91 protein-coding genes are annotated in these 115,343 nt (G+C 39.3%); 66 read left to right on the plus strand and 25 right to left on the minus strand.

Translation table 11 applies throughout. The annotated features are described in order from the left end of the window. The 15 genes from IC619_RS11135 to hfq form a co-directional block, all read left to right on the plus strand. A partial coding sequence (locus IC619_RS11135; protein WP_213260901.1) for a polymorphic toxin-type HINT domain-containing protein occupies positions 1-1,010 on the plus strand: 1,010 nt, incomplete at its 5' end. 71 nt (positions 1,011-1,081) lie between these two features. Continuing rightward, a complete protein-coding gene (locus IC619_RS11140; RefSeq protein ID WP_191140388.1) occupies positions 1,082-1,702 on the plus strand; it encodes a DUF3885 domain-containing protein in 621 nt (206 codons plus the stop codon). Between the two features lie 823 nt (positions 1,703-2,525). Continuing rightward, the gene (locus tag IC619_RS11145; protein ID WP_191140387.1) at positions 2,526-2,810 is read left to right on the plus strand and encodes a putative quinol monooxygenase; all 285 of its coding nucleotides are present in this window, start codon (positions 2,526-2,528) and stop codon (positions 2,808-2,810) included. A 15-nt stretch (positions 2,811-2,825) separates the two neighbouring features. Then, positions 2,826-3,500 carry an NAD(P)H-dependent oxidoreductase gene (locus IC619_RS11150; RefSeq protein ID WP_191140386.1) on the plus strand — a complete coding sequence of 225 codons (675 nt, stop codon included), beginning with the start codon at positions 2,826-2,828 and terminating at the stop codon, positions 3,498-3,500. Positions 3,501-3,624: 124 nt separating this feature from the next. After that, complete coding sequence (locus tag IC619_RS11155) at positions 3,625-4,287, plus strand: type 1 glutamine amidotransferase domain-containing protein (RefSeq protein WP_191140385.1); 663 nt, start codon at positions 3,625-3,627, stop codon at positions 4,285-4,287. Between the two features lie 81 nt (positions 4,288-4,368). Then, positions 4,369-4,641 (plus strand): acylphosphatase, encoded by a 273-nt coding sequence (locus IC619_RS11160; RefSeq protein ID WP_191140384.1) that lies wholly within the window; start codon positions 4,369-4,371, stop codon positions 4,639-4,641. Between the two features lie 177 nt (positions 4,642-4,818). Next, the gene (locus IC619_RS11165; RefSeq protein WP_191140383.1) at positions 4,819-7,080 is read left to right on the plus strand and encodes a DUF7408 domain-containing protein; all 2,262 of its coding nucleotides are present in this window, start codon (positions 4,819-4,821) and stop codon (positions 7,078-7,080) included. Next, a complete protein-coding gene (locus IC619_RS11170) occupies positions 7,067-8,029 on the plus strand; it encodes an ATP-binding cassette domain-containing protein (RefSeq protein WP_191140382.1) in 963 nt (320 codons plus the stop codon). The genes IC619_RS11165 and IC619_RS11170 overlap by 14 nt, the downstream gene beginning before the upstream one ends. Further along, a complete protein-coding gene (locus tag IC619_RS11175; RefSeq protein WP_191140381.1) occupies positions 8,001-8,861 on the plus strand; it encodes an ABC transporter permease in 861 nt (286 codons plus the stop codon). Before IC619_RS11170 ends, IC619_RS11175 begins: the two co-directional genes overlap by 29 nt. Positions 8,862-8,874: 13 nt before the next feature. Next, a complete protein-coding gene (locus IC619_RS11180) occupies positions 8,875-10,446 on the plus strand; it encodes a hypothetical protein (protein ID WP_191140380.1) in 1,572 nt (523 codons plus the stop codon). Positions 10,447-10,477: 31 nt separating this feature from the next. Beyond that, positions 10,478-11,488: an AAA family ATPase gene (locus tag IC619_RS11185; RefSeq protein ID WP_191140379.1), complete on the plus strand. Its 1,011-nt coding sequence runs from the start codon at positions 10,478-10,480 to the stop codon at positions 11,486-11,488. Then, positions 11,485-12,366: a DUF58 domain-containing protein gene (locus IC619_RS11190; RefSeq protein WP_191140378.1), complete on the plus strand. Its 882-nt coding sequence runs from the start codon at positions 11,485-11,487 to the stop codon at positions 12,364-12,366. Before IC619_RS11185 ends, IC619_RS11190 begins: the two co-directional genes overlap by 4 nt. After that, entirely contained in the window at positions 12,363-14,153 is a 1,791-nt protein-coding gene (locus IC619_RS11195) for a vWA domain-containing protein (protein ID WP_191140377.1), read from the plus strand. Before IC619_RS11190 ends, IC619_RS11195 begins: the two co-directional genes overlap by 4 nt. Then, positions 14,143-16,869 carry a VWA domain-containing protein gene (locus IC619_RS11200; protein ID WP_191140376.1) on the plus strand — a complete coding sequence of 909 codons (2,727 nt, stop codon included), beginning with the start codon at positions 14,143-14,145 and terminating at the stop codon, positions 16,867-16,869. Before IC619_RS11195 ends, IC619_RS11200 begins: the two co-directional genes overlap by 11 nt. Positions 16,870-16,944: 75 nt before the next feature. Beyond that, entirely contained in the window at positions 16,945-17,169 is a 225-nt protein-coding gene (gene hfq, locus IC619_RS11205; protein ID WP_191140375.1) for an RNA chaperone Hfq, read from the plus strand. 46 nt (positions 17,170-17,215) lie between these two features. Here hfq and IC619_RS11210 read toward each other — a convergent pair whose 3' ends face one another. After that, entirely contained in the window at positions 17,216-17,464 is a 249-nt protein-coding gene (locus IC619_RS11210) for a DUF1128 family protein (protein ID WP_191140374.1), read from the minus strand. 104 nt (positions 17,465-17,568) lie between these two features. On the opposite strand from IC619_RS11210, the gene IC619_RS11215 reads away from it, so the two are divergent. The 12 genes from IC619_RS11215 to IC619_RS11270 all read left to right on the plus strand — a co-directional run bounded on the left by IC619_RS11215 (position 17,569) and on the right by IC619_RS11270 (position 26,568). Beyond that, a complete protein-coding gene (locus IC619_RS11215; protein ID WP_249669838.1) occupies positions 17,569-17,919 on the plus strand; it encodes a DUF309 domain-containing protein in 351 nt (116 codons plus the stop codon). A gap of 155 nt (positions 17,920-18,074) precedes the next feature. Further along, positions 18,075-18,329 carry an acyl carrier protein gene (locus IC619_RS11220; protein ID WP_191140373.1) on the plus strand — a complete coding sequence of 85 codons (255 nt, stop codon included), beginning with the start codon at positions 18,075-18,077 and terminating at the stop codon, positions 18,327-18,329. 61 nt (positions 18,330-18,390) lie between these two features. Then, a complete protein-coding gene (locus IC619_RS11225) occupies positions 18,391-19,782 on the plus strand; it encodes an aminotransferase class III-fold pyridoxal phosphate-dependent enzyme (protein ID WP_191140372.1) in 1,392 nt (463 codons plus the stop codon). After that, positions 19,779-20,231 (plus strand): acyl-CoA thioesterase, encoded by a 453-nt coding sequence (locus IC619_RS11230; RefSeq protein ID WP_191140371.1) that lies wholly within the window; start codon positions 19,779-19,781, stop codon positions 20,229-20,231. Before IC619_RS11225 ends, IC619_RS11230 begins: the two co-directional genes overlap by 4 nt. Next, the gene (locus IC619_RS11235; RefSeq protein ID WP_249669839.1) at positions 20,212-20,700 is read left to right on the plus strand and encodes a 3-hydroxyacyl-ACP dehydratase FabZ family protein; all 489 of its coding nucleotides are present in this window, start codon (positions 20,212-20,214) and stop codon (positions 20,698-20,700) included. The genes IC619_RS11230 and IC619_RS11235 overlap by 20 nt, the downstream gene beginning before the upstream one ends. Next, positions 20,694-21,827, plus strand: a complete 1,134-nt coding sequence (locus tag IC619_RS17235) for a beta-ketoacyl-[acyl-carrier-protein] synthase family protein (RefSeq protein ID WP_347239790.1) — start codon at positions 20,694-20,696, stop codon at positions 21,825-21,827. The genes IC619_RS11235 and IC619_RS17235 overlap by 7 nt, the downstream gene beginning before the upstream one ends. Further along, positions 21,800-22,393 carry a coronafacic acid synthetase gene (locus tag IC619_RS11245; protein WP_191140370.1) on the plus strand — a complete coding sequence of 198 codons (594 nt, stop codon included), beginning with the start codon at positions 21,800-21,802 and terminating at the stop codon, positions 22,391-22,393. The genes IC619_RS17235 and IC619_RS11245 overlap by 28 nt, the downstream gene beginning before the upstream one ends. A 16-nt stretch (positions 22,394-22,409) precedes the next feature. Further along, positions 22,410-23,813 (plus strand): class I adenylate-forming enzyme family protein, encoded by a 1,404-nt coding sequence (locus IC619_RS11250; RefSeq protein ID WP_191140369.1) that lies wholly within the window; start codon positions 22,410-22,412, stop codon positions 23,811-23,813. Between the two features lie 28 nt (positions 23,814-23,841). Then, positions 23,842-24,543: a thioesterase II family protein gene (locus tag IC619_RS11255; RefSeq protein ID WP_249669848.1), complete on the plus strand. Its 702-nt coding sequence runs from the start codon at positions 23,842-23,844 to the stop codon at positions 24,541-24,543. A gap of 14 nt (positions 24,544-24,557) precedes the next feature. Beyond that, positions 24,558-25,457, plus strand: a complete 900-nt coding sequence (locus tag IC619_RS11260) for a DMT family transporter (RefSeq protein WP_191140367.1) — start codon at positions 24,558-24,560, stop codon at positions 25,455-25,457. After that, complete coding sequence (locus tag IC619_RS11265; protein ID WP_347239791.1) at positions 25,444-26,088, plus strand: nitroreductase family protein; 645 nt, start codon at positions 25,444-25,446, stop codon at positions 26,086-26,088. The genes IC619_RS11260 and IC619_RS11265 overlap by 14 nt, the downstream gene beginning before the upstream one ends. 18 nt (positions 26,089-26,106) lie before the next feature. Beyond that, positions 26,107-26,568, plus strand: coding sequence for a YbaK/EbsC family protein (locus tag IC619_RS11270; RefSeq protein ID WP_191140366.1), 462 nt, complete (start codon positions 26,107-26,109; stop codon positions 26,566-26,568). A gap of 503 nt (positions 26,569-27,071) precedes the next feature. On the opposite strand, the gene loaP is transcribed toward IC619_RS11270, so the two are convergent. Next, positions 27,072-27,653 carry an antiterminator LoaP gene (gene loaP, locus IC619_RS11275; RefSeq protein WP_191140365.1) on the minus strand — a complete coding sequence of 194 codons (582 nt, stop codon included), beginning with the start codon at positions 27,651-27,653 and terminating at the stop codon, positions 27,072-27,074. Between the two features lie 1,414 nt (positions 27,654-29,067). On the opposite strand from loaP, the gene IC619_RS11280 reads away from it, so the two are divergent. The 13 genes from IC619_RS11280 to IC619_RS11340 all read left to right on the plus strand — a co-directional run bounded on the left by IC619_RS11280 (position 29,068) and on the right by IC619_RS11340 (position 66,135). Then, on the plus strand, positions 29,068-31,155 hold the full coding sequence (locus IC619_RS11280; protein ID WP_191140364.1) for a cyclic peptide export ABC transporter: 2,088 nt from the start codon (positions 29,068-29,070) through the stop codon (positions 31,153-31,155). Between the two features lie 99 nt (positions 31,156-31,254). Next, a complete protein-coding gene (sbnA, locus tag IC619_RS11285; protein WP_191140363.1) occupies positions 31,255-32,223 on the plus strand; it encodes a 2,3-diaminopropionate biosynthesis protein SbnA in 969 nt (322 codons plus the stop codon). 29 nt (positions 32,224-32,252) lie between these two features. Continuing rightward, entirely contained in the window at positions 32,253-33,218 is a 966-nt protein-coding gene (locus IC619_RS11290; RefSeq protein WP_191140362.1) for a 2,3-diaminopropionate biosynthesis protein SbnB, read from the plus strand. A gap of 375 nt (positions 33,219-33,593) precedes the next feature. Beyond that, positions 33,594-34,076, plus strand: a complete 483-nt coding sequence (locus IC619_RS11295) for a sterol desaturase family protein (RefSeq protein ID WP_191140361.1) — start codon at positions 33,594-33,596, stop codon at positions 34,074-34,076. A gap of 22 nt (positions 34,077-34,098) precedes the next feature. Continuing rightward, the gene (locus tag IC619_RS11300) at positions 34,099-38,583 is read left to right on the plus strand and encodes a non-ribosomal peptide synthetase (protein WP_191140360.1); all 4,485 of its coding nucleotides are present in this window, start codon (positions 34,099-34,101) and stop codon (positions 38,581-38,583) included. A 34-nt stretch (positions 38,584-38,617) separates the two neighbouring features. Further along, positions 38,618-40,042, plus strand: a complete 1,425-nt coding sequence (locus IC619_RS11305) for an aminotransferase class I/II-fold pyridoxal phosphate-dependent enzyme (protein WP_191140359.1) — start codon at positions 38,618-38,620, stop codon at positions 40,040-40,042. 29 nt (positions 40,043-40,071) lie between these two features. After that, positions 40,072-47,298: a hybrid non-ribosomal peptide synthetase/type I polyketide synthase gene (locus tag IC619_RS11310; protein WP_191140358.1), complete on the plus strand. Its 7,227-nt coding sequence runs from the start codon at positions 40,072-40,074 to the stop codon at positions 47,296-47,298. 21 nt (positions 47,299-47,319) lie between these two features. Continuing rightward, positions 47,320-50,670, plus strand: coding sequence for a non-ribosomal peptide synthetase (locus IC619_RS11315; protein ID WP_191140357.1), 3,351 nt, complete (start codon positions 47,320-47,322; stop codon positions 50,668-50,670). 32 nt (positions 50,671-50,702) lie between these two features. After that, entirely contained in the window at positions 50,703-58,010 is a 7,308-nt protein-coding gene (locus IC619_RS11320) for a non-ribosomal peptide synthetase (protein WP_191140356.1), read from the plus strand. A gap of 76 nt (positions 58,011-58,086) precedes the next feature. Then, a complete protein-coding gene (locus tag IC619_RS11325) occupies positions 58,087-62,547 on the plus strand; it encodes a non-ribosomal peptide synthetase (RefSeq protein ID WP_191140355.1) in 4,461 nt (1,486 codons plus the stop codon). A gap of 240 nt (positions 62,548-62,787) precedes the next feature. Further along, on the plus strand, positions 62,788-64,344 hold the full coding sequence (locus IC619_RS11330; protein WP_191140354.1) for a serine hydrolase domain-containing protein: 1,557 nt from the start codon (positions 62,788-62,790) through the stop codon (positions 64,342-64,344). A gap of 165 nt (positions 64,345-64,509) precedes the next feature. Next, on the plus strand, positions 64,510-65,067 hold the full coding sequence (locus IC619_RS11335) for a GNAT family N-acetyltransferase (RefSeq protein ID WP_191140353.1): 558 nt from the start codon (positions 64,510-64,512) through the stop codon (positions 65,065-65,067). A gap of 291 nt (positions 65,068-65,358) precedes the next feature. Then, positions 65,359-66,135, plus strand: a complete 777-nt coding sequence (locus tag IC619_RS11340; RefSeq protein WP_191140352.1) for a ParB N-terminal domain-containing protein — start codon at positions 65,359-65,361, stop codon at positions 66,133-66,135. A gap of 21 nt (positions 66,136-66,156) precedes the next feature. On the opposite strand, the gene IC619_RS17355 is transcribed toward IC619_RS11340, so the two are convergent. Genes IC619_RS17355 through IC619_RS11355 form a run of 3 tightly spaced genes read right to left on the minus strand, consistent with a single transcriptional unit; the run spans position 66,157 to position 67,170 of the window. Continuing rightward, positions 66,157-66,252 carry a hypothetical protein gene (locus IC619_RS17355; protein ID WP_191140351.1) on the minus strand — a complete coding sequence of 32 codons (96 nt, stop codon included), beginning with the start codon at positions 66,250-66,252 and terminating at the stop codon, positions 66,157-66,159. Between the two features lie 23 nt (positions 66,253-66,275). Continuing rightward, a complete protein-coding gene (locus tag IC619_RS11350; protein WP_191140350.1) occupies positions 66,276-66,851 on the minus strand; it encodes a YdcF family protein in 576 nt (191 codons plus the stop codon). A gap of 1 nt (position 66,852) precedes the next feature. Beyond that, positions 66,853-67,170 carry a hypothetical protein gene (locus IC619_RS11355; protein WP_191140349.1) on the minus strand — a complete coding sequence of 106 codons (318 nt, stop codon included), beginning with the start codon at positions 67,168-67,170 and terminating at the stop codon, positions 66,853-66,855. 138 nt (positions 67,171-67,308) lie between these two features. On the opposite strand from IC619_RS11355, the gene IC619_RS11360 reads away from it, so the two are divergent. The 6 genes from IC619_RS11360 to IC619_RS11385 all read left to right on the plus strand — a co-directional run bounded on the left by IC619_RS11360 (position 67,309) and on the right by IC619_RS11385 (position 75,397). After that, on the plus strand, positions 67,309-71,610 hold the full coding sequence (locus tag IC619_RS11360; RefSeq protein ID WP_191140348.1) for a PolC-type DNA polymerase III: 4,302 nt from the start codon (positions 67,309-67,311) through the stop codon (positions 71,608-71,610). A gap of 78 nt (positions 71,611-71,688) precedes the next feature. Then, entirely contained in the window at positions 71,689-72,525 is an 837-nt protein-coding gene (gene thyA, locus IC619_RS11365; protein ID WP_191140347.1) for a thymidylate synthase, read from the plus strand. 95 nt (positions 72,526-72,620) lie between these two features. After that, positions 72,621-73,124 carry a dihydrofolate reductase gene (locus IC619_RS11370; RefSeq protein WP_191140346.1) on the plus strand — a complete coding sequence of 168 codons (504 nt, stop codon included), beginning with the start codon at positions 72,621-72,623 and terminating at the stop codon, positions 73,122-73,124. 397 nt (positions 73,125-73,521) lie between these two features. Next, positions 73,522-73,923 (plus strand): helix-turn-helix transcriptional regulator, encoded by a 402-nt coding sequence (locus tag IC619_RS16850; protein WP_249669841.1) that lies wholly within the window; start codon positions 73,522-73,524, stop codon positions 73,921-73,923. Between the two features lie 156 nt (positions 73,924-74,079). Beyond that, the gene (locus IC619_RS11380) at positions 74,080-74,337 is read left to right on the plus strand and encodes a hypothetical protein (RefSeq protein WP_191140345.1); all 258 of its coding nucleotides are present in this window, start codon (positions 74,080-74,082) and stop codon (positions 74,335-74,337) included. A gap of 736 nt (positions 74,338-75,073) precedes the next feature. Beyond that, on the plus strand, positions 75,074-75,397 hold the full coding sequence (locus IC619_RS11385; protein WP_191140344.1) for a hypothetical protein: 324 nt from the start codon (positions 75,074-75,076) through the stop codon (positions 75,395-75,397). 102 nt (positions 75,398-75,499) lie between these two features. Here IC619_RS11385 and IC619_RS11390 read toward each other — a convergent pair whose 3' ends face one another. The 3 genes from IC619_RS11390 to IC619_RS11400 all read right to left on the minus strand — a co-directional run bounded on the left by IC619_RS11390 (position 75,500) and on the right by IC619_RS11400 (position 78,464). After that, on the minus strand, positions 75,500-76,789 hold the full coding sequence (locus IC619_RS11390) for a hypothetical protein (RefSeq protein WP_191140343.1): 1,290 nt from the start codon (positions 76,787-76,789) through the stop codon (positions 75,500-75,502). 853 nt (positions 76,790-77,642) lie between these two features. Continuing rightward, positions 77,643-77,837, minus strand: a complete 195-nt coding sequence (locus IC619_RS11395) for a hypothetical protein (RefSeq protein ID WP_191140342.1) — start codon at positions 77,835-77,837, stop codon at positions 77,643-77,645. Between the two features lie 273 nt (positions 77,838-78,110). Further along, the gene (locus IC619_RS11400) at positions 78,111-78,464 is read right to left on the minus strand and encodes a hypothetical protein (protein WP_191140341.1); all 354 of its coding nucleotides are present in this window, start codon (positions 78,462-78,464) and stop codon (positions 78,111-78,113) included. 112 nt (positions 78,465-78,576) lie between these two features. On the opposite strand from IC619_RS11400, the gene IC619_RS11405 reads away from it, so the two are divergent. After that, entirely contained in the window at positions 78,577-79,773 is a 1,197-nt protein-coding gene (locus IC619_RS11405) for a hypothetical protein (protein ID WP_213260903.1), read from the plus strand. A gap of 82 nt (positions 79,774-79,855) precedes the next feature. Here the strand turns inward: IC619_RS11405 and IC619_RS11410 are convergent, their stop codons facing one another. The 3 genes from IC619_RS11410 to IC619_RS11420 are packed head-to-tail and all read right to left on the minus strand — an operon-like array spanning position 79,856 to position 81,195. Beyond that, positions 79,856-80,593: an endonuclease domain-containing protein gene (locus IC619_RS11410; protein ID WP_191140339.1), complete on the minus strand. Its 738-nt coding sequence runs from the start codon at positions 80,591-80,593 to the stop codon at positions 79,856-79,858. A gap of 52 nt (positions 80,594-80,645) precedes the next feature. Next, positions 80,646-80,975, minus strand: coding sequence for a hypothetical protein (locus tag IC619_RS11415; RefSeq protein ID WP_191140338.1), 330 nt, complete (start codon positions 80,973-80,975; stop codon positions 80,646-80,648). Beyond that, entirely contained in the window at positions 80,962-81,195 is a 234-nt protein-coding gene (locus IC619_RS11420) for a DUF7660 family protein (protein WP_191140337.1), read from the minus strand. The genes IC619_RS11415 and IC619_RS11420 overlap by 14 nt, the downstream gene beginning before the upstream one ends. Before the next feature lie 209 nt (positions 81,196-81,404). Here IC619_RS11420 and hutU point away from each other — a divergent pair, with 209 nt between their 5' ends. Genes hutU through tpx form a run of 4 tightly spaced genes read left to right on the plus strand, consistent with a single transcriptional unit; the run spans position 81,405 to position 85,903 of the window. Further along, entirely contained in the window at positions 81,405-83,066 is a 1,662-nt protein-coding gene (gene hutU / locus IC619_RS11425; RefSeq protein WP_191140336.1) for a urocanate hydratase, read from the plus strand. 7 nt (positions 83,067-83,073) lie between these two features. Next, positions 83,074-84,360: an imidazolonepropionase gene (hutI, locus tag IC619_RS11430; RefSeq protein WP_191140335.1), complete on the plus strand. Its 1,287-nt coding sequence runs from the start codon at positions 83,074-83,076 to the stop codon at positions 84,358-84,360. Then, positions 84,345-85,337 (plus strand): agmatinase family protein, encoded by a 993-nt coding sequence (locus IC619_RS11435; protein ID WP_191140334.1) that lies wholly within the window; start codon positions 84,345-84,347, stop codon positions 85,335-85,337. Before hutI ends, IC619_RS11435 begins: the two co-directional genes overlap by 16 nt. A 44-nt stretch (positions 85,338-85,381) precedes the next feature. After that, positions 85,382-85,903 carry a thiol peroxidase gene (gene tpx, locus IC619_RS11440; RefSeq protein ID WP_191140333.1) on the plus strand — a complete coding sequence of 174 codons (522 nt, stop codon included), beginning with the start codon at positions 85,382-85,384 and terminating at the stop codon, positions 85,901-85,903. Between the two features lie 155 nt (positions 85,904-86,058). Here the strand turns inward: tpx and IC619_RS11445 are convergent, their stop codons facing one another. The 4 genes from IC619_RS11445 to IC619_RS11460 form a co-directional block, all read right to left on the minus strand. Beyond that, a complete protein-coding gene (locus tag IC619_RS11445; RefSeq protein ID WP_191140332.1) occupies positions 86,059-87,594 on the minus strand; it encodes a pyridoxal phosphate-dependent decarboxylase family protein in 1,536 nt (511 codons plus the stop codon). Between the two features lie 85 nt (positions 87,595-87,679). Continuing rightward, positions 87,680-88,093 carry a hypothetical protein gene (locus IC619_RS11450; protein ID WP_191140331.1) on the minus strand — a complete coding sequence of 138 codons (414 nt, stop codon included), beginning with the start codon at positions 88,091-88,093 and terminating at the stop codon, positions 87,680-87,682. A 13-nt stretch (positions 88,094-88,106) separates the two neighbouring features. After that, positions 88,107-89,093 (minus strand): flotillin-like protein FloA, encoded by a 987-nt coding sequence (gene floA, locus IC619_RS11455; RefSeq protein ID WP_191140330.1) that lies wholly within the window; start codon positions 89,091-89,093, stop codon positions 88,107-88,109. 12 nt (positions 89,094-89,105) lie between these two features. Further along, the gene (locus tag IC619_RS11460) at positions 89,106-90,440 is read right to left on the minus strand and encodes an NfeD family protein (protein WP_191140329.1); all 1,335 of its coding nucleotides are present in this window, start codon (positions 90,438-90,440) and stop codon (positions 89,106-89,108) included. 242 nt (positions 90,441-90,682) lie between these two features. On the opposite strand from IC619_RS11460, the gene IC619_RS11465 reads away from it, so the two are divergent. After that, positions 90,683-90,955 (plus strand): hypothetical protein, encoded by a 273-nt coding sequence (locus IC619_RS11465; RefSeq protein WP_191140328.1) that lies wholly within the window; start codon positions 90,683-90,685, stop codon positions 90,953-90,955. Between the two features lie 52 nt (positions 90,956-91,007). Here IC619_RS11465 and thiC read toward each other — a convergent pair whose 3' ends face one another. Continuing rightward, positions 91,008-92,741, minus strand: coding sequence for a phosphomethylpyrimidine synthase ThiC (gene thiC, locus IC619_RS11470; RefSeq protein WP_191140327.1), 1,734 nt, complete (start codon positions 92,739-92,741; stop codon positions 91,008-91,010). An 818-nt stretch (positions 92,742-93,559) separates the two neighbouring features. Between thiC and IC619_RS11475 the strand changes: the two genes are divergently transcribed. The 3 genes from IC619_RS11475 to IC619_RS11485 all read left to right on the plus strand — a co-directional run bounded on the left by IC619_RS11475 (position 93,560) and on the right by IC619_RS11485 (position 96,464). Beyond that, entirely contained in the window at positions 93,560-94,342 is a 783-nt protein-coding gene (locus IC619_RS11475) for an ATP-binding cassette domain-containing protein (protein WP_191140326.1), read from the plus strand. A 41-nt stretch (positions 94,343-94,383) separates the two neighbouring features. Continuing rightward, positions 94,384-94,875 carry a MarR family winged helix-turn-helix transcriptional regulator gene (locus IC619_RS11480; protein WP_191140325.1) on the plus strand — a complete coding sequence of 164 codons (492 nt, stop codon included), beginning with the start codon at positions 94,384-94,386 and terminating at the stop codon, positions 94,873-94,875. 188 nt (positions 94,876-95,063) lie between these two features. Further along, positions 95,064-96,464 (plus strand): sialidase/neuraminidase family protein, encoded by a 1,401-nt coding sequence (locus IC619_RS11485; RefSeq protein ID WP_191140324.1) that lies wholly within the window; start codon positions 95,064-95,066, stop codon positions 96,462-96,464. A 3-nt stretch (positions 96,465-96,467) separates the two neighbouring features. On the opposite strand, the gene IC619_RS11490 is transcribed toward IC619_RS11485, so the two are convergent. The 3 genes from IC619_RS11490 to acnA form a co-directional block, all read right to left on the minus strand. Continuing rightward, positions 96,468-97,118 carry a site-2 protease family protein gene (locus tag IC619_RS11490; RefSeq protein ID WP_191140323.1) on the minus strand — a complete coding sequence of 217 codons (651 nt, stop codon included), beginning with the start codon at positions 97,116-97,118 and terminating at the stop codon, positions 96,468-96,470. A gap of 62 nt (positions 97,119-97,180) precedes the next feature. Further along, entirely contained in the window at positions 97,181-97,549 is a 369-nt protein-coding gene (locus IC619_RS11495) for a VOC family protein (protein WP_191140322.1), read from the minus strand. Further along, positions 97,549-100,272 (minus strand): aconitate hydratase AcnA, encoded by a 2,724-nt coding sequence (acnA, locus tag IC619_RS11500; RefSeq protein WP_191140321.1) that lies wholly within the window; start codon positions 100,270-100,272, stop codon positions 97,549-97,551. Before acnA ends, IC619_RS11495 begins: the two co-directional genes overlap by 1 nt. A 232-nt stretch (positions 100,273-100,504) precedes the next feature. Here acnA and IC619_RS11505 point away from each other — a divergent pair, with 232 nt between their 5' ends. Further along, positions 100,505-101,260 carry an IclR family transcriptional regulator gene (locus IC619_RS11505; protein WP_224749681.1) on the plus strand — a complete coding sequence of 252 codons (756 nt, stop codon included), beginning with the start codon at positions 100,505-100,507 and terminating at the stop codon, positions 101,258-101,260. Positions 101,261-101,283: 23 nt separating this feature from the next. Here IC619_RS11505 and IC619_RS11510 read toward each other — a convergent pair whose 3' ends face one another. The 6 genes from IC619_RS11510 to IC619_RS11535 all read right to left on the minus strand — a co-directional run bounded on the left by IC619_RS11510 (position 101,284) and on the right by IC619_RS11535 (position 106,243). Continuing rightward, complete coding sequence (locus tag IC619_RS11510) at positions 101,284-101,691, minus strand: type II toxin-antitoxin system death-on-curing family toxin (protein ID WP_191140319.1); 408 nt, start codon at positions 101,689-101,691, stop codon at positions 101,284-101,286. After that, positions 101,688-101,852 carry a hypothetical protein gene (locus IC619_RS11515; RefSeq protein ID WP_191140318.1) on the minus strand — a complete coding sequence of 55 codons (165 nt, stop codon included), beginning with the start codon at positions 101,850-101,852 and terminating at the stop codon, positions 101,688-101,690. Before IC619_RS11515 ends, IC619_RS11510 begins: the two co-directional genes overlap by 4 nt. 681 nt (positions 101,853-102,533) lie before the next feature. Next, positions 102,534-103,586, minus strand: a complete 1,053-nt coding sequence (locus IC619_RS11520) for a beta-propeller fold lactonase family protein (protein WP_191140317.1) — start codon at positions 103,584-103,586, stop codon at positions 102,534-102,536. A gap of 355 nt (positions 103,587-103,941) precedes the next feature. Further along, positions 103,942-104,343, minus strand: coding sequence for a hypothetical protein (locus IC619_RS11525; RefSeq protein ID WP_191140316.1), 402 nt, complete (start codon positions 104,341-104,343; stop codon positions 103,942-103,944). 403 nt (positions 104,344-104,746) lie between these two features. Further along, positions 104,747-105,580 (minus strand): hypothetical protein, encoded by an 834-nt coding sequence (locus IC619_RS11530; RefSeq protein ID WP_191140315.1) that lies wholly within the window; start codon positions 105,578-105,580, stop codon positions 104,747-104,749. A 90-nt stretch (positions 105,581-105,670) separates the two neighbouring features. Then, positions 105,671-106,243: a hypothetical protein gene (locus IC619_RS11535; protein WP_191140314.1), complete on the minus strand. Its 573-nt coding sequence runs from the start codon at positions 106,241-106,243 to the stop codon at positions 105,671-105,673. A 647-nt stretch (positions 106,244-106,890) separates the two neighbouring features. Here IC619_RS11535 and IC619_RS11540 point away from each other — a divergent pair. Genes IC619_RS11540 through hisJ form a run of 10 tightly spaced genes read left to right on the plus strand, consistent with a single transcriptional unit; the run spans position 106,891 to position 115,241 of the window. Continuing rightward, positions 106,891-108,072 (plus strand): ATP phosphoribosyltransferase regulatory subunit, encoded by a 1,182-nt coding sequence (locus IC619_RS11540; protein WP_191140313.1) that lies wholly within the window; start codon positions 106,891-106,893, stop codon positions 108,070-108,072. Then, on the plus strand, positions 108,072-108,704 hold the full coding sequence (gene hisG, locus IC619_RS11545; RefSeq protein WP_191140312.1) for an ATP phosphoribosyltransferase: 633 nt from the start codon (positions 108,072-108,074) through the stop codon (positions 108,702-108,704). Before IC619_RS11540 ends, hisG begins: the two co-directional genes overlap by 1 nt. A 3-nt stretch (positions 108,705-108,707) precedes the next feature. Further along, positions 108,708-109,976, plus strand: coding sequence for a histidinol dehydrogenase (gene hisD / locus IC619_RS11550; RefSeq protein WP_191140311.1), 1,269 nt, complete (start codon positions 108,708-108,710; stop codon positions 109,974-109,976). 26 nt (positions 109,977-110,002) lie between these two features. Beyond that, positions 110,003-110,590: an imidazoleglycerol-phosphate dehydratase HisB gene (gene hisB, locus IC619_RS11555; protein WP_191140310.1), complete on the plus strand. Its 588-nt coding sequence runs from the start codon at positions 110,003-110,005 to the stop codon at positions 110,588-110,590. Beyond that, a complete protein-coding gene (gene hisH / locus IC619_RS11560) occupies positions 110,591-111,217 on the plus strand; it encodes an imidazole glycerol phosphate synthase subunit HisH (RefSeq protein ID WP_191140309.1) in 627 nt (208 codons plus the stop codon). Continuing rightward, on the plus strand, positions 111,214-111,942 hold the full coding sequence (hisA, locus tag IC619_RS11565; protein ID WP_191140308.1) for a 1-(5-phosphoribosyl)-5-[(5-phosphoribosylamino)methylideneamino]imidazole-4-carboxamide isomerase: 729 nt from the start codon (positions 111,214-111,216) through the stop codon (positions 111,940-111,942). Before hisH ends, hisA begins: the two co-directional genes overlap by 4 nt. Beyond that, positions 111,932-112,690: an imidazole glycerol phosphate synthase subunit HisF gene (gene hisF / locus IC619_RS11570; protein WP_191140307.1), complete on the plus strand. Its 759-nt coding sequence runs from the start codon at positions 111,932-111,934 to the stop codon at positions 112,688-112,690. The genes hisA and hisF overlap by 11 nt, the downstream gene beginning before the upstream one ends. Continuing rightward, the gene (gene hisIE / locus IC619_RS11575) at positions 112,687-113,310 is read left to right on the plus strand and encodes a bifunctional phosphoribosyl-AMP cyclohydrolase/phosphoribosyl-ATP diphosphatase HisIE (RefSeq protein ID WP_191140306.1); all 624 of its coding nucleotides are present in this window, start codon (positions 112,687-112,689) and stop codon (positions 113,308-113,310) included. The genes hisF and hisIE overlap by 4 nt, the downstream gene beginning before the upstream one ends. A gap of 16 nt (positions 113,311-113,326) precedes the next feature. Then, complete coding sequence (hisC, locus tag IC619_RS11580) at positions 113,327-114,436, plus strand: histidinol-phosphate transaminase (RefSeq protein WP_249669843.1); 1,110 nt, start codon at positions 113,327-113,329, stop codon at positions 114,434-114,436. A gap of 16 nt (positions 114,437-114,452) precedes the next feature. Further along, on the plus strand, positions 114,453-115,241 hold the full coding sequence (gene hisJ, locus IC619_RS11585; RefSeq protein WP_191140305.1) for a histidinol-phosphatase HisJ: 789 nt from the start codon (positions 114,453-114,455) through the stop codon (positions 115,239-115,241). The last annotated feature ends 102 nt before the right edge of the window (positions 115,242-115,343 follow it).

Below are 115,343 nucleotides of genomic sequence, written 5' to 3' on the forward strand. Positions count from 1 at the left end.
AAGTGGTCAAAGAAATCCACTATACACAGGTTAGTTTAAGTCGAGCAAATGGAAATGGTCACTATAGTAATTACTTGGGTTATCGTGCAGGTGGGGGGCATCAAGCTGCATCCCCAGAAGTACAAGGATTAGTAATGATGGTGCTGTTTGCTTTTTTAGATCCATCACCGCTGGGAGAAATATCTTTCCTTCGTTCTGGCCCCGGGTTAATAAAATCTGTAATGAAGCAAGGATTGAAGAAGGATGCTAAGAAAGGAGACTTAGCTACAACTAAAAAATCAAGTAAAGTGGCTAAGGCTAATGATTGCTTTGTAGCTGGAACCCTTGTTAAAACGAGAGATGGCGAAAAGCCGATTGAAGAAATTGAGGTTGGGGATGAGGTTCTCTCGAAAGATGATAAAACTGGGGAACTAGGCTACCGTAAAGTAGCTACTCTTTTTGAAAGAGAAGTGAATGAAACCTACGAAATCTATGTAGGAAAAGAAAAAATCGAAACCACAGCAGAACATCCTTTTTGGGTGATAAAAAAAGGCTGGACCAAGGTTAAGGATCTACGGAAAGGTGACCAACTTCTTACCTCAAGTGGAGATCGTTTAACCATTGGTAAGATCGTCATCAAGAGCAAACCAGCGACGGTATACAATATTGAGGTAGAAGGGTATCATACGTACTTTGTTTCGGACTCTAGTATATGGGTTCATAACAAGGCGATGAAAGGTCAATCGGCAAAGAGAACTGGTAGTAATCAAACAACATTATGGGATATAAAAACCAATGCTAAAGCAAGGGTGAGTTATAAGTTTAATGGGGATACGGTGAATGCCTATCAGGATAAAACAAAAAAAGGATATTGGTGGGCTAAAGACCAAACTGGTCATGCAAATGTTGCATTTAAGGTATTCGAGAAGCGAGGTAATACTTTGAACTGGGTCTCTGATGCTGATGAATTTGGTAATTTTATTATGAATAAGCATAAAAGTAATACAGGTAAAGTTATTAAGTTGAAATGACCTATTAACCTTCACATAGAGATTTTTCAAGTTTCTATGTGAAGGAATGTTTTGAGAGGAGTATTAAAACGATGTATAACAGTAGATTTGAAGAATACTTTAGCAGCAAATTTCCAAAGAGACAGCTAAAGAAGCCTTTGTTCTATAATTTCCCGTATGGGTTACGCTTTGATTTAAAATATTATGAGATGGGAGAGGTTGAGGGTTGTATCAGATCTAAAAAACTTTTTGAAGCTGTTCATTCACCTGATGACTCCATGTATTTAATTACTTTTGTAGATCAAGACATCGATGAGTCTAAAATTGATTGTGATAATGTAATATTAGATAACTATAATAAGTATTTAGATTTTAAATGTGACTATGCTGATCTCAATTGTAAACAAGTTCCATATCGGTATTATGATATATATGACGAATTGGATGAAGTGATCACATACAGATATGATTTAAGTTTTGAAGTTAGTCGTTTTAACTATGAACAGTTTATCAATGAGAAAATTTATGGGAATTATTATGGTGATATGTATATTATAAATCAAAACAAAGATATTATTTTTGATTTATATGATAGAAGAGGAGTAGATATTATATCTAAAGAGAGGAACACGCTTTTAGAGATATATCATAAATTTAATGTCTGGATTCTAGATCACGATAGAGAAAAAATAGACAATACGTTCAAGCTATGATTTGATATCTGGCGTATTAGCCCGAGTCCAAAATAATGTGTAAAATTGTCCCCTGAGATGAACAGAATAAAAGGTAATTCCAATCTGTACAATTCCTTGTCTGAGATCGAACCACGTCCAAAGTGGAACATGTCGGCACCGTGCAGGAGCAAACCACCACTTTTGATTATCGAGCGACATCAGGAGAAATGATCAGCGAAAGTGTAGACGGCAAGAAAACCAACAGCTATGTATACACGGCATTTAAGGTGCGGATGAGACTTCCTACTACCCATACAACGGCAGTCATGTCGAAATGCTCCTCGACGAGCAAGGGGACCCACGTGCCACCTATGGTTACACCCCATGCTGTGAAAACGACAAAACCCTACTCACCAAAGTAGACCACAATCCCAATACCAAGTCCGAACACAATTTGTCTAACCCATAGTCTCCCAAAGTATATAATAAATTCAAGGGATCATTATGGTAGTGATTTGTTTGGAGTGTGGGAATCAAATGGTGATAAATGATGAGGAAGCAGACATAAAACCAGAACGACCATGTTCGCGGTCATAATACTTCATACAACGACAATGATGTTGGCACGTCTTTTACTGTCCACCTCAACAACTTTACAACCTGCTACTCCCAACTATATGTGCAAGGCTTCTGGTATGAATGAGCAGATTGATATTGGCAATCCAGTGAAAAATACCCGTTAGCAGAAAGTTTGCTAGCGGGTATTTTTCATCCGTAGGGTGGATCGGTTGTACAGTATACATATTTAAACCGGGATAGGGAAATGACTATGCATGGCATATATTAACAAGGAGGGCGATTGATGTTAACGATTATCGCTAAAATGATTGCGAAAAAAGGCAAAGAAAACGAAACGTATCAGGCGTTAACAAAATTGATCCAGCCTACACGTGCAGAAAAAGGAAACCGGGTGTATGATTTACACCAACAAATGGATGATACACGTGTTTTTTTCTTTTATGAAGTTTGGGAATCTGAAGCGGATTTTCAGGCCCATACGCAATCGGAACACATTTTAGCATATAGAGAAAAGATGAACGATTTGCTGGATGAAAGAGAAGTGTATCCTCTGAAAAAGGTGGACTAGGGAGGATTGTAACCATTGCATAAAGGAGAAGTTTCAGCAAGGATTCTAGAAGCTTTACACTTTCGTCACGCTACGAAAGTTTTCGATAAGGATAAAAAAATTGCCCAAACAGACTTTGACTTCATTCTGGAAGCGGCACGTTTAGCCCCCTCTTCTTTTGGATTTGAACCATGGAAATTTGTTGTGGTACAAGACGAGTTATTAAGAGAGCAATTATTACCTTATGCCTGGGGAGCAAAGAATCAGCTACCTACAGCAAGCCACTTTGTAATTATATTGGCAAGGACGATGCGTGATTTACGCTTTGATACAGACTATGTCATGCGAATGATGAAAGATATTCACCATCTTCCCAGAGAAGCACTAGAGGCACGTCATTCGTTTTATAAGCAGTTTCAAGAGTCGGATTTTAAACTTTTGGAAGACAGTCGGTATATGTTTGATTGGGCTTGCAAGCAGACTTATATTGCCCTGTCCAACATGATGAATACCGCTGCGCAAATGGGAATTGATTCTTGTCCGATAGAGGGGTTTGATAAGGAGCAAGTGGAAAAGATCTTAAGTCAAAGAAAAGTGATGTCACCTAACCATTTCGGTGTGGCGGTCATGGTTGCTTTTGGCTATCGGGTCAAGGAACCCCGTCCCAAAACGAGACTTCCGCTTACTGAAATTGTAGAGTGGGTGGAGTGATGATTAAACAACCCCAATCGCGGGTAGTCAAGAAGATATGGATATATCGCAAATGGATGTACTTACATCAAATTGCGTAGGGATGTCGATTCACCATAAAAGTCTAAATGAGGAGATGTTATTGATGGCGAAAAAAATCTTATTTGTGATCACCAGTCATGACAAAATTACGGAAGAGATTGTGACGGGATTTTGGTTGGAAGAATTAGCTGCCCCCTATTATGCTTTTAAAGAAAAAGGATATAAGTTAACTTTAGCAAGCCCACGGGGCGGAAAAGTTCCGATTGATCCTAAAAGTATTAGTGGCGAAGAAGAGTTAGAGCAGGCCAAAGAAGTGATTGGAAAATGTGAAGACACGCTTCCACTTCATGAAGTGAACACAGAGGAGTATGATGCGATCTTCTTGCCAGGCGGTCATGGCACGATGTTTGATTTCCCTGAGAATATACACCTGATTCAAGCGATCCAATCTTACGCGGCAGCAGGTAAAGTAGTCGCTGCTGTTTGTCATGGCCCAGCTGGGCTTGTCAATGTGAAGGATCAAGATGGGAAACCACTTGTAGCAGGGAAGAGAGTGGCTGCTTTTACAGATTCCGAGGAAGCTGCTGTACAACTGGTAGAGCATATGCCGTTCTTGTTAGAAAGTAGGCTACGGGAGCTGGGTGCACAGGTTCACACTGTGGAAGACTGGCACCCACACGTGGAAGTAGACGGTACCTTAGTAACCGGTCAAAACCCACAATCCAGCGTAGCCGTAGCGAATGAAGTAATCAAATTGTTAAATTGATTTTCATGATTATTTTAGTTCTCTATTGCGAAGCAGTTGCGCTATAATATACCTGTGCTTACTTTTCGAAAGGAGCAAGGTATGAAATCTTATCATATTATGGTTCATGGTAAAGTGCAAAAAGTAGGGTTTCGTAAATTTGTGCATCGTATGGCTAAGCGTTATCAGCTGACGGGATGGGTCAAAAATCGTACAGATGGTGCCGTTGAAATGGAAGTACAGGGAAAAGAAGAGAACATCGCGTTATTCTTAAAGAAAATCAAAAGGGGCAGCTTACTCGCCCGTGTGGAACGTATCGATGTTGACGAACGGCATAGCGTAGACGATTTTAATTCGTTTTTAGTTAAAATATAAAATAGTAGAGTGGATTTCATGTTTCTTCATGGGGTCCACTCTATTATTTTATGTAAGATATAAGAGGTAAAAGCGTACGTTTTGTGATAAGGTGAAGGGAGAAATGGATATGAATCTACATAAAAACATTGATTTATTAAATAGTGAGAGGTGAAGAGATTGAAGTTGAGGAGATTTATGGGTGTATTTTTATCTCTGCTGGTCCTATCGGGTGTACTGCCAAATCAGGTTTGGGCAGATGAGACGATAGATATGCGCGTTGAAGTGGGATGGAATGGGGAAGGCAGAGGGGATTTGATTCCAGTTCAAGTTACCCTATCCAGTGAAAGTCGTGCTTTAAACGGAGAATTGACCGTAAATACAGATTTTTCAAAGTTACAAGTGATGAAGATGGCTGTGCCAGTAGAGGAAGTAAATATACCTACGGGGACTGAGAAGAAAGTAACTTTACTCGTTCCGTCTGAGTTATTTATAGGGTTGTCACGGATCGTTTTTACAGAACAAGATCAAGTCGTGGCATCAGCCAAAATGAATTTAAAGCGTTTTGCTCAGTCTGATACAGTGATGGGTTATCTAACGGATCAACCCAATGATGCCAATCAACTCTTGGAGATGATGGGGGAAAGTCAAGATCCATCGATGCGGATGGTTCCACTACAAGTGGCGGACATTCCCATACAAGGCAGAGCATTTTCAGGATTTGATGTACTCTTTATAAATGGATTAACAAAAGAATCCTTGACGGAAACACAAGCACGAGCGATCCAAATGTGGGTGGCCAATGGTGGTACTTTGGTAGTTGGCGGAAGTGGTGTGCAAACGGGTACGAAACACCTCGAAGGACTTCTTCCAGTTGAGAAAGTAGGTCATAACGAGATCGAAGTAAAGGATACAGGTGTCCTCGGAATCCCTTCGCTTCGTGTGATTGATGCGCGCTTAAGAGCTGGGGAGAAAGATGCGATTACAAGTGGGAATCAAGTCATCATGGCTAGCAAGAAATGGGATAGTGGTCAAGTCGTTTTTACAGGGTTTGATCTGGTATCCGCTGAATTGAAGGACTGGAGTGGGTATAAAGCCCTGTGGAAGCCGTATCTATCTCGTGAAAACCGGAATGAGATGTACAATGGTCCATCAATTGGAATCAAGTTGTTTAAACAGGATCCATACCTTTTATCAGGCGAACTGGGTAAGTTTCCACATGTGAAATTACCGAACTTACTCTATTTAGGGATTGCTTTTATCCTATATGTCGTATTGGTCGGACCTATTTTCTATTGGATATTGCGCAGAAAGCGACTACAAAAATGGAATTGGGTAGCGATGCCTGCACTGGCACTTGTGATGGCGATCGGTGTATTTATATATGGTCATGCACTTCGTGGCAATCAGCCTTATATCCATCAATTAGGTTTCATACAATCAGACAAGCAGGGAAATGCGACTGTACATCAAATGTTTGCCTTTTTGCCGGAGCAAGCAGGCGATTATCAGTTACAAGTGAAAGAAGGATTTATGTGGCCCCAACATGGTGTAAACTTCTTTCCTGGTGGATCACAGGATAAAAGGCATCCTGTGCAATTTAATCAAGGAACGAAGCTAAGCTATCCTAAGCTCCCTCAGTTGGATGTCAATTATGGTTTTTCAGAATCGCTAGCGCAAATCGGAGGGGAACTTACAGGTACAGTCTACTATGACAAGAAGAAGTGGCGTATCGAGGTAGAAAATGGAACCCAAATACCGCTGTATCAAGTAACGGTTTTGGCTGGCAACAAAACATTTGACATTGGAGCGTTAAATCCAGCGGAAAAGAAAAACTTTGAGCTACCAGACAATGTAAATCTAAGTGCAGCTATGGATCCATATGCATATCATAGCGCGCAATCTATCGAAAAATCACTGATTAATACTACGAGCATGAATGATTTGAGTGAGAAAGATGGAAATATTGACATCGTCGGATTTACCAAGCAAAATATGGTGCCTATACAATTGGAGAACAAGGATTTTCAATCTGCTCATACTTATTTGTTAGCGGGTAATACGAAGATGGCTGGAGATGAAAATGGAAACGTTGCTTTACCCGCAGGGTATGTAAGTCCTACTGTGTTCGAATCTGCCCATCCTTACTATGATAGAATGCCCGGACAAAAAGAGATTACGATGGAAGGTAGTGGAGATGTTACATTTCAGTATGACTTCTCTGCTTATGTCGATACAGTTTCTGATTTAACTTTCTCTGCGTATCAAGGTGAGATTACAGTCTGGAATTGGCAGACCCAGAAGTGGGATGCACTAGCGCAATTGAAAAAAGAAAATATGAAGTCCTATTTGTCATTCGAGCAGAAGCTTCTCGTGCGTTCCGATCAAATTCCAGCCAATACACCGATTAATATACCGCAGGTGGAAGTGAAGGGAAGTGTGCATCGTGATTCAAACTAAAGGACTATTTAAAGCATATGGCAAAATGGAAGCTGTACAGAATCTGGATTTAACCATTGAGGAAGGCACTGTTTTTGGCTTTATTGGTCCGAATGGTGCTGGTAAGTCGACTACGATGCAAATATTAGCGACCTTATTAAAGCCGACAAGTGGACAAGCATGGGTAGCGGGTTTTGATGTGGTAAAAGAAGCCGCAGAAGTACGGAAACGGATTGGCTACATGCCCGATTTCTTTGGTGTTTATGATAATCTGACGGCACTCGAATATTTGGAGTTTTATGGTGCTTGCTATGGGCTTTCACAAGAAACGTGTACACAGGTAGGGTTAGAATTATTGGAGCTGGTCAATCTTCTAGATAAGCGGGATGAACAAGTCGATCTGTTATCACGTGGGATGAAGCAACGATTAGGTTTAGCTCGTGCGTTGGTACATGATCCGGATTTGCTCATTTTAGATGAGCCAGCCTCCGGCTTAGACCCACGTGCACGCATTGAATTTCGTGCGATATTAAAAGAGTTAGGTCAAATGGGAAAAACCATTTTAATTAGTTCGCATATCTTACCGGAATTAGGTGATTTATGTGATGCGATCGGTGTGATGGAACAAGGAAAGCTGATTGCACAAGGTTCTGTAGCGGATATTACAGCTCAGATTCAGCCGGGACGCGTGGTCAAAATCACTGTACTAGATCGTATGGAAGAAGCGTTAAAATGGTTAGAGATGCAGGAAGAAGTCGAGCAGGTTCAATCCGACAAGGAGACATTGACGGTTCGTCTAGATGGGGATGAAATTGTGCAAGCGCAGCTACTCAGCAAGTTGGTAGGAGCAGGATTTACAATCAGTCAATTTGCAGAAGCGCAGGTAAATATAGAGGATGTCTTTATGAATGTGATTCGTAGTCATGTGGAGGTGAGTGAGAATGAAGTTGATTCAGAAACTATTTCATAATCCGATTTTGAGTAAAGAACTACAGTGGCGGATGCGGGTGAAAAAAACGCCTTGGCTCATTGCCTTGTATCTGGTGATTGTAGCAGGAATTGTGTTTACTGTGTTATCCCTACAAGATCTAAATCGGGTGGCTACCTTTGATTCAGGTGCCAATATCTGGGTTTATACAGGCTTATCCTTTTTGAATTTACTGATGTTAGCTTTCATCGTACCGGGTATAACAGCAGGCTTAATTAGTGGCGAGCGGGAACGGCAGACCTTAGATGTGTTGCTTACAACGAATCTTTCTTCTTCACAAATTATATATAGCAAATGGATCGCTTCACTCAGTTTTGTCCTGATGCTGTTGCTATTATCTTCACCTTTGTATGTGATTGTCTATTTATATGGGGGGATCTCACCAGCTCATATCTGGCAATCTATCTTACACTTGATGGTTACGGTTCTATTCTTAGGAAGTTTAGGTATTTTTTATTCCACATGGATTAAACGTACAGGCATTGCGACAGTACTTACCTATGCCAGTGTTGCTTTTATTGGAATTGGTTTGCCGCTCATTTATATATTGATGTGGCAGTTTCCTTATTTTCAAGTGCTAAATGGACAACATTGGATATTTAATGCGCTCCTTAGTTTACATCCCGCTTCATCACTTGCATATGTGATATCTGGCGATTTTGGGTTGTTTTCAAATGGCAATCATAGCTGGCACTTCTACTGGATCTACATTGGATTTTATACGGTTTTGTCCGCCATACTGATGTTCTGGAGTACTTATCTCCTGTCACCTATTCGTTTTAGGAGATTCGGGTTTTCCAAAAAAGTGAAATGAGAGAGGTGAGGATGTGCGTCATTCATTCGATTTACCGGAGTGGTTAGCCATCTTGAAAAAGAGTAAGAAAAGAATCACTTACGAACGGTTAATGGATTGGGGAAGGCGTACGCTGTGGGTTGGTGTAGGCAGTATGGTGTTACTGATGTTACTGGCTCGTGTACTGCCTATCGCACATCCCGGACAGTGGTTGCTCGTGATTTTGGGTAGCACAATCATTGTGGGCCTAAGTTTAGGATTTTGGTTTAGACCCAGTTGGGAGGAAACGGTACACCTAACTGATCAACGGTTGGGGTTAAAGGATCGTTTAATCACATTATGGACCATGAGGCATGAAGATCGTCCGATTGTGTACGCCCAGCGAGAAGATGGGTTAAGGGTATTGGCGGCAGAGATGAGGCATCTATCTCAAAAGATGCCGCTGCCCCTTCCGCATCGTAGTGAACAATTTACTGTTTTAGGAGCGGTTGTACTCGTGTTTTTCCTCCTGTGGCTACCCAATCCTTTACAAGAACAAGCTTTAAAGCAAGTGCAATTGGAAGAAACGATTGCCGCAGAAGAGAAGAAGATTGAAAAGGTTGTCGAACAAATTCAGGAGGACCAACAAGTAAGTAAGCAAACAAAAGAAGCGCTAGCTAAAGAGATGGAAAAATTAAAAAAAGAGCTTGCTGAAGTGGAGTCAACCGCAGACGCTACGCTAGCGCTTGCCAAAAGTGATGCACGCTTAAAGGAACTAGAGAAAGAAATTGCAAGCAAATATGAAGCGGAAAAGCAATTACTCGAAAAGTGGTCTAGTCAGAAGTCAATGGCAGGACTTGCACAAGCGATACAAGAAGGAAGTTTGAAGCAGCAGGATATTGAAAAAGCGGTGGCAGCATTAAGCGATGGCGAAAAAAAACAACTATCTACCCAACTTCAGCAATTAGCTGAACAAAATGGTGAACAAGCAACGGCTTCTATGTCAACGAGTGAGGCCATACAAGCAATCGCACAGTCGGTGCAATCGGGGAATATCGATCAACAAGCGGTTGTCAGTAGTCAACAAGTGATACAAGCAAGTCTCACGACTGATCAACTACAAGGAAATGTAGCGCAAAAGAGCGGACAAAATCCAAACCAAGACCAAGGACAAGGTCAAGGCCAGGGACAAGGCCAAGGACAAGGACAAGGACAGGGACAAGGTCAAGGCCAGGGACAAGGTCAAGGTCAAGGCCAGGGACAAGGCCAAGGTCAGGGACAAGGTCAAGGTCAGGGACAAGGTCAAGGTCAGGGACAAGGTCAAGGTCAAGGCCAGGGACAAGGACAAGGAGATGGAGTTGGCAACGGCGAAGGAAAGCGTAACGTATGGGTGCCATGGGAGCGATTGAATGGACAAGGTCCGCAAGGAACGGTGTCTGGTAGTCAAGGGACTGGCTCGGAAACAGAGACACAAACCCTCTCTACGACACTTGGGAAAACGCTTCCTTACACCGAGGTATATCGCCAATACGAAGAAGCGGCCGCTACAGCGATTGAACGAAGTGATTATTCGGCTGAACAACAGCAATTAATCAGAGATTATTTCTCAGCCATAGAACCAGAGTAAGATTTTCACGCAGAGGAGGATGTACATTACGATGACACAAACGACAGCATGGAAAGAAAGTTGGAAAAAACAAGTTGCGACCATAGAAGAAGTGAAAGCATCTATTGGCCAAGTAATCGTAGGCCAAGAAAATGTGGTGGAGCAAGTCTTAATTGCGATGTTAGCAGGAGGGCACGCACTTTTAGAAGGGGTGCCTGGACTTGGTAAAACATTACTTGTGCGTACGATTGCGCGCTGCCTCGATTTGACATTCTCTCGTGTGCAATTTACCCCTGACTTAATGCCTGCTGATATTATTGGCACACAAATGCTAACCAAAGATGAACAGGGACGTGATGTATTCTCCTATCACAAAGGGCCAATATTCGGCAATCTCATTCTAGCGGATGAAATTAATCGGGCTACACCCAAAACACAAAGTGCATTACTTGAAGCGATGCAGGAACATACCGTTACAGCAGGTGGACAGACGCGTGCGCTACCTCGTCCTTTTTTTGTTTTGGCAACGCAAAATCCACTTGAAATGGAAGGAACTTATATCTTACCGGAGGCCCAATTAGATCGCTTTCTCTTGAAAATTCGAGTTGATTTTCCCACAGAAGCAGACTTAAAAGAGATTGTCTTACGTTCTCCGGAAGCGTTTGCTAGCGAACTTAAACCAATCGCAGACGGAAATACGTTAATCCAAATGAAAAAAAATGTGCAAGAAGTTCTCATAGCGGAGGAACTTGTCGATTTTATTGTGAAAATCATCTGGCTTTCACACCCGCTTCACACGCAAGCACCAGCAAAAATACAACGTTATGTCATGGCGGGAGCCGGGCCACGAGGGGTTCAAGCACTCGTGCAAGCGGCCAAAGCACGTGCTTTTCTCGCACATCGCTTCAATGTCGCTCAGGAAGATGTATTAGCCGTTGCTCCGGCGGTCTTACGTCATCGGATCATCCGCAATTTTGAAGCGGAGGCGACAGGGGTTTCCACAGATGACCTCATTGCAGATTTAATCCACGATCTTACAAAGGACCAAATCGTTAAACAATGAGCACCTTACTAGACCCTGCATTTCTTATTCAATTGGAGCAACTTTCACTGGCAGCGCGTAAACCGATTCGAGGAACACGAGCTGGGCAAAGACGCTCGAAGCTTTTGGGAAGTTCGTTAGACTTTGCAGATTACCGTCCTTATTATCCAGGGGATGACCTGCGGCAACTCGATTGGAGTTTATATGCACGTTCAGGTAAGCATTTTCTAAAGACATTTTTAGACGAGCAAGAGATGCAGGTACATTTGTACCTCGATTGTAGCCGTTCCATGAATCATCTCAATGCGCAAAAGGGATGGCGTGCCAAACAGCTTATGGCTACACTTGGTTATTTAGCGCTTCAGCACGGAGATACCGTTCAGCTTTTTGGTGTGGGAGATGAACAAGCAGGGCGGTTGCCACGCTTACAAGGCAAAAAAAATATTTTTCGGCTCTTTGAGTACCTATCATCATTCTCCTATACAGGTGTTTCTGATTTTAATGAAGAATTTTCTCGTCCGCACTATTGGCCGAAACGGCAAGGTGTTTCCATCATCATAACCGATGGATTTTCAGCATCTGGTTATGAGCAAGCCTTTACTTATTTACAAGCTGCACAGCAGGAAGTACATATCCTTTTAATCCATACAAAAGATGAAGCGGTCCCCTATCTAAGCGGTGACTTACGTTTAATTGATTGTGAAAGTGAGGCCAGCACAGATGTAGCGATTACGCCTGCTATGCTAGAACGATATCATTCCACCTTTCGTCAGTATTTCGACGAAATGGAACATGCTTGCTTTCAGCGCGGCATCACCTACCTTTCGGTCAGTATGGAGCAAGAGTTAGAACAAATGGTATTTCAAATTTTTAGGCGAGCGGGATTGGTGAAATCATGATCTGGTTACAACCGGCCATATGGGGCTTAAGTCTCATCATTCTTCCTCTGATCATTCTGATGTATCTACTACGAAGAAAGTACCAACCACAAACCATAGCGAGTACATTACTTTGGCAACAATTGATCCAAAGTATCGAAGCCAATCATTTGTGGCAAAAATTAAAGCAACATTGGCTATTATGGCTACAATTGCTGGTTGCGGTACTGCTTATCCTGGCATTAAGTCGCCCTGCGATTGAATCGGAAGGATTAAAGGCACAGCATGCCATTATACTTATTGATGTCTCAGGCAGTATGCTTACGCAAGAAAATAAACAAACACGGTTTGAAAAAGCACAGGAAGAAGTAGGTAAACTCATTTCCAACTTGAATGCCGATCAAACGATTACCTTGATTGAAATGGGTCAAACCCCCAAAGTATTAGAATCAAAAAATCGGGATCAGAGAAAGTTGACACAAACCTTGCAGCAAATGAAACCAAAGGCGAGCTCCAGTCAGGTCGAACAAGCCTTAACACTCGCATATGCCATCGCTTCAGAAGAGGAGCATGCAGAGATTGTGATGGTAAGTGATGGTGCAGGGACTGAAGAGATCAAACAGAAACCACACCGTTTTATCCAGGTGGGAAAAGCGACCGAAAATTCGAGTGTGGGGATGTTCCAAGTGAATCAAGAAGGTGGTTTTGCTCGCATTGATCATAATGGGAAACGCCCGAGTACAGTAGCGATTACGCTAAAAAATGATGTCGGTCAACTCATTGATATGCAAACCATCACCTTACAAGGGCAGAGCAGTCAAGTCCTGAAATGGCGTGACTTGCCACCAGCAGATGCTTATCATTTGCAAATAGAAGCAGATACTGATCGACTGGCAACCGATAATGAACGATTTGCATATCCGGTTTCCGCTGCTAAGAAAGACGTTCAATATGTAGGAGAAGAGCAGTTTTTTATAGCGAAAAGTTTAGGGCTATCAAAAAATATAACCTTGCTAAAAGGAGATCAAATCGAACCAAATTTAAATTTATATGTGATGAACAAGAGTAAAAAGTCGGCTCCAGATCGAGGAAATCTGCTGCTGATTTCCCCACCTAAAGAAAAGTCGTTATTTAACGTCCGTGGAACGAAGTCTGTAGGAGGTAAGGTCACACAAGCGGCAAAGCACCCGATCATGAAAGGCTTAAAATTTCAAGCTATCTATGCAGAAAATGTGTTACAAGTGAACCCGCCTGCAGGGATAGAACCCTTACTTGTTGTCGAAGGGGTACCGATCGTACTGGCCGGTGAGCATCAGGGGCGTCGCATCGTTTATTTTGCAGTCGATCTAGATCAAACGGATTTACCCCTGCAACCTAGCTTCCCGATCTTAATGTCTCAGATTATGAACTGGCTCAACCCACAAGAAGAAACTCAGGGACATGTCTTACAAGTGGGTGAATCGATCCAATTCCCTGTTCCTGCACAGTGGAAGGATGTCAGTGTAAAAAGTGATCATGGGGAACAGGAGATCGAGATCATCGCATCAGGGATGGTTCATTTTCAAGCGCCTGAGCAGGCAGGTCAATATGACTTCATTCATCCAGAAAACCAATCGATCTATCGTACTGTTCACGTTGTATTCCCGCTAGCAGAGTCGAAAATAACGCCTGTCGCGGCAAAAACAACACCACTTGCAAGCGAGGCTGTTTCGAATCATACAGGGATTTATGAATTGTGGTGGTGGGTTGCAATTGTTGCCCTCATGGTATTGGGGCTAGAATGGGTGGTGTTTGGACGTGGCTATTAGTTTTGTTAATCCATGGTTATTAGGGCTCATCGTACCGGCTCTCTATTTACTATGGCATTGGTGGAAAAGAGAAAGGCGTTACACAAAGGGAAGGAAATGGCTTGTACTCAGTATACGCACGCTGATCTTCTTACTCTTAATCTTGGCATTGGCACGCATGGAATGGATGTATCCCGTACAAGGAAAAACGATTGTTTTTGTGGTGGATCGCTCAGCCTCTATTGCAGATTCAGATATAGCCTTTCAACAGGTTGAAAAAGCCTTACAGGATAAAAAACCAGAAGACCAAATCGCAATCGTTACAGTCGGAGAAGAAGCTGTAGTGGAGCAATCTTTGTCCACTGCGGATACCATCTCTTCATTTTCGGCGGTCATAAACAAACATGCGACTAACCTGGCGAGTGGTTTGCGATTGGCAAGTGGATTTATTTCGGATGAGATGAAGGGCAAAGTGGTTTTAATATCAGATGGTGCCGAGACGGTTGGTCATGCACGGGTGGAAGCTGATCGTCTACGAGAACGGGGTATTCCAGTAGACGTGGTTTCGCTCAGTTCAAAGCAAGGACCTGAAGTGTTACTAACCGAAATGAAGATTCCGTCTAAAGCGTATCAAACTGAAAAAATTCCGATTCGTGTGCAGGTTAAATCGACGACGGACACGAAAGCCACTTTACGCTTATATGAAAAAAATCGTTTAGTGGAAGAACAAAAAATTTCTTTAGTAGAAGGTGAAAATACGTTTTCATTTGCTACATCTGCTAGCCAATCGGGTTTAGTGCGCTATCATGCGGAAATTGTATCTGATCAAGATACCCTTCCCCAAAATAATCAAGTGTATGGTTTTTCGCAGGTGTCTGGTAATCCACGGGTGTTAATCGTTGAGGGGAAGCCAGGTGAAGGGCAAAACTTAGCGGATATGCTCATGCAAGCAGGGGTAGAGGTGAAACGATCATCTGCCTCGTCTTTGCCAGATACATTGGAAGGATATCAACAGTTTGAGACGATGGTGCTGGTGAATACACCTGCTTATGCCATTTCTACATACAAAATGGAGATGATTCAATCTGCAGTGCGTGATCTAGGCATGGGGCTGATTATGACCGGTGGAGAGAATAGCTATGCACTGGGAGGCTGGTTTCAAACCCCAATCGAGACATTACTACCAGTAGATATGGAGTTGCGTGATAAAAAGCGGATGCCTTCTTTAGGGCTGATGTTAGTCATTGACCGTTCAGGAAGTATGTCCGGTCAAAAGCTGGATATGGCTAAAGAAGCAGCGATTCGTTCGACACAGTTATTAACCCCACAAGACCAGTTAGGTGTGCTTGCTTTTGATAGTAAAGGCGAGTGGATTGTTTCTCCACAGCCGGTGACGAAACGTGATGAATTAATAGGTCAGATCGGTGGGATTGTAGCAGACGGCGGAACAAGTATTTATCCTGCTTTGACAGAAAGTTTTCAAGCATTATCTCAATTGAAAGTAAAGCGAAAACATATCATATTGTTAACAGATGGTCATTCCAGTGAGGGAGATTACACGGGACTTGCTCAAAAAATGCAGGCAGAGGGCATTACGTTATCGACCATTGCAGTTGGAGCAGGTGCAGATCAAGTGTTGCTGGAAAGCATAGCGCAAGTAGGAAAAGGACGCCACTATTTGGCTGAATCTCCTGATCAAATTCCAACTATTTTCAGCAAAGAGGCTACGATGGCAACACGCAGTTATGTCGTAGATGAACCTTTCATTCCGAAGTGGGTAGGCGCTAAAGAGTGGCACAACCAAGTCCCGCCATTACGGGCATATGTAGCGACAACGCCTAAGCAGACAGCAGAGATGGTGCTCGCAAGTTCCTATCCAGATCCCGTATTAGCACGCTGGCAATACGGTCTGGGGCGAACTGTGGCATGGACGAGTGATATCAGTGGAAAATGGTCTCCAGATTGGGTAAGCTGGAATGGATTTCCTAAGTTTTGGAATCAGGTCGTAACCTGGTCTTATCCCCAATATCAAAATAACGGGGTGCATGTGGAGCATCAAATGGATGGCAATCAAATGATCCTTCGTGTATCAAAGGAAAATTTGAATCAGCATGAAATCCAACTCCAACTTCTCGATGATGAAGGAAACAAAGAATCGGTGAGTGCAAAGATGGTCGCACCTGGTGAATATGAAGGGGTATTTTCGATTGATGAGCCAGGCGTTTACTTTGCTCAAGTCGGAAACCCAGTTTCTCTGGGAACTTATGGGATCACGGTGCCGTACTCTGCAGAGTACGCAAGTATAGAAAATAAAACGCATTACCTAGAACAGATTGCGACAGCAGGTGGAGGCGTACACCGTACGGACATTTCGGGTGTGTGGCAGTGGGAGGAGAGTAAGTGGGGCAAGCAAAGCTTAGCTTGGTACCTCATTTTCGTTGCACTGCTCCTATGGCCATTTGATATTGCTTGTCGTAAAATATCTTGGCCGATCATTCGATTAGAGAAGAAGGAAAACGGGAAACAAATGAAACAGGTGGAGCGTTTGCATCAACTCAAGCAGGTACGTAAACAACCGCTTGTCGAAAAGAAAGAATATGCAAAACCCCCCACAAAAATAACGCCATTGCCAAGCGCACCACCGAAAAAAATAGTACGCCAATCCCCACAGGGTACACATTTATCCAGTTTGCTGGCAGCGAAGCGCAAACGTGACCAACAGGAGCAAAAAGAGTAGGAAACTTGCATTCGGTGCTTGCAATAGGTATATTGTGGTAAAATAAGAAAAGCGAAATGAGAAGGAGAGGATCGAATGAGTAAGAATAATATTCAAGATGCTTTCTTGAATCAGTTGCGCAAAAATAAAATCCCGTGTACATTGTTTTTGACAAATGGGTTTCAATATCGCGGAACCGTTACAGGTTTCGATACATATGTCGTAATGTTAAATGCGGAAGGAAAGCAACAAATGATTTTTAAACATGTGATTAGCACCATTCAACCAGCCCAAACGGTGGCCTGGGAAAATCAAGACTGAACATCTAAGAAGACCTTACGTGTGACATGTAAGGTCTTCTTGATACTTAGCTTGATTCATTTTTTTTATTGATTTGCTTGAGCTCCCGTAATTCTTCTAACACGCCTTCTATTTCCATCATTGTTAAACGGCTTTCTTTCTTTTGGATCATGTGATAAATATCGCGGAGATCTTCGTAATTTTGTAGTTGAAAGTCATCTTCGCTGATAATCGCGCTATTAACTAACTTTAAGCTTTTTTTGATTTCATTAACCAGATAGTGCAGATTTTCAGTTGTTGCCTGTTCAAGGTTCACAGTTCGATTCATCCTTTCTAAATTCCATCACTCAATCACATTGTACCCAATCTTGTGCCTTATGAATAGAGAGAAAGGAGTGTATACAGATCGAATATCCACAGTTGTATGTCGATTTTATCTATTATTTTAATGTTGAGCGGGACTTTTATACGTGTCATGATGTGCTAGAGGAGTTATGGTTAGAAGAAGGGCGAGACCCTTTTTTTCAAGGGTTACTACAAGTCGCAGTGGGCTTCTATCACTTGGAAAATGAAAATCGACGCGGTGCGATAAAAAGCATGACAGCAGGTTTAGATAAATTGATGAACAGCACAGAAGCTGTGAAGATGGGCATACATCTTGAGAGGTTGAAAAAAGATGTGAGGCGAGCGCTATTACACTTAGACGATAATATACCGATCAACATTAAAATCATAGATCTCGAATTGGAGCGGCTTGTGCTACGGAGATGAATACTATTAAAAAAATTTGAATAAATGGAAGCGATTCCATTTATTCAAATTTTTTTAATAGTATTATTTTATACTTTAGGCAGGGGTTTTATTATTATGTAACTAATTTATTCATAGTATACTAAAAATTCACTATAGAAATGGAGAGATATACTATGAATATCGAAAATACGATAAAAAAGATTTTAAGCTCAGAATTATTTGTTGAAGTATCAGAAGAGGAAATGGGTTTGGATGACAGTTTGAGAAATGATTTTTCTCTTGATTCGATGGGGTTCATTGAGTTGCGTGTAAATTGTGAGGAGCAATTCGACATTAAGATTTCTGATGAAAAATTTAATGATCAAAATTTTAAATCGATCCGTACAGTCGCTGATTTAGTGCGCGAACTGCAAATGGCTAAAAAATAGATTGATTATTATGTAAAAATTGTTTTCTGTATAAATTATTTTATCAGAAAAGAGGTCTACTATGTCAAAATCGACAATTGATCAAATTCCTAATGAACAACTCGATGCATTGCGCTTTGGACATGATATGCACTTTAATCATTATGGTCAGAAACTGCCTTTCGCTTCTATAAATGCGAAAGGATTGACACAACAACTTGTTTCATTGGAAGGAGATCATGCAGGTACTCCATTTGAAACGATTGATGCAAGCGGAGGATATGGAAGTGCGTGCCTAGGAGCAGGTCATGAGGTTATGCTTGAGGCAATGCAGGATGCATATAAAGCTGGCTATGTGACAGATGAATTAGGTTCCATAGAACGTGCACAGTTACTACATGAGTTATTTGGTTCACAGGGATTATGGCGAGATCATTTCCCGGCAGACCAATATCATGTGAGCGGACGTAATTCCGGTTCAGAAGGGATGGAGTTCGCCCTTAAACTTGCGCTTGAATCTCGTTTTGATCATCGTAATTTAAAATATGCCACGGGAAAAGAAAAGCGTAACATCATTGTAGCTTTTGAAGGCGCATGGCATGGCTGGACAAGCGGCTTAGTTCCCCTGCTAAATCGTAGACATTATCGTATGGGTCTACCAACGATTGATGTGGACGACTCTTATGGTGTGAAGGTCGAACATCTTCCTTTTGGTGATGAAGAACGGATTAGACAATATTTCACAGAAAAGGGAGAACAAATTCTTGCTGTTGTCATTGAACCGATACAAGGAGATGCAGGTATCATCATTCCGCCCACTAGTTATTTGAGAAAAGTTTCCAATATGTGTCGTGATAATCAAGTGTTGCTAATTGCTGATGAAGTGCTTACTTTTGCCAAAACTGGACAATTTTTTGCAATGACGGATGAACAAGGACCGATTCCGACAGATATTACAGTGATCGGTAAAAGTCTTGGAATGGGAGTCATATCCACCTCTATGGTGATTGCGCGTCGTCAACTTAGCATTCGTAGTACAGGTGCGGTAGCCACATCTGATCTGCGTCCGATTACTTGCTCAATCATGCGTAAAGGTATTCGGTATATTGTGGAGAAAAATTTGCTTGAGCAATCTTTACAACTAGGAAAATATTTACAAACGCTATTAAAAGAAGAAATAATTAGAACATTACCGGATATTTATCAAGAGGCACGTGGTTGCGGGGTTATGCATGGTGTTGAATTAACAGAGCAAGCAGCTTCACAATTGATGGCATTTAGGAAAACGATTATTGAACATGGCGTCTATACAGAATTTATGGCTGGAGCAGGCAGACGTTCCAATGGTCGGCGTTATATTTTCCCTACTATGCGAATTGCACCTGCTTTAATTATTTCCAAACCACAAATTGAACAAATCATTGAAAATATTCAGCGAGGTTCAAAGGCGTTTCAGGAGCGTTATCTAACATGAGCATAACCGATAGAGGGTACTTATTCCCCATCCAAAAACGTGTTGAACACATTGATACAGATGCTTCTGGTGTTGTTCATTTTGCTCGGTATCCTTCCTTGATGGAATCTGCAATTCTTGAGAACTTGGATGCTCATGCAATGGGTTTACATGCTTTAGAGCGGGTTGGATTATCGTTGGTCGTTGTTGAGGTACAAGTGAAGTATTTTGCACCAAGCCATTTTCTTGACTGTTTAAGTATAGAAGTAAAAGTTAAGCGTGTACAAGCAGCTCGCTTTTTTATAGAAGCTTTCGTCTATCGAGTTGAACAGGACAAAGCGAATACATTATTGGCTAGTGGAATCTTTACCTTTGCAGTCACACAATTACAAGAGGGTACACCTTGTGCTCTACCAAAATCGATTAGAGAAACGCTAAAGGAGTGTATGAATGATGCATGTAGCAAATGAACGAAAAGCTAAAACGATGGGCTTTACCGAACTAAAAAAATGGCTTCGTCATCGTCATCCAATGATTTATATTGATCGTGTACTTGACTATGAACCGAGCGATTTTTTTAAATGTGTGCTTTCGGTATCTGGAACCATGGAGGCTATAGCAGGGCATTTTCCGGAACGAGCTATTTTTCCAGGTAGTCATTTAATGCAAGGTTTTGCTCAAGCAGGTATTATTTTTTATCAGTTAAGCACAACGCCAGTTGCTGAAGATGAGTTGACACTTATCGGATCTGTGAAATCTAGATTTCAGAGGGTTGTAGTTCCTGGAGATCAAGTGATTTTCAATTTAAAGTGCGATAATATCCACCAAAATACATTTATCTTCTCATGTCGTGCCACAGTAGAAGATAAAACCGTTGCCGCATTCAAAGGAACACTCATGCGGGTCAAAGTAGAAGACTTGGGTGAACAGTTGTGGTAAACAAACAGACGAGCCCAATTTGTATCACAGGCATGGCATGGCATACTGCACTTGGCTCAGACTTATATGAGGTGTGGCAGAAATTGTTGAAGGGGGAATCAGGTTGCAAACCTGTTTCCTCTCCATTCCCTTTACGTAACATGCGTGCAGGGACGATCGATTTTTTTTCTTTGGACCAGCAGCATCGTACACGTCAGCATGACTTGGCACGCACTACCATTGAACGTGTACTAGAACATGCGCAATTAGAATCGGAATCGTCTGCCATTCGATATATATTAGGGACTAGTTATGGTTCGCATTTAGATGAACCAGTCGATTCGCTGCATACGTGGGCTGTAGAGGTAGGGGAATCGCTTCGAACTTATCACAAGCCTCTCTCATTAACAACAGCTTGTTCATCGGCATCAGATAGCATACTCGTCGGAGCTTCATTGATTGAAAGTGGTGAATCAGAAATTTGCGTATGTGGTGGTGCTGACATTGTAACCATTAGCAAAAGACTAGCTCATTCCGCTCTCAACACAATGTCGCCTACATACCTACGCGCATTTGACGAAAGTCATGATGGGATGCTCTTGGGGGAAGGTGCTGGCTTTTTAGTGTTGGAGTCGCAAGTATCTGCAGAACGTAGGAATGCGACGATCTATGGATATTTGCTGGGTGCAGGGGCATCCAACGATGCTAGTGGTATGACATCACCCGATCCATCGGGAGAGAGCATCCAGCTTGCTATTAAACGAGCTTTTCAAGATAGTGAGACAAGTATTGAAGAACTTGCGATTATTAATGCCCATGGATCTGGGACACCTGTTAACGATGCAGTCGAGCAGGCGTGCTTTCATCTATTATTTGGAGAGCAATCCGAATTACCGCTTGTATTTGCTACAAAAGGTGCATTTGGTCATAGCCTAGGTGCTACCGGAGCTTTGGAAGCGATAACGGTACTATTAGCTTTGAATGAGAAACAAATTCCACCCATTTTTGGTCTTGAAAACCCGATGCACAATTTCACATTGCCTTTACCTATCAATAAACCAAGTTCTTTCACAGGGTCAGTTGGGGCAAGTTTAACTTTAGGATTTGGAGGATTTAATACATGTCTACTTTTTCAAGGGAAGACTTGAGCAACCTCTATTTTAAGAATGAACAGATAAAAATCTGTAGCTTTGGCATGTCTCATACGGATAAGCTCACGCATGCACAACGAAAAGTTGCTTCTTTCTATGCTGATCCTGCAGCATGGTTGGTTGTAGATGCTGTCAAGGATGCTTTGCAACGTTTTAATCGAGATTTAACTCCTATTAAGGAAAAAATAGGGGTTATTACGATAAGTGATATTTGTACACTAAATACCATTAATATGATTCGTAATCAAGTTAGCAAAGGTCGCGTTTCCCCGATTCGCTTTGCTGGAGCCAATCCAGGTTCAATGGCGGGTCTTCCCTGTATCATTCATGGATATCGAGGGCCAACGTTAGTCTTCACCTCTCCCTTAGCTGAGACAATTGATGCAGTAGTGGCTACCGTCCTTTCTTGGCTTCGTAAGCAACAGGCTTCGTATGTTTTTATCAATACTTACCAGCAACAATCGACTGAATGTTATACAGTACGGAGTATATTAGTTAGCGAATTGAATGAAGTACAGTCACCTTCATACCGGGATGGTTCTGCTTTACTAGCAAGGGTGTGAGTGAAGGAGGAGCATAATGTCAAATCAACTCGTTAAATTGCCTTTTACCATTAAGGAAATCGATGCTTTTATGGACCGCACTATTGATTTAGATATCGATCAAACAAGTCCTGCAACCAATGATCTGATCTTGCAACTTAAAAGGGCGCAAATCAAAGTAGGAGCAGTGGTCTTAATTGGATTGCCAAATAGTAAAGCATTGTTGCAGTTATACTTTGCCATAGTAAGTTTAGGCGCGATCCCTGCTTTATTGTCTCCTGCTACACCTGCACAACGTGTGCTTGAAATAGCCCATAGATTGGGCGCGAGTGCTCTTATCGCTTCTTCGGCACAAATTAGCCGTTTTGATCGTGGTGAAGTATTTTCTATAGATGCCGTGAAGTTGATACACTTTGACGACATAATGAAGCAGTATCACACACCAGGTGACATCATTATTTTGACTTCTGGAACATCTGGAACGTTTAGTGGTTGTCTACATCATATTTCAGCTTTGCTACTAAATGCGGAAAATCATGCCAAAGAAATTCAATTAAGCAAAGCGGATAAGATGTTAATTAATTTACCTCTCTATTATTCATATGCGTTGGTCGCACAAGCATTGGCGGCTTTTGTTGTTGGATCTGAGCTTGTCCTAACAGGACCCCCCTTTACACCGACATCTTATCTTGGAATACTTACAAGGCAACAAGTGACCGTTTCATCTGTTACGCCCTATCTGATCAAAATGTTATTAAGTAAAGAGTCATGCTTGCCCCAAACGTTAACGACACTTACTGTAGGGGGGGATTTTTTAGATCCGATCTATGTGGATCAAATCGTCAAGAAGTGTCCAGATCTCAAGTTATATTTAACCTATGGATTAACAGAAGCGGGGCCGCGTGTGTCTACCTTAGCAGTTCATAATGAATTGCCTCATCGATACGCTTCAGTAGGAAAACCATTAGCTGGTGTTACAGTCTCCCTCAGAAAATTTAATGAAAGTGACGACTATGGAGAATTAATTATCACTTCAGATACAGTTTTAAAAAGAAAAGTAGGCGTTACGAGTGACCAGTCTCATAAGGTGATTATTGGTCCCAATACGATTTCAACTGGAGACCTTTTTTATATTGATTCGGATGGATATCTCTACTTCAAAGGGCGCTTATCTGACTTTATCCTTATTAATGGGGATAAGGTTTCTCTCTCCTCTGTAAGGAGCATAGCCAATAGCATTAAAGGTGTATTCAAATCTACCACAGAAACTTATCAGACTGAGTCAGGAACAACATGCTATGACTTACATCTTTTCATAGAAGAGATTCATGCAAATACAAAAAAACAAATCATACGTGATCTTTATCATCTTCTCATGCGCAACGAGAAACCGCAGCAAATTTTCTTTCATTCCATTCATGAGGCTCAGACACCGAAATAAGGATATGGAGGTGGGTGTTTTGTCGAAAATGAAACTTTTTTGCATACCTCATGCAGGTGGATCTGCAACCGTTTATAACAGATGGCAAAAAGTAATCTCAACCGACGTCGAATTGATCCCTGTTGAACTTGCAGGACGTGGATCGCGAATGAATGAAGATTTTTATGCGAATTTTCAAGATGCAGTTCATGACTTATACACATTCATTGAAACGCAAATTGATCATCAATCATATGCAATTCTCGGCCATAGTATAGGCAGTTTACTCGCCTTTGAGATTACACAGGAACTGCAATCTAATCGAAAAGCATTGCCTAAATTCATTGTTCTATCTGGGCGAAGGCCCCCAGATATTACTATAGAAGAGGGCTTTTCTAATCTGTTGGGAATGAACGATGAGGATTTTTTGCGACATCTTTCTAGAACGGATGGCATTCCAATAGGTTTAGAAAAATCGAGAATTATAAGTGAATTTTTACCGATTATTAAGGCAGATTTAAATCTTGTGCAATACTACGTTTTTAATCAACGACTGCCACGCTTAGATGTCCCTTTTCTGGTCTTATATGGTAAAGAAGACGTCTTAGCAACATCTGACGTGGTATGTGGTTGGGAAAAATTCACTTCAAAAAGTTGTGAACGATATGCATTTAGCGGTAAACATTTTTTCTTACACCAACATTCAAAGGATATCGCCCTTTTACTGATGGAGAAGTTTAAAACAGAATGAGAGGTAGGAGAGAGTTGAGGGGTTCTATCTTAGTCATTGCATCCGCTACTTGTTTTGGTCTAATGCCCATTTTTGCGATCTATGCATATCAAAATGGACTTAATGTGACAACGCTTCTTTTCTTACGATTTGGCATAGCGGCACTTCTTTTTTTCTTTTATTTAGCAATAAAAGGAGAGCTACGAAAGCTTACTTATCGAGAAACACTTAATCTTTTATTACTAGGCGGGGGATTATATACTGGTCAATCGTTTTTGTATTTTTCTGCTGTTCAATATTTGACGCCAGCTTTAGCTGCGTTACTTCTATATTTGTATCCACTATTTGTATATATACTTTCGGTGTTGTTGAAAGAAGAAAAGGTAACACTTAGAAGTTTGATTGCCATGGGAATCGCCTTGATCGGGATTACTCTTGTACTTGGCTATCCAAATTTGGGTCCGATTAATATGAAAGGAGTGTACTTAGCTGTTGGTGCGGCACTGCTCTACTCTATTTATATTATCAGCGGCAATCGACTTTCACTTAAGCTTTCACCTATCGTAACGAGTTCGTATATCTCATTATTTGCGGCGGTATCCTTTCTTAGCATTATACTGGTGCAAGAAGAGTTTCGCTTACCTCTTACTTGGGTAGGTTGGATATCCGTATGGGGAGTGGCTATTTTTTCGACTGTGATCGCAATCTTAACTTTTTTTGCTGGAACCAATTGGATTGGACCGACTAAAGCATCCATTATCAGTATGATTGAACCTGTGGTTACTATTTTGTTCGCTTGGATTTTGTTCAAAGAGCATATGACCTTTATCCAAATCCTAGGTGCTTTTATTGTCCTGTTGGGAGGTGTGATTATCACGACAGAAATCCCTATTCATTTTAAAATAAAGGAGCTACTCAGACGTGTCCAAAAATAATATTTTTCCACATGAGTGGACAGTTGAACAGACACTTATTCAGCGGCGTGCTGTGCGCAATTACGATCAAGATCAGAATATTTCTAGTCAGGAATTACAAAAGATTTTAAAGTTAGCAACTTACGCCCCCTCCTCGTGGAACTTACAGCATTGGTATTTTCTAGTGGTCTCTGAAAAGGAAATGAAAGAAAAATTGTATGCTGTCGCACATCAACAAAATCAGATTTTAGATGCTTCTGCGGTTATTATTGTACTGGGTGACTTGGAAGCTTACAGGAACTTTGAACAGATTTATCAACCGTTTCTCGCTGCCGGATTTATGGACGAGGAGCGATATTTTAAAATGAAAACGGATATTTACGCATATTACGAAAATAATAGCTCAGGAGCACGAGATGAAGCAATACGTAATGCCTCCTTATGTGCAATGCAATTGATGATAGCGGCAAAAGCACAAGGATACGATACTTGCCCTATGATAGGATTTGAAGTAGCCGCCTTAATAGATCGTTTTAACATTCCACCCCGATATATACCTGTTATGCTAATTAGTATTGGGAGAGCAACTGGTAAGACCTCCCGTACAACACGTCTACCCTTACAATCAAGAATAACAATGGAACATTTTTAAAAAAAGGAGATAGAACCAATGGACAATCCTCTAACTCGGGTTACCCATTTTGTGCACCAATTTGATCCTTCCTTAACCCCGATCATCATGGAAGAGGAAATGCATACAGCAGAAGAGGCTGCTACCGCTATAGGAATAGAAACAGCCCAAATTGCGAAGTCGATCTTATTTCGCTCCAAAGATCGTTATGGTTTATTTGTATTAGCTGGAGATAAGCGGTTACCTTCGGCGGTTGTCAAACAATGCTTGGGTGGAAGAAAACAAAAGATGGCTACAATCGAGGAAGTTTTAGCCGTGACCGGGTTTCAGATTGGTGCGGTATGTCCATTTGCTTTACGGGAGAAGATCCCGATTTTTATTGATACTTCACTCCAGCGGTTTCACATGTTCTATACAGCAGCTGGTGTTCCTGAATCGTTGCTAGAGCTCACGTATGATCAGCTAGCTACCATGACAAAGGGAACGGAGATTGAGCTTTGATAAATAACATCGCCATTGTAATGGCGATGTTATTTACATCTGGGTGTATCGGTAACGAAGTTCATTTTTAGCAGGATCTTTTTTTTAAATTTCACTGTCTAAGCCATTTGTTGAATAACCACGACACAATAATTTTTGGAGTCCATAATGGTGCAATTGAAATGAAATTTTCTACTCGATGAACTCACTCTCAAAGAAGGCTTCCTTTTTTATTGAAAAATAGTCAATTTAGTACGAATTATTTATACGTTAAAGTATATAGTTTTGTGTTTTTCTTATTTCAGCTTTTCATGTTTCTATTACCCAAATAACCGTTTGCTTAGCACTACTTTTCTAGAATCGCATATAACCTCTATTTATAGAAAAGTAGTGCTGTAAACTTACGAGTTTATATCAATGTATAATCCTGGAAATGAAGTGGATTGTAACAAGAAGTAAAGAATCTATATAAGGTATTCTTTGATCTGCTTAAAAGTGGTAGAAATGGGTAGCAGGCAAATAATTTACTCATTATTTCCATCTTTTAAAACTTCAACGCCAATATCAACGACTTTAGTTTCACCTAAAAAATCGAGAGCTATTTTTGCCCGACCTTTTCGTTTATCAATTTTTTTGATTTGCGTTTCCATGTGTAAAAGTGGACCTGATTTAACAGTGATGTTTGAATCGATAATCGATACTTTTGAATAGTTAATGGTATCGTTTTCATCTAACAATGTTAATATCCTTCTAATCTCAGTGGAAGGAATGTCACGAAAATAATATTCGTTATAATCAAAATTTTCGCGCTTGATATCGGACCTTTTCTTGGCTATTGAATTATGAAGATATCCGTGATTTAACATTCGTATGACCTTAGGTGTGTCTTTAAATATGTAATAAATCTTGGTATTCATATGGGCTTGAACTAGTATGTATCCTGGGAAAAGAGGGCGTAGTACATCCACTTGATCGCCATTTCTTCTTTCGGGTATTTTTCGTTTCGGAACAATAAATTTTGTTGACTCATGATTTAGTTTTTTTCGTAAAACTTTACATAACGATTCTTCATGACCTGCTTGAACAAACAATGCATACCATCTCATTGTATCACCTTTAACTTAAAAATATATTTTATAGATATATTAAAGCTGTATTAAAGCTGTATTAAAGCAGTGTTTAATCGGTATGATGAGTCACAAAACTGTTATGATCTAAAATGAACAGTATGATTTGCGACGGCTTGTATATTTCATATGAATTATAAGTTTCATTTATAACATTGTCAATATAATATAATTATAATTATTGATGTTTATCAAAAATTACGATTGCACTAAAAAAGCATATTGTGTGCTAACTATACAGGTACAGTAATTTCATTTTGAGAGAAGTTCGTATAAAAATAGGGAAATATCAAGGCATATCAAATAAATTGGATTGGATTTCAAATTTTAGTTCGATTAAGTTTTACAAGGTGTTACGTATTTGTAAATTGGAGGCTCGTAAGTGGTCTAAAGCATAATGACGATAGCCGGAAAGCTGTGTCCATTAGTAACAAACGAATTCCTATTTATACGAGTTCATGAGTACACTCAAAAAGATAGGTTTTTTCTTCTTTTGTGCATGACGATCATTCGTCTATTCATTCTGATGAACTCACAGTTTTTAAAGGACCCATCGAATGTCCAGTTAAGAGATAGCAACATTTCTTAAATTAAACATTTAAAAAAACATTGCAATCAACTTAAATATATAATAGTATGGAATATAAGTTAACAAATGCCATTAATATTGTATTTTTAAGGTTTATATAAAAATAGGTATGATTTATTGATAGACATACGAGGTTCCTTCTTTTATCGTAATAGACAATTATTATTGATGAGGAGCTGTTAATATTGATATTTAATAAGGATTAACCCGTTTTATATTAAGAGAGTCGGAATAAATCATGCGGACTAGATATAACATATAATTTTAATGTGTATATGATGATTGATTAAGAAGTGGGATGTTAAACAGCATGATTTATAAAAAAATATCAATAAAAATATTTCGATTTATAATAAGTATATATTGTGAGAGATATCAGTAATGGATGTATTATAATTTACTAAAACCATAGGATGCTACAACTGCTAACAACAGGAATTAAACATATTTCTTTGCATGATACAGACCTATGCATATTGTTCATAATATCTTTGCAAAACAATACGAAATCTTAACCATAGGTTGAGCGGATTATTTTATTGTTTTTTTATAAAATTCGATATTAAATTATGATTTATATAGATGGCTGATCATTTATAACATACAAAAATCTACTGATACGAATCGCTGTTTCGGCACGTTGGTAGAAGGGATGCTAATATTGGAGATACATAGGGGTAGTCCGATAAAATTTATTGGATGAAAGGGCGGGAGCCTGCCCTTTTATGAGCACACTTATACTTTTTGTGAGTGTGTTTTTTAGTGCATCCAATTAAGAGCACTTAACTGAAATAGGAGGGCATTATGAAAAGGCAATATGTATTTCTACTGTTTATGATGTTATTAATGGGGAGTTTGATCTGTGTACCGATTGTTCAGGCTGAGAGTCCGTCATTAGATCAGCAAGAACAACTGGCAAAAGAGCAAATGGATGAAGGGGGCATCCCTGGTGTTTTCATTACCATAGAAAATAGCACGCATTTAAATCGTAAAGCAGGTCTAATAGCCTTATGGATACTTGGAATTGGACTTCTCATTTCGCTTACTGCGACTTACTTTACAGTGAAAACATGTTATCAACATATTCGACGAGGTCTGAAATTCAAAAGTAACAAAAGGAAAACAATCATTGGCGTTTTACTTTCTTTTATGCTTATGATTGGAATTACATACAGTATAATTCAGGTCCCTAAGATTTTAATGAATGGTATGTCATGGCCAGCTCTGTTTGTATGGTTACCTGAAAGTGTGAAATGGGCATACTATATGACTCTCACGAGTCTATGGACTAGCTATCTGTACTTGATTTCAAAATTTGTGATTCAAAAACAAGAACAGAATTATCTGCTCATCATATTGGGCTTACTTAGTTTTCTTAGTGGTTTAGGTAACTTTTTAATTATTTACTCCATTAATGTTGCAATAACTTCTGATATCGGCATACAAGCTCTACTCTACTTTTCTATTGGCATTTTATTGTATGTGGGGGGGCAACAGGTTGTACGCAAGAATTTAATTGAATTAACAAATAAAGTCATTTATAAGAAACGTATGGAAATAATAGATCGCTTGTTAAAAACATCTTACGAAGATTTTGAGAAGATTGAAGGAGGTAAAATTCAAGCTACTCTGAATAACGATACGGAGGTGGTAAGCCGATTTATTAATATCGTGGTAACTGGTGTTACGAGTTTAGCGACGATTATTTGTTGCTTTCTCTATCTTGGTTATATTAGTTTTTATGGGCTTATCCTTTCGATTACAATTATATTATTGATTGCATCGATCTACTATTTTGCTGGTATTTATGCTAATCGAGTCGGAGAGAACGCTCGTGATATTGAGAATAGTTTTTTTCAATTTATTGATGATCTCGTAAAAGGTTTTAAAGAGTTATCTTTTTATGAGAAGCGCAAGCTTGAGTTCCAAAGCGATATACGTGAGATTTGTGATGATTACCGTGTGAATCGAGGTAAAGCAAATATAGCTTTTGCCAATATGTTTGTTATTGGTGAATTACTTTTTACAGCGGCAATTGGGGTCATTGCTTTTTTGTTTCCAATCGTATTTACGGATATGGAGACATCTGCCTTAACGACATTTATTTTTGTGTTGCTCTATATGACGGGGCCTGTACATGGAATATTAAATACCTTACCAGATTTGATTAATGTAAGAATTAGCTGGAGGAGGATAAATGATTTTTTAAATCAATTATCTACTTTAAAGTTCATGCAAACAGGTCAAGAATTGGAATTAAAACATGAATTTGAGCTGATATTTGACGGGGTTGAATATAGTTATGGAGAAGTCGTAGATCATGCGTTTCGGGTAGGTCCGATTGATTACCAAGTTCGTTCGGGAGAAGTTCTGTTTATAACAGGAGGGAATGGGAGTGGAAAATCAACTTTAGCCAAATTACTAACAGGACTCTATTCTCCTACGAGTGGGGAGATCAGGCTGAATGGAAAAGAGATTCACGCCAATGAGCTCAGCCAATATTGTAGTGCTATTTTTAGTGACTTCCATCTATTTGAGAAGTTGTACGGCATTCAGTGTGAGGATAGGCATGATGAAATCCAAAAATACTTAAAAGTGCTGCAAATGGATCATAAGTTACATATTAAAAATGGTCGATTTAACACCATAAAATTATCGACTGGACAAAAGAAAAGACTAGCCTTACTAATTAGTTATTTAGAAGACAAGCCTATCTATTTATTTGATGAGTGGGCTGCAGATCAAGACCCTGAATTTCGCAAATTTTTCTATCAAGTTTTAATTAAAGATTTGAAAGCAAGAGGGAAGTGTGTCATAGCGATTACACACGATGATTACTATTTTGGAGTGGCAGACAAAACTTTAAAATTAGAATTGGGCAAAGTAGTATAAGCATTAGTTTGTTACAGAATGTGGATTCACACACTTTTTAGGGTTGACAAAAGGTTTCAATCCGATTTTGAGATATTTCTATATAGTGGAGTGATAATCATGTTAGACAGTATATTAAATCATGTGGGGAATACTCCACTCGTTCGTTTATACGATCCTATGCTAAAGAATGTTCATCTTAATATAAAGATGGAATCGTTTAATCCGACGGGGAGTGTCAAAGACCGAGCCGCTAATTTTATTCTCAACAAAATGAGAGATTTAGGAAAAATTAATGCTGATACGACTATTGTTGAATCGACCTCAGGAAATTTTGGAATTGCTTTATCCTCTTATTGCAAACATAAAGGTTATAAATTTGATTGTGTGATTGATCCGATGATTTCATCTGTAAACGAGACGCTATTACGCAATTTAAGTACAAATGTATTTAAAGTGAATGAACCAGACGAAAACGGGGGGTATTTAATAAATCGAATTAGAAAAGTTCAACAGGTGCTTGAGAATAATCCCAATACATATTGGGTGAATCAATATGAAAATCCATATAATGCCGAAGCATATTATTGTACACTTGGACAAGAAATCTGTGATGAAGTTGCAGCTATTGACTATGTTTTTGTGGGAGTTAGTTCAGGAGGTACGATTACGGGTATTTCTAATAAGATCAAAGAAGTATACCCACAGGCAAAAATTATTGCAGTAGACATTGTGGGTTCTGTCATTTTTGGGGGCCCGGCTAAAAAAAGATTTATACCAGGAATTGGTTCTAGTAAAGTTCCCAAAATACTTGAACAAGCGCGCATAGATGATGTGGTATATGTACATGAGACTGAAGTCATTCATAGTTGCCATCAGTTATTACAAGAACATGTTTTATTTGTAGGAGGGTCATCAGGCGCTAACTATGCAGCAATCAAGAAATATTTTCAAAATTGTCAAGGGAAAAGCAACAAAAATGTGGTTACTTTATTTGCGGATCGGGGTGACCGTTATTGCGATACGATATACAACCCCTCATGGCACAAAAAGTTAAAACAGATTGATATGGAAGAAGTTTATGTATGAAAAACCAATATATGAATAGGAGAAGTTGCATGAGATACTTGAATGAACAAGATTTACGCGATATAGGATTAAATTGGAAAGAGATGATTGGCGTTATTGAGCGATCAGTGGGTAGTTTAGCTCAAAACGATTATGCGCAACCCATTAAACCGTATCTACGTTATAATGATCAGAAAAATCGAATTATTGCTATGCCTGCTTTTCTGGGTGGGGACACATATCAAGCTGGTATTAAGTGGATAGCAAGTTTTCCAGAAAATATAGAAAAGCATATTCCACGCGCTCACAGTGTTGTCATTCTAAATGATGCAGATACAGGAGAACCAAAGTCGATTGTCAACACCCCACTATTAAGCATGTTGCGTACTGCAAGTGTAAGTGGAGCCATAATTAGGGCTTACAACCAAGTGCGGGAGTTACGTAAACTAAAAGTAGGCATTATCGGCTGGGGCCCGATAGGTCAGCAACATTTTCATATGATACAGGCATTATTAGGCGATCAAGTTGATGAATTTGTTCTTTATGATATTAGACCCATTAATCGAGAAGAATTTAACTTTTTACAAGGAGAAAAAGTCCAGATTGGAAGTAGTTGGGAAGATGCTTATCATGATGCGGATATCTTTATCACCTGTACAGTTGCTAAAGAGCCCTATATTGACCAGCCTCCTAAAAAAGGATCACTTCATTTAAATGTATCTTTAAGAGACTATAAGGTAGAAATAGCGGAATATATGCAAGGTGGAATTATTGTGGATAATTGGGAAGAAGTGTGTCGTGAAAGTACTGATATTGAAAATATGCATATAACAAAAGGCTTAACCAAAGAAGATACGCTATCCATTGTAGATGTGATTTGTGACGGGAGATTGAAAAACATCACTAAGGATCAAGTTTTGATGTTTAATCCTATGGGAATGGCAATATTTGATATTGCAATGGGGAGCTATTATTATCGAAAAGCGGAGGCTTTGGAAATCGGCACTAAATTATAATTGGTCATTTCAAACATTATGTTTCAAATTTAGGTGGTACTTACATGTCATGTGTACACAGTATGACGATGTCGTAGTCTTGATCATCGTATCTTAGAATATAGAAGTACAAGAATTATTGAAGAATACAAAAAATAGCAGGGAATGATTGATCACTCTATTGATATGATTTGTATGCTACGGTACGATAAATATATTTTAATTCTTATAATTGAGCATCTGTTTGTAAATGGATCAATGAGGGGGTTAATTAGATCATGAATATACAATAGGCTGATCAAAATGGGTTTCTCATATTCTTTGTAAAAGAAGTTACTGCGTTAAGTGAAATAAATATATGGATAAAATCATATTCGTGAGGAGAGCTACTTAGGTATGTTTTTTACTCTAAAATTGATTCTATATTATTTGCTGTGTACACTCTATTCATACTTGATTCATCGTTTGGCACATATTCCAAATAAAAAAAATATTCTTTTTCGAATTCATGCAGACCATCATAAAAATAAATATGATGATAGTAAGCCGTCTTTTCCAGATCTATCCCATTATTTTTTTTGGTTCGGTAGTTGGTATGCCTCACTTGATGTTTGGATTACGTTGACATTACCGATTCTCGTCATTACGCTATTTGATCCTATTCCAGGGATCGTGCTACTTATATTGCACTATGTGTATGAGGTATTTTTAGCTGCAACTGTACTTGATCACAATCCAAGGATAAAAGGAGTGATTACAAAGTATTTGGCTATAGGTGAATTTCATTTGAAACATCACTATTTTATAAAAGGAAACTATGGTTTCTATATTACGCTGTGGGATTATGTTTTTGGAACCGTTCACAGTAAAAAAAGATAAATGTTGGAGGTGTATAAATTAAATGGTAGCTGAAAAAAGCAGTCGTTCATTTCCTCTCACCCATCCGCAGAAAAGAATTTGGTATATAGAGCAGTTAATGCCGGGTACTGCCCTACATCATATTTGTGGTATAGCAGAGTTAAAAGGAAAGATAGATATACAAGTATTTGAGGAAACCATCATACGATTTATAGAGAAACATGAAGCATTCCGTATACATTTTTTTGAGGAAAATCAGGAAGCTTATCAAACTATTAGTGACTTTGCCCTCACGAAGATTGATTTAAAAGATTTTAGTCTTGAGGACAATCCACAGCTTAGCTGTGATAAATGGATGAAGCAAGAAATAGAGAAGCCTTTTCACTTGATTAATCATGATCTGTTTTATATGGCAATCTATAAAATAAGCGACTCTCGTATCGGATTATTTATTAAGATTCATCATTTAATTTTTGATGGCTGGTCTATTCACATTTTAGCTAAACAGCTTTGTGAAATGTACGAACAACGTATGGCGAGTGAAAGTGTAGAGAGTCCCTTCATATGCTCTTATCGAGAATTTATCGATAAAGAACAGCAATACCTTAACTCGGAGCGCTTTTTAAAGGATGAAAATTTTTGGAAATCCAAATTTGAATCTCTACCTGAATTGATCTTTAATGAAAGTTCAGATGAGATTTCAGGTAAACGCAAATCATTTTTTATTGATGAAAAACTATCTATTGAAATGAAAAGATGGACAGAACGTCATCAATGCTCACTTAATGAATGGTTTATCATGTTATTGCAAATCTATATTCGTAAAATGCTAGGTAAGCAAGATATTGTAATTGGTACTCCTGTGTATAACCGATCAGGCAAGAGAGAAAAACAAACGATTGGTATGTTTACAAGTACAGTGCCACTTAGATGTGAAATGGATGAACATGTTTCTGTGAAGGAATATGTCAAGCAGGTGAAAAAAGAAATTAGGAAAAGTTATAAGCATCAAAAGTATCCGTATGACTTGTTAGTCAAAGAAATGCAATTAAAAAAGCATGGCTATAATCATTTATTCCAATGTTGTGTAAATTATTATAATTTCAAACCTAGTAACCAGTTGCTTGACGCGGAGGAAGTTTACAATGGATATCAATTATATCCATTACAATTAGTAATCAAAGATTGGTCGGATCAAAGCAGTTTACAGTTAGATTTTGATTTTAAAACAAGCGTTTTTACAGATCTGCAAATTGAGCAAATGTATGCTAAAATACTACAACTAGCGGATCAAATTCTAAATAATACAAATATTACTATAGAAAACCTACAATTAATTACAGAAACTGAGACACAACGATTGATTTATGACTTTAATCATAATGAGACTCATTATCCGAAGGATAAAACGATTGTCCAATTGTTTGAAAACCAGGTAGAAGCGACACCAGATCGGACAGCGGTGACCTGTGAAAATGAAGTATTAACGTATGGACAGCTTAATAAGAAAGCCAATCAATTAGCTCGATCGTTACAAAGGGATGGTATTGGACGAGGACAAGTAGTAGGAGTGTATGCAAGTCATTCAACTGAATTAATCGTATCCATCCTAGCCACTCTAAAAACAGGAGCAGCTTACTTACCAATTGATGTTTGTGCGACTCCCACCCGAATCGAAGAGATCCTTGTAGATAGTGAAGCTTCTTGCATATTAACTGATCGTGATATACCTCAAGATTTAGGCTTTACAGGTATGATCGTTGGAATCAAAGATCAACAATTATATTTACAGGATGCTTCTAATTTAAATACGATCATTCATCCAGACGATTTGGTGTATATGATCTATACGTCTGGTTCAACAGGTAAACCGAAAGGGGTGATGATCGAACACTGTAGCCTAGTCAACTATGCTTATTGGTCACAAAAGACATATGTTAATCATATGGATGAGATATTTGCATTGTATTCTTCCTTAGCCTTTGATCTTACAGTTACCTCCATTTTCACTCCTTTAATTGGAGGAAACCAGATTCGAGTATATCAGGAAAATGATGAAAATTTTGTGCTCTATGATATTCTTGCGGATAATAAAGTGACGATTATCAAATTAACTCCAGCGCATTTATCATTATTGCAAGATAAATCTTTTCCTCATTCCTCGGTTAAGAGATTGATTGTTGGGGGAGAAGCATTGAAAGCCTCCCTTGCTCAAAAAATTCATCAGAATTTCGCACAAGAAATAGAGATTTTTAATGAATATGGTCCAACTGAGACAACTGTTGGTTGCATGGTTCATTTATTTGATCAGACCGTAAGTAATCAAATTTCTGTTCCGATCGGTACCCCTGCCGACAATGTTCAAATTTATATCCTGGATGAGAAGTTAAAACCTGTTCCTTTAGGATGTATAGGTGAATTGTATATTTCTGGAGATGGAGTCGCAAAAGGATACTGGAATCGCCCTGATTTGACTAGAAAGTATTTTATTGACAATCCATTTATTTCGGGGAGAAAAATGTACAAAACAGGGGACTTAGCTCGATTTCTCGATGGTGAAATGATTGAGTATGTGGGTCGAAAAGACAGTCAAATCAAGTTGAGGGGATATCGGATTGAATTAGGAGAGATCGAATATCAGCTGTTGCAACTCCCAAATATCAAAGAAGCAGTCGTTGTTGATTGTGAAATGAACAGTCATAGACATTTATGTGCTTATATCGTGAAAGAGTCATCTACTAACCAAATGACAGCGTTTAAGTTGAAACAAGAATTATCAAAATCACTACCTGTGTATATGGTACCCGCGCATTTTATCTTCATGGATAATATCCCTTTAACGTCAAATGGCAAGGTGAATCGAAGCCAATTGCCACTTGAGTTTACTTCTGAAGAAAACATGACTGAGGATCAGGTACTTACTGAGATTGAAAAGAAAGTGATAGCCATTCTGCAAGAAATTTTGAAAGTGAATTCAATTTCTATAATGGATGACTTTTATAAGCTTGGAGGAGATTCAATTAAAGCCATCCAGCTAGCGTCTAAATTAAAAAGTATGGGTTTGAACATACGCGTAAAAGATATTCTGACATACTCAGTGATTAAAGAAATAGTAGCATGTATTGAAGAGGATCAGGATGATCGTACCATTAATCAAGAAATGATAGAAGGCCAGATTGCTTTATCCCCGATTGTATCATGGTTTTTTTCACAAGAATTTAAACAATCTCATCACTGGAATCAATCGGTGCTATTAAATCTTAGTGATGAATTCGAAATCGATCGATTTGAACGAATCATGAATGATTTAATCAAGCACCATGATTCATTACGAATTAACTTAAACGAGAAGACGGGGATGCTATTCTATAATTCACATCACGTAAGCCAAAAATTTGATGTCAAAAGAGTTGACTTATCTTCTATATCTTATGAGAGACAACAGATGGAATTGGAGCGACTCGGTTTTGAATTGAAATCTACAATGAATCTTGAAAATGATTTATTGTTGCGTGCTTGTTACTTTGATCTAGGAAAACAAGGAAAAAGACTACTTATTACGGCACACCATCTGATTATTGATGCAGTATCGTGGCGAATTTTGTTACAGGATATGATTAAGTTACTAGAAGACCGAAATCTATCTGGTACATTGCCTAAAAAGACGCATAGCTACCAATACTGGGTAAATCAAGTAGAAACTTATGCGTCACGGTTAACGGATCAAGATGCTGTTTATTGGAAATCGATGAAAGCGTCAAAGACTTGGCTTCCGTCAGACTCCGTATTAAATGATCAAAGCCAAAGCATACAACAACACAGTGAACGACTGCATTCAGAAGAAACACAAGCTTTGTTAACCAAGGCAAATGAAGCCTTTAAAACAGAACCAGTAGATTTGTTGATTGCAGCTTTGGCTATCACCGTGAAAGAGTTTACAAATCAAAATCGAGTGTGCATTGAGATGGAAGGGCACGGCCGGGAGGAGTTTGAGAATGGTCTAGATTTGTCGAGATCGGTGGGATGGTTTACAAGTATGTTTCCTATGCAGATCGAAATCGGAGAAGAGATGATTTCGACAAAGATAAAATCAGTTAAAGAGCAGATGCGAAAAGTGCCCAATAAAGGTTTTGACTACTTGATTCTTAAGTATCTTTCTAGAGATTTGCTAGATGACAATGGATCCATGATTCGCTTTAATTACTTAGGTGATTTTGACGCAACTGTGTATCCGAAATTATTCACCTTGTCTGATGAATCATCTGGGGCCGATATAGGCAGTTTGAATCATTTAACTGCGGCAATGGACATTACAGCTATGGTTATCAATCATGAACTACGATTATCAATTTCATTTAATCACAATGTGTTTAGTCCAAATACGATTCAATCTTTTATGGAGAAATGGTTGTACCATTTGAGAACTATAATTGATTATTGTAGTAATCAGGACCATATCGAGTTCACTCCCTCAGACTTTGAAACATTAAATTTAAGTCAAGATGAACTAGATTCCCTTATTTTTTGAGGAAATAAAAAAACATGATGAAAGGAATTTTGTGGTGAGCATTAATACTTACTATAATCAAGGGATGGAAAAGTTAGAGATGTATCAAAGATTAATTCAATATTGGAGTATGATCTTTGATCGTCGAGAACAAATTGATGTATTGGATAATATGAACTTTAACAGCCATCTATTTCCTGAGATATTTAAAATGGAAGAAGTAGCTGATTTTCATCCTATTGAACCAGGATATACATCTCCTGATGGGTATACAGAACTTCATGACTTAATTCGTTCTTTGGAATATTCAAGATTAATGGCACAGGATCCAATGCGGAAGGAAGTAACCAAATCACTTGTGAGTCAAGCGGGTATTGGTTGTGGAAATGGATGTACGAATGTAATGAATGGCGTCATAAATGCGATTATGAAAGTAAAAAATGAGAGTGACCAATTTAGTACTCCAGAAGTTATTCTGATTTTGCCGAACTATACGGTATATACGGCGCAATTGTCCAATTTAGGTGGCAAAGTGACCCCGCGTTATGTGTATACACAAAGGGAAAATGATTTTTTACCAACATTTGAGGAAATTCAAAGTAATATTTCTCCTAATACTGTTGCGGTGGTCATTACCTATCCAAATAACCCAGCTCAGTCTACCTATGAAGGGGAAAAGATACAAGAACTAAAGAAAATTGTAAAAACATGTCAAGATAATGAAATTTATTTAGTTGTAGATAACATATATCAGGATTTAATATTTCCGGAAACGCGTTCGTTTACGGAAATATTCAATTTAACGGATCGACTTGACTATGTGGTAAAAGTTTATGGATGTTCTAAAGATACGCCTTTTTATTCTGGATATCGTACCGGCTACTGGTTTGGAGATCCTAAGCTAATGGATAAGTATAAATATATTATCTCTTCCATGGAGAATAGCTTAAACACACAATCACTTGTTTATTTTGCTCTAAATTTGTACTTTAAATATTTAGCATTAAATCATTCTGAGCCATCCTTACATGATATGGAGTACTTTTCACAAGGGATTTTTGGATGGGGTCAAGTTGTAAATAAACAGCAACTCTTTGAAAGTTTGTTATCACTCGATCTGCATTCGAAATATAAATCAAGAATAAAAAAATCAAATTTTCTACAAAAGACAGCATTAAATCAAGTAACACAGTTCGCTACACAATCAAAGGTTTTTTCGGATTATACCAACCAAAATATTGGCAATGTATTTTTTATGAAAATTAATTCTGATTTAAAATTCAAGAGTGATGATGATTTCTTTAAGTTTCTATTTTATGAAGCGAAATGTGGCGTTCTTCCCGGTAATGTCTTTGGTATGAAGCAGAGTCCAAGTGAAATCTGGTTTCGCATCACACTGATTCACGATGAGATTAAAAAAATCATTCAACACTTAGAGAAAATCGAGGATGTATTGATGCATCAGCGTGTGTACACATAGTTATCAGAGAAATAGAGGAGAGAATGGATATGACACCATCGGTGGAATCAAATCAAATAGAGGATATTCTTAAGTTAACCCCTACACAAGAAGGGATTTTATACCACTGTCTAAAGGATTCTTTACAGCAGATGTACTTCGGACAAGTTGCACTTGAAGTTTCAGGTCAGTTAGAAATACCACAGCTAGAAAAAGCATTACAGTTAGTTGCACAGGACAATGAATGTTTAAGATCCGTTTTTAAATGGGAGAAATTAAGCCATCCCGTTCAAGTTATTTTGCGTCAAATGAACTATAACATAACTAAATATGATTGGGTAGATTGTGGCGAGCGCGAGCGGGAAGAAAGTATGATACAAATTGAAGAAGAAGAAAGAAGTAAAGGGTTTGATCTCACTAAAGGTCCGTTGCTTCGTATATCCATATGCAAATTAACATCCCAAACGTATCGTATATTAGTTAACTTTCATCACATTATCATGGATGGATGGTCAATGGGGGTATTTTTTAATGAATGGTTTGAACAATACGGAAAAATTTTGTCCAATCAAACAAACATTAGAAGCACACCTAAAAAAAAATATAAGGAGTATATAAAGTGGTTTGAACAACAAGACAAGGAAAAAGCGAAAATATTTTGGGCAGACTTATTAAGTAACTGGGAACCCACAACGAAACTTCCATACAAGGTCAATAAGGATGAAACGAATATACAGATAGGCTCTGTTACACGATCACTTGCTGATTTAATGCCTCAAATAGAAGCTTTGTCTAATGAATATAGCGTCACAGTCAATTCTGTTCTTAATGTGGCATGGGGAATTGTTTTACAACGATACAGCAGTAGTGATGATGTTACTTTTGGTCTTACTGTTTCTGGTCGTCCTGAAGATATGCAAGATATTGATAAAACGATCGGATTATTCATTAATACGATTCCTGTCCGTATCTCAACTCAGCCACAGCAAACAGTTGCCCAACTTATAGGCGCGGTACATAAACAAAATGTAAATAAGAAAGATTACGAATATTTACCCTTAACAGATATTCATTCATCAGCAAAAATCAATGGAAGGGAGTCACTGTTTAATCATCTGTTGGTTTTTGAAAATTATCCTCTAGATCAAAAATTGCGTGCTGGAGCATACTCTGATTTTAAAATTAATCAGTACTCTGAATGGGAGCTAAATAATTACGATATTTCAGTAGCATTTTTGCTAGCAGGAGAGCCCCAAATGAAATTAGATTTCAAAGCAGGTTTATTTGATCAGCAGACGATGCAACGTATGATCCAGCATTTTGAAGTCGTACTCAAACACATGTTGAATGATCCAGAAGGTCTTGTTAAAAACCTGGAGATACTGCCGGAGTGGGAGAAAGTGCAGACGGTTTCCCAATTTAATCAAACAAAACAAGAATTTCCGCATGATAAAACCGTATTTCAACTCTTTCTTGAACAAGTAAAATCTACGCCTGAACTCGATGCAGTTGCTTTTCAGAATAAAAAAATGTCTTACGAGCAATTACATGAACATGTGAACGATTTAGTGATTAGACTGCAGAATCGAGGAATGGGTCCAGGGAAAATTGTTTCGATCAAACTGGATTGGTCAATTGAAATGATTATCGCCATTATGGGTGTTTTGGGAACAGGAGCTGCTTATGTTCCGATTGATCCAAATTATCCTAGAGACCGAATTGATTATATACTAAAGGATAGTCGCTCAGAATTGTTGATTACTTCGTCTGCTTGTTATGATTCATCAATTGAGATTGATGCTAATGTCATGGTTTTAGATCAAGAAGATAACCAATTACATGAAGAAAAAAACATGTTTACTGAGGTGATTTCCTCACCTAATGATTTAGCATATGTAATTTACACTTCTGGGTCAACAGGTCGTCCTAAAGGCGTGATGGTAGAACAACAATCTTTTGTTGAGTTTGTAACATGGGCGGTAAACGAATATGAACATCGATTAGGTTATCAAGTATTGCTATCAAATTCATTTGCATTTGATAGTTCTCTTCAACAAATATTCCCTCCACTTGTTTCAGGAGGAACGCTACATTTGCTTCATCCCAGCACAAGACAGGATGCGCGCGATTATCTGCGCTATTTGCAACAGCATAAAATCAACAATATCGATGAAATTCCCGTTATTATGAATATATTACTTGAACAAATAGATGAAGATGAAGAAGAGCTCCCTTTATTACCTGATCTAACTTGCCTTTCTCTAGGAAGTGAATATGTACCGATTGAACTAGTGAGAAAATGTCGCACTTACTTAAATGGTAATGGAAAAATTATTAATGGTTATGGCCCTGCCGAGGCATCAGTAGAAACATGTACCTATCATTTTAATGGTTATTCCGACAATGAAATCTCTCTTATTGGTCGACCGCGAAGAAATATGCGCGTTTACATTCTAGATCATTATGGGCGTTTATGTCCGATTGGTACCCCAGGTGAGATTTGTGTGAGTGGAGTTGGTTTGGCACGTGGATATTTAAATCAACCAGATTTAACGACAGAGAAATTTATTGATAACTCTTTTAGTGGCATTCCAGGAGACCGATTATATAAAACGGGAGATAAGGGGCGGTGGTTAATAGATGGAAATGTGGAATATCTGGGAAGAGTAGATCAACAGGTTAAAATTCGAGGTTTTCGCGTTGAATTAGGAGAAATTGAAAACGTACTGCTTAAACATCCTCAAATCAATGGTGTAGTCGTTATTGCCCGTAAAAACGATGCCGGACAAACAGATCTTTATGCGTATTTAAAATCGGAGTATACACTATCCAAACATGACTTAAATTTCTATATAGGGGAAAAGTTACCAACTTATATGATTCCTGTTCATTATGAGTTTGTTTCTTCATTTCCACTTACTCCAAATGGTAAAGTGGATCGCAAGATATTGGAACAGAAGGAGCTTGTCTTACAAGAAGAGATCATAAATAAAGCAGGTGCAAGGCATGAATTGGACCAAAAAATTGAGGCGATTTGGAAAGAAGTTTTAGGGATTGAACAAATCGGTATCTATACGAACTTTTTTGAAGCCGGTGGGAACTCTATTCAAATTATGCGTGTTTTTAATAAATTAAAAAAAATAATACCAAATCTTTCGTTGGAAATAAGTGATTTGTTTACATACAATACGATTGCTGGATTAGCAGACTTTGTATTGGCGTCATCTAAAGTGCATGAAAAAAAGAAAGAGCTCTCCCCGCTTATCTCATCAGTAGGGCAGACACATACGGTTAAAGATATGGCGATAATCGGTGTAAGTATAAAACTACCAGATGCGGATCATATGTCCGAGTGGTGGGAGCAATTACTGCAAGGGCAAGATAGCATCAGAGAAATTCCTGATTCAAGAAAACATCTTGATCCAGAAAAACATCCAAATAAAGAATATTTGCGTTACGGTTATATTGAAGGAATTGATCAATTTGATCCTCAATATTTTAATATCTCACCGAAATTAGCAAAAGCCATGGATCCTAATCAGCGAATGATGTTGGAAACAGCTCATTCTACGATCGAAGATGCGGGTTATACACATGAGAGATTGGCTAGTAATAATGTGGGTGTTTTCATGGGAGCGGTCTTACCTAGTTACTTAAATCATCTAGATATCAAATTGGACGAGCTCTTAGCTAGTAACTTACCTTCTAATCTTGCCGGGCGTATTTCTTATCACTTGGGACTGAATGGGCCTTCTATGGTAATTGATACAGCTTGCTCTTCTTCTCTAGTTGCGCTTCATACGGCAATGAAAGCTGTGCGGCAAAATGAATGCGATATGGCCCTAGTGGGCGGTATTCATATCGAAATTGATCATATTCGTAAAGATATTGCACTAAATTCAGGAATTGTATCGCCGACAGAAACTTGCCGGGCGTTTTCTGATGATGCCGATGGGACAATTGGTGGCGAAGGAAGCGTATGTATTCTTATTAAACCGTTAGAAAAGGCGGTTAAAGATCATGACCACATTTATGCTGTATTAAAAGGAAGTGCGGTTGTACAAGATGGAGCAAGATCTAATGGAATAACGGCCCCCAGTCCGGATGCCCAAGCAGAAACAATTGTTAAAGCTTGGCAAGATGCAAACATTGATCCAACGACAATCTCTTATATTGAAGCACATGGAACCGGAACCAGATTAGGTGATCCTATTGAAGTTAGTGGAATTCAAAAAGCATATCAATCTTATACAAACCAAAAACAATTTATTGCGATGGGTTCTGTGAAAACTAACATAGGTCATCTGGATAGTGCTGCTGGTCTGGCAGGTTTAGTTAAAACGATATTAAGTATACAAAATAAAAACATTCCACCTGTTCTTCACTACACCAAACCAAATGTTTTTATTGACTTTGAAAACTCACCTGTCTATGTGAATAATCGTGCTCAGAAATGGCAGAAAATAGGTGGTTCACCAAGAAGAGCTGGAATAAGCTCATTTGGACTGAGCGGAACAAACGTGCATGTAGTGCTAGAGGAATACGAGCAACAACATACCTACTCAGAAGGATTTCATCTCATCACATTGTCGGCACCGAATGAGCATGTATTAAATAAGAAAATAAATGATTTAAAAAGTAATCTATCTAAATATCCTCAAAAGATGCTTGCGGATATTAGCTATACATTGAATTGTCGTAGAAAACATGATCAATATCGATTTTCGGTAGTAGTAAAGGACAGGAATGCACTCCTTCAAATGCTTGGAGAAAATGATAGTAAACAGCATAGAGAAATGAAAAATTCAAAAAAAATAATTTTATGTTTTCAAGATTATGAAGTGGGCGCAGAGCATTTATTTTCAAAGCTTTGTCAAACGGGTTGGATGGATGAGAATATCATCAGTGCGTGTCAGAAGTTTATGGGTAAATCGATGGATCCAAAAGTAAAATATGTAGCATTTTTATATAGTATGTACCATTTATACCAGTCTTTAGGCATTGAAGTTGAAATCCATGGTGTTGGGATTGGTCAATATACGAAGGATTTTATTCTAGGAACCAAAACATTTGAAGAAGTGATGAAATTATCTAGAGAACCACAACTAGAAAAATGTGATCATTTCCTACCTGATGATGGTAAAAATCATCTCATTTTATCAGTAGGTTGTAGTTCTGTTCAAGGTCAAATGGGTGTTGATGTGTTTGACGCATTTACACTGGAAAAGAAAGAACAAGATTTTCTATCCTCACTTTCTCGAATTTATCAAATGGGTTACCACATCAATTTGGAAAAAATTCAGAAAGGAAGAACTGTTTCATTACCGACGTATCCTTTCCAACATAAATCGTATTGGTTGGAGCAATCAGAGGGATCTAAGTCCAAATCGTCATTACTTTATCATCACGGTGCGGGTGACTTTGAGAAAGTGAACCATGAACTTTTACACGGTTTTGACTGGACAACATCGGAATTGTCCAAGAAACAGCGAAATATTACCGGAGCAGTATTAATGGTTTCTGTAACGGGAGAGCTACACTCTCGTATCGTATCGTCATTTACCAACAAGGGTCAGCGTGTCATTCAACTTTTCTATGGGAAACAGTATCGTAACTTTGCAGTAGATCAGTATGAGATAAATCCACACGATGAAGAGCATTTTGTGAGGGTGATGAAGAAGTTACGAGAATCAGAAATCACACTCGGTGCAGTGATTGATCTGACACAAATTCTTTCTTCTCCTCTTACCCATGTGATTCATCCCGATAGGGATCGATTGAACAGTCATTTAGCAGATTTCTTTTACCCGACTGTCTATTTAGTTAAGAGTATGACCACTTGTTTGTCATTAGATCATCCCGTCTACACTTTCTTTATTACGAAAAATGCTTTTGAGGTAGTCAAAAATGATGATTATGTGAATCCTTTACACAGCTTTACAGTTGCTTTGAACAGATCAATGAATAGAGAGTTAAATCAATTTTTATCATTTTGTATTGATGTCAGTAGTCAAGACTCTCCATCTATGATAGCGGAGACAATCTATAAAGAGGTATTTAGTGGTAGTGATTTTCGTGAAGTTGCTTATCGAAATGGAAAACGTCACACAAAAGTTTTGAAAAATTTACAAATCGACTCTTTTCCTAAGCGTGAGCGCATTAGAGAAAGTGGTGTCTACCTTGTAACAGGTGGAACGGGTGGCATTGCACAAAAAGTTTGTAAATCGATCGCCGAGAAAAATAATGTAACCATGATTCTAGTTGGGCGAACAAGTTTACAAGAATTAAGTGCTTCACAAATGCAAGCAATCGAAGAGATTCGACATCTCGGCTCCAATGTTCAGTATTATCAAGCAAACCTATCTAGCAGGGAAGAAATGGAAAAGATTGTGGAAGAAGTAACAGCAACCTTTGGGAAGTTCGATGGCGTGATTCATACAGCAGGTGTTTTAGGTAGAGAAACTGCATTAAAAGATTCGGAAATTGCAGATTTTGATGTTGTATTTGAGGCGAAAGTAAAAGGTACAATTGTGCTTGATCAGTTGTTACGCAATCAGTTTTTGGATTTCTTTATCTTATTCTCATCAGTTGATGCAGTACTTGCTGAAAAAAATATTGCGCCTTATGTTGCTGCAAATGCTTTTCTTGATAGTTATGCGCTATGCCAACGTCAGTTGGGTAGGAAATTTCTTTCAATTCAGTGGGGAGGTTGGCAAAATACAGGGATGGGAGATGTAAACAGGAGTAACAGGGCTTCATCCCAGATGGATCATATAAAGAGACTGTCACCACTCGTCTTAGGGTTTAAAGAGAATGAGGGAGTTTCCATATTTCATACCATCCTAGGTGCAAATGCAAGCCATTCATTTATCAGCGGATTAAATGGAGAAGATTTAGAAGAAATGAAACGAATGTCATTTTTTGATATTGATTCACAGTTGTATGGAAAATTAACAGGAAAACCGCAAATGAAAGAAATATGGACTTTGGACAAAGTGATAAGCATTGTTTCTACAACATGGAGAGAAGTATTGGAATTTGAAGAGACTGAAGAGCTAAATCCAAGAGAAAGTTACTTTTCACTAGGAGGAGATTCCATCCAAGCAATTGACATTATGATGGAATTGTCTAATCGATTTTCATTAAATTTAGATGCAAATACGATTTTTCATTATGACAGTGTACACACACTAAGCCAATTTATATATGATTCGCTTCAAAAGCCACAAACAGTAAAAAAAGTAGGAACAATTTCAAAGGCAAAACCAATTAAGTAAGAAGTACAGAGAGAAGGTGCTATGATATCAATGATTGTGTATGATAAAGAAATACTAAAACGCAAACAGTATTGGTCTGATCAATTTAACATGGAACCCTATTTTGTGAGTATTCCAAATGATTTTCAATCTGAAACCCATGTAGAGGAAAAAGCAAGTCTGTCGATTACCATAGATGCAACAATAACCAATGAATTATTACGAGTTTGTAAATATTCGGATATGCTGATCTATACATTTTTATTAACTGTTTCTAAAATTTCGCTTTATCGATATAGTAGTAGCCAACAATTAGGTATTGGTGTTCCTTCGTATGATCCTGTTTTTAAGGTGATTCCGATCATTTCTCGACTGGAATCATCTCAATCTTACAAAGAGGTACTCATGGAAGTTAAGGATAATCTTAAAAAAGCATATATAAATCAAGACTTTCCAATTAATCAATTGTATGCTGAAGGGGAGTCTAGTCAAACGAATGATCGCCCACCTTGGTGTAAATGGGTTGTCTCACTTGATAACATTCATGATCCGACATGTATTGAATCAGAAGCAATAGATGTGGCACTGATGTTCGCCAGAGAAAATGAGGAGCTACGTGTAAGATTGTTGTATAACCCAACTTTATACTCAGAGTCTTCTATTAAGCTTTATGTCGAGCTTTATCTGCGCATTCTTAAAAGTATCTTGACTAACCCGTCTGCTGGTATATCTGAGGTTAAGATGTGTACTGAAGCAGAGGAAAAACAAATGCTTATAGATTGTGAAGGGACCTTACTGGATTACGATAAGAATTTAACATTAGCGCAGTTGTTTGAGAGGCAAGTAGCGTTACATCCAGAGGCTATTGCCATATGTGATGAAGATCGTCACCTGACTTATCGGGAATTAAATGAAATATCTAACCAATGGGCAAGTGTGCTAAGGCGGAAAGGCGTGTGTACCAATCAACCAATTGCAATAATGCTGGAACGTACAACAGAACTCATTATTGGCATTTTAGCGGTGACAAAAGCCGGTGGTTTCTACGTTCCTATCTCTACGGACTATCCTGTTGAGCGTATTCAATATATCTTAGAAGATAGTGGTTGTTTACTGGCGTTGACAGAAAAACGCTTGTTTCATAATGTCGATTTTAAGGGTCAATGGATATATTTAGATCGTGATGAAGCGAAGTTAGAAAGTATAGCCAATTTGCCGCTTCAAATTAATGCTAATGATTTAATTTATATGATCTACACCTCTGGTTCTACTGGGAATCCTAAAGGTGTAATGATTGAGCATGGTTCTGTTCATAACATGGTTATCGGTCATAAAAAACTATATAAAGATAGATTAGATTCTACTGATCGCTTTCTTGTTTGTACAAATATTTCCTTTGATGCCAGCTCATTTGAAATATGGGTCCCGCTTTTATTGGGAGCTAGGCTGGTCATGTATGCCAATGAAAAGTTTGATGTAGAGCGATTAGCTAATACGATGGTGCAAAAGGAAGTAACGATCGCCTTCATTCCGCCTACTCTTCTTAGCCCATTGTATACAAGGTTTGAAGAGTCGGGAATGTACTTCCCTCTTAAGAAGATGTTTGTGGGAGGAGAAACGGTTAAAGGAAGTGTTTTAGAGAATTATTTTAAATTAAATTCAAATCTAAATATTATAAATGCATATGGGCCGACTGAGACAACGGTAACTTGTTCTGGGTACCATTATGAGTCGCGAGATTTTGTCGATCAACATGTATCAATTGGAAAACCGATCGTAAATACACAGATTTATTTATTAAACACTGAGATGCAGCTCGTTCCAAGAGGAGTTTCTGGTGATTTATGGGTAGGAGGAGAAGGTGTAGCAAGAGGATATTGGAATCAACCTAACCTTACAGCGGAGAGATTTATCGATAATCCATTTAGACCAGGTACTAAAATGTATCGTACAGGCGATATAGCAAAACGGCTGTTGGATGGTAATTTACAGTTTATCGGACGTAGTGATCATCAAGTGAAAATCCGTGGTTATCGAATAGAGCCTGGTGAAATTGAGAACCAACTTCGTTTACACGAGGATGTTAGAAGTGCACTTGTCTTAGTAAAAGAGGATATACAAAATGAAAAATACTTGTGTGCTTATGTAGTACTGGATGGTGAAGTGACGAGTAATGATCTTCATAATTGGCTTTTACGGAAGTTGCCAGTCTATATGGTTCCAAGTACGTTTGTGATGGTAGATGACTTCCCCCTCACACTGAATGGAAAAGTGGACCATCGTGCACTACCTGAACCTAATGGAGACAAATCTACTTTACAAGAGAAGGACGCCTACTGTGCTCCACGAAGCCCATTGGAACATGAAATCGTGGAGTTGTGGAAGGAGGTGCTTCAAATCGAGCATATTGGTGTATTCGATAATTTTTTTGCTTTGGGAGGGCACTCACTAAAAGCAATCACTTTGACTAACAAACTAACGCAGAAAATGGGTGTGAATATACCATTGTCAGCTTTGTTTAAACATCCTACTGTTGCTGATTTGAGTCATATGATAAATGCCCATCAAGAGCCCCTAAATGAAAATCTAGTTTTGCTCAATAAGGGTAAACAATCGTTCCCACCTCTTTTCATAGTTCATGGACAAGGGGGAGGGATCATGAACTTTGTCTATCTCACAAAAGAGTTGGGCACAGAATATCCGATTTATGCTTTCCAGGCGACGGGATATGATGATGGTGATTCACCTGAATGGACTGTAGAGCAGATGGCAGCGCAGTACATTGCAGAAATGAGAGAGATTGTACCGAAAGGTCCCTACAATTTACTAGGGTGGTCTTTTGGGGGGATGCTTGCTTATGAAATGACCAAGCAATTGGAAGCGGATGGCGATACCGTTTCTTATTTAGCTGTATGCGATGTTAAACCTTTTCCGAGGAGTGAGGAGAAAGTATTGCGGGCGAACCAGGCTTACGATCCTTTAATTCGATATGCACTACTACAAGGGTTAGATGAGAATTTTTTAGATGGCATGAGCGAAGCGGAACAGATTAAAGCATGCCAACAACGAATTAGTGACCAACTGTCTGATGAAGTGCAATTAAATCAAATCTCTCATTCCAAACTTCGTGTGTTAGCTATTAATGGACTAGCAGTGAATAAATATCAGTTTAAAGGATCTATTCAAACTGATGTACACTTGTTTTTAGCCTTGGAAGATAGTTTGATTCAAATGAGTAAACCGGAAAAGATCGCAGAGATGTGGTCAGAGTTAACACGAGGACGGATCAAGCTTTCGCTTATAGATGGTAACCACTACTCGATGCTAGAACCTCCTCATGTGACACAACTTGTTCAAAATATTCATAGTCAGCTACGAGAGAAAACATTATAGATCACGATGAACCCGTAATAGGAGGAATATTCTTGAAAAATAGTACTGAACAAGAAATATTTAAATACGAATTGTCACATACACAGAAACGTTTTTGGCTTACTGAACAACTTGAATTTGTACAAGAATCAAGAGTAAGCGCGATGTCACATGTATCTACTGCATTTACATTAAAAGGGAAACTTGATCACTTTCTTTTTCACCAGGTGATGAACGGTCTAGTAAACCGTCATGAAATACTTCGCACATGTTTTATTGAGGAGGAAGGTAAGCCGGTTCAGGTCATTTATCCGACCATTGATTTTAAAGTGTCCCTTGTCGATGTATCCAATCACGAGCAAAACTTAAAGCACTTGGTGGTCGATGAATTGAATAAACCATTTGATCTCACTAAAGTGCCATTATTGCGTGCTACCTTATATAAGTTATCCGAGTCTGAGCACATGTGCCTTTTGGTAGCACATCATATTGTAGCAGATGGTTGGGCAATTGATATTCTCATGTCCGAGTTCGTGGCGCTCTATCGTGCGTTTGTCAATCAACAAGAGAACCCATTAGAACCCTTATCGATTCAATACAGTGATTTTGCACACTGGCATAACGAATTGCTAGAAGAGGGGGGCTTGGATGATCAACGTGAATTTTGGTTGAACAGATTAGCTGGTGAGTTACCAGATCTTAACTTTCCACTTGATGTGCCAAGACCGTCTATGCAAAGCTTTGATGGAGACGTCGTTCCGCTTATCATCGAAGGTGATTTGATGAATAAGTTAAAGGCGGCTTGTGAAAGGTTAAACGTTAGTTTATATATGTTTTTACTAGCAGCATTTAACGTGTTGTTGGCTAAATATACACGAAATGAAGATATTATCGTAGGAACCTCATTTTCAGGACGTGCTCATCCTGATGTGGGAAATTTAGTAGGGTGCTTTATCAATACTTTACCAGTTCGAAATCAAGTGAATGGAAATGAATCATTTGAAGACTTCGTTAAGAAAATGAAGCAAGCTGTACTAGAATTATCTGTCAATCAAGAATACCCTTTTGATCGTATTGTAGAGGATTTAGGGATCGAACGCAGTCTAAGTCGTAATCCAATCTTCGATGTTGTTTTTGAAGTTCATACATTGAGAACGGATAAACACACTGAAGTACAAGTGAACTCAGATCTTACTTTATCTTTTGAAAAGTCGATAGATCATATTAAGAATGCTGGTTTTGATTTTGCTTTTGAGCTATTTCAATCAGAAGGAAAGATTGATGGTTATATTCAGTATTGTACAGCACTTTTCCATAAAGAGACGATTGAACGACTAAGCCGGCATTTTATTCAGTTGGTCTCTCAAGTAGTAGAAAGACCAGAGCAAAAAGTTCGTGAGATTAATATGTTGCTTGAAGAAGAAAAAATGCAAGTATTGAAACAATTTAATCATTTACAGCAATCATTTCCTGTTCAAGTTCCTGTACATTTACTTTTTGAGGAACAGGCAGCTCAAACACCTGAAAACATCGCTGCCAGTTTTGAAGGAGTAGAAATTAGCTATCGCGAGTTAAATGAACGTGCCAATCGAATAGCCCATTTACTTCGGACTCAAGGGTTAGGCGCAAACCAATTTGTTGCAGTTGTAATGGAAAGAAATATAGATTGGTTGACTACATTGCTTGCTATTTTTAAGAGTGGTGCAGCTTATGTACCTATTGATCCTAACCTCCCAGATGAGCGTATTGTGTACATTTTGCAAAACAGTGAGTCGAAAGTAATTGTTACGCAGACCCATTTTGTGGAACGAATCAAACAAATGAACCATACCGCACAAGCAACGATATATCTTGATAAAAATCAGGATTACGTGAGTAATATGAGTATGTACACGCAAGCGGATGTAGAAATGTACCCATCAAACAATCTTGAACCCATCCAAACATCCGTAGATCTTGCTTATATGATTTATACTTCTGGCTCTACTGGCAATCCCAAAGGTGCTTTGGTGCGTCATGATGGGATGATTAACCACTTGTATGGGAAGATCGCTAGCCTAAGCATTGGAGCAGAGGATGTTGTGGTGCAAAATGCTTCTGTTAGCTTTGATGTATCTGTTTGGCAGGCTCTTGTCGCACTGCTTGTTGGAGCAAAAACGTCCATCGTTTCCTTTGAAGTAGCTCGTGATCAATCGTTACTGCTGGAGCATTTACAAAAAGAAGAAGCTACGGTGGTTGAAACAGTCCCCACACTGCTTTTTGCTTTTCTTGATACCGTGCAAGGGCTAGTGAAAGATAAACGACAACTCCCTCAATTACGGTGGATGATTGCGAATGGTGAAGAGCTTCCGATTAAATTAATGAACAGCTGGTTTGAAATTTACCCAAGTATTAAGCTCGTCAATGCTTATGGTCCTACAGAGTGTTCTGATGATGTGACACAGCATGTTATGACCTCACTGGCTGAAACGGACATTCTCCGAGTTCCAATTGGTTGCCCACTACCCAATTTAAGTTTATATATTGTCGATCAATACCATCATTTAGCACCTATTGGTGTTAAAGGTGAAATTTGGGTTAGCGGAATTGGTGTAGGTAATGGTTATTGGAAAAATAGTAAACTTACACAAGAGAAGTTCATATCAAATCCTTTTGTGGATAATGACACGAAATTACGTGTATATCGAACTGGTGATTTAGGTTGTTGGAGGCCAGATGGATCAATAGAGTTTTTCGGTCGAATCGATTTTCAAGTGAAAGTTCGTGGTTTCCGTATTGAGCTGGGGGAAATTGAAAATGTAATAGGAAACCATCCACAAGTAGATGAAGTCGTTGTTATAGAGAAGCATACCGTTACGGGTGATAATATGCTGGTAGCTTTCTATACAAGCAAACACTTACTAGAAACCAATATTTTGCAGGAGAATTTACGTGAAATTCTACCGTATTATATGATTCCTACTCATATCATTCGTATTAATGAAATGCCGCTTTTAGCAAGTGAAAAGATAGATCGTAACAGGCTCAAACAGTGGAAAATCAAAGAAAATGAAAAACTGGAAGCATCTTTTCCGAAGACACCAACAGAAATAAAGATCGCTTCTATTTGGGAAGAAATTCTCGGATGTGACCAGATCTGTGCTACGGATAACTTTTTCCATATTGGTGGCCACTCAATTAGTGCGGTCAAAGTAATTAATAGAATAAACAATCACTTCGAAATAAAAATAAATCTTCAGCAAATTTTTATTACGCCAATACTTAGTGATTTAGCTAATGTTGTTGATACAGAGGTTACGAAGAGTAGTGTCAAAAAGCAGGAGAATCATTTACTTCAGCGAATGCCGGATCAAGAAACATACCAATTAGCCCCCGTTCAATTGCCAGAATGGTATTTGCATAATCTTGAGCCTGAAAATCCATTCTACAACGTCAGCTTTGATGTAATGTTTCATGGCGACATGAACTTGCATGCGTTTGAAAGGGCCTGGAATACCATTGTAATGCGTCATTCAGTTTTACGTACTACATTTAAGAATGATAACGGCGTACCGTTCCAGGTCATATCACCGTACATGGAGTTCAAGCTTGATGATATCTATGATAATTATACACATATACTGGAAGAGGAAATGGATCAAGTGACCAGAGAGCTGGCTCTTGCACATGCTAACCGTCTGTTTGATTTTGAGAGAGGTCCTTTGTTTTATATCAAATTGGTCGAGTTTCCTGGTAAACAATTTTTATTTATGTTTGTAAGTCACCATATCATTTGGGATGAAACTTCCTCTATGAATCTTATGAAAGAATTAAAAGAATTATATAATGCCTATGTGACTGAACGTGAACCCCTACTGCCAACCCTTGAGGTAGATTATAAAGACTACGCTCAATGGATGAATCGTGCAATTGAAAAAGGCTTCTTGGAGGAACAACGTCAATATTGGCTGAAAAAGCTATCGAACTTATCATCAGGACTTAACTTACCAACAGATTATCCAAGGCCTCCCATGGTCACCTTCAATGGAGGAACCATTCTGGGGAAATTTAAACCAGATTTACAGGATCAAGTGTACAAGTTTTGCAAACAAAATAATATTACTTTATATATGTTTTTACTCGCAGTTATGAACTTGCATATGCATCGTCTAAGTGATCAAAACGATTTTGTTTTGGGTTCCCCAATTCTCAATCGAGATGATGTAAAGCTTGAAAATATGTTAGGTTTGTTTGCTACAGCTATACCATTACGTTTCACGCTCGATCATCGAGACATGACATTTGAACAGTTACTTAAACAAAGCAAACAGACGGCAATAGAGGCATACGATAATCATATTTATCCAAGTAATTTTGTAGTTGAACAAATTCATGAAAAAATCGACCTTTCACGTTCAAAATTGTTCTCAGTCATGTATGGTTTACAAAATAATAAACAGAATTTGATGAGTGATCTTCAATTTGATGGATTAACTTGCAACTTTAAAGTATTTGATTTTCTTGAAAAAAATTCTCGTTTTGATTTAACATTTGCTTTTGATGAATTGGAAAGCGGTATCGAAATTAATCTCAACTACAACTCTGATTTGTTCAATAAATCAACGGCAGAACGTATGATTAATCAGTTTATCTGGTTGACAGAGCAGGTGATTAGTACTCCGAAAAAGCCGCTTTATGAATATTTGCTACTAAGAAACACGGAGAAACATAAAATGATAGGTGAATGGAATCATTCGGATCATATATTTAATGATCATATTTGTATTCATGAAATGATGGAACGGCAAGCAGAGAAGACACCAGATTATCCAGCTGTATTGTACCAAGATAAAATCATCCGTTACCGTGAGTTAAATGAAAGAGCCAATCGCTTGGCACATTTACTTTGTAAACTTGGTGTACAACCTGAGAATAAGGTAGGAGTTATTTTTGAACCTTCAATTGATATGATTGTAGCCCTCTATGCTGTGTTAAAAGCAGGTGCTTCTTATGTTCCGCTTAGTCCTGATTTGCCTATTAACCGTAAAAAGATGATTGTTGAACGTTCGCAAATGGAAGTTTTGATCACCACAAGTCAATTTTTGAACGAGAATCTAGCGTTTAACGGGAAAATTGTCCAGATGGATACTGACATCAGTATAATAAATGAACAATCTTCTCAAAATGTAAATCTTCCTACATGTGCTAAACAATTGGCTTATGTCTTGTTTACTTCGGGGACAACGGGTACGCCAAAAGGAATTGAAGTGGAGCATAGTGGTGTAATAAATCTTTTTGAATGGAGTCAACAAAAATATTCACTTTCAGATACAGATGCAACACTACTCATGACACCTTACACGTTTGATGCATCGTTGCTTGAAATGTTTTGGCCTTTAATGCATGGAGCGAAGGTTATTATCCCAAATACAGAAGAACTGAAGGATCCGGCTGCTATTGGTCAGTTAGTGAGAGCGCATCAAATTACTATTCTCCAATTTGTACCTATTCTGCTGGAAGCTTTTGTTCAAGCGAAAAAGAAAAGCCAGTTCAGTGAACTACCATCACTCCGATATGTAATCTGTGGAGGTGCCGTACTCACCAGAGAATTGCGCGATCAATTTTTAAGTCAGTTTGATTGCCATCTAAGCAATCACTATGGTCCTACTGAAATAACTGTAGACGCCATTACATTCGATTGTAATGAATCTTTTGAAGGTAATACGGTTCCGATTGGGAAGCCTATTGCCAATACGAAAGTATATTTACTGGATGAGCAAAGACATATCGTACCTGTAGGAGTGCCTGGAGAGATTTATATAGCTTCTCCTGGGCTAGCACGCGGTTACTTGGATGATAGAGAAGAGACTAATCGAAAGTTTGTACCCAACCCATTTTCCGCGGATCCTGACTCTAGGTTGTATAAGACAGGTGATAGGGCAAAATATCTGGAAGATGGAAACATGGTCTATATGGGACGCCTTGATAATCAGGTAAAGGTGCGTGGTAATCGGGTAGAATTAGAAGAAGTCGAGAATGGATTATCCTCTCATAGTTCTGTTAGTAGATGTGCAGTAATTCATCAAAAAAATAATCGGACAGATAATCTTTTTGCCTATATCCAACTTCAGGAAGAAGGGGATGAGCTTCAGCTTGAAAAAGAAAGGCTTAAGTTATTTACCCTTTCGCAGTTTCCAAATCTAAAACTTAGGATGGATGAAATCCATGCGACTGCATGGCCGGAGTTCTTTACTAGAGAAGAAATCCAGAATAAATATTGGCCAAAACTGTTCACTCAATTTACTAAATATCAGTTAGGCTTGATCGATGGCACAGGAGATGTGGTAGCTGTTGGCAATACAGTTCCCATTTATTGGGATGGAACAAAAGAAAATCTACCGCAAGGTTGGGATGATGGATTGGTTAGAGGTTTTACAGATTCTAAGAGCAATGAGAAGCCTAATACATTGCTCGTACTTGCGGGAGTAGTAGATGAGGCATATCAGGGGAAAGGGATTGCTGCCTTACTAGTTAAAGCATTTAAAATGTTAGCCTATGGACATGGCCTGAAGCGTTTGATTATCCCTGTTCGTCCTACTGGCAAAAGTGATTTTCCAAATATTAATTTTACAGAGTACTGCGATATGCGCAGGGAAGACGGATTATCTGTAGATAATTGGTTACGTACGCATGAACGTGTAGGTGGGCGAATCATTCATAAAACTGAAAAATCTCAGTATGTTAAAGCTAGTATTACGGAATGGCAAGCATGGGCTGGGACTCCATTTATACGGAGTGGTTCATACCATGTGCCTAAAACATTAGCACCTGTCCAGATTGATTTGGAACAGGAGATTGGAGAATATTGGGATCCTAGCGTTTGGATAGAACATTCATTAGAATCAGCACTCCCTTGGAACTATATCGACTCGGAAATCATACAGAACCATTTAAAACAATTGATGCCGGATTATATGATCCCACATCAGTACATGTTTCTTCATGATATGCCACTTACAAGCAGTGGTAAAATTGATAAAAACGCATTACCAGAGCCAAATTTAAGTCAAAATCTACAAGAAATGATCTTACCGCAAAATGCGATCGAAGAAAAAATTTTAAATATATGGAAAGAAATTCTGCAGGTGGAAGCTATCAGTGTTACCGATCAATTCTTTGATTTGGGGGGACATTCGTTAAAAGCTACTCAAATTGTGACCCGGGTGAGTCGGACATTTGGTGTTTCATTTCATCTTCGCGAATTGTTTAAATCTGCAACGATTCGCGCCTTGGCTCAAGTAGTAGAAATTAAGTTAAAATCTCAGACCAGTGATGGAACGACTTTTAAAAAAGTAGAACGTCGTACCAAGAGTAAAAAATGAAATTTTTGCATCAATATGGTGTAGGATATCCTTCCTACACCACTGTTAAACAATCTAAGAAAAAAGGAGTTTACGCATGAGTGATTTTGAATTATACGAATCATCTTCGGCTCAAAAAAGGATTTATCTGGTTAATCAATTACATGGCATTCATACAACATATAATCTCCCCTTTGTGATGATCGTAGAGGGGAAGCTTAACAAATCTCGTTTAAGTACAGCTGTGACCCAATTAATTCAAAGGCATGAAACGCTACGTACAAGTTTTGTGGAAGAAAAAGGTGAGGTACTACAGAAAGTCTATGAATATCTCGATGTGTCTGTGATAGACAGAGGAACAGTCACTAAAGATCAAATAGACGATCTTGTACAGGCATTTATTCGACCCTTTGATCTTCAGTCAGCGCCTTTATTTCGTATAGAGCTGGCTGAGCTTTCATTTGATAAGCATATACTAATGATGGATGTCCATCATATCATTGCAGATGGGACTTCAATGCAAACCATTTTTGAGGAAATCATGGCTGTGTATAATGGTGCTGAACTTCCTGAATTAGATGTGCAGTATGTAGACTTTGCGATCTGGCAGAACGACTTCTTTCAAACTGAAGTGATGAAAACTCAAGAAGCATTCTGGATGGATACCTTTGCTGAAGAGATTCCTATACTTGATCTTCCATTAGATTTTCCGCGTCCACCTGTCCAGTCATTCAATGGAGATAAATATTCGTTTACTCTTGATGCTGATTTAACTTCAAAGATTCATCAGTTTACTAGGCAAGAAGGTATTACACTCTACATGTTTTTGCTTGCGGTGTACAATCTATTCATGTACAGATATAGCGGGCAGGAACGAATTATTATCGGTTCACCCATTGCAGGTCGTAAGCATGTAGAATTTGAGAAAATGATAGGTATGTTTGTTAATACGCTGGCGATGCTGAATGAACCAAAGGGTGAGAAGTCTTTTCGTTCCTTTTTACAGGAGGTAAAGGAAAATGCTTTGCAAGCTTACGAGAACCAGGATTTTCAATTTGAAGAGTTGGTTAGAAAGTTAGATATCCCACGAAATTCGGGTAGACATCCAATATTTGATACCATGTTAGTTTTACAAAATACGGATAAGACAGCGATAGAAATGGATGGCCTCACCTTCACTCCTTATCAAATAAAGTGTAAAACGACTAAGTTTGATTTATTAGTTGAAGTATTTGACCATGAAAATGAGTTAAAAATAAACTTCGAATATAATACGGGTTTGTTTCAAAAGGAAACGATTCAACGCATGGCGACACATTTTAGTAATTTAGTTCAAAATACATTGATGAATCCGGAAAATAAATTATTTGAATACGAAATGATTTCAGAAGTAGAGAAACAAAAAATCTTATTTGATTTTAATGATACCCAATTCGACTATCCGCGAGAAAAATCGATTACACAATTATTTGAAGAGCAAGTGGAGAAAAAAGCCAATCATATCGCGCTTATTTATCAAGATCATACACTTACCTATCAAGAGTTAAATAATCGGTCTAACCAGTTAGCACGCGCTTTACGAAAGAAAGGGATAAAATCGGGAGAAGTCATTGGATTGATTACTGATCGTTCGATTGAGATGATCATTAGTATTTTGGCGATATTGAAGGCGGGTGGTGTATACCTTCCGATTGAGCCTAATCAACCTGAAAAAAGAATTCATTATATGTTAGAAGATTCTAGTGTCAATCTACTACTCGTACAAAGAGAAGGAATGATACCCAATCGATATAGTGGAGAGATCTTAAGACTAGACGAAAAAGATTGGACAAAAGAGTTGACTGATAACCTACTCATAATGATTCAACCACAGGACTTAGCCTATGTCATATATACATCAGGTTCAACTGGAAAACCGAAAGGGAGTCTAAATACACATCAAAATGTAATTAAAACCATAAACAACGGAGTGATTTCAGTTGATGAAACAGATCGGATTTTACAATTGGCTAACTATGCCTTTGATGGATCTACTTATGAAATATATACCGCTCTGTTACAGGGAGCACCTCTTGTGCTTGTTCCTAAAGAAGCCTTGTTAAACACAGTAGAAATAACTCGATTGATTCGTAAACATAAAATTACCTCTACCTGTATGACGACATCATTGTTTAATACCATAGTAGATCTAGATACGGATTGTCTAAGGGGTATGAGAAAGTTGTTATTTGGTGGTGAAAAGGCTTCTGTTAAACATGTACAAAAAGCGCTGAATGTAATGGGTGCGCATCGACTCATTAATGCATATGGCCCGACGGAAACAACTGTATTTGCCACGCTCTACTCGGTAGATGATCGTGCAATGAATATGAATACGATTCCAATTGGGTATCCTGTGCATAATACGACCGTTTATATTTTAGGTGATCATAACCAGTTACAGCCAATTGGAGTCCCTGGAGAGTTGTGCATTGGTGGAGAAGGACTGGCAAAGTGTTATCTAAATCGTCCTGAACTTACCGAAGAAAGGTTTGTAATGAACCCCTATACACAGGAAAGAATGTATCGAACCGGGGATCTTGTACGGTGGTTACCTGATGGAAACATTGAATATTTTGATCGAATCGATTCACAGGTGAAGATTCGTGGTAACCGAATCGAATTAGATGAGATTGAAATAAAATTATTAGAACATGCTGCTATCTGTGAAACCGTATTAGTTGCTCGTACAGATGAGGGGGGGCACTCTTATTTATGTTGTTATCTGGTGACAAACGGAGACTGGACAGTATCAGAACTGCGTGATCATTTGAAGTGTTCTCTACCAGAATACATGATTCCTTCTTATTTTGTGGAGCTTGAGAAGTTACCTCTAACATCTAGCGGTAAATTAGATAAGAAGTCATTACCTGAACCAAACGGAAACTTAGAAATGCATGAGGCATACCAGGCGCCAACGAATCGCGTAGAGAACATGCTTGTTCAAATCTTTGAAGAAATACTGGGAGTAAGGTCAGTTGGCATTCATGATAACTTCTTTGAGTTAGGTGGACATTCGTTGAAAGCTACAAAATTAGTAGCACATGTTCATAAAAAACTAGAGGTAGAGTTACCCATACAAGAAGTATTTGCACACCCTACTGTAAAAGAAATGGCAATGTATATCCGAAACGCTGAAGAAAATCCTTATGCTTCAATTCAACCGATTAAGAAACAAGAACATTACGCACTAAGTCCAGCACAAAAACGGATGTATATTATGAATCAAATGGATCCTAGTAGTACAGTCTTCAATATAACGGACACTATGATGGTAAAAGGTAAACTTGACTATGAGTGGTTTGAGAATGTATTTAAACAAATGATAGAGCGTCATGAGTCGCTCCGAACTTCTATTTCTTTGAGGGAAGGTGAACCGGTGCAGATCGTGCACGATGAAATTCCATTTCAAATCGATATAATGGAAGAGGAATGGGAGAGCATAAATGACAATCTCATAAAGCGATTCATCCGTCCGTTTGATTTACATAAGGCACCACTTATCCGTGTCGGATTGATAAAAGTAGATTCTGACACACATCTGTTTATCCTTGACATACATCATATTGTTGTAGATGGAACATCGATAGGTATATTAAGCGATGAATTTGTCCGTTTATGCCGTGGTGAGGCACTACGTCCTTTACGTATTCAGTACAAGGATTTTGTTGCTTGGCAAAATGACATTTTACAATCCGAAATAACGAAAAAGCAGGAAATTTACTGGTTAGATCAATTTCACGGTGATATTCCAGTGTTGCAACTACCTACAGATTATCCACGCAAAATGGATGTTGATTATAAAGGTGACTCCGTTCAAAGGGTGTGGAATAAGGATCAATTGGAATTTCTGAAGCGTTTTTCGCGAAAAAATGGGACTACCTTATTTATTACTTTGTTAACTGCTTACAATATCTTGCTCCACAAATACACAGCACAGGACGATATTGTAGTGGGTACTCCCATTGCGGGAAGACAACATATCGACTTAGAAAATATCGTAGGGATGTTTGTTAATACGTTAGCCATTCGAAACTATCCTAGGGCGGATAAGACAGTACGAGAATTAATTAAAGAAGTAAAAGAAAATGTATTTAAAGCATATGAAAATCAAGGATATCCGTTAGAAGAATTGGTGGCAAAATTAGGTACTTACCGAGATGTCAGCCGTAATCCACTATTTGACACCATGTTAGTCATACAAAATATGGATATTCCAGATATTCAAGTGGATCATCTTCAGTTCCAACCCTATCAAAGAGGAACGGGTACTTCGCAAGGCGATCTGACTTGGATTGTAAACGAAAAAGCAGATAGTCTTTCAATTGAAGTAGAGTATCGCGCAAATTTATTTAAACGAGAGACCATTGAAGCGATGGTGCAAGATTTCTTTACTGTACTGCAGAAAATGGAAGAAAATATGGATGAATTGATCGTTGATCTGTCTATTCGTGAAAAAAAAATTGTCAGAGAAGTTGAATGGCTAGCTGCTTTAGAAGATGATTTTGTTTTATTTTAAAAAGATAAGTAGCCACAAAAGTCAACCTTATTAAATGGGAGACTTGCTCTTACAAGCGGTTGAAACAATTTAAAGATAGAAAATTATAGATCATTACAGTCCATTCCATGCTTATATCTGAAATGTACCCAATTAAATCGACTTAACAGTAGTAGAAGTAGCTTGCTGTATTGTAGAAGGGACAGGAACTGAGCTTGTTAAAGTCCAGCAAGAGAAAATTTAATGAAAAGGAGAGTATAGATGCAGATTGTCAAATTTACCTTCCTATGCTTGATTATTCTATTAGGGTATTTCCCAACTTCGACTGCGCATGCAACAGATGACGAAATATTACCCAATACGACGGTGGCAGATTTAGAAAAATTTATCCATGATATGAAAAGTGAGAGTAAAATACCTGGTTTGGCAATCGTAGTTGTTCATAATGATAAAACCCTTTATCAAAAGGGACTGGGATATGCTAATGTGAGTTATGAAAAAAAAGTTGAACAGGATACGCTATTTGAACTAGGATCAACGAGTAAGGCTTTTACTGCCCAAGCATTGTTTAAGTTAGAAGAGCAGGGGTTGGTTCAATTAGATGATCCCATAACCAAATATATCCCTTGGTTAAATTTCACCTATCATGGAAAACCTGTACAGGTTACAGTGGAGCAATTATTACATCATACGAGTGGAATTCCTTTTAAAACGATTGTTCACATCCCTAGTTCTACATCAGAAAGTGCATTAGAAGAGACAATACGTACGCTAGTAGGAGTTGAATTATCCACCCCCCCTGGAGAAAAATTTGAATACGCTACGATTAACTATGATGTATTAGGCTATCTTATACAGAAAGTATCAGGAGTTTCATTTGAAAATTATACAAAAAATGAAATTTTTGACGAATTCAGTTTGAACCATACGTACTTCCAGGGGGAAGTACCTACACAAAATATGGCAACAGGATATAAAGTGGGATTTACTTTTGCATTAGCGTATAATGCGCCACGTTATCGTGGGAATCATCCAGCGGGTTATGTCGTCACAAATATGGATGATGTAGGACGTTGGATGAAGATTCAGCTTGGTAGTATACCTATGGAGGAAGCGATTAATAAGCGCATTAAAAGGGCACATGAACCGAATGAACAAGTGAAGCCTGATATAGATGGTTCTTCTTATGCAGCTGGTTGGCAAATCTATAAAAATCGTAATGGTGAAATCGCCCATAGTGGAAACAATCCTAACTTTTCTTCCTATATCGTGTTTCAGCCTGAAGAAAAGCTTGCTGTTGCCGTATTAGCTAATCTTAACTCAGAGTATACAGCTCAAATCGGACAGGGCATCATGAATAGGCTACAAGATAAAAAAGAAGTAGAAAACAATTCAGATTCATTTATTGAAGCAGACAAGATTGCAACAGCAATTTCTATTATCTTCCTAATCATTACATGGATGATGCTCTTTTTTATCGCTCGTACGATGGTACAAATAATGAATGGGAGACGAAAGTTTATTGGATTCAATGTGGGTAAATTTTACTTTCTGGTTGGGACAATTCTCGTGATATGTTCGATGTTATCTATCGCGCTGTACTTCCTCCCTGAGTTATTCTTGGGAGGGCTTCCATGGAGATTTATCTATGTATGGGGACCGGTTAGTATTGTGACTGCCGTAATCTTAATAGGAATAGCAGGGTGTATATTTTGTTTAAATATTGGATTGAAAAAAATATTCCCCATGAAAAATGATAAACTGATTTCTGACCCATATGCATATGGTGGCCCAATTAATGACAAATCTTCTCAGTGAAAGAATGAGAAATGAGTTAAAATTGATTCAATATGGAATGTGAATAAGCTTCAATTCATTCAATGATCTAGACAAGTATGTATATCCGATATGATTTAACAAAGACCCGTAAAAACCGTTGTTGTCATGCGAATTGACACACATAAATATGGAGGAAAAATTGATATGATTCACAGACATGAAAAAGAATTTCCGGTGTTAGAAACGAAGCGCTTAGTCCTAAGAGAGATAACAACAGATGATGCCCATGATATTTTTAAATACTTATCGGATAAGGAAGTGATGAAATATTACGGGCTTTTGCCTTTTCGAACAAATCAAGAAGCCATAAATGAGATTGAATGGTATAAAAAAATATATGACGCTAAAACAGGTATACGCTGGGGAATTACAATGAAAAATATTGATGCAGTCATTGGGAGTTGTGGATTTCTCAATTGGTCGCAAGAACATTTTCGTACGGAGATTGGTGCTGAATTATCAAAAGCATACTGGAGAAAAGGAATCATGTCAGAGGCTTTTCAAGCAATTATACGTTATGGATTTAATCAAATGGAACTCATGAGAATACAAGGATTAATTGAACCTCCTAATACTTCTTCGCAAAAACTGGCTGAAAAAAATGGCTTTATTCGGGAAGGGTTATTAAGAAAATACGAATATGCAGCGGGAAAATTTGATGATTTATATATGTATTCATTATTGAAAGATGACGATTTATAACAGATGGCAAGCCTGTTTATTCTCTATGGGATGGGTTCTTGCCGTTATTAGTAAAGTTGAAAATAGATCGAACTTCTAATGAAGTGATTTGTGACTAGTGAATCGTTCGGAGGATTGAGTCGTTATCGTGAAGATGAAGATTGCGCAAATTCACTTTCACGATAACGACAAGTGAAGTTCTTTTTTGTGTATAAAGACGGATTTGCGATACGACAAGTCAGAAGTAATCCTATTCTTAGTACTTTAAAGTAATTTCAGTCGTTTTTGTTATGGAGAGGAAGGTCTAATCACTTGATTAATATACAGAAAAGCTTAAGAATAGTACCTGTTGAGCAGATGATTCTACATGAACATGAAGAGCCACTTCGCTTGGAGGCTATCGTGCAAGCGATCAAACAAGAAAAAATTTTAAGACATCCTATCATGGTGCTCGAAATGAAGAAGAATCTTTATCTTGTAATAGATGGTGTACATCGCTATCTATCTTTAAAAAGATTAGGATACAAACATATTCCTTGTCAGATTGTTGAAGAAAGTCAAGTGCAAATACATGCTTGGTCTCATGTTGTAAAAAAAGGACCTTGGCTAAAAAAATTAATAAAGCGTGAGGAGTACGGATGTCAGGAATCGGAGATTGGAGGCTCCAATTATATAGTCCGAATCACTGAGAAAGATTCGAAAAAATCATTGTACTTATATCGAACAGATGAACAAGTCCTAGGAGTCCAACAAATATTGAAAGTATGTAGTAATATCATACAAAATTATATAGATAGAGAGAGAATCGTTCGGGTCGGTGAACTTGATCACCGGATATTAGATGAAAATTTTGTTCGAATTGATTTTCCCAGATTTACGTTATCAGACATATATAGACTATCTAGAGCGGGGTGTTTAATGCCCACGGGTATCACTCATTTTTTAATTACAGGAAGAATATTAAACTTGCAAATACCTCTTGAAGTTTTGAAGGGATCTTCGGACGAAAATCGAGGTTGGGATTTACTAATAAAAAATTGGGATTCTAAATTAAGGTATTATTCCGAGCCTATATACATATGTGAGTGAACGAACCGAAAAGAGTGTGTTTTATAGAATGAAATTTGATGTAGTAGATGAAATGTTTTCTTTCTTGAGTTGAGAGAAAGAAAACATTTCAAACACACAGTGGCATGACCTCCTCAAAAGAATTAAGTTAAATGGAGTATTTATTTTTTCAAAAGATTGAGCTTAACCCATGCGAGACATTCACGTGCCTTATGATAAGGCATAAAAAGGACAGTCGAGTGTACCGGTGCTGGAGCAGCTTTGATGCCAGCTTGGGATGCATAAGTTAAAGCTCTGTTCATGTGATAGTCATGTGTGACCAGATAGACACGATCTAACTTGTGTTCAGACAGGAGAGAAGCTGTATATTTTAAATTTTGTTTTGTGTTGCTGGAGTGTTCTTCTAGTAGCAAATCTTCTTCTTTTACCCCTTTTTCTAGCAGATAATCTCTCATCCCCTGTGCTTCAGTAATGCCGTTATTGCCCAATCCACCAGATAAGACCAGATGGGACACTTTTTTTTCTTTGTAGAGCTGATACGCTAGGTCACATCGCTCTTTTAACGCAGGACTTGGCTTTTTATCCCACAAAGCTGCTCCCAGGATGATGGCAGCTTGACGTGTTTCGCCATCGGGATTACGCGCATCAAATTGGGAAGCCGAAGGCCAATAGATGATAAAGGGAATAGCAGCAATCAAGCTAAATATAAGGAGAATCCAGTACCATTTTATGGTCATCTTATTCATTCTCCAATTGACAATCAGATCGAAAAGGGGGATGAGGATGATAAATCGTAAATTTTCCATTTTCTCGATTCAAATCAATGATGAGTCCATCCATCCATGCTGCTTCTTCCGGCTCCCAGACAAAGGGGATCGCTTTTGCAGACCCTTTCTCATAGTGTGGAAGCGACTCCGTAATTTCAATGGCAAATGAGGGTGTCGCACATCCAGAAGTAAGGGGAATGACGCGGACAGCAAGGGGTTCTTCTGTAGATTCTTGTTGTAAAATCATAGCGAGTCGGGCAGCTGCAAGATCACTTAACTCAATATTCATCGTGTCATCTCCAGTATGTAAGTCTTTTTCATCATAGCAAAAAAGTAGAAATCAGAAAAGCATCACCTGTTTTCTCTTCATCACATTCAAGGTTATAATGAATGGAGGACTTAGTGGTAGGTTGGAGGTTTTGGCAACATGGATGGGAAAGTAGCTTTCCGAAATCTATTTCGAGTAGTAGAACTACCATCGGAATGGTTAGAAACCATTTTTCGAGATGGCGAAGTAAAAAAAGTAAAAGTGAGTCGCAAAGAGCATGCTTGGTGGATTCACATTCACCTTCCACAACCCGTGGAAGCTAATATATGGCATGAGTTTCAAACAAAGGTCATCGCACATTTTGGACCTGATATTCGCGTGTACTTCCATTTTACGTATCAAGATTTACAACATGATGTGGTATGGGAAAAATATAAATATTGGATCCAAAAACAGATTCAGGAAAACGTATCGGCTTCGTTTAGTGCGTGGATAGGCAAGGCGAATTGGAAATTTGAAGGAGATCAATTACATTTGCTCTTTCCCAATTCGGTTATGCATGAATTGGCGCAGCAAAATGAGCTGGAAACCTTGATTCATAAATACTATAAAAAGATCACGGGTACTTCCATTTCTGTTCACTTATCCACACATACACAAACGGATACCAAGACGCAGTTAGAAGCGATGCGGCAAGAAGAAGAGCAACGTCTCGTCGAACAAGCACTTGCCGAACAAGCTCGAGCAGAGCAAATGATGGCGAGTGAACCATCACCTGAAGACGTGATTGAAAAGAAAATCGGCTATCCGATTAACGAAGAGCCCGTTTCGATTTCTTCCGTACAAGAAGAGGAGCGGAAGGTGGTGTTCGCAGGAGAAGCATTTAAAGTAGAAGTGAAGGAGCTTCGTAGTGGACGAGAATTACTTACGTTCAATTTAACCGACTACTCGGACTCCATCACGTGTAAGATCTTCTCCCGTGATAAAGAAGATGCGAAGGTTTTGAAGTCAATCAAAGACGGAGATTGGCTTAAAGTAAGAGGCTCTGTCCAATTTGACACCTTTATCCGTGATTTGGTTCTGATCGTCAAAGATATTGAACCCGCTCGTTCTCCACGACATCGAACGGATGATGCAGCTGAAAAACGGGTTGAACTGCATCTGCATACATCCATGTCAGCAATGGATGGCGTGATCGAGCCCAAAAAACTACTTAAGCGCGTTAAAGATTGGGGACATCAGGCAGTCGCGGTAACGGACCATGGTGTGGTACAAGCTTATCCCGAGATCTATGAAGCGAATAAAAAATTAGGATTAAAAGTGTTGTATGGTATGGAAGCAGATATCGTTGATGACGGCGTATCAACCGTTATGAATCCAGTAGATCGCGGGGAACTATCGGAGGATACGTATGTCGTGTTTGACGTGGAGACCACAGGTTTATCTGCTGTTCATGACACGATCATTGAAGTCGGGGCTGTCAAAATGCATAAAGGACAAATTATTGATCGGTTTTCCGAGTTTTGTAATCCGCATAAAAAGTTGTCCCCCAAAATTGTGGAGCTTACAAAAATTACAGACGACATGTTAGTAGATGCACCGGAAGTAGATGATGTGATCGCTCGCTTCCTCGACTTTATCGAAGGCTCGGTTTTAGTGGCCCATAATGCCCGCTTTGATATGGGGTTCTTACAGGAAGCGGTTCGTCGGATACAAAGACCACCCGTTACCCATACGGTGCTCGATACATTAGAGCTGGCCCGCACTTTATATCCGAGCTGGAAAAATCACCGGCTTAATACCTTAACCAAGCGCTTAGATGTCAAGTTGGAGCATCATCACCGTGCGATCTATGATGCGGAGGCAACCGGATATGTGCTATACAAGATGTTCGAAGAATGTAAAGAGCAGGGAATGACCGAGATTACTCAACTGAACGAGAATCGTAATCCGAGTGATCTGTCTCGACAGCGCCCTTTTCACGCCATTTTACTTGTCAAAAATCAAATCGGGATGAAAAACTTATATAAACTGGTTACCATGTCGCACTTGAAATACTTTCATCGCAATCCACGTATTCCGCGTAGTGAGCTATTAAAGCACCGTGAAGGACTCATCATTGGCTCAGCTTGTGAAAAAGGAGAGCTGTACGAGGCGGCACTAAATAAATCACCTGCTGAGGCAGAATCGGTGGCGCGTTTTTATGACTATATTGAAATTCAACCTGTGGCGATCAATTTACACTTGGTAGATAAAGGATTAGTCGAAAACGAAGAACGATTAAGAGCCGCGAATCGTCTATTGGTGAAAATCGGTGAAAAACTAAATAAACCAGTTGTAGCAACAGGCAATACCCATTATTTAGATGAGGATGACGCCATTTATCGTCAAATCATTGTGCATAATCAAATTGGCGCAAGACCTCCCAATGTGTTTCCTGAGGCACATTTCCGGACGACGGATGAGATGTTGAAAGAGTTCTCCTATCTAGGAAGCGAAAAAGCGTATGAAGTGGTCGTTACAAACACACATTTAGTGAAAGATTGGGTGGAAGATGAGATCAAACCGTATCCAGAGGAAACTTTTGCACCTAGCTTAGAAGGAGCCGAAGAGGAGTTACAATCGATTTGCTACAACACCGCGCACGAGTGGTACGGCAATCCACTTCCCGAAAACGTGCAAACGCGATTAGATCGTGAATTAGGTTCTATCATTAAGCATAAGTATAGTACGCTCTATATGATCTCGCAGAAAATTGTAAATAAATCATTGGAGGATGGCTATATCGTCGGTTCACGGGGATCGGTCGGTTCATCATTCGTAGCGACACTTAGCCGTATTTCTGAAGTAAATCCACTTCCACCGCATTATCGCTGTGGCGAGTGTAAGCACAACGAGTTTATCTTGGATGGTACCTATGAATCGGGATTTGATTTGCCAGATAAAGCTTGTCCCAAATGTGGACAGGAGAAATTGTTAAAAGATGGGCATGATATTCCATTTGAAACTTTCCTTGGCTTTGAAGCGGATAAAGAACCGGATATTGATTTGAACTTTGACAGTGAGTATCAGCCACGTGCCCACTCCTACACAGAGGAGCTGTTTGGAAAAAAGTACATTTACCGTGCGGGCAGTATTAATACCGTCCAAGAAAAAACGGCTTATGGTTATGTGAAGAAGTATGGGGAACTGAAACAAATTGAGTATCGTCGTGCCGAAGTGGAACGGTTAGCCCGCGGATGTGAAGGCGTAAAACGTTCAACGGGTCAGCATCCTGGGGGACTCATGGTTATTCCGCAAGAAAAAGAAGTATTTGATTTTACACCGGCTCAGCATCCAGCGGGCGATGTGAAATCGGGTGTCATAACGACTCACTTCGATTACAAATCTATTAGTGGGAAGATCTTAAAACTGGACTTGCTCGGGCATACAGCTCCTACTATTCAGCGGATGTTAAAACAAGTGACCGGAATTGACCCCACCCAAGTTCCACTAGGGGATCCTAAGGTGATTAGTATCTTTGAGAACACGCGTGCTTTAGGGATTAAACCGGAGCAGATTAATGGGATCAAACATGGAACGCTTGGTATTCCAGAGTTTGGTACCTACTTTGCCCGTGGGATCTTAGAAGACGCGAAGCCACAAAAATTTAGTGAATTAGTACGGATTTCAGGACTGTCACACGGTGAAAATGTATGGCAAGGAAATGGACAAGAGTTGATCCAAAACAATGTATGTACCATCTCGGAAGCGATTTGTTGTCGAGATGACATTATGTTGTATTTGATGCGGATGGGACTTCCTTCTAAGACTTCTTTTACCATTATGGAGAAAGTGAGAAAGGGAAAAGGCGTCACGGATGAAGAAGTGAGCTTGATGAAAGAGAATGGGATACCTGATTGGTATATCGAATCTTGTCGCCGCATTAAATATATGTTCCCACGTGCCCATGCTGCGGCATATGTGACTTCAGCTGTGCGGATTGCTTGGTTCAAGGTGTACTATCCAGCCCAGTTTTATGCGGCCTTATTCTCTACCAAAGTAGGTAACTTTGATGTGGGTGCTGTGCTCAAAGGGTATGACCATGTTACGCAACTCATTAAAGAGATTAATGAAAAGGGCTTTCAAGCGACCCAAAAAGAGAAGGTATTCCTATCGATCTTGGAATTGGTACAGGAGATGTATGCACGCGATATTAAGATTCGTCCACCTCATCTCTATCAATCTCATGCCAATAAATTCCTAGTAGAAGATGGTGAGCTGATTCCCCCATTTGAATCGGTTGCAGGTATTGGAGATAACGTAGCGGTCAACATGATGAAAGCGAGAGACGATGGTAACTACTTATCTATTGACGACTTCCAAAGCCGTACCCGTGCCTCTAGCACTGTAGTAGAAGTACTAAAAGGTCTAGCATGCTTCGAAGACCTCCCCCAAAGCAATCAAATGTCACTCTTTTAACGGTGTGTGTTTACACACGATGATTACACATGGTCAAGGAACATGCTTCCTTGACCATAAACAAGTGGAGGAGCACCATTGTCTAAAACAGATCAAATTTATAATCAGTTAGTAAACGATATCTTAGAAAACGGAATATGGGATAAAGATCAAAACGTACGAACAAAATGGGCAGATGGGACACCAGCTCATACGAAAAGCATCATTGGCAGACAACTTCACTTTGATGGTACGGAGGTTCCCATTCTTACGACAAAATATGTCCCACCCAAAACGCCTATTATCGAAGCGCTGTGGTTTTTCGTAGAAAAAACGAGTGATTGTTCATATCTTGATGAGCATAACGTGAAAATTTGGAAAGAATGGGCCAATGCCGACAATCATATCGGTAAAAGCTACGGTTATCAGGCAGGAAAGAAAGTGCGTCAGTTAAACGGGGCAATGGTCGATCAAATCGATTATCTCATTCACCAGCTCAGGCATAACCCAGCAAGCCGGAGACATATGACAACCTGGTGGAACATCGACGATCTCGATCAAATGGAGCTTGAACCTTGTTGGCATAGCACGCAATGGCTCGTGAAAGCAGGTAAACTCCATTTAATTGTGACGAGTCGATCGGCAGATGTTTTTTTGGGACTACCTTTTAACATCTACCAGTATTATGTTGTTTTGCGGGCTGTCGCTCAGGTTACAAATTTAGAAGTAGGCACCATGACCTGTAATTTGGGTGATGTCCACATTTATGATCGACATATCGATATCATTCAAGAGCAAATGGCGTTACCTGAATTTCAAGCGCCTACGCTTTGGATCAATCCAAACGTGAAGGAAATGAATGACTTTACCATAGAGGACTTCAAATTAGTCGATTACAAGCATGGCCCGAAATTAAAAGCAGAAGTAGCGATTTAAAAGGGTAAGGAGCAGTAGTGTTGATTATCCAAAATACACGACTCTAAAATGGAAAAATAATGAAAATCAACACATTTGGGTAAGGAGATACGAATATGTTTGCAATCATTGTAGCCAAAGATCGAAATGGTGTAATCGGCAAAGATGGGGATATGCCATGGGGAAGAAGTTTGCCTGCCGATCTGCAACATTTTAAAAAGCTTACCGTTGGAAAAACGGTTATTATGGGGCATAACACAGCCCGTTCGATTATTCAATCTCTGGGAAAACTGTTACCAGATCGAAAAAATATTATTTTATCGAGGCAAAAAGACCTACATTTCCCTTATCCCAATAGTGATACGATGACCTTTGATGAGGTTCTACAAATGAAATTGAAAGAACCGGTCTTTGTAATCGGTGGGGAACAAATCTACCAGTTATTCGCTCCCCATGTCACAAAAGCCTATATCACGGAGATTGATTACGATTTTGATGGGGATACCTATTTCCCCAACCTTCCTGGTGATTGGAAGCAAGTTGCATCCACGACACACAAGAAAGATGAGAAAAATAAATACGACTGCACTTTTTATGAATATGAGAAACGGTCAGTATAGCAGTGGAAAGTAGGTAGTGTCCCCCATACTACCTACTTTTTGTCGTAAAAAAGGATAGCTGTATCGGAATGGCATGCAGGTTTATCCTACCCTACCCAGGTCGTTCCATGTGATCTATCATTGAGCGGGAAACGGTAGCCAGATTAAAGAAATATGGACTACGCGAGTTTGATATCACTTATTTGGATGAAATAACGACTAATTAATCAGTAGCAAGTGGCCTACTACGAAGAGATATAAACGCCTTATCGGGGTGGGCTTTTAATAGCAAGATGATGGGAAGGAAGATATATTGAAGTCAATCAAACAGTCAGAACAAATTGCAAATGAAGAAGGTTGCCTTTACCTATGTAATTGTATTATTATGAATGATATAAAAATAAAAGGAGGAAAATTATTGTTTAAAAAAATAGATGAGATGCATATGCATATTACATTTCGAGCTTTAAGATTACAATCCATGTTTTATCAGTTGGCATTGCTGAGTTTAGTTTTTTATGAAGGAATTATTTTAAGAGAATTGACAACTTCATTCATTATTTTGATCGCTGGAAACATGATCTTTTTTTCTACCCAGTATGTTTTGGCAAAAAAACGGCAAAAAATAATGGAAAATAAATTGAAAGCATTTCGAAATCGAGCTGGTTTTACACAACAAGAGCTAGCTCATCGTGTGGATGTTTCAGTTCGAACCATTGCTGCAATTGAAAATGGTCATTACAAACCCACCCTTGAATTAGCACTTAAAATAAGTAAACAGCTAGGGGAACCGATTGAAAGGATTTTTGCAATAGATTAAATGAGATGATTTGAACAAACATTCCCCACTTCAATAGTCATGTGGATTCAATGCTGGATTTCGAGATTAGCGTGTATATTTAAAGGCTAGTTTGAGAGTAAGTGGTCAGGAAGCATTTAAGAGGTATACGAACACTTAAACGATTGGAAGAGAGAAATGAAAACAACACAGTCATCCGTATTAGAACTAAGTTTAATCCCAGTGACGATGTTGCTAGCGAAAATGATTAGTGAATGGTCTGTTTCCTTTTGGTATGCCATGCCGATTATATGCATCTTAATATTTCTACATCTTAAGATGATTACATGGATTCCAAAACATTACTGGTTTAGTAGACCTGTAATACCTAGAGGGCTAACTGGTCTAGCTGTAGCAGTTATTATGTTTATTGTGCTATATACTATTTCTGAGTAGATCAAGTATGCGTTTCATAAGTTGTCGGATTCGGATTTAATGATAAATAAATCGTTATTCACATTCATGACCAATTAGGATGATCAAAACGTACCTACTTGAGCGTTAATTGAGTAGCAATTATGAAATTGACTATATCACTAGAGATAATAAAATAAATGTATTATCATTATATGTAATTATATTTTGATATAACAGGTGAATGATATGGATATAGTTAAAAAAAGAGGAATTATACTTTCTATTCTGCTATGGTGTATGATCATAGGCTACGCATTGGGAATGATTCCGTCAATCATACTAGTGAGCATGGATATATCCAATTGGTTTCTCCTTCCCACAATGATTTTTATGCTTATTGTATCCGTTAGTATCCTCATAGGAAAACGATGGGCAGTATATGCATATTTTATATACACACTTACTTCGATCCCCATAGCTATTTATCTTAATCCAGATATTTTATTGGAGTATAATCGTTTTTACCGAGATATTATCAACGCGCTAATCCTGTTTTTCTTGATAAAACGCAAATGGCATCATTTTGATTAAAATGTTTTGACAAGAATGCAATATTTCTTAATATATGGTCAACATAAGTGCTTACAACGAAAAGCGGGGGAAACCTCGCTTTTTAATTTGAGATAATCGTGAGACTATTTTGAGACAATCGTGAGACCATGAAACACGACAACTAACTTATAATTAAGATAGACCAAACAAAGGAGATGTTTATATGTCCAACCGATTAATGAACACAAGAGAAATTTCAATTGGAGAGCTTTTACACTACTACACTAAAGATGGAGACCATCCAGAGATTGATGCTGGTAAAGAATATCCAGCTATGTTAGTGAATATAAGAACAGAAGGACCGTTAGATTTTCCAGTACATGATATTATGGTTTTCACTGAAAAAGGTATATTAATCAAAAATGATGTTTCGATTAGCTTTTTTGGAAATAAGAAACAGGGAGGCGCTACATTCACTCCAGGAACATTTACACGATATAATTTCGTAGAAACATTAGGATTAAGCAACAAATTAATTGAATTATAGAGCGGAGGCAACCTTGCTTTTATCATGAGTAAATATATACACCCACCACGAAAAGGTATACACGCTTTATCATGGTGAGCTTTAACATTCTACTCGATGAGATTAATCATATACTTGCACTTTGGCATACGTAGATGTGTTGTGATCTTTTGTTAGATAAAACTCAGCAGCTTTGTTTGTTCCATCTACAAAGCGATTAATATCTTTAACATTATAAGTTACGCCTTTCTTTAAATAGATCTTTTTGACGAGATCATCCGCATTATCTGGATCATCTTCCCATACGGTATAGTAACCTTCTGGTCCACTCAGCAACTTAAATCCCACATCCCCACCAGTCGAATGACGGACAGGGCTTTGCATTTTGAATTCAACGGGTGCGCCTACTGGATCCCATTCTCCGTTAGGAGCAGCAGAACCTCCAGAGGAGAGGCTAAATCCATTGAAATAGCCTACACTATCAGAAGCCGTGTCGCCCGCTTGTTTCCGCCGGTTGGTGTTGAACCAAAGCTTGTCTCCGTTGGCAATCCCCACACCTTCGATCTCGAATAGATCAGCGTATTTCTTAGATGTAATACGAAAGGATAGGTCATCATCAGCTTTAATGGTTCCTGAAGCACGAGAGATATTACGATAGACGAGTACAATACTTACATTTTTGTAAGTCATGGGAAAATATAAGGTATCTTTGTGTAACCCGATTCCTTGGGTAGCATACGAATCGATATTTGATATCGTGCTGCCATTAACACGTGCATCTTTCACATTTAGATTAAAGGCATGGTCTACATTGATCGTACCACTATTTGCAGTGAGGGGAAGTTTACCTTTGTAAAATTTTGTTTTTGTTTTAAAGAGGAAGTGTATGTTATTCGCATCTTTGCTCATAATCTTCACGCCGGACATGGCTTTATCTGCGCCATTATACTTGATTGTGTAGTTCCCTACTTTATAGTAGGTTGTACCTACATACTTTAGCTTGACTAAGCTTAAACTCCCTTTTTTCATCGTAACGATGAACATATAATACTCGCCATTGATTTTACTAAGCGCCATGTCGTTGCCATGCCCTAGAAAGTCAGCATAATATCTATTTACAATACTGGTACCGTTCTTCATAAGTGTAGTCGTTCCATCACTCATTTTCGTACGGTAAATGACTCCCGCGGTATCATCACCATTCACTTTGACGGAGTATGTGTAGGTAGATCCCACGCCAAATCCTTGTGTAGCGTAGCTACCATGGGCATTGCCAAGTGATGAAACTGTCGTATACGTATTGTAATAGGCTGCACTCACTGAATCAGGCACCATCATCACGGTGCTAAACATAATACATGTGATGATAAAAAGCTTCGTGTGATGCATGATTCCTCCTGAGGTATGTTTCATATATCATGCCTCCATAAATCATAATGGTAGGTTTCGAAACAAAACCGCTCCCAAATGCGTTGGTTTTGCTTCATACCATTTAAGTGTATCGCACTTTGTTCTGTAACGTATGTTAAAAAGTGTTAAAAAGCATCATTTTTCAATCTAGCAAGATCCATTTCAACTTTTAGAGATAGAATTGATTCCGAGTACTCAAGTATGATAATAGATTTAGCAGAATTAACATAAATAAAAACGGTGCTCTTGACTAGGAGCCGTTTTCGCCATTCAGTTTACGTTTGATGTCTTCAATCTCCCGATCTACTTCAGATTGTTTATACACCCAATCATGCATGAGATCTGATACAGTAGCAAAATCTTGGTCTACATTCTTTTCTAGTCGTTCAATCCATTCATCTTGTTTTTTTAAAGCTCATATATGGCCTGCAGGATGTTACTACCATTCTAACTTGTCTGAATTATATTGCGTAGCACTTAATCCTCTCGTACAACGTCTGTAAGTACATCTTTAGCGCCTCTGTCGCCTTTATTTTGTGCCAAGTTATTAAGATAGTCCATCATAGGTCTTTCCATGTAATAAATAGCGGTTGTGAATTCAAATAAACATAAAATATGATCTTGAATCTGGCTCTCTTCAAGGTTCGTTTTGATTGGTGTATGTAAAAGTTACGAACTTCTTTAAGCTCAGCATTTAATTTGACAGTGTGGTCTGAGTTAATTGAGATGTTCTAACAAGTATTTTTCAAAATCAGAGTTCGTGTACAAGCGACGTTTTGAAAATAGATCATCATCTTCCGGGTAGTATTCGGATGTGATCAACATATTACGCGCAGCAGTATGGATTGCGATACGTCTAAGATGAGGTGTAATCACTTTTTGAGTATGTCCCATAGCTACAACGCAGATATCGTGCGATGTCATCAATTGTGAGATCAAAACCTTTTTCTCTGATTAGTTCCATATATGCTTCTACAATCGAAATCGCCGTTCTGCCCTTACCATTTACAGTTATCAATTTATCTAATTTATTCAGATCCGCTATGTTCATCTAAGAACACTCCACATGTTAGGGTTAACTTTAATCAATTTCAGAAAGTGCCATCAAAAAAGACCTCGCTAGAGAGCATCAAAAGGGCCTTGCGTACAAAATTGGGCACGGTTTCATCAGACTGCTTCGGGAGCTGAATCGGTTCGAATTCGGTGGTTGTGGTTGCTTTTTAAGGATTGGTTTAACACATAAGAATCGCATCCCAATAATTAGGATGCGATTCGAAACTTATTGAGTAATAACATTCAATCAATTAATTGTTTAAATATATTATTAATCTTGCCATTTCATTTCAGTGTATCCGCTACCACTCTTAGTTATATAGTAATCTCCTTTATTTACATCTCTAATAGTCTCACATTCACCTGGATCTAGGACTGAGTCTCCTCTTGCAATATGTGTCCCAGAACTAGTATATAGTTTGTAAGTGACGTTTTTAGCACCGGACACTACACAATAGCGAATGTCACCACCAGTGGAATTAAAGTTTACACTCTGTGATTTAAACGTAGAATATTGAGTGCGATCCCATTCTCCATTTCCATCTGCAGAAGCTGTTGAAGGTGTGAATGCTGAAACTGCAAATCCACTAACGACTGCTAAAATACCAATTTTTTTCATAAACATAATTATTACTCCTATCTAATTATATTTAATACTATATACAATTGCATTATAATATATTTATATGGAAAATATCAATATATTTTTCAAAAATACAATCAAAGGAAGGTTAGATATGATTAGATGTTTATTTAAAAGTATTCTTGTTAGTCTTGTGTCAATTTTTTTATTCATATCAGTGGCTTATAGTGCTGGAACATTAAACTCAGTCAATGGAAATTTATTTATCCTTGGGAAAAATGATATGAATTTACCTGAGAAAACTTTAGAACTGGATAAAGAATTAAACAAAAGCGGTATTCAAAATTTGCTAGCTGAAGCGAATAGACAGGCAGAACACGGTTGTAATTCGTTAGCTATTTCAGATGTCAGTGATGTTATAGATTCTTGGTGTTTCAATACTGGAGATAATCTAACTAATGAATGGTACCCACAGGGGATAAGCGGTGTAGGAGATGCACAACAAGACGATCTTTGGGGAAATAAGCAGGCATTTGTAGTAAGTTGGTATCATAAAGACAAAGGAGTAAGAATTAGTTTTCTTGATCCTGAAACGGGCAAATACCGTCATGTTTTACTTGTGGAGCCTTACACGAATTCTTATGGAAACCCCAGTTATAAAGCTGTAAATATACATGCTGGTGGCATCGTATGGTATGGAAACTACTTATATGTAGCTGATACAACAGAAGGTTTTCGTGTGTTTGACATGAGAAATATTTATGATCTTACGTCTAGTACCAATGGGGATGTATCAGATAAAGATAAGGTTGGTCGGCATAATGGAACTTACTATGGTCATGGATATCGATATGTAATGGCACAAGTAGGTGCATGGACGATACCTGAGCAACAAACTGGATCATCCGGATGTACAACTGACGCCGCTCCACGATTTAGCTTTGTTGGTCTGGATCGTAGTACGGCTCCCGATTCCTTAGTCTCAGGGGAATACTGTAATCCACCTAATCCTGAAAATGATGCTACTCTGTACGGTCGTATGGCGAGATGGCCACTTCAAAATAGTGAACTAAAAACATCAAGTGATGGTTTAGCGCATGCAACGGCAATTTATCCATTGCCCAAAGCTCATGCACAAGGAGCACTTACACTAAATGATCATTTGTATGTTATGACTAGTGCAGGAGAATTTAGTCATGGAAAGTTATATAAGACAACACCTAATGGAGAGGTTATTACTCAAACAGCAGGGATTGGTCCAGAAGACTTATATTATTGGCCAGCTCGTAATGAGTTATGGACTGTAACAGAATATCCTGGTAGAAGAGTAATGTATGCGGTAAGACCTTAACTATTGATATAGTAAAATTCCAACCTTCCCACTTTCGGGGAGGATTTTATATGTCTACAAAAATAGCCCTCGCAAGAGAGCATCATGTTTTTTTCTGTCGTTCGATTGCTTGTCGAACAAATTCAGGTACTTCTTTCATGTCGTCATTGTCGCTGATCTCGTTCGATTGTGTCAGGGGCTCTGATTCGTTGATCGTTGCTGCTGCTGTTTCAAGTTGAGTTTCTTCAATTGGTTCAATAGGATTTTGCTTTTCTTCTCTGCTCTCCTGTATGTAAATCTTAGCTCGTTTGGTATTCCCACTAATAAGAAGCGACCAAGCTTTCCTATACCATGGTGGCTCGTATGCATCTACCGCCACTTGAACTTTTGCGAATATAACCTTCATATTTTTATTAATGGTGGTACCTGTAAATCGTAATACCGTCCAGCCATGAGCCCGCAGTATCTCATCTTTATAGCGGTCTCTTTTTTTATCATAATGACTCGAGTGAAACGCTTTCCCGTCACATTCAATCGCAATCTTATACTTAGGAATAGCAATGTCTATTCGATACTTATCTACTTTAACCTGTGTTTTTAACTTATACCTGCTTTTTAAAGCGTTGTAAACACGCCTTTCAATTGGACTTTGTGTTTTGGCGAATTGGTAATCAAAAACAGCAGTATCACCAAGAATACGGGATTCAATCATGCGTCCAATCGCACGCAAGAACGCAGGTAGAGATTCTAGTTCTCGATTGGTCTGATATTTCTTATAATGCTTCCTACGCCTTGCTTTCAATCGTTTCTGGAGCCACAACCGAAGCTTACTTTGATTCATTCTCCTCCTCCTTTTCATTTTGCTAACTTATCTATTTTCTTAATTCGCTACCTTAATGCTTTATCCTGAAAAGCCATTTTGTTGTAGCTACTAATGCACGAAACACATCATGTATAGTAACGCCAGCTGTAAGACGATTTGTGTATAGATCTACTGCTAACTTGACCAGTTTTCCAATACTTCTCATAGCTGTTTGACCTCGATGTTGTTTATCTCTTAGGAAGGTTTTTATATTTGCATCTTTCACATCTAAAGATGCCAGTTTATAGGTTGCAGAGTCTAGCCCTGCGTGTTCCCCGATACCATAGCCTGCATAGGAAAGGTATAATTCCATTTTTTGAGCATGGACATCGTTCAAGAAATAGGTTTTATTTAGGTTCATTTTCCATCTCTACTTTTTCACCTACGATTTGCCATGTAGGCTCTTGAGGCAGCGTATCCTCCATATCTTCTACCCAATCTCCAATTGCTTCAATATAGTCATCAAGGCTTGTATGTTTCCATGCTTTTGGGTCAGTCTCTAAGTGATCTTCTAGTGCTTCTACAAATGCTACAAAATCGGCTTTGGTTTGAATCGAGGTTACCATTTCCTGTAATTTCATAAGTGTGCTCCTTTGTTAGTTGGGTTCTTTATTATAACCTGTCGCAGGTGAAAAATTGAAGCGTCGTCGTTTGCGAATTCTGAATAAATGGGGATATCGAATCAGAATTGCTCTAATATATTAGTGCAGTAACTTGCCTTGGATTTTCAGCAAATGATACCTTATGAAGAGGTGAAAGTTAACGAAAACGAATACAAGGAGGAAAAGAGATGGAGAAAATCAGAAATACCGTGATCAAAGCAAAACACGGAACAGAAAAGCAAGCGAAGGGCTGGGTACAGGAAGCGGCCTTACGGATGCTTATGAATAACTTAGACCCTGATGTTGCGGAGAAGCCGGAAGAGCTGGTCGTGTATGGCGGAATCGGGAAGGCGGCACGCAATTGGGAATCTTATGATGCGATTGTAAAAACGTTGACCGAGTTAGCAGATGACGAAACGTTACTGGTGCAATCAGGTAAGCCAGTTGCCGTATTTAAGTCGCATGCAGATGCACCTCGAGTTCTCCTTGCCAACTCTAATCTCGTTCCTGCTTGGGCCAATTGGGAGACCTTTCGTGATTTAGATCAACGTGGGCTGATGATGTATGGGCAAATGACCGCGGGTAGCTGGATTTATATTGGCACACAAGGCATTTTGCAAGGTACATATGAGACCTTTGCCGAGGCAGGTCGTCAGCATTTTAAGGGGTCATTAAAAGGGACGATTACCGTTACAGCTGGACTGGGTGGTATGGGGGGAGCACAACCACTTGCTGTGACTATGAATGAAGGAGTTGTCATTGCGATTGAGTGTGACCCCCATCGCATTCAACGTCGTCTAGACACCCGCTATCTCGATACAAAAACTGACGCTTTAGATGAAGCAATCCAATTAGCAGAAGAAGCAAAAAAAGAGGGTAAAGCATTATCAATTGGATTACTAGGGAATGCTGCAGAATTATTACCAGAGATGAATAAAAGAGGGTTTAAACCCGATTTAGTGACGGATCAAACCTCAGCCCATGATCCATTAAACGGGTATCTTCCAATCGGTCTAACGCTAGCTGAAGGGGAGAAATTACGGGCAGAAAATCCAGATGAATATATTCGTCAGTCAAAAGCGAGCATGGCGACTCATGTATTAGCGATGTTAGAAATGCAACAAGGAGGAGCCATCACTTTTGACTATGGCAATAACATCCGTCAAGTTGCATTAGAAGAAGGGGTTCAAAACGCTTTTGATTTCCCAGGCTTTGTGCCTGCCTTTATTCGTCCTCAATTTTGTGAAGGAAAAGGACCTTTCCGTTGGGTGGCATTGTCTGGAGATCCAGAAGACATTTATAAGACGGATGAAGTGATCTTACGTGAGTTTGCCTATAATAAAGATCTCGTACGTTGGATCAAAATGGCACGTGAGAAAGTACAATTCCAAGGGTTACCCTCTCGGATTTGCTGGTTGGGTTATGGAGAACGCGCCAAATTTGGTCGCATTATTAATGAGATGGTGGCATCAGGGGAACTATCAGCGCCGATCGTAATTGGACGAGATCATCTGGATTGCGGTTCAGTGGCTTCACCAAACCGAGAAACCGAAGCGATGAAGGATGGTAGTGACGCGGTCGCAGACTGGCCACTTCTGAATGCCATGATTAATGCTGTAAATGGTGCCAGCTGGGTCTCCTTACACCATGGTGGTGGTGTAGGAATGGGTTATTCAATGCATGCCGGTATGGTGATCGTAGCAGACGGAACCAAAGAAGCAGCAGCGCGCTTGGAACGTGTGTTAACCAGTGATCCAGGGATGGGAATTGTAAGACACGTCGATGCTGGATATGATTTAGCAGAAGAAAACGCCAAAAAACATGATGTCAACATACCGATGATGGGGTGAATCTAAGATGAAAAAAATTGTGATACATCAGGCTAACCAAATGATTACGATGCGTGGTGCAAGCGAGCAACCGAAGATAGGTGAGGCTATGTCTGACCTTGGTATTATCGAAAACGGAAGTTTAGCTATGGAGGGGGGTAAAATTGTAGCCATTGGAACAAAAGAGGAAGTAGAACGTTTTATTGTCCAAAACTGGGGAAATGAAGATGTCGAGGAAGTAAATGCACTAGGTAAGATTGTACTTCCTGGTTTTATTGATCCACATACGCACTTAGTATTTGCGGGTAGCAGGGAATATGAGCTAGAGATGCGTCTAAACGGTGCCAGTTATCTTGAGATCTTACAAGCAGGTGGCGGGATCTTAGCCAGTACCCGTATGACTCGTGCGGCAAGTGAAGCAGTCTTAGTTGAAGATACTTGGTCGCGCTTAAATCGTTTTCTGCTACAAGGGGTAACCACAGTAGAGGCTAAAAGTGGCTATGGTCTAACACTTGAAGATGAGCTGAAGCAATTACGTGCCGCGAAACAATTGGCTCAAAAACATCCGCTTGACGTCGTTTCGACATTTATGGGCGCACACGCTGTCCCAACTGAGTATAAAGAGGATCCAGAAGCTTATATCAAGTTGGTAATTGAAGAAATGATGCCTAAAGTAGCAGCAGAGAATCTGGCTGAGTTTTGTGATGTGTTTTGTGAAGCGGGTGTTTTTTCAGTAGAGCAGTCTGAACGAATTCTAGAAGCTGGGAAAAAGCACGGTTTAATCCCCAAAGTACATGCTGATGAAATTAAACCACTCGGTGGGGCGGAGTTAGCGGCTAAAGTAGGTGCGGTATCGGCAGACCATCTTTTACAAGCATCAGATGAAGGCATTCAAGCGATGGCTGAGGCAGGGGTCGTAGCGGTACTATTACCGGGAACTGCTTTCTACCTGATGGCGCCGTATGCTCGCGCACGGGACATGATTGCTGCGGGGGTTCCAGTAGCACTCTCAACGGATCGCAATCCAGGATCATCTCCTACCGAATCCTTACAACTCATCATGAATTTAGCTTGTCTCAATATGAAAATGACTCCCGCAGAAGTATTGACTGCTACTACGATCAATGCGGCACATGCGATCGGGCGAGCGAAAGAAGTAGGGAGCTTAGAAGTGGGTAAAGCGGCAGATGTGATCATAATGGATGCTCCTAATTATGCCATGCTACAATACAACTTCGGCACCAACTTTGTAGAGTCTGTACTGAAAAATGGAGAATTTGTGGTAAAGGGTGGTCAATTATGTTTCAATACTTAAACCCTGCTCCGATACAGCATCAGCAAGAGCAAGTCGATCCTCTTGATTTGAAAGTGGCACAATGGATTAAGCCAAGACAGCCCGATGATTCGTATCAAATTGGATTTGTGGGTGTTCCGCTCTCTCGTTCTTCGATTAGCGCTTCGGCGGCCAGTGAATCTCCACTTGCAGTTAGACAAAGCTGGCGGGGATTTGCCACATATGATGTCGATCATGATGTAGACCTGACACCCCTACAAGTGCGTGATCTCGGAGATATTCGTATGCATACGACCGATATCGGGATTTGTCATCAGAATATTGAGCAGGGGATGGCAGAGGTTTATGCAGCTCATCAAGATCAAAAAACTTTTATTCCACTCATTATGGGTGGTGACCATTCGATTACCTGCCCATCTGTAAAGGCGTTTGTAAAAGCGAACCCAGGTAAACGGGTTGGGCTCATTCAATTTGATACTCACTTTGATGTGCGTAGTTTAGAAAGTGGTGGCCCCAGTAATGGTACGCCGATTAGAGGGTTGATTGAATCGGGAACTTTGCGTGGGGAAGATGTGATGCAACTAGGCATCCATAGTTTTGCTAACTCACGTGCTTATAAAGCATATGTAGATGAACAAGGGATTACTTACTATACCATGCGTCAGATTCGGGAGCGTGGTATGCAAGTAGTTTTAAATGAGGCGCTTGCTTTATTAAAAGCGAAAGTCGATCTTCTATACGTCACAGTAGATATTGATGTATTAGATCAAGCCGCTTTACCCGGTTCACCAGGTTCATCTCCTGGAGGACTTACTTCGTGGGAACTATTTGAAGCGGTATATCAGTTGGGACAAGAAGAGCAGGTACATGCCTTTGATATGGTATGTCTCGATCCATTTCGCGATGTGGGATCCGTATCTGTGCGTACCGTTACCCACGTGATGTTGTCCTTCTTGTCCGGGATATGCAAAGCAAATCATGATTTTTCTACAACTTAATGGTAAGATAGAAAAGTTACATAGTGATTAAGGAGGAAGTCAATATGAGTATGGAACGTTCAGGTGCGATCACCTTTAAAGGAAATCCAGTAACCTTACTAGGTGCTGAAGTGAAAGTAGGAGATAAAGCTCCTGATTTTCAAGTGCTTGCTAATGATTTATCTCCTGTTACCTTAGCGGATAGCAAAGGGAGTGTACGGATTATCAGTGTGGTTCCGTCCGTAGATACAGGAGTATGTGATGCTCAAACACGTCGCTTTAATGAAGAAGCAGCTAATCTATCGGGGGTTAAAGTATATACGGTCAGCGTAGACCTGCCATTTGCTCAAAAACGCTGGTGTGGTGCCGCTGGTATCGAAAATGTACAAACGGTATCTGATCATCGTGATCTTTCTTTTGGTACCGCTTATGGCATCGCGATTAAAGAACTTCGTCTACTTGCACGTGGTGTATTTGTAATCGATCAAAACGATCAGGTGGTTTATGCGGAATACGTAGCAGAAGCAACCGATCATCCAGACTATGAAGCACCTGTACTCGCTGCCAAAAAAGCATTAGAAGCTTAATGGGAAAGCTGTAGCTAAGGAATAACCTTGGCTACAGCTTTTTTTATAATTCCTTAATCGATGATCCATTCTGAATGTAGTGAGTGGTTATTATAAAGAGAAAGGAACTGAATCGGGTCTACATAGGCATGACTTTTCGTGACTTTATTGGGGTCCTAATCCACAAATGATGGTAAAGTTAACTGCTGTATCGTCTCGCCGCTTATTTTTTTTAGTAATTCCCACAATCGCTCTATATCACGAAATTCAGTGTGAATATTACCTATAGATATGCGTATCACATAACCTTGTTTTACTACGGTGTGTGAGAGGAATGTGGTTCCCGTTAGGTTTAATTTTTCGAGGATGGCTCGATTCAACTGATCGATATAGCCTCCAAGTAACGCTCGCTCTTCTGGTGTTGCTGTGGGTAAGAAAGCTTGTATTTTTCGCGGGATTACCCGGAGACATATCAGGGCAAATGGTGAAGAGGCAATTTGAATAAAATCAGGGTGATCTGCAATTTCTGCGGATAACCATTTGGTTAAATCAATACTGTGTGTTAATTGTTTGGCTAAACCATCTTTCCCGAATGTACGAATGACCCACCATAACTTCAATGAACGAAAGCTTCTTCCTAGCTGTAGGGAATAATCCATATAATCGGTACTACCGTCTTCTTTAGTTGTTTCTAGATATTCAGGGACTAAGCGGAAGCTATTTGCTAGTGCATTTTTGCGTTTGCAAAACAAAGCGGTCACCTCAAGTGGCGTGTAAAGGACCTTATGTGGATTGACCACCAGCGAGTCTCCTAATGAGAGGTCTTCTGCATGCATTTCAATTTCCGGCACTAAATTCCAGAAGCCACCATACGCCGCATCAATATGAAGCCATACCCCATGTTTTCTACATAATTTCGCAATCGGTTGAATGGGGTCTACTGCTCCGGTCGATGTCGTCCCTACGGTAGCGATGACAGCAATCGGTAAATAACCTTGCTTTAAATCTTGCTCAAGCGCTTTTTTCAGTTCTGTAGGAATCATTTGATAATTTTCATTTGAAGAGATTTTAACGACGTTATTCAGACCGATTCCTAAGGCGATTGCGGCCTTATCTACTGAACTATGGGCTTGATCTGAGGTGTATATGCGCATTTTGGGCAGATTGGTGTGACCGATTAATCCTTCATTACGGATATCGATATCGATGGGCGCGTGTAGATCTCTGGCGGCTACGAGCGCATAAAAAGTGGCCAAGGAAGCGCCATTTAAAAGTACACCATCCGTTGCAGGGTCTAACTTTATCATCTCAGCAAGCCATTTCAAGACCACTTTTTCTAGGGTAGATGCAGCCGGAGCTGATTTCCATACCATTGCATTTACATTGAGAGAGGATATGAGCAGATCGGCCAAAATCCCTGGATAACTGGCAGAATTACTAAAATAGGCATGAAAAGAAGGATGATTCCAATGCGTTAAGTTTGGTATTACATGATCCCATGTTTCTTGGAGGGTCTCTGAGAATGGCAGTGCTTGCTCTGGTAAAGGTTGATCGAGTAACTGGTGTAATTCAGCTGGTGAGATAGAAGTTGAAACGGGTAGATGACGAATGTGGTCAAAATGGTGCTTTAACAAGGATAATAATTGCGCGCCGTAATATTCAAATTCTTCTGAAGTCCAGTCGCCTGACTCGTTCGGTTGAAAATGATGCAAGTTTATTCCCTCCCATGTGAATCTTTATCACTTCGCGAAAAATGGGATAAACTCCACCATTTCAGCCTAATAGTGGAGTTTATCGTTATTTAGAAGGTGGTCGCCAAGGCCTTTTGCCACGTGGCTGATCCAAAATTTCTTTTAAGATAATCGCTTGCTTCCAGTTTTGCTTGAGAGCAGGTTGCTTTGCGGGACGATAAGACTTAGGTTTAGGTTTAGATACACGAATCGGCTTTTGAGATGGTAGGTCATCCATCCGTTTCCGCCATTTCTCAACCTGTGGACTTTCTTTTTCCTTTTGATCGTCTTGCCACGCTGTTTCCTCATCATCATCATCTTCATCTTCTAACCATTCCATTGGATCGAAGCGCCGAGGCTGAGTTTGACCTTTGTTAGAAAAGGCACCTCGAATTGCATTGATAATAAAGCTGATGACAATGATGGCGATTATAAAGTTACCAAAGATAAAGTCGAAAATAAATTCAAAGATATTCTCCATATGACCACCTCCATTATGTCATTTCGGGGTCATCGTTCTCTTCTTTTCCGATCGATTTACGCATATCCGTATCCGCGATCACGTTTTGTAAATTATAGTAATCCATTACACCGAGCTTTCCAGCACGAAGTGCTTCGGCCATCGCTTGTGGAATTTCGGCTTCGGCTTCTACTACTTTGGCACGCATTTCTTCTACTCGAGCGCGCATTTCTTGTTCATTCGCTACAGCCATCGCTCTTCTTTCTTCTGCTTTAGCTTGTGCAATTTTCTTGTCTGCTTCAGCTTGATCGGTCTGTAAAGTGGCCCCAATATTTTTGCCTACATCGACATCTGCGATATCAATCGATAGGATTTCAAAAGCTGTACCAGCATCTAATCCTTTCTTTAAAACGGTATTGGAGATGAGATCAGGATTTTCTAGTACTTGTTTATGGCTATCTGCTGAACCATTTGTGGTTACAATCCCTTCACCGACACGTGCAATAATCGTTTCTTCACCAGCACCACCAACCAAGCGCTCGATATTGGCACGTACGGTTACACGAGCAATCGCTTTCACTTCGATACCATCTTTTGCTACCGCTGAAACAACAGGGGTTTCAATTACTTTCGGGTTTACGCTCATTTGCACGGCTTCTAATACATCACGACCAGCGAGATCGATGGCGGCCGCCCGTTCAAAAACAAGATCAATTTCAGCACGTTGAGCAGCAATTAAGGCGTCTACCACCCGATCGACGTTTCCACCTGCTAGATAATGTGTTTCAAGTTGATCGATGGTTACATCTAATCCCGCTTTACGCGCTTTAATTAAAGGATTTACAATACGTGAGGGAACAATACGGCGTAACCGCATGCCAATCAGAGTTGTAAGTCCGACATACACACCTGAAGCCCAGGCAGAGATCCAGAGCATGACGGGGACAAAGGTAAACAAAATTGATATAGCAATCACTGCAACAATAACAAGAAAAACCATGGTAAGAATACCTGTTTCCATTCAATTACCTCCTCAAGATGATTTTTGGGAACGGACAAACACACTAGCACCCGAAACGCGGACCACTTGAATGGGTGTATCCTGGTCAATAAATGCACCTTCACTCATTACATCGAAACGCTCTCCTTCTATGAGCGCCCAACCAGATGGACGGAGTGGCGTTGTCGTGACACCTTTTTTTCCGATAAGGGTGTGCTTTCCGTTAGAACTGTTATAACCAGATTCGTTCTTCTGCTCACTTCTTAAAATAAACATATTCCATGTTCCTTTTACACCAAAATATTTAATCGCGATGATGATGCCCACAGCTGTAAGCATAAGGGCGATAATAAACGAGGTGAGTCCAAAAAAGGGATCAAATGCTGCAAAGGCAATCCCAGCAACCAATGAACCAAAACCAAGGAGACCAAATATGCCAAATCCAGGAACAATAATCTCAATCCCCATGAGAAACACTCCTACGACAAATAAGATGAGGATCTCGGGTCCAGCAAATCCAGCAATATAATGTCCAAAAAAATAGAGTCCAAATGAACTTAAGCCCACAGCGCCAGGTAAACCGAATCCTGGAGTAAATAACTCAACGGCAATCCCAGCAAGCCCAATCAAAAATAAAACAGGAATTACATAAGGGCTCGTAATAAAGCGAGCAAATTTTTCACTTGGTGTCAGTGAGACTTCGATTACTTCAGCATTTTGTAGTTGAAGCTGTGAGAGCACCTCGGTACGATCAGCTACGATCTTGTCTGCAAATTTATAGGTAACCGCTTGCTCAGCAGAGAGGCTTACTAATTCACCTTTACTTTTCACCTCATCAATCACGAGGTTACGATCTACCATCCCAGCTGCGATATCAGGGTTATAACCATTCGCTTCGGCTACAGAGCGCATATTAGACGCCCACATGGCCACCATTTTAGGGTCAGCGGTTGCTCCACTGATTGTGCGAGGCTCAGCAGCTCCTAACGTACTACCTGGTGCCATCAATATCTTTTTTGCATTAAGCGATATGTATGCACCAGCGGAAATGGCTTCTTTCTTAATATATGCAGTCACGGGTATAGAAGAGGAGCTTATGGTTTTACCGATATCAAGTGCAGCATTAACCTCACCGCCAAGGGTGTCAATCTCCAAAATAATGGCATCAGCTTGACTTTCTTCAGCTTCCGCAAAAGCACGCTTTAAGTATTGAGACAGTCCCTGCTCGATGTTTTCTTCGATCGGGATCCAGTATACGATCTGATTCTGTGAGGTGTTGCCAAAGGTATATGGGATATGACTTCCTACCCAAATCGTAAGCATAAATAGGATCAGGCTAACAGAAAACCTCATATTCGTTTTTTTCATAGATCCCCCCTCCTCACTTCATTATACAGGAGTTGTGAATATAACTGCAAAGTATTCCAAAGAAAAATACAATGATCCATAATTAGCAATTCATCAGAGCGCGTATCCGCATGCATCTCCTATGTGAAACAAAATGATCGTGAACCATATATTTTTCGACCGATTACCATAGGAAATCTGCTATAATACAGTAAGCATGTACTGGGAAATACAACTTTCATACATAGTAGAGAGGGAATAGAATGGATTTACAATTGAAACAACTACTCGACATTACGCTTCGTATGATGAAAGATGTGTATGATACACGTGCAATGCTGGTTCATGCATTGCAGTCAGAGAAAGTCATGATTTTATCTGAAGAAACGGACCCGATCAATACGATTTTAGATGCCCTTGAAGTACCAGAGGAAAGAGAAGATTATATTCTCGGGATGCTGTATGAATACTTAGATGGCAACATGACCCATGAGGAAATTTTATTGGCGATGGATTCTCAGTACGAAGGTGTTTAATGAGTTAAGTACAAAAAAACCTATCCTTGATCTCAAGGATAGGTTTTGGCATTTACCGATAAATCTTTGCGCCAGTATCTTTAAACTCGGCTGCTTTTTCGTTCATGCCTTCTTCAACAGCATTTTCGAGTGTAATGCCTTTGTCTGCTGCGTATTTGCGGATATCTTGTGTAATGCGCATACTACAGAACTTCGGACCACACATGGAACAGAAATGAGCGGTTTTAGATGGCTCAGCGGGTAAGGTTTCATCGTGATATTCACGAGCACGATCAGGATCAAGCGATAGATTAAATTGATCGACCCAACGGAACTCAAAGCGGGCTTTAGATAATGCATCATCGCGCACTTGCGCTGATGGATGTCCTTTGGCGAGATCAGCAGCATGGGCCGCGATCTTATAAGCGATAACACCTTCTTTTACATCGTCTTTATTGGGTAAACCAAGGTGTTCTTTTGGTGTAACATAGCAGAGCATCGCAGTTCCAAACCAACCAATCATTGCGGCACCGATCGCGGAGGTAATATGATCATAACCGGGAGCGATATCAGTGGTAAGCGGTCCTAAAGTGTAAAAAGGTGCTTCTTTACACAAGTCTTGCTGGATATCGACATTTTCTTTAATTTTATGCATGGGAACATGCCCTGGGCCTTCAATCATCACTTGTACATCATATTCCCATGCAATTTTAGTCAATTCAGCTAAGGTTTCCAACTCTGCAAACTGCGATTCATCATTCGCATCTGCAATGGAACCAGGACGTAAACCATCTCCAAGTGAGATACAAATATCATAAGCGGCCAATATTTCACAAATCTCACGGAAGTGTGTATATAAGAAGCTCTCTTTGTGATGTGCTAAGCACCATGCTGCCATAATAGAGCCACCACGGGAAACAATACCCGTTAAACGCTCAGCTGTCATCGGTACATAGCGAAGCAGGACACCAGCATGGATGGTAAAATAATCGACCCCTTGCTCAGCTTGTTCAATCAAGGTATCACGGAAAACTTCCCAAGTAAGGTCAGCTGCTTCCCCATTTACTTTTTCTAATGCTTGATAAATCGGGACTGTACCCACAGGGACAGGCGAGTTGCGGATAATCCACTCGCGAGTCGTATGTATATTTTTACCTGTCGATAAATCCATAATATTATCTGCGCCCCAGCGCGTTGCCCATGTCATCTTCTCTACTTCTTCTTCAATTGAAGAGGTGACTGCGGAATTGCCAATATTAGCATTAATCTTAACGTGGAAGTTTTTGCCGATAATCATGGGTTCAGATTCAGGATGATTAATATTGGAGGGGATAATCGCTCGCCCTCTCGCAACTTCATCACGAACAAACTCAGGGTCCATATTTTCACGGACGGCAATAAATTCCATCTCAGGAGTGATTATTCCTTGTTTAGCATAATGCATCTGCGTGACGATCTTTCCTTTTTTGGCACGTAGAGGTTGATGATCATGGAGTGGAAATAAATCTTCATTTTTAATTTTCTCGGCTGAACGAAAACCATTATCGATGGGCAGTACCTCTCTACCCTCATACGTTTCTACATCATCGCGCGCTAAAATCCAATCACGACGCAATTTAGATAGCCCTTTACGTATATCAATTGTTACATCGGGGTCCGTATATGGACCACTTGTATCATATACGCGTACTGGATCATTTTCTCGTTCCCCTTTCCAATCATTCGTAGGGGAGAGCATAATTTCTCGCATGGGTACACGGATATCAGGTCTTGATCCTTGCACATATACTTTACGGCTAGCATTCATAGTAGATCCTCCTTTATGGTTTTGCAACGCACAGATCAAAACGGAGGGGCATCAAAATAAGAAAAGCCGCACGCCAAAGCGTACGGCTGTAGTTGTCTACTTCTATAATGACAATTACACCTAAGAAAAGGGTTTCCTACGCTGGCATTATCCAGATCAGGTTTACGGTCGGCGGCAGTTATCCACCCTCTCAGCCCAGTTCACTCTAAGCTCCCGTTAACGTTTATGCTGTTGCTACTTAAACGTTAGCATAGAATAAAGGATTGGTCAATGATAGACTGCTAGAATCCTATGAGAAAATGTATGGCCATCATCATGGAAATTTCCAATCAAGGAACGGCTATTCTTTTTGTCAATTAATTTATTATCTTGCATACAATAACAATATATTAAAAATTAAATAGACTAATATAAAGTCGATGCTATTTGACTATGAAGTCAAGAGTAAGTAAAATATAGGAACGTACGTTCTTTTTATACGTTGTGAACCATTTAGGGGTGTGAGATGAAGTGAATTCTAAACTGGTGCCATTAAAATGTCCAAAGTGTAAGAAGACCATCTGTGAAACGCTTCCCACTGCTGAATTGATTCGATGTCCCAACTGCTACTATTACAATTATCGCATCTATACACCGAAGACGCGTATTCGATGAAATGCCATTATAAGATGTGTGGTGATGCAGGAAGAGTATGTACTGCGTCACCTTATACATAAAAAGATGACAATTCCTTTGAACGAAGGCACATATCAGTTATACTAAAGATAATCTAATAGATAGGTGAAGCTATGTCTAAGGGTTGAAAGGATGGATTACCCTTGAAAATCGATTGGATCCACTTGACCAAACAATATGATCAAACCTTGGGAAGTAGGCTAGGCTTATTAGATTTTTCGGCTTCTATACAAACAGGAAATACCGTAGTATTAGGTGAAAAAGGAGCAGGTAAATCTACTTTGCTACGGCTCACTTCTACACGGATGATACCAGACGATGGACGAATTGTCTTTACAATCAGCTCTGATAGTGCATTCATTTGGTCCAAATCTCACGTTCGTGCTTCTGAATTTTCAAATATCAACCTTTTAAATGAAAAAATGAGCTATGTCCCAAAGGTGAAAAGATTGGATAAAGATACTGCGGTGGAGATGGATTTAAAACATCGGGCTTATGCGACCCATGTTTCAAATCCAAAAAAGCGGGTTGTGGAAGCGATTGCTAAATGGGGACTAGCCGCATACCGGCATACGCCATTACACCATCTACAAGGGGAGGTTCTCAATCGTTATTTATTAGCGCATAGTCTCATTTCTGATCCCTTGATTTGGATATTAGATGAACCTACATTAGAACTAGATGAGATGAGTAAAAAACTATTATGTTATGAATTACAGCAAAGGCATACACAGCGCATTACGCTCATAGCTACTAGCGATATGCATTTGGCAGAGTGTGCAGATGATTTGATCTTACTAGATAGAGGCATGTGTAGGAGATATGGTAAGAAAAAGTTGCTCACCGCTGGTGTTAGGGAAGGGACGGTAGCGGCTTGGTATAAAGCGATGCAAGTATTTACGCGTGTGAAGAGCTCCCATCCGTAAAGTTTTAGCTTAATACATCGACTTTATGAGAAGTGAGCTAAATGGATCGTTGTCATTTAGTATGGAAAGTGAATGAGTGGATGAATATGAATTCAGAATTGAACAGAAAAATATACTTAGAGTTTCGACAAGTTTATGATGAGATGATGAAGAAATATCATAAAATTACGGATCAATTTGGTGCTACACCTACACAATTAGGGGTACTACGTTGTATCAGCAAAGAGGAAAAGCAATCGATAAGTGAACTGGTACGACGTGTAGGCTGTGTGCCTAGCAATATGACGACAATGATTAGGCGTATGGAGCGAGATGGATGGGTTCAAATTACTAAAAACCCACAAGATCAAAGAGAAAGTTTGATTGCGTTAACAGAGAAGGGGAAAGAGCTGATTCAGCTGTATGAACCGATCTTGGAAGCATTCGTAACCAGTGCGTATGGTAATCTGACAGCAGATGAGTTGGTATTATTTTATCAGTTATTATTAAAAGTACGAACTGGATTATCTGAAAACTCGGCATCTCAATCATGATGATGCCGGGTTTTTTCTCTTTTGAGACGGGTTTAGACCTCGCTTCCATCAGGTAGAGTAGAATTTCTATCTGTTTCTCCCAAGGTTTAGTCTTAGCTGAGTCGATTTCACTATACATGATATTTAAACTATTGCGTTATTTAAGACCATACATACAATAAAGTAAATTTGGGAGGTGAAGAAGTCTAGTGGGAAGAGCAAAGAAATTGATGCCTAACTTAAAGCGTCTATCAGGAAAAAGTTTGTTTCCAAATTGTAAAAATCCGGCTACGGGTGTCCGTTATTTAAATTCGGCAGTCGAACCGTATGCAGCGGTAAATCCGACAAATGCTGATAATTTGATCGCCTCGTGGCAAGTTGATCGTTATTCAAACGGGGCTGCGAGTGGTTTGGCAGTATCGGTATCGTTTGATCGAGGGGAAAATTGGAAAACATCCGCGCTTCCACTTAGTAACTGTGTAAAAGGTGGGATATCGCTTGAGCGAGCCACTGATCCATGGATTTCGTTCGGACCAGATGGAACCGCGTACCTATCCACTCTCGCTGTGAACAAGACCAATCCAGATAGTGCCATTGTCTCAATTGTTTCTAAAGATGGCGGTAAAACATGGAAAAAACCACAAATAATCAAACTAGACACAAGTGCTTCTATATTAAATGATAAAGAATCCATCACGGCTGATCCACTGATTGTGAACCAGGCTTATGCAGTATGGACGCGCTTCAAGTTTTTAGGAGGGGGGAAGTTTAAGAATCCGACGTGGTTTGCGAAAACCACAGATGGTGCGAAAACATGGAAGTCTAAAATCATATTTAATCCTGGCCCGAACAATAATACAGTTGGAAGTATTATTGTTGCTAATCCGCATACGGGTAGATTGCATCACTTCTTTATACTCGTGATCAATAAAGGAACCGAGAAGCGTAGCTTTATTATGCAACAAATTTCGAATGACGGTGGGGATAGCTGGTCAAAAGGATCTGAAGTCACCAATATTTTTCTTCCAGACACGGTCGCTGGAGGGGTAGGCGAAGATTTAGTGGGAGCCTTCAATTATCTTTCTGTGGACGTACGTACCAGTATTACAGTAACCTTCTCTCCTACGATTGATCCAGTCACAGGAGATCTATATCTAGTATGGGAAGACGCACGTTTTACGTCTGGTGAAATTGCAGAAGTTGCGCTCACACGCTCTACGGATGGTGGCAAAACATGGCGTAAGCCGATTCGCATAAATCAATCAACAGGAAAACCAGCCTTTCTGCCCACAGTAGCGGTAAATCAGAGTGGTAAGGTAGGAGTCACTTACTATCAATTTACATCTGCTACCCCTACGAATGCTTTGCCAGCACAATTTTTCTTTAAACTATCTCATGATAAAGGTAAAAGCTTCCCCAATCAAGCTACCAAATTGACAAAGCCATTTAATTTACTCACTGCTCCGTTTGTTAGCGGGGGCTTTTTCATCGGTGACTATCAAAATATGTTTGTAATCGGGGAAACTTTTTATCCCGTGTTTACGAAAGTAAATGACGGAAGAGATCGTAAACGAACCTCTATCTTCACCACAAAAATAACGCCATCGTAACACCTATCCCCACAAAGGCATCAAGATAGAAGACATCACATCAAACAGAAATGGAACAACAGTATGAAATAAGGGAAGGAAAATAAAATCACCGAGTGGGGTGATGACAAGTACTAGGAAAATCAAAATACTATAATGCTCATACTGATTAAGCTTAGCTCGTGTCGTATTGGGTACTAGATCTTGAATAATCCGATAACCATCTAGCGGTGGAAGCGGAAGTAAATTAAAGACAGCCAGGATAAGATTAAGATTAATATTAATCACAAAAAATGAATGTAACCATTCAGAGGTCCCACCTGCAACAGCTGTAAATAAAAACCAGATAACCATAAACAAAAAGGCAAGACAAATATTACTGAGTGGCCCTGCTACGGATACAAGCGGCCCGGCAAGTTTCGGATTGCGAAAATAAAATCGATTAACAGGGACGGGTTTTGCCCAACCAAATCCCACGATGAAGATCAGTAAGGTTCCAATGGGATCTAAGTGTACAAGTGGGTTTAAGGAAACTCTACCTTCATTTTTAGCAGTAGGATCACCGAATTTGTAGGCGACATAAGCATGGGCAAATTCATGAATGGTAAATGCGATCATAAGTGCAATTACAACATAGGGAATTTGTTCTAAGGGAAACGCTAGAAATTGATCCATGGTTTACTCCTTTCATAGAGAAGAGAGGTCTGTTCTTTAGTGGAACAGACCTCTCACTTATTTTATCTGATGTGCTGTAGCATCTCAACACGATTTCCAAACGGATCACGAAATTCAAAGCGAATATAATTCGGGATGGGAACGGATTCGATGGGGATGATTCCGTGTTGGATCAATTTGTTTTTCCAGCTCTCAATCTCATCAACAAGATAAGCCAGATGCACTTTTGTTTGTTGACGATCTATACCTGCTTCGGTTCCTACATGAATTTGAAAAGAACCAATGTTAAGCCAGAAGCCACCTCGTCCTTGGAGGGGCTTCGGTTTTTCAATTTCTGTAAGTCCGAGTACACCACAGTAGAAGTCTTTTGCTTTTTTCTCCATGCCGATCGGAATGGTGATCTGAGCATGGTGAACAGCAGAAATTTGCATTAAACTGTAGCTTCTTCTTTATCGTTCAAGATTTGACGAAGTACGGTTTGTAAGATACCACCGTTACGATAGTATTCGACATCGACTACACTGTCGAGACGAACAATCGCATCAAACTCAATCGTTGTACTGTCCAATTTGGTAGCACGTACTTTTAAGATTTGCCCTGGGTAAACCGCTTCGGTTAAGCCGATGATGTCAATTTTCTCACTACCATCAATCCCGAGAGATTTCCAGCTTACACCGTCTTTGAATTGTAATGGCAATACGCCCATACCGACTAAGTTACTGCGATGAATACGTTCAAAGCTCTCAGCGATTACTGCTTTTACACCCAATAAGTTCGTACCTTTGGCTGCCCAGTCACGGGAGCTACCTGTACCATACTCTTTTCCTGCCATAACGACGAGTGGTGTATCTTCTTGCTTATATGTCATAGCCGCGTCATAGATCGACATCACTTCACCGGTAGGAATATGTTTGGTCACGCCACCTTCTGAACCAGGAACCATTTGATTACGAATACGAATGTTTGCAAAGGTACCACGTGTCATGACACGGTCATTACCACGACGAGAACCATAAGAGTTAAAGTCGCGAATCTCTACACCGTTGTCCTGTAAGTAGCGGCCAGCAGGACTTGTTTTTGCGATGCTTCCAGCTGGTGAGATATGGTCTGTCGTAACAGAGTCAGCAAGTAAGGCTAACACATTTGCACCTTCAATCGCTTCAATACCGGTTACATCAGGTGCCATATCTACGAAGAAAGGAGGCTCTTGGATATAGGTTGACTTATCATCCCATTCGTACAAGGTTCCTTTTGGCGTCGGAAGTTCATTCCAGCGCTCGTTGGCAGTAAATACTTGACCATATTGCTTACGGAATTGGTCAGCTGTTACGGCTGCTGCCATCGTATTTGCCACTTCATCGGAAGATGGCCAAATATCTTTTAAGTAGACAGGCTTACCATCTGTGCCATGACCGATTGGCTCTGTTTCAAAGTCAATGTTTACGGTACCAGCTAAGGCATAAGCGACGACTAGTGGTGGAGATGCAAGGTAGTTCGCTTTCACGAGTGGATGAATACGTCCTTCAAAGTTACGGTTACCACTTAGTACAGAAGTAACGGTTAAGTCATTTTTCTCAATCGCTTCACTGATTTCATCAGATAGTGGACCACTGTTACCGATACAAGTTGCACAACCATAACCAGCTACGTTAAACCCAAGTTGAGCAAGGGGTTCAACTAAGTTCGCATTTGTGAGATAGTCCGTTACCACTTTAGAACCAGGGGTTAAACTACTTTTTACAAATGGCTTCTTAATGAGACCGAGCTCTACTGCTTTCTTCGCAACAAGGCCCGCACCTACCATAACACTTGGATTTGAGGTGTTCGTACAAGATGTGATCGCAGCAATTGCGACTGCACCCGTCTCTAAATCAAAGGCACTACCATCAAGTGCCGTTACTTTAGCGGATTTTTTCACATCTTCTTCGCTAAGTCCGAATCCACTCTCTTCAATTGGTTTACGCAAAGTTTCGTTCCAAGCTTGTTTCATATTGGTTAATTCAATCCGGTCTTGCGGACGTTTTGGTCCGGACAAGCTAGGTACAACAGTACCGAGATCAAGTTCAATCGTGTCGGTGAATACGGGATCTGCCATATCATCTGTACGATATAAACCTTGTGCTTGATAATATTCTTTTACAAGCTGAATTAAGTTTTCATCACGGCCTGTGCTACGTAGATAGTTTAATGCTTCATCGTCAACTGGGAAGAAGCCAACTGTAGCGCCATATTCTGGCGCCATATTTGCCACAGTAGCGCGGTCAGCCAGACTAATATTGGATAAACCAGAACCATAAAACTCGACAAATTTACCGACAACACCTTTTTTACGTAGCATTTCTACTACAGTAAGGGCAAGGTCTGTTGCAGTTGATCCTTCTTTTAATTTACCGGTCAGTTTAAATCCGATTACTTCAGGTGTTACAAAGTAAAGCGGTTGTCCGAGCATACAGGCTTCTGCTTCGATTCCACCTACACCCCAACCCGCAACGCCTAAACCGTTAATCATCGTGGTGTGTGAGTCAGTACCTACGAGTGAATCTGGGAATACGATGGTTTCGCCATTTTCTTCTTTCGTAGCGGCGACGTTAGCGAGGTACTCTAAGTTCACTTGGTGAACAATTCCGGTAGCAGGAGGAACAGCACGGAAATTATCTAATGACTCAGCTGCCCAACGCAATAAACGGTAACGCTCTTCGTTCCGTTTAAATTCGAGATCCATATTGTATTCAAGGGCATCTTCGGTTCCAGCACGGTCTACCATGACAGAGTGGTCAATCACAAGATCAACTGGGATAAGTGGATTAATACGCTCAGGGTTTCCACCTACGCGTGCCATAGCAGAACGTAACGCAGCGAGGTCTACTACAGCAGGTACACCAGTAAAGTCTTGTAGGACGATACGAGCAGGTTTAAAGGCGATTTCTTTTTCAGAGCGCTTGCTGGTCCAAGTGGCAAGTTGCTCGATATGTTCTTTGGTAACGGACTTGCCGTCATATTGACGAACGGCTGCTTCAAGTAGCACTTTAATCGATAGTGGCAACTTTGAAACATCACCAATTCCTTGTTCTTCAAGGTCTTGTAGTCGATAATAAGTATATTCTTTTCCATCAACGTTCAATTTTTTACGAACGTTATATAAGTCTTTCGACATGAAAATACCTCCTTTGGGAATAACACTGAAATCATGATCAAAAGATCAGACGATTCTGCAACTAGTTTCATACAGTGAAACATAGTTCTGATTTTCGATATCATTATACAATGCATTGACTGGAATGTATACCCCTAGTAAAGAAATTAGCTTTAAATTTATGTAAAAGGGGAGTATAATAGGTGGAAATAAAAAACTCAGTTTCACACAATGAAACATGGAGGTTTCCATTTTGAGTGATGACAAAAAATTGACGGTTCGTGCTGCTGAACGTGCCATGGATATCTTGCTCTGTTTTGTAACGGAACAAAAATTAGGCATGATGGAAATTGCAACGCGGACAGGTTTAAATAAAAGTACGGTATTCCGTTTACTAGCAACATTAGAAAAGAAAGGCTTTATCAAACGTGATCCAGCTACCGAAAAATACCAGCTCGGTTTTCGAATTTGGGAACTAGCTGCTAATATTGATCATTCCAATGATCCAGCTGTTTTATTCTTACCAGAGATGGAACGTTTACGTGATGAAATTGATGAAACCATTAGCTTATATATACGAGATGGAAATGAACGTGTGCGTATTCAAGCGGTAGAGAGTATGCAGGCAATACGACGTGTAGCACCTATAGGAGCCAGAATGCCGCTATCTGTAGGTGCTTCAAGTAAGATATTAATGGCTTATTTAAACGAAGAAGAAATCATACAACAAGTGTTAAATGACGCAGCTTGGATACAGGATATGAAACTGGAGACCTACGTGGAGCAGCTGAAACAAATTAAAGCGCGTGGTTATGCAATCAGCATCGAAGAGCGTGAAGAGGGAACAGCAGCTGTTTCTGTCCCTGTCTTTTCGCGAAGAGGTCGCTTTGTGGCTGCTTTGGCAGTTTCAGGACCGGTCACACGGATGAATAAAATTCAGATGCTCCAGTTTGTACCGATTCTGATTCAAAGTGCATCCCAAATGGGGCGCATGATTGTGGAAGAATAGCGTAAAAAAGATGCACCGTCTCTTCAGACGGTGCATCTTAAACGATCGCTCAACCAGATGACCATTTCCTCAAAGTGAAAATGGTCATTTTCTATGCTTTCAATCCAATTAACCTGCTCATCCGTGCTCACTTGTAGTTCATAACCGTTTAGTTGTAGAAATGTGAGTGCAGCACACCAACCGGTCTGTCGATTTCCACTACTAAATGGCTTTTGTTTGATAGTTGCTTCTAGTAGTGCGACAGCCTTCTCAGGAACACTCGCATAAGCCTCTTTGCCGAAGAGGGTATGTTGTGGTGTATACGTGACAGCTTCTAATATTTGGTTATCTAAGACCCCTTTGTCGCGATGATCGGCATCTTGATTAAACATACGTATGAGTAACGTATTTAAGTAAATCATCTCATAAATGGATAAATAATAAATAGTCATTGATCTTTTAAATTCTCCAACACTGGTTTATGTGCTTCTAGCACTTCGGCAACGGCATCGAGAAACTGATCATTCATGGCAGGTACGGGTGACGTATTTTGGCTTACTTCCTTTACTTGATCTTTCATAAAAACATCACGAATATGAAAATTTTGCACCATATGATCAAACTCCTTGCTCTTGAGGCTTTTATTTCCATTATAATGTGTCGATGCCTAGGTAACAAGTGAAAGAAACCAATAAAAACCAGTGAGCTTATAGGATGTTTATTTCTTAGCGAGTATGAAAATTGCTAAATTTATCCATGGATATGAAAATGAGCGCACAAAAGGCACTTCCAGGGTCGTGAGACGAGGGAATATGAAGGATTCTATTTGCAAGGGATATTTTATGTATTAAATAGCGCCACGTGTTACTTAAAACTTCCTTTCGATTCAAGTGTTTTGTCTCGTTTAGGTGGATAAAGAATCGTTCTATATTTGATTACCAGAGTAGCTTTCCTTAACAAGGCAATTTAGGATTTGCGAACGAGAATCCTTCCCATTTCAATGGGATAGATGAAAGTGAGCGTTGCTCGGTACTTCCTGCTTTTTTGAGGTGCTTAGAGCAACAAAATCTGCTATGATAAGCCCTATAGTACGAAAACACTAAAAATTAGTGATCTTTAATAACTGAATCATATTGGGTTGGTTGGAAGAAACAGTCCGACCGTAAAATGATTCCTGTGTAGCGAATTGACGCTTCTAACTTTTTGGGCATGGAATGTGCCTTCGTGGATGGTTGTAGGATACTATGCCAGATGAAGCGAGAAGCTCAACCACTTTTGGTGGTGAGTAGTTCACTTAAGGAGTAATGGCTAGGGCTACTGGCATCGAACCCACTCCTATCGTTGAGATGACCTGATTTGTCTTAGTCTCAATCACAGATACCGTATTTCCTCCTGAGCCACTAAATTGGCTATTTACTACATAAACATAGCGGTCATCGGCAGTGATACCAAGAGTGAATGGAAATGTACCCACATCTATTGTTGAAATAACCTGATTCGTCTTGATTTCAATCACGGATACCGTATTTCCATCTAAATTCGCCACATACACATACTGGTCATCTAACGTAACCTTAAGTGCGAGTGGACTAGCCCCCACTCTTATTGTTGAGATGACCTGATTGTATTTAGTTTCGATCACGGACACCGTGTTCTCATTTATATTCCCTACATAAACATACTGTCCGTCTGCTGTAAATGCAAGAGAGAATGGATCTTCTCCCACTGGTACAGCCGCAATAACTTTGTGCGTCTTAATATCTAAAACGAAGACAGTATCGCCCCCTAAATCACTGAGATAGGCATATTGTCCATTGGGTGTGATTTTAATGTTAAATGCAAAAACTCCAGTTCGTATGGTTGAAATGACGCGATGCATTTTCGTTTCAATCACGTTTACAGAAGCAAAAGAACCGGAAGTAGAATGTAACACATACACGTATTGATCATCTGGTGTGATAGCGATAGATATTGGGTTATCATTCATTCCAACCGTTGCAATCACTCGATTATCTTTGGTATCAATGACAGTTATGTCATTACTGTTAGTATTGGCCACATAAATCAATTGCCCATCATGAGTGATCGCCATCGGTGTTGTGGGGAATTCTATAAATAATAGGGACCCAACTTGTACCTTAGCGATCACCCCATGATTCTTTGTATCAATGACGGCCACGTTTCCAGGAGTTCCTACGCTTAAAACATAACAGTATTGGCCATTTGGGGAAAGGATCGTTGCGAATGGTAAGCCTCCAGCTGTAATATTTGAAATGGGTCGATTTACCTTTGTATCAATGACCGATACGTTACTCCCTCCATTGTTCGCAACATAGACAAATGACATCTTTTAACTTCCTTTCGATACAAGTGTTTTTCTCATATTATGTAAATAAAGAATTGTCCTATGTCAGACCTGGCGATTATCCCCAAAAAGGTATTTCATTCGTTTGATACCGTCCTAGATCCTCAGTCTAATGAGAGATAATCAAGTAACAATAACCGAACGAACCGCTTTTTAGCGAAATGACGTAACATGCGCATGCGAATCATTTGAATTAAATCTATGAAGTGCAAGTCGGCAAAGAGAAGAACGAGCAGAAGGTGAGACGCGAGTCAAAAGTAGATGAGATGGTGGGAAGAGAGGCATGGGTTAAGTTGTTTTAAATTAAATAAAGAGGCCTTAGAACAACCATTAAGTATTACTGGTGAAAAATACCTCCCTTTTCTTTTTCATCAATAATAATCTTAAATATGTTGCTAAAGGCCTCCCTGATGTTCTCTTCGTTTTTTTCGTGATTATCTAGTCCTATAGACCATCCTTTAGCACCTCTTTGCTTGTCTTGGTATAGATAACCATAGGCATAGTAATTGAAGTTTCCAGGTGCGTTTTCAAGATTTAAGTCTGGTTCAGTAAAAGCATAGTGAGGTTTTTTTGAATCCATCCAGAAGATGGGGTAGGGAAGTTTATGATATATTTCTGCATACTCAGATTCTGCAGCTTTAGTTACATATTCAGGCATAATAAACAAAGCATCAATTTCCGCTTTAGGATCAATTGTATCCATACTAAACGGCTTAAAACTCACGTTTTTTTCATTCACTTTAGGGGCCTCGCCTACTACTCCTATTATAAGAGGGTGAGATCGTTCCTGTTGAACTTTATTATCTTGTGCATCTGTTCCATTGCTACAACCCACAAAGATCAAAAAAACAAACAAGATAACCAATAATTTTTGGATGAAAAACACCTCCAGTCTATACATTATACAATAGTCCTAAGCGGAATATAGTCGTACCCACTGTAGTAACTTGAATAAAAGTGACTCGGAGAAGATGCAGAGAATTCTATATTAAAAATGAGCGTGTTAATACCAGATTGTGAAGTTATTTGTACGATAGAAGAATCCACGTATTCAATATTCTAATCAAAAGTAGATAGGGTCGACGGGAGGGTGACGTGGGTTAAGTTGTTTTAAATAAAGGGGCATAACTAATCTAGTCCCTTTATTTAAAGTCATTTCGAAATACCATGTTTGCAATCCCTGCGTATTGCTCCTCATTGTTGTACTCACTTACTACGATAGGTCTTGCCTCAATATTCATCTTTTGATTAGAGGGGAAATTAACTTTCCAGTTAACGCTTAAATCAACTGTTTGATCTGGTTCTAACTTAAACCCTTGTTCAGACATTTGTTGTATTTGATCATTTTTTACGACTTGGATGTCCTTCTTTTCAAAATCGATATAGTGACTGTTTAGAACTATATCCTTAATAATCACAGCGTGCTCATTACTATTTTTAACGCTCAAATTGAGCGGTTGAGATACAGGAAATATTCCTATCTCCTTAGACATTACTAGTAAGTTGGAAAACTCCCCTTTTCTTATATGGACATTTAGCTCACCTAAGTCTAAAACTTTTTCTAATCCGTTCGTTTTGATTTTTATTTTATTAAAAGTATGTGTTCCAACCATTCTACTTTGTAAATCTATGTACAGAGCTTTTTGGGACATCTCTCTTTGAGGTGGGTTCTCTTTAATTCGAAACTTACTAAGATCAACAATATTTGTTTTAGGCAAAAGCTCAATCACCGTATTTTCTGTTGTAATGTTTAAACTCGAATCATGATTAAAAGCAAGATTTAATACAAAAAAATCTATTGGATTGCTCCCGATATATGACTCGTAATTACCTTCGTTTTTCACCATTTGTATATTAAGGTTATCCTCTTTTTGTGAAAATACAGAGGATAGATCATATTGTTGAATAAAATAAACTAAACATATTGATAAAAACATTACTATTAAGGTAAGATTTCTTTTACTAGAGTGAAACAACTTCAGCCGCCCTCTCTCCTATAAAAGTGCAACAGTTGCTCCGCATTAAACATACGGAACAACTGTGAATAATTCAGATTAATCTACAGATCACGTAAGATAAGTAGGATAATATACCGTCACATTTTTGCTTCCTGTTAGATAACCCCACTTGCCATATACAGACATGACAGATGGACGTACATTAAGAGTCGCGCTTTCACGTGCTGGTATTGTCACTGAAAATTCCGATGTTCTAGTTATCTTAGTAGATGCAGAATATCCCATGGAAGCTTTAAAAGCATCTTGAAATCCAGCATCTACACTTGTACTATATGTACTAGATTTTTCAGTTGTTTCAGTAAACTTATGATAAATTGGATAGTTTTTATTATTTACATATCGTGCAAGTGTAAAAGGAACCCAACAAAGCTCTTTCGAAGAGTAATAAGTCCAATCATCAAACCAGCTTGGAGATACTACATCCTTTGGATCTTCATATATAAATTCTTTGTCAGGCTTAAAACCTTGAATGCTGGATTCAGAATCCAACTTTTTATCATCGGAACCACAAAAATTTCCAGAGGGTTTTAATGGTGTAATCATGTCCTTTGCTAGTACAGAAGATAAAATAGATACTGAAGTAAACACACACATAAACATTATAGTAAGAGTTTTTTTCAAAATATACCTGCTATTTCTCCTTTTTACTTCTGCTCCTTATTAATTTGTATCCAAAATACAATAGAATTACAGGTACTACAAATATAGAGATTAAGCTCAAATATCCCAAAATCATGGCTATTATTGTTCCTATTTCATAAGACAAATTAAGACCTCCATTTTCTCATCACAAATCAAAGTAGTCCTAGCAAAAGTTGAATCTTACACTTTGATTCCCTTCTTTACTACAGATATTCCAAAAAGATAACTTTAAATAATCTCTTTGAAAGTTGAGTAATCCTGACTCCAACTTTGGATGTTAAAACATGTTTAATTAAGTACCAATCATGGTAAACCTATCCTTCAAATAAATCTCTTCTCTTTAAAGGTATATTAGCAATGATGAAAGCTACTAGATTTACAACCGCACCTCATTTATTTCCCATTATCAGTAATCCAGCTTTATCCATATGTTAAGAAAGGTATTACGTTGTTCAAATTCCTATTTTGATATAGTCACTGACTTGATATAGAACCAGTACATTAAAAATTTTATCCTAAATGGGGTTGACGAGGAGCGTTAGCAAAGATAGAATAACCTATATACTTTAGTTCGCTAATATATTAGCGAACTAAATAATTGCTAGCATTTGGAGAGGCGAACAGTAATGGGTGATCTATTTACGTTTGAGAAACCATTAGGTTTAAGGGATACAGTACCCCATATCTATGAGATGAAGGCTCACATAGAGTCATGCATCGTTGAAGAAATGAAGAGATGGGGCTACCGATTGATAGAAACGCCAACGATAGAATACTATGACACGATTGGAGCAGCTTCAGCGCTCCCTGATGAGAAATTATTAAAATTATTAGACTATGAAGGGCGCTCCCTTGTTTTAAGGCCTGAAATGACGGCTCCGATTGCGCGTATGGCAGCAACGAGATTGCTAAAGGAAAATCAGCCATTGCGATTAGCTTATTCGTCTTATGTGTATCGGGCACAGCACAAATCAGAGGGAACACCAGCAGAGTTCAAACAAATTGGAGTCGAGTGCATTGCTGACAACACAGTAAGCGCAGATGGAGAAATGATTGCGCTGTTAATTGCGACGCTTGAAAAAACGGCATTAAATACTTTTCAGATATCGATTGGAAATATTCAGTTTGTTCGAGTGTTATTCTTGCAAATTTTAGAAGATGAGGAGCAAACTCAAACATTAACTACATTCTTATATACAAAGAATGATGTAGGCTATCGTGAGTATATAAAAACGTTGTCGCTTTCTTCAAAGAATGAGCAACGATTACTCGATTTTTTAAAGCTTCGTGGTCATGAAGAAGTTCTTGAAAAAGCATCCGCCCTACTGGAAGAGGGGGAAGGCAAAAAAGTCGTACGTCAAATGAAAAAATTATGGCAGGTCATGATGGACTATGGAGTGGAAAAAAGGATTAAGCTTGATTTCACACTTGTGAGTCAGATGAACTACTATTCAGGGGTTTTATTCGAAGTTTATTCAGATCAAGTTGGTTTTCCTATTGGAAATGGAGGCAGATACGATTATCTTTTTAATCAATTCGGAAAAAATACGGGAGCGACAGGTTTTGCGCTTCGATTGGACTTGTTAGTAGAGGCTATTGGCTATCTGAATTCCAATAAACCAAGGCTGTGCATTTTATTTAGCGAAGATCGACGTAAGGAAGCGTATCACATGTCTAAAGAGAAACGAGCGCAAGGATTGCATGTGGTATTACAAGATATAAAGGGTGTGACACATTTAGATACTTATAAGGACCAGTATGAAGAAACGATCTTACTCATTGGGGATGCCGAAAGGACGAATACGTGATGACAGACTACTTGACGATAGCGATGCCTAAGGGGCGTATATTTCGAGAAGCTGTTCACCTTCTCCTTAAAGCAGATTATCAGATTCCGACTGAAATAGAAAACTCCCGCAAATTAATGATTGACGTAGAGAGAGAGAAACTCCGCTTTATACTGGCAAAACCCGTTGATATCCCTACATACGTGGAGTATGGTGTCGCAGATGTAGGGATCGCAGGTAAGGATGTTATGCTGGAAGAAGAGCGAGAAGTTCATGAGTTGTTGGATTTGAAAATCAGTCCATGTTATATAGCAGTAGCAGGTCTACCCAATACAAAGATAAATGATGTAATGCCTAAAGTAGCGACTAAATATCCTCGATTGGCTGCGAAGTATTTTCGTGAACAAGGTGAGCAAGTGGAGATTATTAAATTAAACGGATCTATAGAACTAGCACCGATCATGGGGCTTGCTCAGCGCATCGTTGATATCGTTTCGACAGGGAGAACACTAAAAGATAATGGACTTGTTGAATATGATCACATTGTGAATATCACCTCACGACTTATCGTTAATCCGGTCAAGTATCGTCTTCAGGATAACCGAATCAACGATATGGTAGTACGATTAAATCAGATCACTCAAGGGGTGTGAAAGTTGAAGTTAGTGAAAGTCGCGAATCAAGTTTCGATTAAAAGATCGGTTGAAGTCGGAACAAAAGAGCAACGAGATACTGTGAAAAACATCATTAAAAATGTAAGGGCCCGTAAGCAAGAAGCGGTTATGGCGTATACGAAGCAATTTGATGGTGTCTTACTGGAATCGCTTCTCGTTTCATCCCAAGAAATTGAAGCGGCCTATCGTGAAATGGATCCAAACATGATTACGGTGATACAAGAAGCGGCACAAAATATTCGATCCTATCATGAGCAACAACGTCAGACTTCTTGGATGATGACTGAGCAGAATGGCACGATACTGGGACAGAAAATCACGCCACTTTCTTCTGTCGGAATTTACATACCAGGCGGAACGGCTTCATATCCGTCGTCGGTACTGATGAATGCGATTCCGGCACAGATAGCTGGTGTTCGTCGTATTGTCATGGTATCTCCCCCAGATCAGAATGGGAAGTTACCCGCTTCAGTACTTGTAGCCGCAAGTGAAGTGGGGATAAAAGAAATATATAAAATAGGTGGGGCACAGGCGATAGCGTCACTTGCTTATGGCATTGAGGGGATCAAGCCAGTTGATAAGATCGTGGGGCCGGGCAATATTTTTGTTGCGTTAGCGAAGCGAGAAGTTTTTGGTGATGTCGATATTGATATGATTGCAGGTCCCAGTGAAATTGTCGTTTTAGCGGATGAAAGTGCTCGGGTAAATGAAGTAGCTGCGGATCTCTTATCGCAGGCTGAGCATGATGAAAGATCGTCAAGTATTCTGGTTACTCCCTCGGAATCATTTGCACATAAAATTGCTGCAGAGGTTAAAAAGCAGATAGCTGATCTGCCCAGAAAAGATATTGTAGAAAAGTCGATTCGTAATTTTGGTAGGATTTATGTGACCCGTACAATGGATGAAGCAATCGAAGTTGTAAATGAGTTGGCACCCGAACACTTAGAAATCATGACAAAACAGCCCGTGGAGATACTTGGAAGAATTAAGCATGCAGGTGCCATCTTTATAGGTCGTTTTAGTTCAGAGCCTGTTGGAGATTATTTTGCTGGAACGAATCATGTATTACCAACCAATGGAACAGCACGCTTTTCTAGCCCGCTAAGCATAGATGATTTTCAAAAAAAATCGAGTGTTGTGATTTATAGTGAGGTTGCATTTCGAAAGCATGCACATAAAATTGCTGCTTTTGCTCGCTTAGAAGGTTTAGAAGCGCATGCGCGGGCAATCGAAGAAAGAATGAAATCATAATGGATGGGATGACTGGAGGAAAGGAAATGCAGCGCTCGTCAAGTATTTCTAGAGAGACAAATGAAACCAATATAAATCTGTCTATTAACTTAGACGGAGAAGGTCAAACAAAAATAAAAACAGATGTGCCATTTATGAATCATATGTTAGATTTGTTTGGACATCACGGGCAATTTGACTTAACTGTGGATGCACAAGGAGATACGGATGTAGATGCGCACCATACGACCGAGGATATGGGGATTTGTTTAGGAAAGGCGCTACATCAAGCCATAGGAGATAAGAAGGGGATTAATCGCTATGGAAATGCTTTTGTTCCAATGGATGAGACATTAGTACAGGCAGTTGTTGATCTAAGCGACCGGCCCCACTTAGAAATGCGCGCTTATTTTCCGCATCAAAAAGTAGGATCATTTGATACAGAATTGGTACATGAATTCATGTGGAAACTAGCTTTAGAAGCGCGTATGAATCTTCATATCATTGTTCATTATGGACGAAATACACATCATATTATTGAGGGGATTTTTAAAGCACTTGCTAGAGCGCTAAATGAAGCGACTGCGATTCAATCCAAAATGAAAGGTGTCCCATCTACGAAAGGGTTGTTATAAGTGATTGGAATTATCGACTACGGAATGGGAAATTTATTTAGCATTCGTAAGGCACTTGAGAGATTGGATGTGGAACATTTTATTTCTGACGATAAGCGAGCGCTAATGCATGCATCTGGTTTAATCCTTCCAGGAGTGGGTTCTTTTAAGAAGGCCATGGTTCATTTAAATCAGTTAGGGTTTACGGAGATGGTGAAGCAATACGCGGAACAAGGAAAACCACTTCTAGGGATCTGCTTGGGGATGCAACTATTATTTGAAAGAAGTGATGAGAATGGGCATACGACAGGATTAGGTCTATTGCCAGGTAAGGTAAGAAGACTTGATCATAGCTTAGCATATAAAGTTCCACATATGGGTTGGAATAACCTGTACTATGCGCGTCCTTCTCGCATTCTAAGTGAATTAGATGAAGATTTTGTTTACTTTGTACATGCTTATTATGTAGACACCGATGACCCAGACGTAATGATAGCAAGTTGTCATTATGGTATTGAAGTACCCGCTATCGTTGGAAAAAAGAATATAATCGGCATGCAATTTCACCCAGAGAAGAGTGGTCAACTCGGAATTAAGCTGTTACGTAACTTCACTGAAGTGGTAGTGGGAAGGGGGAAAGCGGTATGAGCTTTACGATCTACCCTGCAATTGATATGCGGAAGGGCAGGTGTGTTCGTTTACAACAAGGTGATTACAACGAAGAGACGGTTTACGGTGACTCCCCTTATTCCATGGCTAAGCATTTTGCTGATCAAGGTGCAGAATGGATTCATATGGTTGATCTAGATGGAGCAAAAGATGGAGCGTCTATCCATGATGAGTTCGTCATACAAGTAGCCAAAGAATTAAAGGTAAAGATTCAGATTGGGGGTGGGATTCGGAATGAAAGGGATATCGATTATTATCTGAAATGTGGAATTGACCGTGTCATAATTGGCAGTGCTGCTGTTACAAAACCAGATTTTACAATCAACATGATTCAGAAATATAGATCTAAAATTGCCATTGGAATTGATGCGAAAAACGGGTATGTTGCAACAAATGGTTGGTTAAACACTTCAAAAACGACAGCTGTAGAATTAGCTAAACAGTTAGCAAATGCAGGGGCGGAAACATTCATTTTTACTGATATCGCCAGAGATGGCATGCTTCGGGGACCCAATTTCGACGCGATTGCACAAATTGCACAGGAAACAGGAAAACAGGTGATTGCATCTGGGGGGGTAAGCGATTTGAATGACTTAAACTTGTTAAAGGGCTTTTCACATCTCGGTGTTTCAGGCGTCATTGTCGGGAAAGCCATTTATGAAGGAAAATTTTCAGTGAGGGATGCTTTACAATATGTTGACTAAAAGAATTATTCCTTGTCTGGATGTAAAAGATGGACGCGTTGTAAAAGGAGTGCAATTTATTGATCTAAATGATGTAGGAGATCCTGTTGAATTGGCAAGTTATTATGATGAACAAGGAGCAGATGAGCTTGTTCTATTAGATATCTCAGCTTCTCTCGAAGGAAGAAAAACAATGATTGATGTAGTGAGAGCCGTTGCATCAGAACTTACGATTCCCTTCACTGTAGGAGGAGGAATAAATGATTTAGAGGATATCAAAAGCTTACTCAGGGCTGGGGCAGACAAAGTGTCCTTAAATACGGCTGCTGTAAACAACCCGAACTTGATATCAGAAGGGGCGCGGTTTTGGGGGACACAATGTATTGTGGTAGCCATCGATGCAAAGTTTGATAAGCAATTGGGATCTTGGGTCGTCTACATACACGGTGGGAAAAAACAGACCCGTTTAGAAGTCGCTCAATGGGCTCGAGAAGTTGTGATGAGAGGTGCTGGTGAAATTTTATTAACCAGCATGGATCAAGACGGGGCGAAAAATGGTTTTGATATAGCATTGACTAAATATGTAAGTGAAGCCACTTCTGTTCCCGTAATTGCTTCCGGGGGAGCAGGAGAAGCCGAGCATTTTCAGGAAGTGTTTTTAAAAGGGCGGGCGAATGCAGCACTCGCGGCTTCGATTTTTCATTATAAGGAAACATCTGTGATAGAAGTCAAAGATTATTTAAGGAGAGCGGGTGTACATGTGAGATGAATATAGATGAGATACAATTTGATGATAATGGATTAGTCCCCGCTATTGTACAAGACTACTTTACACGAGAAGTATTAACGCTAGCCTATATGAATGCCACTTCTTTAAAGAAATCGATTGAAACCCAAGAAACGTGGTTTTTTAGTCGATCAAGGCAAGAACTCTGGCATAAAGGTGCAGAGAGCGGGAATACACAGAAGATCGTAGAGATGAGATACGATTGTGACAAAGATGCTGTGCTTGCTTTGGTGTTACCAGCTGGACCAGCATGTCATCGTGGTACGACCAGCTGCTTTACTCCTGCTTCACTGTCGGATCTGACGCCACTAAAAGCGTATCAAATTTTAGTCACACTTGAAAAGTTGATCGAGCACCGTCAAAAAGAAAGACCTGAGGGAGCGTACACCACTTATTTATTTGAAAAGGGATTGGATAAAATTCTTAAAAAAATAGGAGAGGAAGCTGCCGAGGTCATGATTGCTGCCAAGAACAGTGATCCAGAAGCGCTAGCAGGGGAAGTGGCTGACCTCATTTATCATGTGTTCGTTTTACTTCAAGTGAAAGCCCTTCCTATTCAAAACGTGTTATCCGTTCTAAAAGATCGCAATCAACAACCATAGATAAGAGGAGATTGCTTTGAGTAAAAAAAATATCAAAATGCTTACACGCCCTGCTTTAAATCGATTGAAAGCATACACACCTGGATTATCAATCGGGGAGATGAATGAAGAACTCACTCAGCTCTCATCTAATGAAAACCCGTTAGGCGTTTCTCCTCTTGCACGCAAAGCGATGGCTCAGCACTTGTCCCAATTAAATCGCTATCCAGATTCAAATACCACAAGACTTAGAGAGACGATTGCCAAACAGTACAACCTACAACCTAATCAGGTGATCATTGGTAATGGGGCGGATGAACTCATTACATTAATTTCAGAGACCTTTTTAAATGAAGAAGATGAAGTGATTATTCCTACTCCTTCATTTAGTGAATATGATTTTGGTGCGAATTTAATGGGAGCTACCATTATACATGTATCACTTACAAAGGATTATCAATATGATCTAGATTTGATTTTGCATCATGTTACCACCAAAACAAAAATCATTTATTTATGTTCTCCCAATAATCCCACTGGAACCTATATTAAAAAAGCTGATTTAGATTCTTTTTTTCAAAAAATCCCTCAGGATATCATTGTAGTATTTGATGGTGCCTATTCGCAGTATGCAATAGCGGATGATTATACAAACGGAATCGAATACGTCGAAATGGGAAAGAAAATCATCGTTCTGCAAACCTTTTCGAAAATATACGGACTTGCAGGTATTCGAGTAGGCATGGGAATCTCATCCTCTGAAATCGTAGCCTGTATTCACAAAGTGAGAGAGCCTTACAATGTAAATCAATTAGCACAAATTGCAGCGGAAGCGGCCATTAGAGACATACAACATGTAGAGGCTTCCAGAGAAATGAATGAAGAAGGACGCCAGTATCTATATCGTGCTTTTGAAGAATTGGATGTTTCTTATATTAAGACGATGAGTAACTTCATATTTGTGCATGTTGGAACGGATGCGAAAAGGATATATGAGAAATTAATCCATAAGGGTGTCATGGTCCGTTTTGGAGGTGTATGGGGATTATCTCACTACCTCAGAATTACAATTGGATTAAAGTCTGAAAATCAATTACTGATCGCGGCTCTTAAAGAAATTATGAATGAAATAGATGAATCCATATAAGGAGGATTAAGGCATATTGAAACGGGATGGCCATATTCATAGTCCGTATTGTCCCCATGGCACTTCAGATCAATGGGTTGACTATGTAGAGACTGCTATTCAATGGGGATATGTAGAAATTTCATTTACGGAACATGCACCGCTACCACATGGATTTAAGGATCCTACACCACTTGCGGATAGTGCTATGAAACCTAAAAATTTACCAAAATATTTAAATGAATTAGAAAAAATAAAGCAGTTTTACAGAAAGAAAATAAAGATCAATGTGGGGCTTGAAGTCGATTATATTGAAGCGTATGAAAAGGAAACAAAAGATTTCTTAAATGAAGTAGGACCTCAGTTAGATGATGCCATATTATCGGTTCATTTCCTTAAAAAAGACTTACAATATTACTGTGTGGATTATAGTCCGAATGAATTTAGTAGCATGATCGATGTGTTTCAATCAGTGGATGAAATTTACCGTATATACTACGAGACGTTAAGGTGTTCTTTGTTTTCAGATTTAGGTGCTTATAAACCGAAACGGATCGGACATATGACACTGGTTAGAAAGTTCCATAAACGCTTTCCTCCAAAGCAACGATTTAAAAAAGATATACTTACGATTTTAGACATTATAAAGGAAAAGAATTACGAATTAGATTGGAATGGAGCCGGAACTGTGAAACCGCTATGCCAAGAATCTTATCCACCTAGCTGGGTTGCTGATGAGGCTAGGAAGCGCTCAATACCATTGGTATATGGGTCAGATGCTCATCGAGTGAAGGAGCTGAATCAAGGGAAAGAAATGGCTCGTTGAGGCTAAAGAAATACATACGAACTGGCGCTCGCGGTATCCAGCTTAACGCTTTCATTTAAATGGAGCTGTCTCATAAGTATTCAATCTACTTATGGGACAGCT

This window comes from Polycladospora coralii (assembly GCF_014773435.2).
In the GTDB taxonomy this organism is placed as follows: Bacteria; Bacillota; Bacilli; order Thermoactinomycetales; family Thermoactinomycetaceae; genus Polycladospora; species Polycladospora coralii.

Coding starts and splice junctions, on each gene's coding strand:
- hisA (WP_191140308.1), top strand. CDS start 111,214: ATGAGCTTTACGATCTACCCTGCAATTGATATGCGGAAGGGCAGGTGT.
- IC619_RS11315 (WP_191140357.1), top strand. CDS start 47,320: ATGATATCAATGATTGTGTATGATAAAGAAATACTAAAACGCAAACAG.
- IC619_RS11145 (WP_191140387.1), top strand. CDS start 2,526: ATGTTAACGATTATCGCTAAAATGATTGCGAAAAAAGGCAAAGAAAAC.
- IC619_RS11480 (WP_191140325.1), top strand. CDS start 94,384: ATGGATCGTTGTCATTTAGTATGGAAAGTGAATGAGTGGATGAATATG.
- IC619_RS11350 (WP_191140350.1), bottom strand. CDS start 66,851: ATGACCATAAAATGGTACTGGATTCTCCTTATATTTAGCTTGATTGCT.
- sbnA (WP_191140363.1), top strand. CDS start 31,255: ATGTTAGACAGTATATTAAATCATGTGGGGAATACTCCACTCGTTCGT.
- IC619_RS11385 (WP_191140344.1), top strand. CDS start 75,074: ATGTCCAACCGATTAATGAACACAAGAGAAATTTCAATTGGAGAGCTT.
- IC619_RS11165 (WP_191140383.1), top strand. CDS start 4,819: ATGGGTGTATTTTTATCTCTGCTGGTCCTATCGGGTGTACTGCCAAAT.
- IC619_RS11190 (WP_191140378.1), top strand. CDS start 11,485: ATGAGCACCTTACTAGACCCTGCATTTCTTATTCAATTGGAGCAACTT.
- hutI (WP_191140335.1), top strand. CDS start 83,074: ATGAAAAAAATTGTGATACATCAGGCTAACCAAATGATTACGATGCGT.
- IC619_RS11465 (WP_191140328.1), top strand. CDS start 90,683: ATGGATTTACAATTGAAACAACTACTCGACATTACGCTTCGTATGATG.
- IC619_RS11235 (WP_249669839.1), top strand. CDS start 20,212: ATGATGCATGTAGCAAATGAACGAAAAGCTAAAACGATGGGCTTTACC.
- tpx (WP_191140333.1), top strand. CDS start 85,382: ATGAGTATGGAACGTTCAGGTGCGATCACCTTTAAAGGAAATCCAGTA.
- IC619_RS11415 (WP_191140338.1), bottom strand. CDS start 80,975: ATGAACCTAAATAAAACCTATTTCTTGAACGATGTCCATGCTCAAAAA.
- IC619_RS11460 (WP_191140329.1), bottom strand. CDS start 90,440: ATGAAAAAAACGAATATGAGGTTTTCTGTTAGCCTGATCCTATTTATG.
- IC619_RS11520 (WP_191140317.1), bottom strand. CDS start 103,586: ATGTCATTTGTCTATGTTGCGAACAATGGAGGGAGTAACGTATCGGTC.
- IC619_RS11510 (WP_191140319.1), bottom strand. CDS start 101,691: ATGACTATTTATTATTTATCCATTTATGAGATGATTTACTTAAATACG.
- IC619_RS11335 (WP_191140353.1), top strand. CDS start 64,510: ATGATTCACAGACATGAAAAAGAATTTCCGGTGTTAGAAACGAAGCGC.
- IC619_RS11155 (WP_191140385.1), top strand. CDS start 3,625: ATGGCGAAAAAAATCTTATTTGTGATCACCAGTCATGACAAAATTACG.
- IC619_RS11355 (WP_191140349.1), bottom strand. CDS start 67,170: ATGAATATTGAGTTAAGTGATCTTGCAGCTGCCCGACTCGCTATGATT.
- loaP (WP_191140365.1), bottom strand. CDS start 27,653: ATGAGATGGTATGCATTGTTTGTTCAAGCAGGTCATGAAGAATCGTTA.
- IC619_RS11435 (WP_191140334.1), top strand. CDS start 84,345: ATGTTTCAATACTTAAACCCTGCTCCGATACAGCATCAGCAAGAGCAA.
- IC619_RS11270 (WP_191140366.1), top strand. CDS start 26,107: ATGGACAATCCTCTAACTCGGGTTACCCATTTTGTGCACCAATTTGAT.
- hisIE (WP_191140306.1), top strand. CDS start 112,687: ATGAATATAGATGAGATACAATTTGATGATAATGGATTAGTCCCCGCT.
- IC619_RS11160 (WP_191140384.1), top strand. CDS start 4,369: ATGAAATCTTATCATATTATGGTTCATGGTAAAGTGCAAAAAGTAGGG.
- hisG (WP_191140312.1), top strand. CDS start 108,072: ATGACAGACTACTTGACGATAGCGATGCCTAAGGGGCGTATATTTCGA.
- IC619_RS11185 (WP_191140379.1), top strand. CDS start 10,478: ATGACACAAACGACAGCATGGAAAGAAAGTTGGAAAAAACAAGTTGCG.
- hutU (WP_191140336.1), top strand. CDS start 81,405: ATGGAGAAAATCAGAAATACCGTGATCAAAGCAAAACACGGAACAGAA.
- IC619_RS11245 (WP_191140370.1), top strand. CDS start 21,800: ATGTCTACTTTTTCAAGGGAAGACTTGAGCAACCTCTATTTTAAGAAT.
- hisF (WP_191140307.1), top strand. CDS start 111,932: ATGTTGACTAAAAGAATTATTCCTTGTCTGGATGTAAAAGATGGACGC.
- IC619_RS11395 (WP_191140342.1), bottom strand. CDS start 77,837: ATGAACATAGCGGATCTGAATAAATTAGATAAATTGATAACTGTAAAT.
- IC619_RS11225 (WP_191140372.1), top strand. CDS start 18,391: ATGTCAAAATCGACAATTGATCAAATTCCTAATGAACAACTCGATGCA.
- IC619_RS11300 (WP_191140360.1), top strand. CDS start 34,099: ATGGTAGCTGAAAAAAGCAGTCGTTCATTTCCTCTCACCCATCCGCAG.
- thiC (WP_191140327.1), bottom strand. CDS start 92,741: ATGAATGCTAGCCGTAAAGTATATGTGCAAGGATCAAGACCTGATATC.
- IC619_RS11280 (WP_191140364.1), top strand. CDS start 29,068: ATGAAAAGGCAATATGTATTTCTACTGTTTATGATGTTATTAATGGGG.
- acnA (WP_191140321.1), bottom strand. CDS start 100,272: ATGTCGAAAGACTTATATAACGTTCGTAAAAAATTGAACGTTGATGGA.
- IC619_RS11360 (WP_191140348.1), top strand. CDS start 67,309: ATGGATGGGAAAGTAGCTTTCCGAAATCTATTTCGAGTAGTAGAACTA.
- IC619_RS11290 (WP_191140362.1), top strand. CDS start 32,253: ATGAGATACTTGAATGAACAAGATTTACGCGATATAGGATTAAATTGG.
- IC619_RS11250 (WP_191140369.1), top strand. CDS start 22,410: ATGTCAAATCAACTCGTTAAATTGCCTTTTACCATTAAGGAAATCGAT.
- IC619_RS11310 (WP_191140358.1), top strand. CDS start 40,072: ATGACACCATCGGTGGAATCAAATCAAATAGAGGATATTCTTAAGTTA.
- IC619_RS11410 (WP_191140339.1), bottom strand. CDS start 80,593: ATGAATCAAAGTAAGCTTCGGTTGTGGCTCCAGAAACGATTGAAAGCA.
- floA (WP_191140330.1), bottom strand. CDS start 89,093: ATGGAAACAGGTATTCTTACCATGGTTTTTCTTGTTATTGTTGCAGTG.
- IC619_RS11255 (WP_249669848.1), top strand. CDS start 23,842: ATGAAACTTTTTTGCATACCTCATGCAGGTGGATCTGCAACCGTTTAT.
- IC619_RS11175 (WP_191140381.1), top strand. CDS start 8,001: ATGAAGTTGATTCAGAAACTATTTCATAATCCGATTTTGAGTAAAGAA.
- IC619_RS11450 (WP_191140331.1), bottom strand. CDS start 88,093: ATGGAGAATATCTTTGAATTTATTTTCGACTTTATCTTTGGTAACTTT.
- IC619_RS11540 (WP_191140313.1), top strand. CDS start 106,891: ATGGGTGATCTATTTACGTTTGAGAAACCATTAGGTTTAAGGGATACA.
- IC619_RS11140 (WP_191140388.1), top strand. CDS start 1,082: ATGTATAACAGTAGATTTGAAGAATACTTTAGCAGCAAATTTCCAAAG.
- IC619_RS11295 (WP_191140361.1), top strand. CDS start 33,594: ATGTTTTTTACTCTAAAATTGATTCTATATTATTTGCTGTGTACACTC.
- IC619_RS11420 (WP_191140337.1), bottom strand. CDS start 81,195: ATGAAATTACAGGAAATGGTAACCTCGATTCAAACCAAAGCCGATTTT.
- IC619_RS11400 (WP_191140341.1), bottom strand. CDS start 78,464: ATGTTTATGAAAAAAATTGGTATTTTAGCAGTCGTTAGTGGATTTGCA.
- hfq (WP_191140375.1), top strand. CDS start 16,945: ATGAGTAAGAATAATATTCAAGATGCTTTCTTGAATCAGTTGCGCAAA.
- IC619_RS11195 (WP_191140377.1), top strand. CDS start 12,363: ATGATCTGGTTACAACCGGCCATATGGGGCTTAAGTCTCATCATTCTT.
- IC619_RS11495 (WP_191140322.1), bottom strand. CDS start 97,549: ATGCAAATTTCTGCTGTTCACCATGCTCAGATCACCATTCCGATCGGC.
- IC619_RS11390 (WP_191140343.1), bottom strand. CDS start 76,789: ATGAAACATACCTCAGGAGGAATCATGCATCACACGAAGCTTTTTATC.
- IC619_RS11515 (WP_191140318.1), bottom strand. CDS start 101,852: ATGGTGCAAAATTTTCATATTCGTGATGTTTTTATGAAAGATCAAGTA.
- IC619_RS11370 (WP_191140346.1), top strand. CDS start 72,621: ATGTTTGCAATCATTGTAGCCAAAGATCGAAATGGTGTAATCGGCAAA.
- IC619_RS11220 (WP_191140373.1), top strand. CDS start 18,075: ATGAATATCGAAAATACGATAAAAAAGATTTTAAGCTCAGAATTATTT.
- IC619_RS11230 (WP_191140371.1), top strand. CDS start 19,779: ATGAGCATAACCGATAGAGGGTACTTATTCCCCATCCAAAAACGTGTT.
- IC619_RS11325 (WP_191140355.1), top strand. CDS start 58,087: ATGAGTGATTTTGAATTATACGAATCATCTTCGGCTCAAAAAAGGATT.
- hisB (WP_191140310.1), top strand. CDS start 110,003: ATGCAGCGCTCGTCAAGTATTTCTAGAGAGACAAATGAAACCAATATA.
- IC619_RS11490 (WP_191140323.1), bottom strand. CDS start 97,118: ATGGATCAATTTCTAGCGTTTCCCTTAGAACAAATTCCCTATGTTGTA.
- IC619_RS11405 (WP_213260903.1), top strand. CDS start 78,577: ATGATTAGATGTTTATTTAAAAGTATTCTTGTTAGTCTTGTGTCAATT.
- IC619_RS11380 (WP_191140345.1), top strand. CDS start 74,080: ATGAAAACAACACAGTCATCCGTATTAGAACTAAGTTTAATCCCAGTG.
- IC619_RS11330 (WP_191140354.1), top strand. CDS start 62,788: ATGCAGATTGTCAAATTTACCTTCCTATGCTTGATTATTCTATTAGGG.